Source organism: Paenibacillus sp. NPDC055715 (assembly GCF_053617595.1).
Map to the genome: position 1 here is coordinate 57,313 of NZ_JBSHGA010000007.1, position 115,343 is coordinate 172,655.

General features: G+C 47.5%; 103 protein-coding genes and 14 pseudogenes (1 of these 117 running past the window's edge). 41 read left to right on the forward strand and 76 right to left on the reverse strand.

Going from position 1 to position 115,343, the window contains the following annotated elements:
• Positions 1–204: 204 nt before the first annotated feature.
• The 7 genes and pseudogenes from ACWGOO_RS13395 to ACWGOO_RS13425 all read right to left on the reverse strand — a co-directional run bounded on the left by ACWGOO_RS13395 (position 205) and on the right by ACWGOO_RS13425 (position 9,572).
• Positions 205–1,761 (reverse strand): glycoside hydrolase family 32 protein, encoded by a 1,557-nt coding sequence (locus tag ACWGOO_RS13395; RefSeq protein ID WP_452484494.1) that lies wholly within the window; start codon positions 1,759–1,761, stop codon positions 205–207.
• A 283-nt stretch (positions 1,762–2,044) separates the two neighbouring features.
• Positions 2,045–3,547, reverse strand: coding sequence for a glycoside hydrolase family 68 protein (locus ACWGOO_RS13400; protein ID WP_452484121.1), 1,503 nt, complete (start codon positions 3,545–3,547; stop codon positions 2,045–2,047).
• A 689-nt stretch (positions 3,548–4,236) separates the two neighbouring features.
• A complete protein-coding gene (locus ACWGOO_RS13405) occupies positions 4,237–5,751 on the reverse strand; it encodes an MDR family MFS transporter (RefSeq protein ID WP_452484124.1) in 1,515 nt (504 codons plus the stop codon).
• Between the two features lie 172 nt (positions 5,752–5,923).
• Positions 5,924–7,463, reverse strand: a pseudogene (locus ACWGOO_RS13410) (ABC transporter ATP-binding protein).
• 57 nt (positions 7,464–7,520) lie between these two features.
• Positions 7,521–8,108 (reverse strand): ECF transporter S component, encoded by a 588-nt coding sequence (locus ACWGOO_RS13415; RefSeq protein WP_452484126.1) that lies wholly within the window; start codon positions 8,106–8,108, stop codon positions 7,521–7,523.
• A gap of 125 nt (positions 8,109–8,233) precedes the next feature.
• Positions 8,234–8,992 carry an energy-coupling factor transporter transmembrane component T family protein gene (locus tag ACWGOO_RS13420; RefSeq protein WP_452484496.1) on the reverse strand — a complete coding sequence of 253 codons (759 nt, stop codon included), beginning with the start codon at positions 8,990–8,992 and terminating at the stop codon, positions 8,234–8,236.
• Positions 8,976–9,572, reverse strand: a complete 597-nt coding sequence (locus tag ACWGOO_RS13425) for a GNAT family N-acetyltransferase (protein WP_452484128.1) — start codon at positions 9,570–9,572, stop codon at positions 8,976–8,978. The genes ACWGOO_RS13420 and ACWGOO_RS13425 overlap by 17 nt, the downstream gene beginning before the upstream one ends.
• Positions 9,573–9,925: 353 nt before the next feature.
• Here ACWGOO_RS13425 and ACWGOO_RS13430 point away from each other — a divergent pair, with 353 nt between their 5' ends.
• From ACWGOO_RS13430 to ACWGOO_RS13445, 4 genes and pseudogenes are all read left to right on the forward strand, one after another.
• A complete protein-coding gene (locus tag ACWGOO_RS13430) occupies positions 9,926–10,405 on the forward strand; it encodes a GAF domain-containing protein (protein WP_452484130.1) in 480 nt (159 codons plus the stop codon).
• A gap of 89 nt (positions 10,406–10,494) precedes the next feature.
• On the forward strand, positions 10,495–10,974 hold the full coding sequence (locus ACWGOO_RS13435; RefSeq protein WP_452484132.1) for a hypothetical protein: 480 nt from the start codon (positions 10,495–10,497) through the stop codon (positions 10,972–10,974).
• 357 nt (positions 10,975–11,331) lie between these two features.
• Positions 11,332–11,796 (forward strand): AbrB/MazE/SpoVT family DNA-binding domain-containing protein, encoded by a 465-nt coding sequence (locus ACWGOO_RS13440; protein WP_452484134.1) that lies wholly within the window; start codon positions 11,332–11,334, stop codon positions 11,794–11,796.
• A 229-nt stretch (positions 11,797–12,025) separates the two neighbouring features.
• A pseudogene (locus tag ACWGOO_RS13445) lies at positions 12,026–12,932 on the forward strand (IS3 family transposase).
• A 101-nt stretch (positions 12,933–13,033) separates the two neighbouring features.
• Here ACWGOO_RS13445 and ACWGOO_RS13450 read toward each other — a convergent pair.
• The 3 genes from ACWGOO_RS13450 to ACWGOO_RS13460 all read right to left on the reverse strand — a co-directional run bounded on the left by ACWGOO_RS13450 (position 13,034) and on the right by ACWGOO_RS13460 (position 15,448).
• Complete coding sequence (locus ACWGOO_RS13450; protein ID WP_452484135.1) at positions 13,034–13,669, reverse strand: stalk domain-containing protein; 636 nt, start codon at positions 13,667–13,669, stop codon at positions 13,034–13,036.
• Positions 13,670–13,833: 164 nt separating this feature from the next.
• On the reverse strand, positions 13,834–14,856 hold the full coding sequence (locus ACWGOO_RS13455; protein ID WP_452484137.1) for a hypothetical protein: 1,023 nt from the start codon (positions 14,854–14,856) through the stop codon (positions 13,834–13,836).
• A gap of 406 nt (positions 14,857–15,262) precedes the next feature.
• Positions 15,263–15,448 (reverse strand): hypothetical protein, encoded by a 186-nt coding sequence (locus ACWGOO_RS13460; RefSeq protein WP_452484139.1) that lies wholly within the window; start codon positions 15,446–15,448, stop codon positions 15,263–15,265.
• 363 nt (positions 15,449–15,811) lie between these two features.
• Here ACWGOO_RS13460 and ACWGOO_RS13465 point away from each other — a divergent pair.
• A pseudogene (locus ACWGOO_RS13465) lies at positions 15,812–15,928 on the forward strand (IS3 family transposase); the annotation flags it as partial.
• Positions 15,929–16,288: 360 nt separating this feature from the next.
• On the opposite strand, the gene ACWGOO_RS13470 reads toward ACWGOO_RS13465, so the two are convergent.
• The 6 genes from ACWGOO_RS13470 to ACWGOO_RS13495 all read right to left on the reverse strand — a co-directional run bounded on the left by ACWGOO_RS13470 (position 16,289) and on the right by ACWGOO_RS13495 (position 21,163).
• Positions 16,289–16,390 carry a YjcZ family sporulation protein gene (locus ACWGOO_RS13470; RefSeq protein ID WP_452484141.1) on the reverse strand — a complete coding sequence of 34 codons (102 nt, stop codon included), beginning with the start codon at positions 16,388–16,390 and terminating at the stop codon, positions 16,289–16,291.
• Between the two features lie 113 nt (positions 16,391–16,503).
• Positions 16,504–17,088, reverse strand: a complete 585-nt coding sequence (locus ACWGOO_RS13475; protein WP_452484498.1) for a TetR family transcriptional regulator — start codon at positions 17,086–17,088, stop codon at positions 16,504–16,506.
• A 203-nt stretch (positions 17,089–17,291) separates the two neighbouring features.
• Entirely contained in the window at positions 17,292–17,900 is a 609-nt protein-coding gene (locus tag ACWGOO_RS13480) for an indolepyruvate oxidoreductase subunit beta (RefSeq protein ID WP_452484143.1), read from the reverse strand.
• Positions 17,897–19,693, reverse strand: a complete 1,797-nt coding sequence (iorA, locus tag ACWGOO_RS13485) for an indolepyruvate ferredoxin oxidoreductase subunit alpha (protein ID WP_452484145.1) — start codon at positions 19,691–19,693, stop codon at positions 17,897–17,899. Before iorA ends, ACWGOO_RS13480 begins: the two co-directional genes overlap by 4 nt.
• 214 nt (positions 19,694–19,907) lie before the next feature.
• A complete protein-coding gene (locus tag ACWGOO_RS13490) occupies positions 19,908–20,513 on the reverse strand; it encodes a pentapeptide repeat-containing protein (RefSeq protein WP_452484146.1) in 606 nt (201 codons plus the stop codon).
• 11 nt (positions 20,514–20,524) lie between these two features.
• Positions 20,525–21,163 (reverse strand): pentapeptide repeat-containing protein, encoded by a 639-nt coding sequence (locus tag ACWGOO_RS13495; RefSeq protein ID WP_452484148.1) that lies wholly within the window; start codon positions 21,161–21,163, stop codon positions 20,525–20,527.
• A gap of 168 nt (positions 21,164–21,331) precedes the next feature.
• On the opposite strand from ACWGOO_RS13495, the gene ACWGOO_RS13500 reads away from it, so the two are divergent.
• The gene (locus tag ACWGOO_RS13500) at positions 21,332–21,481 is read left to right on the forward strand and encodes a hypothetical protein (protein ID WP_452484150.1); all 150 of its coding nucleotides are present in this window, start codon (positions 21,332–21,334) and stop codon (positions 21,479–21,481) included.
• Between the two features lie 242 nt (positions 21,482–21,723).
• On the opposite strand, the gene ACWGOO_RS13505 is transcribed toward ACWGOO_RS13500, so the two are convergent.
• Entirely contained in the window at positions 21,724–22,770 is a 1,047-nt protein-coding gene (locus tag ACWGOO_RS13505; protein WP_452484152.1) for a hypothetical protein, read from the reverse strand.
• Between the two features lie 589 nt (positions 22,771–23,359).
• On the opposite strand from ACWGOO_RS13505, the gene ACWGOO_RS13510 reads away from it, so the two are divergent.
• Both ACWGOO_RS13510 and ACWGOO_RS13515 read left to right on the forward strand, forming a co-directional pair.
• A complete protein-coding gene (locus ACWGOO_RS13510; RefSeq protein WP_452484154.1) occupies positions 23,360–23,662 on the forward strand; it encodes a hypothetical protein in 303 nt (100 codons plus the stop codon).
• 33 nt (positions 23,663–23,695) lie between these two features.
• Entirely contained in the window at positions 23,696–23,929 is a 234-nt protein-coding gene (locus ACWGOO_RS13515; protein ID WP_452484156.1) for a hypothetical protein, read from the forward strand.
• A gap of 346 nt (positions 23,930–24,275) precedes the next feature.
• Here the strand turns inward: ACWGOO_RS13515 and ACWGOO_RS13520 are convergent, their stop codons facing one another.
• Positions 24,276–24,560 carry a YesK family protein gene (locus ACWGOO_RS13520; RefSeq protein ID WP_452484158.1) on the reverse strand — a complete coding sequence of 95 codons (285 nt, stop codon included), beginning with the start codon at positions 24,558–24,560 and terminating at the stop codon, positions 24,276–24,278.
• Positions 24,561–24,859: 299 nt separating this feature from the next.
• On the opposite strand from ACWGOO_RS13520, the gene ACWGOO_RS13525 reads away from it, so the two are divergent.
• The 3 genes and pseudogenes from ACWGOO_RS13525 to ACWGOO_RS13535 all read left to right on the forward strand — a co-directional run.
• The gene (locus ACWGOO_RS13525; RefSeq protein WP_452484160.1) at positions 24,860–25,372 is read left to right on the forward strand and encodes a helix-turn-helix domain-containing protein; all 513 of its coding nucleotides are present in this window, start codon (positions 24,860–24,862) and stop codon (positions 25,370–25,372) included.
• Positions 25,369–25,896: an IS630 family transposase gene (locus tag ACWGOO_RS13530; RefSeq protein ID WP_452484162.1), complete on the forward strand. Its 528-nt coding sequence runs from the start codon at positions 25,369–25,371 to the stop codon at positions 25,894–25,896. The genes ACWGOO_RS13525 and ACWGOO_RS13530 overlap by 4 nt, the downstream gene beginning before the upstream one ends.
• 48 nt (positions 25,897–25,944) lie before the next feature.
• A pseudogene (locus ACWGOO_RS13535) lies at positions 25,945–26,043 on the forward strand (Spo0E family sporulation regulatory protein-aspartic acid phosphatase); the annotation flags it as partial.
• Between the two features lie 42 nt (positions 26,044–26,085).
• On the opposite strand, the gene ACWGOO_RS13540 reads toward ACWGOO_RS13535, so the two are convergent.
• Positions 26,086–26,454 (reverse strand): hypothetical protein, encoded by a 369-nt coding sequence (locus ACWGOO_RS13540; RefSeq protein ID WP_452484164.1) that lies wholly within the window; start codon positions 26,452–26,454, stop codon positions 26,086–26,088.
• A gap of 506 nt (positions 26,455–26,960) precedes the next feature.
• On the opposite strand from ACWGOO_RS13540, the gene ACWGOO_RS13545 reads away from it, so the two are divergent.
• Positions 26,961–30,323 carry a DEAD/DEAH box helicase gene (locus ACWGOO_RS13545; protein ID WP_452484166.1) on the forward strand — a complete coding sequence of 1,121 codons (3,363 nt, stop codon included), beginning with the start codon at positions 26,961–26,963 and terminating at the stop codon, positions 30,321–30,323.
• 502 nt (positions 30,324–30,825) lie between these two features.
• Here the strand turns inward: ACWGOO_RS13545 and ACWGOO_RS13550 are convergent.
• The 7 genes from ACWGOO_RS13550 to ACWGOO_RS13580 form a co-directional block, all read right to left on the reverse strand.
• Positions 30,826–31,197 carry an MmcQ/YjbR family DNA-binding protein gene (locus tag ACWGOO_RS13550; protein WP_452484168.1) on the reverse strand — a complete coding sequence of 124 codons (372 nt, stop codon included), beginning with the start codon at positions 31,195–31,197 and terminating at the stop codon, positions 30,826–30,828.
• A gap of 74 nt (positions 31,198–31,271) precedes the next feature.
• A complete protein-coding gene (locus ACWGOO_RS13555; RefSeq protein ID WP_452484171.1) occupies positions 31,272–31,532 on the reverse strand; it encodes a hypothetical protein in 261 nt (86 codons plus the stop codon).
• 23 nt (positions 31,533–31,555) lie between these two features.
• A complete protein-coding gene (locus ACWGOO_RS13560; RefSeq protein WP_452484173.1) occupies positions 31,556–32,119 on the reverse strand; it encodes an NADPH-dependent FMN reductase in 564 nt (187 codons plus the stop codon).
• A gap of 88 nt (positions 32,120–32,207) precedes the next feature.
• Positions 32,208–33,215 carry an AI-2E family transporter gene (locus ACWGOO_RS13565; RefSeq protein ID WP_452484175.1) on the reverse strand — a complete coding sequence of 336 codons (1,008 nt, stop codon included), beginning with the start codon at positions 33,213–33,215 and terminating at the stop codon, positions 32,208–32,210.
• Between the two features lie 508 nt (positions 33,216–33,723).
• Positions 33,724–34,233, reverse strand: a complete 510-nt coding sequence (pssA, locus tag ACWGOO_RS13570) for a CDP-diacylglycerol--serine O-phosphatidyltransferase (protein WP_452484500.1) — start codon at positions 34,231–34,233, stop codon at positions 33,724–33,726.
• A gap of 25 nt (positions 34,234–34,258) precedes the next feature.
• Positions 34,259–36,028 (reverse strand): sensor histidine kinase, encoded by a 1,770-nt coding sequence (locus tag ACWGOO_RS13575; protein WP_452484177.1) that lies wholly within the window; start codon positions 36,026–36,028, stop codon positions 34,259–34,261.
• Complete coding sequence (locus tag ACWGOO_RS13580) at positions 36,025–36,705, reverse strand: response regulator transcription factor (RefSeq protein ID WP_452484179.1); 681 nt, start codon at positions 36,703–36,705, stop codon at positions 36,025–36,027. Before ACWGOO_RS13580 ends, ACWGOO_RS13575 begins: the two co-directional genes overlap by 4 nt.
• A gap of 195 nt (positions 36,706–36,900) precedes the next feature.
• Here ACWGOO_RS13580 and ACWGOO_RS13585 point away from each other — a divergent pair.
• From ACWGOO_RS13585 to ACWGOO_RS13600, 4 genes and pseudogenes are all read left to right on the forward strand, one after another.
• A pseudogene (locus ACWGOO_RS13585) lies at positions 36,901–38,166 on the forward strand (glycoside hydrolase family 30 protein).
• A gap of 51 nt (positions 38,167–38,217) precedes the next feature.
• Positions 38,218–38,520: pseudogene (locus ACWGOO_RS13590) on the forward strand (winged helix-turn-helix transcriptional regulator).
• 192 nt (positions 38,521–38,712) lie between these two features.
• Complete coding sequence (locus tag ACWGOO_RS13595; protein WP_452484181.1) at positions 38,713–39,468, forward strand: hypothetical protein; 756 nt, start codon at positions 38,713–38,715, stop codon at positions 39,466–39,468.
• A gap of 95 nt (positions 39,469–39,563) precedes the next feature.
• A complete protein-coding gene (locus tag ACWGOO_RS13600; RefSeq protein ID WP_452484183.1) occupies positions 39,564–39,695 on the forward strand; it encodes a hypothetical protein in 132 nt (43 codons plus the stop codon).
• A 201-nt stretch (positions 39,696–39,896) separates the two neighbouring features.
• Here the strand turns inward: ACWGOO_RS13600 and ACWGOO_RS13605 are convergent, their stop codons facing one another.
• Positions 39,897–40,115 (reverse strand): helix-turn-helix transcriptional regulator, encoded by a 219-nt coding sequence (locus ACWGOO_RS13605; protein ID WP_452484184.1) that lies wholly within the window; start codon positions 40,113–40,115, stop codon positions 39,897–39,899.
• Positions 40,116–40,533: 418 nt separating this feature from the next.
• Positions 40,534–40,815, reverse strand: a complete 282-nt coding sequence (locus tag ACWGOO_RS13610; RefSeq protein ID WP_452484186.1) for a hypothetical protein — start codon at positions 40,813–40,815, stop codon at positions 40,534–40,536.
• On the opposite strand from ACWGOO_RS13610, the gene ACWGOO_RS13615 reads away from it, so the two are divergent.
• From ACWGOO_RS13615 to ACWGOO_RS13640, 6 genes are all read left to right on the forward strand, one after another.
• Entirely contained in the window at positions 40,814–41,065 is a 252-nt protein-coding gene (locus ACWGOO_RS13615; RefSeq protein ID WP_452484188.1) for a hypothetical protein, read from the forward strand. The two genes, ACWGOO_RS13610 and ACWGOO_RS13615, sit on opposite strands and share 2 nt — an antisense overlap.
• Before the next feature lie 200 nt (positions 41,066–41,265).
• Positions 41,266–41,991, forward strand: coding sequence for a TetR/AcrR family transcriptional regulator (locus ACWGOO_RS13620; protein WP_452484190.1), 726 nt, complete (start codon positions 41,266–41,268; stop codon positions 41,989–41,991).
• Positions 41,991–44,357 carry a PEP/pyruvate-binding domain-containing protein gene (locus tag ACWGOO_RS13625; protein WP_452484191.1) on the forward strand — a complete coding sequence of 789 codons (2,367 nt, stop codon included), beginning with the start codon at positions 41,991–41,993 and terminating at the stop codon, positions 44,355–44,357. The genes ACWGOO_RS13620 and ACWGOO_RS13625 overlap by 1 nt, the downstream gene beginning before the upstream one ends.
• A gap of 218 nt (positions 44,358–44,575) precedes the next feature.
• On the forward strand, positions 44,576–45,073 hold the full coding sequence (locus ACWGOO_RS13630; protein ID WP_452484193.1) for a hypothetical protein: 498 nt from the start codon (positions 44,576–44,578) through the stop codon (positions 45,071–45,073).
• Positions 45,060–45,356, forward strand: coding sequence for a hypothetical protein (locus ACWGOO_RS13635; RefSeq protein ID WP_452484195.1), 297 nt, complete (start codon positions 45,060–45,062; stop codon positions 45,354–45,356). Before ACWGOO_RS13630 ends, ACWGOO_RS13635 begins: the two co-directional genes overlap by 14 nt.
• An 18-nt stretch (positions 45,357–45,374) precedes the next feature.
• A complete protein-coding gene (locus ACWGOO_RS13640) occupies positions 45,375–45,770 on the forward strand; it encodes a transposase (RefSeq protein ID WP_452484197.1) in 396 nt (131 codons plus the stop codon).
• 41 nt (positions 45,771–45,811) lie between these two features.
• Here the strand turns inward: ACWGOO_RS13640 and ACWGOO_RS13645 are convergent, their stop codons facing one another.
• Both ACWGOO_RS13645 and ACWGOO_RS13650 read right to left on the reverse strand, forming a co-directional pair.
• On the reverse strand, positions 45,812–46,183 hold the full coding sequence (locus ACWGOO_RS13645; RefSeq protein WP_452484199.1) for a hypothetical protein: 372 nt from the start codon (positions 46,181–46,183) through the stop codon (positions 45,812–45,814).
• 8 nt (positions 46,184–46,191) lie between these two features.
• A complete protein-coding gene (locus tag ACWGOO_RS13650) occupies positions 46,192–46,653 on the reverse strand; it encodes an Lrp/AsnC family transcriptional regulator (protein WP_452484201.1) in 462 nt (153 codons plus the stop codon).
• 279 nt (positions 46,654–46,932) lie between these two features.
• On the opposite strand from ACWGOO_RS13650, the gene ACWGOO_RS13655 reads away from it, so the two are divergent.
• Positions 46,933–48,477: an MFS transporter gene (locus ACWGOO_RS13655; RefSeq protein WP_452484203.1), complete on the forward strand. Its 1,545-nt coding sequence runs from the start codon at positions 46,933–46,935 to the stop codon at positions 48,475–48,477.
• Between the two features lie 34 nt (positions 48,478–48,511).
• On the opposite strand, the gene ltrA is transcribed toward ACWGOO_RS13655, so the two are convergent.
• Positions 48,512–49,915 (reverse strand): group II intron reverse transcriptase/maturase, encoded by a 1,404-nt coding sequence (gene ltrA, locus ACWGOO_RS13660; protein ID WP_452484205.1) that lies wholly within the window; start codon positions 49,913–49,915, stop codon positions 48,512–48,514.
• Positions 49,916–50,954: 1,039 nt separating this feature from the next.
• Positions 50,955–51,446 carry a phenolic acid decarboxylase gene (locus ACWGOO_RS13665; RefSeq protein WP_452484207.1) on the reverse strand — a complete coding sequence of 164 codons (492 nt, stop codon included), beginning with the start codon at positions 51,444–51,446 and terminating at the stop codon, positions 50,955–50,957.
• 123 nt (positions 51,447–51,569) lie between these two features.
• Here ACWGOO_RS13665 and ACWGOO_RS13670 point away from each other — a divergent pair, with 123 nt between their 5' ends.
• Entirely contained in the window at positions 51,570–52,118 is a 549-nt protein-coding gene (locus ACWGOO_RS13670; RefSeq protein ID WP_452484209.1) for a PadR family transcriptional regulator, read from the forward strand.
• A gap of 59 nt (positions 52,119–52,177) precedes the next feature.
• Here ACWGOO_RS13670 and ACWGOO_RS13675 read toward each other — a convergent pair whose 3' ends face one another.
• On the reverse strand, positions 52,178–52,336 hold the full coding sequence (locus ACWGOO_RS13675) for a hypothetical protein (protein WP_452484211.1): 159 nt from the start codon (positions 52,334–52,336) through the stop codon (positions 52,178–52,180).
• Between the two features lie 298 nt (positions 52,337–52,634).
• Positions 52,635–53,844: pseudogene (locus ACWGOO_RS13680) on the reverse strand (IS701 family transposase).
• Positions 53,845–54,208: 364 nt separating this feature from the next.
• Here ACWGOO_RS13680 and ACWGOO_RS13685 point away from each other — a divergent pair.
• On the forward strand, positions 54,209–55,858 hold the full coding sequence (locus ACWGOO_RS13685; protein WP_452484213.1) for an exosporium glycoprotein BclB-related protein: 1,650 nt from the start codon (positions 54,209–54,211) through the stop codon (positions 55,856–55,858).
• A gap of 57 nt (positions 55,859–55,915) precedes the next feature.
• On the opposite strand, the gene nirD is transcribed toward ACWGOO_RS13685, so the two are convergent.
• The 7 genes from nirD to ACWGOO_RS13720 all read right to left on the reverse strand — a co-directional run bounded on the left by nirD (position 55,916) and on the right by ACWGOO_RS13720 (position 64,671).
• On the reverse strand, positions 55,916–56,236 hold the full coding sequence (gene nirD, locus ACWGOO_RS13690; protein WP_452484215.1) for a nitrite reductase small subunit NirD: 321 nt from the start codon (positions 56,234–56,236) through the stop codon (positions 55,916–55,918).
• A 42-nt stretch (positions 56,237–56,278) separates the two neighbouring features.
• Positions 56,279–58,708 (reverse strand): nitrite reductase large subunit NirB, encoded by a 2,430-nt coding sequence (nirB, locus tag ACWGOO_RS13695; RefSeq protein ID WP_452484217.1) that lies wholly within the window; start codon positions 58,706–58,708, stop codon positions 56,279–56,281.
• Positions 58,709–59,096: 388 nt separating this feature from the next.
• Complete coding sequence (manZ, locus tag ACWGOO_RS13700) at positions 59,097–59,939, reverse strand: PTS mannose transporter subunit IID (RefSeq protein ID WP_280740119.1); 843 nt, start codon at positions 59,937–59,939, stop codon at positions 59,097–59,099.
• Positions 59,940–59,950: 11 nt separating this feature from the next.
• On the reverse strand, positions 59,951–60,721 hold the full coding sequence (locus ACWGOO_RS13705) for a PTS mannose/fructose/sorbose transporter subunit IIC (protein WP_452484219.1): 771 nt from the start codon (positions 60,719–60,721) through the stop codon (positions 59,951–59,953).
• Positions 60,722–60,768: 47 nt separating this feature from the next.
• On the reverse strand, positions 60,769–61,257 hold the full coding sequence (locus ACWGOO_RS13710) for a mannose/fructose/sorbose PTS transporter subunit IIB (RefSeq protein ID WP_452484222.1): 489 nt from the start codon (positions 61,255–61,257) through the stop codon (positions 60,769–60,771).
• A gap of 2 nt (positions 61,258–61,259) precedes the next feature.
• Positions 61,260–61,679, reverse strand: coding sequence for a PTS sugar transporter subunit IIA (locus tag ACWGOO_RS13715; RefSeq protein ID WP_452484223.1), 420 nt, complete (start codon positions 61,677–61,679; stop codon positions 61,260–61,262).
• A gap of 199 nt (positions 61,680–61,878) precedes the next feature.
• Positions 61,879–64,671 (reverse strand): sigma-54-dependent transcriptional regulator, encoded by a 2,793-nt coding sequence (locus ACWGOO_RS13720; protein ID WP_452484225.1) that lies wholly within the window; start codon positions 64,669–64,671, stop codon positions 61,879–61,881.
• A 236-nt stretch (positions 64,672–64,907) separates the two neighbouring features.
• Between ACWGOO_RS13720 and rpoN the strand changes: the two genes are divergently transcribed.
• Positions 64,908–66,227 carry an RNA polymerase factor sigma-54 gene (rpoN, locus tag ACWGOO_RS13725; RefSeq protein WP_452484227.1) on the forward strand — a complete coding sequence of 440 codons (1,320 nt, stop codon included), beginning with the start codon at positions 64,908–64,910 and terminating at the stop codon, positions 66,225–66,227.
• A gap of 381 nt (positions 66,228–66,608) precedes the next feature.
• Here the strand turns inward: rpoN and ACWGOO_RS13730 are convergent.
• The 5 genes and pseudogenes from ACWGOO_RS13730 to ACWGOO_RS13750 all read right to left on the reverse strand — a co-directional run bounded on the left by ACWGOO_RS13730 (position 66,609) and on the right by ACWGOO_RS13750 (position 70,908).
• A pseudogene (locus ACWGOO_RS13730) lies at positions 66,609–67,936 on the reverse strand (ABC transporter permease).
• A complete protein-coding gene (locus ACWGOO_RS13735; RefSeq protein WP_452484229.1) occupies positions 67,929–68,831 on the reverse strand; it encodes an ABC transporter ATP-binding protein in 903 nt (300 codons plus the stop codon). The pseudogene ACWGOO_RS13730 and the gene ACWGOO_RS13735 overlap by 8 nt, the downstream one beginning before the upstream one ends.
• Positions 68,828–69,734: pseudogene (locus ACWGOO_RS13740) on the reverse strand (ATP-binding cassette domain-containing protein). The gene ACWGOO_RS13735 and the pseudogene ACWGOO_RS13740 overlap by 4 nt, the downstream one beginning before the upstream one ends.
• A gap of 26 nt (positions 69,735–69,760) precedes the next feature.
• Complete coding sequence (locus tag ACWGOO_RS13745) at positions 69,761–70,162, reverse strand: GntR family transcriptional regulator (protein WP_452484231.1); 402 nt, start codon at positions 70,160–70,162, stop codon at positions 69,761–69,763.
• A 38-nt stretch (positions 70,163–70,200) separates the two neighbouring features.
• Positions 70,201–70,908 carry a hypothetical protein gene (locus ACWGOO_RS13750; protein ID WP_452484233.1) on the reverse strand — a complete coding sequence of 236 codons (708 nt, stop codon included), beginning with the start codon at positions 70,906–70,908 and terminating at the stop codon, positions 70,201–70,203.
• Positions 70,909–71,125: 217 nt separating this feature from the next.
• Here ACWGOO_RS13750 and ACWGOO_RS13755 point away from each other — a divergent pair, with 217 nt between their 5' ends.
• Positions 71,126–72,385 (forward strand): DUF438 domain-containing protein, encoded by a 1,260-nt coding sequence (locus tag ACWGOO_RS13755; RefSeq protein WP_452484235.1) that lies wholly within the window; start codon positions 71,126–71,128, stop codon positions 72,383–72,385.
• Positions 72,386–72,500: 115 nt separating this feature from the next.
• On the opposite strand, the pseudogene ACWGOO_RS13760 reads toward ACWGOO_RS13755, so the two are convergent.
• From ACWGOO_RS13760 to ACWGOO_RS13770, 3 genes and pseudogenes are all read right to left on the reverse strand, one after another.
• Positions 72,501–72,653: pseudogene (locus ACWGOO_RS13760) on the reverse strand (GNAT family N-acetyltransferase); the annotation flags it as partial.
• Positions 72,654–72,727: 74 nt separating this feature from the next.
• Positions 72,728–73,477: a type I methionyl aminopeptidase gene (map, locus tag ACWGOO_RS13765; protein WP_452484237.1), complete on the reverse strand. Its 750-nt coding sequence runs from the start codon at positions 73,475–73,477 to the stop codon at positions 72,728–72,730.
• Between the two features lie 140 nt (positions 73,478–73,617).
• A complete protein-coding gene (locus ACWGOO_RS13770; RefSeq protein ID WP_007428354.1) occupies positions 73,618–73,806 on the reverse strand; it encodes a hypothetical protein in 189 nt (62 codons plus the stop codon).
• A 419-nt stretch (positions 73,807–74,225) separates the two neighbouring features.
• Between ACWGOO_RS13770 and ACWGOO_RS13775 the strand changes: the two genes are divergently transcribed.
• The 3 genes from ACWGOO_RS13775 (at position 74,226) to ACWGOO_RS13785 (ending at position 76,508) form a co-directional block, all read left to right on the forward strand.
• Entirely contained in the window at positions 74,226–75,362 is a 1,137-nt protein-coding gene (locus ACWGOO_RS13775; RefSeq protein WP_452484240.1) for an MGDG synthase family glycosyltransferase, read from the forward strand.
• A gap of 30 nt (positions 75,363–75,392) precedes the next feature.
• Positions 75,393–75,674 (forward strand): transposase, encoded by a 282-nt coding sequence (locus ACWGOO_RS13780; RefSeq protein WP_452484242.1) that lies wholly within the window; start codon positions 75,393–75,395, stop codon positions 75,672–75,674.
• Between the two features lie 495 nt (positions 75,675–76,169).
• Positions 76,170–76,508: a DUF4870 domain-containing protein gene (locus tag ACWGOO_RS13785; RefSeq protein ID WP_452484244.1), complete on the forward strand. Its 339-nt coding sequence runs from the start codon at positions 76,170–76,172 to the stop codon at positions 76,506–76,508.
• A gap of 64 nt (positions 76,509–76,572) precedes the next feature.
• On the opposite strand, the gene ACWGOO_RS13790 is transcribed toward ACWGOO_RS13785, so the two are convergent.
• Entirely contained in the window at positions 76,573–77,502 is a 930-nt protein-coding gene (locus ACWGOO_RS13790; RefSeq protein ID WP_452484246.1) for a sigma-70 family RNA polymerase sigma factor, read from the reverse strand.
• Between the two features lie 18 nt (positions 77,503–77,520).
• Positions 77,521–77,964 (reverse strand): carboxymuconolactone decarboxylase family protein, encoded by a 444-nt coding sequence (locus ACWGOO_RS13795; RefSeq protein WP_452484248.1) that lies wholly within the window; start codon positions 77,962–77,964, stop codon positions 77,521–77,523.
• A gap of 151 nt (positions 77,965–78,115) precedes the next feature.
• Between ACWGOO_RS13795 and mscL the strand changes: the two genes are divergently transcribed.
• Positions 78,116–78,610, forward strand: a complete 495-nt coding sequence (gene mscL / locus ACWGOO_RS13800; RefSeq protein ID WP_452484250.1) for a large conductance mechanosensitive channel protein MscL — start codon at positions 78,116–78,118, stop codon at positions 78,608–78,610.
• A gap of 106 nt (positions 78,611–78,716) precedes the next feature.
• Here mscL and ACWGOO_RS13805 read toward each other — a convergent pair whose 3' ends face one another.
• Together ACWGOO_RS13805 and ACWGOO_RS13810 are read right to left on the reverse strand one after the other, a co-directional pair.
• Positions 78,717–79,418: a histidine phosphatase family protein gene (locus tag ACWGOO_RS13805; RefSeq protein ID WP_452484252.1), complete on the reverse strand. Its 702-nt coding sequence runs from the start codon at positions 79,416–79,418 to the stop codon at positions 78,717–78,719.
• A 74-nt stretch (positions 79,419–79,492) separates the two neighbouring features.
• The gene (locus ACWGOO_RS13810) at positions 79,493–79,786 is read right to left on the reverse strand and encodes a hypothetical protein (RefSeq protein WP_452484254.1); all 294 of its coding nucleotides are present in this window, start codon (positions 79,784–79,786) and stop codon (positions 79,493–79,495) included.
• Positions 79,787–79,960: 174 nt separating this feature from the next.
• On the opposite strand from ACWGOO_RS13810, the pseudogene ACWGOO_RS13815 reads away from it, so the two are divergent.
• Positions 79,961–80,089, forward strand: a pseudogene (locus ACWGOO_RS13815) (NUDIX hydrolase); the annotation flags it as partial.
• Between the two features lie 70 nt (positions 80,090–80,159).
• Here ACWGOO_RS13815 and ACWGOO_RS13820 read toward each other — a convergent pair.
• Both ACWGOO_RS13820 and ACWGOO_RS13825 read right to left on the reverse strand, forming a co-directional pair.
• Entirely contained in the window at positions 80,160–80,948 is a 789-nt protein-coding gene (locus tag ACWGOO_RS13820; RefSeq protein WP_452484502.1) for a TrmB family transcriptional regulator, read from the reverse strand.
• Positions 80,949–81,013: 65 nt separating this feature from the next.
• Positions 81,014–81,868, reverse strand: coding sequence for a zinc-ribbon domain-containing protein (locus ACWGOO_RS13825; protein WP_452484256.1), 855 nt, complete (start codon positions 81,866–81,868; stop codon positions 81,014–81,016).
• A gap of 306 nt (positions 81,869–82,174) precedes the next feature.
• Here ACWGOO_RS13825 and ACWGOO_RS13830 point away from each other — a divergent pair, with 306 nt between their 5' ends.
• Positions 82,175–84,604, forward strand: a complete 2,430-nt coding sequence (locus ACWGOO_RS13830; RefSeq protein WP_452484258.1) for a UvrD-helicase domain-containing protein — start codon at positions 82,175–82,177, stop codon at positions 84,602–84,604.
• Between the two features lie 79 nt (positions 84,605–84,683).
• Here the strand turns inward: ACWGOO_RS13830 and ACWGOO_RS13835 are convergent.
• Together ACWGOO_RS13835 and ACWGOO_RS13840 are read right to left on the reverse strand one after the other, a co-directional pair.
• Positions 84,684–85,397: pseudogene (locus ACWGOO_RS13835) on the reverse strand (MetQ/NlpA family ABC transporter substrate-binding protein); the annotation flags it as partial.
• Between the two features lie 105 nt (positions 85,398–85,502).
• Positions 85,503–85,905: pseudogene (locus ACWGOO_RS13840) on the reverse strand (S-ribosylhomocysteine lyase); the annotation flags it as partial.
• Between the two features lie 223 nt (positions 85,906–86,128).
• On the opposite strand from ACWGOO_RS13840, the gene ACWGOO_RS13845 reads away from it, so the two are divergent.
• Entirely contained in the window at positions 86,129–86,911 is a 783-nt protein-coding gene (locus ACWGOO_RS13845) for a GTP pyrophosphokinase (RefSeq protein ID WP_452484260.1), read from the forward strand.
• Between the two features lie 164 nt (positions 86,912–87,075).
• Here the strand turns inward: ACWGOO_RS13845 and thrS are convergent, their stop codons facing one another.
• Entirely contained in the window at positions 87,076–88,989 is a 1,914-nt protein-coding gene (gene thrS / locus ACWGOO_RS13850) for a threonine--tRNA ligase (protein ID WP_452484262.1), read from the reverse strand.
• Positions 88,990–89,504: 515 nt separating this feature from the next.
• On the opposite strand from thrS, the gene ACWGOO_RS13855 reads away from it, so the two are divergent.
• Together ACWGOO_RS13855 and ACWGOO_RS13860 are read left to right on the forward strand one after the other, a co-directional pair.
• Positions 89,505–90,059, forward strand: a complete 555-nt coding sequence (locus ACWGOO_RS13855; protein WP_452484264.1) for a TetR/AcrR family transcriptional regulator — start codon at positions 89,505–89,507, stop codon at positions 90,057–90,059.
• 12 nt (positions 90,060–90,071) lie between these two features.
• Complete coding sequence (locus ACWGOO_RS13860; protein WP_452484266.1) at positions 90,072–90,500, forward strand: DUF3995 domain-containing protein; 429 nt, start codon at positions 90,072–90,074, stop codon at positions 90,498–90,500.
• Positions 90,501–90,905: 405 nt separating this feature from the next.
• Here the strand turns inward: ACWGOO_RS13860 and ACWGOO_RS13865 are convergent, their stop codons facing one another.
• The 3 genes from ACWGOO_RS13865 to ACWGOO_RS13875 form a co-directional block, all read right to left on the reverse strand.
• Positions 90,906–91,208, reverse strand: coding sequence for a hypothetical protein (locus ACWGOO_RS13865; protein ID WP_452484268.1), 303 nt, complete (start codon positions 91,206–91,208; stop codon positions 90,906–90,908).
• On the reverse strand, positions 91,196–92,293 hold the full coding sequence (locus ACWGOO_RS13870) for a transposase (RefSeq protein WP_452484270.1): 1,098 nt from the start codon (positions 92,291–92,293) through the stop codon (positions 91,196–91,198). Before ACWGOO_RS13870 ends, ACWGOO_RS13865 begins: the two co-directional genes overlap by 13 nt.
• Before the next feature lie 164 nt (positions 92,294–92,457).
• Entirely contained in the window at positions 92,458–93,342 is an 885-nt protein-coding gene (locus ACWGOO_RS13875) for a CPBP family glutamic-type intramembrane protease (protein WP_452484272.1), read from the reverse strand.
• 316 nt (positions 93,343–93,658) lie between these two features.
• Here ACWGOO_RS13875 and ACWGOO_RS13880 point away from each other — a divergent pair, with 316 nt between their 5' ends.
• Together ACWGOO_RS13880 and ACWGOO_RS13885 are read left to right on the forward strand one after the other, a co-directional pair.
• Entirely contained in the window at positions 93,659–94,999 is a 1,341-nt protein-coding gene (locus tag ACWGOO_RS13880; protein ID WP_452484274.1) for an erythromycin esterase family protein, read from the forward strand.
• Between the two features lie 118 nt (positions 95,000–95,117).
• Positions 95,118–96,932, forward strand: coding sequence for a response regulator (locus ACWGOO_RS13885; protein ID WP_452484276.1), 1,815 nt, complete (start codon positions 95,118–95,120; stop codon positions 96,930–96,932).
• 274 nt (positions 96,933–97,206) lie between these two features.
• Here the strand turns inward: ACWGOO_RS13885 and ACWGOO_RS13890 are convergent, their stop codons facing one another.
• The 12 genes and pseudogenes from ACWGOO_RS13890 to ACWGOO_RS13945 form a co-directional block, all read right to left on the reverse strand.
• Positions 97,207–97,965 carry an MBL fold metallo-hydrolase gene (locus ACWGOO_RS13890; RefSeq protein ID WP_452484278.1) on the reverse strand — a complete coding sequence of 253 codons (759 nt, stop codon included), beginning with the start codon at positions 97,963–97,965 and terminating at the stop codon, positions 97,207–97,209.
• Positions 97,966–97,979: 14 nt separating this feature from the next.
• Positions 97,980–98,213 carry a hypothetical protein gene (locus ACWGOO_RS13895; protein WP_452484280.1) on the reverse strand — a complete coding sequence of 78 codons (234 nt, stop codon included), beginning with the start codon at positions 98,211–98,213 and terminating at the stop codon, positions 97,980–97,982.
• A 494-nt stretch (positions 98,214–98,707) separates the two neighbouring features.
• Positions 98,708–98,877: pseudogene (locus ACWGOO_RS13900) on the reverse strand (glycosyltransferase family 2 protein); the annotation flags it as partial.
• Positions 98,878–99,211: 334 nt separating this feature from the next.
• On the reverse strand, positions 99,212–100,288 hold the full coding sequence (locus tag ACWGOO_RS13905) for a Gfo/Idh/MocA family protein (RefSeq protein ID WP_452484282.1): 1,077 nt from the start codon (positions 100,286–100,288) through the stop codon (positions 99,212–99,214).
• A 194-nt stretch (positions 100,289–100,482) separates the two neighbouring features.
• The gene (locus ACWGOO_RS13910) at positions 100,483–100,896 is read right to left on the reverse strand and encodes a DUF350 domain-containing protein (RefSeq protein ID WP_452484284.1); all 414 of its coding nucleotides are present in this window, start codon (positions 100,894–100,896) and stop codon (positions 100,483–100,485) included.
• Between the two features lie 73 nt (positions 100,897–100,969).
• Positions 100,970–102,394, reverse strand: a complete 1,425-nt coding sequence (locus ACWGOO_RS13915) for a glutathionylspermidine synthase family protein (protein ID WP_452484286.1) — start codon at positions 102,392–102,394, stop codon at positions 100,970–100,972.
• Between the two features lies 1 nt (position 102,395).
• Positions 102,396–102,725 carry a hypothetical protein gene (locus ACWGOO_RS13920; protein ID WP_452484504.1) on the reverse strand — a complete coding sequence of 110 codons (330 nt, stop codon included), beginning with the start codon at positions 102,723–102,725 and terminating at the stop codon, positions 102,396–102,398.
• A complete protein-coding gene (locus ACWGOO_RS13925; RefSeq protein ID WP_452484288.1) occupies positions 102,725–103,132 on the reverse strand; it encodes a hypothetical protein in 408 nt (135 codons plus the stop codon). Before ACWGOO_RS13925 ends, ACWGOO_RS13920 begins: the two co-directional genes overlap by 1 nt.
• Positions 103,133–103,380: 248 nt before the next feature.
• The gene (locus ACWGOO_RS13930) at positions 103,381–104,295 is read right to left on the reverse strand and encodes a M15 family metallopeptidase (RefSeq protein WP_452484289.1); all 915 of its coding nucleotides are present in this window, start codon (positions 104,293–104,295) and stop codon (positions 103,381–103,383) included.
• A 148-nt stretch (positions 104,296–104,443) separates the two neighbouring features.
• A complete protein-coding gene (locus tag ACWGOO_RS13935) occupies positions 104,444–105,163 on the reverse strand; it encodes a phosphoribosylglycinamide synthetase (protein WP_452484291.1) in 720 nt (239 codons plus the stop codon).
• 20 nt (positions 105,164–105,183) lie between these two features.
• Positions 105,184–108,309: a DEAD/DEAH box helicase gene (locus ACWGOO_RS13940; protein WP_452484293.1), complete on the reverse strand. Its 3,126-nt coding sequence runs from the start codon at positions 108,307–108,309 to the stop codon at positions 105,184–105,186.
• Between the two features lie 158 nt (positions 108,310–108,467).
• Positions 108,468–109,406, reverse strand: coding sequence for a helix-turn-helix transcriptional regulator (locus ACWGOO_RS13945; RefSeq protein WP_452484295.1), 939 nt, complete (start codon positions 109,404–109,406; stop codon positions 108,468–108,470).
• A gap of 104 nt (positions 109,407–109,510) precedes the next feature.
• Here ACWGOO_RS13945 and ACWGOO_RS13950 point away from each other — a divergent pair, with 104 nt between their 5' ends.
• Positions 109,511–110,053 (forward strand): dihydrofolate reductase family protein, encoded by a 543-nt coding sequence (locus ACWGOO_RS13950; protein ID WP_452484297.1) that lies wholly within the window; start codon positions 109,511–109,513, stop codon positions 110,051–110,053.
• Positions 110,054–110,135: 82 nt separating this feature from the next.
• On the opposite strand, the gene ACWGOO_RS13955 is transcribed toward ACWGOO_RS13950, so the two are convergent.
• From ACWGOO_RS13955 to ACWGOO_RS13965, 3 genes are read right to left on the reverse strand one after another with little or no spacing between them, the layout of a single operon-like run.
• Positions 110,136–111,434: an ABC transporter substrate-binding protein gene (locus tag ACWGOO_RS13955; RefSeq protein ID WP_452484299.1), complete on the reverse strand. Its 1,299-nt coding sequence runs from the start codon at positions 111,432–111,434 to the stop codon at positions 110,136–110,138.
• A gap of 42 nt (positions 111,435–111,476) precedes the next feature.
• The gene (locus ACWGOO_RS13960; RefSeq protein ID WP_452484300.1) at positions 111,477–112,313 is read right to left on the reverse strand and encodes a carbohydrate ABC transporter permease; all 837 of its coding nucleotides are present in this window, start codon (positions 112,311–112,313) and stop codon (positions 111,477–111,479) included.
• Positions 112,314–113,195 carry a carbohydrate ABC transporter permease gene (locus ACWGOO_RS13965; protein ID WP_452484505.1) on the reverse strand — a complete coding sequence of 294 codons (882 nt, stop codon included), beginning with the start codon at positions 113,193–113,195 and terminating at the stop codon, positions 112,314–112,316. It abuts the gene before it with no gap.
• Positions 113,196–113,400: 205 nt separating this feature from the next.
• On the opposite strand from ACWGOO_RS13965, the gene ACWGOO_RS13970 reads away from it, so the two are divergent.
• Both ACWGOO_RS13970 and ACWGOO_RS13975 read left to right on the forward strand, forming a co-directional pair.
• The gene (locus ACWGOO_RS13970; protein WP_452484302.1) at positions 113,401–115,215 is read left to right on the forward strand and encodes a cache domain-containing sensor histidine kinase; all 1,815 of its coding nucleotides are present in this window, start codon (positions 113,401–113,403) and stop codon (positions 115,213–115,215) included.
• Between the two features lie 6 nt (positions 115,216–115,221).
• Positions 115,222–115,343: the 5' end (the start) of a response regulator transcription factor gene (locus tag ACWGOO_RS13975; RefSeq protein WP_452484304.1), read on the forward strand. Its footprint extends 1,498 nt past the window's final position; 122 of the gene's 1,620 nt are visible here — the first part of the coding sequence; the start codon lies at positions 115,222–115,224; its stop codon lies beyond the right edge, outside the window.

Here is a 115,343-nt window from a genome sequence, read left to right on the forward strand (position 1 = left end):
CTTATTGTATCGCCCAATATTGACAACTATTTGTCAACAATACGAAAATGAACTAAAAAGGCTGATGATTTATGAAAGTGGACCGATTGATCTCCATCATTATGGTTTTACTTGAGCGCAAAAAAATGTGTGCAAAATCCTTAGCTGAAATGATTCGCAGAATCAGGAATATGTCAAAGCTATACGAGCAGCCTACGATACTCGCTAACGATTAAAATGCTTGATCACTACATTGTTAAAAATAGCCGGGCCGCCATCGGTAAAAAGAGTAATTCCCTGATCCTCTAATCGTGGGAATATTAAACTGGAATACGCTACTTCTCCGTCATCTACAAAGACTTCAATGCTGGTTTTATCGACGAGAATGTTCAGGTGAACCTTTTTCTTATTAGCATCAAAAGGCGCCTTGCTCTCTACATATTTTCCACTCTGATCCGGCTGCCCGGTATTAGCTCTATTCAAATAAGAGTATTGACCATCCACCGAAACACCAACATCCACATGGCGCTTGCCATCCGCTGACTCTCGAAGCCTCAATCCCGTATTTTTGATCGTTGACCAAGATACATCCGCCTCCAACTGATAGGCATCACCTGCTACTGGAAGCGGGTGAACGCCCTCTACTTTGATCTGTCCAAATGATTCCGTTGAGGTTTGGAATCGCTCCAAAGTTTTTACCGGCTGTGAAACCAAGAGATAGCCAGCATCTGCTGTATGCTTCAGTCGAATTTGACGAACAATCGAATCCATTCCATTAAAGCCTTCCTTCTGGGTAGGCGTGTTATGGGCATAATCCCAATTATTCATCCAGGCCAAAGCATAACGGTGACTGTATTGGTCTTTGTCTTTTCCATCCTCGAACGTAACTGCACCATACCAGTCAAAGCCATAATCCAGCCACTCAGGATCACTGCGATCAGGGAGAAATTCTTTTCCATTAAAATCTCCCGTCCAGTAGGCATACGTGTTGGGTCCGCCTGTCGATTTGCTATTTGCGCTCACGCCCAGAATCCATTGATAGGTTCCATCATCCGCCCGCATCCGGTAAAGGTCGGGGCACTCTACAAGCCCGATATTTTCCGTTTGAAAGCCACTCGTATACCGCCAATCCTTCAAATTATCAGACTCATAAAAGCCAATCTTCGTTCCTTCCGCCATGACCATCACCCATTGACCACGTTGAATATCTCGGATGATTTTGGGATCTCTGAAATCCTTTATGCCCGGATTCGACATCACAGGAGTGTCGCGATAAGAAGTAAACGTCTTTCCTTTGTCCGTACTGTACCACAAAAATTGTTCCTGCTTCCCTCCTTCTGCGGAGGGCTGTGTCACAATGGCTACAAGCGTACCTTCGCCAAAACCTGCGGTGTTATTATCGTCAATCACGACCGAACCGGACCAAATGTCTCCATTCGGGTTGGTATATTTGGGAATCGCTACCCCTTCATCTTTCCAATGAACCAGATCGGTAGACGTCGCATGCCGCCATTCTGTACCATTCTTTTGGGGATAGTCACGATTATATAAATAGTAATAATGATATTTTCCATCCAAATAAATGGGCCGCTGAGGATCATTTTTCCACTTGTCTGGAACGGTAAAATGATAGGTTGCCCGGTAAGTCGGCATCTTCTGTGTTTCTGAACTCTCACTTTTAACCGGGTGATACAGGCTCCAGCCGAGCGCTATTAAAATACTTAAGCCCACGATGGCTACCACGGATCGTATCCAAATGCTCTTGGAAGCTATGTTTTTCATCATGACGATCCTCCCAACTTTTATTGTCTGGATAGTCTGATGAGCATGCGGGAACGGTCGGTTCCCACCCTCTCACTGCACTGCACGATATGTATCGTCCGGTATGGGACGGCTCGGTACATCAAAGGTAACCCCAGATTCACCAAGCTACTGAGCCAGGGACATAAATATTAGCCCCCAATATCGTCCCACCGGACTTTCCAAGTGAAGGAAAACGTCGAAAAAAGCATCGTGTTTTCCTTCACTTTTTTTGCTTTACTCTCTCGCTTGAGCGACTACCCTCTTACTTCTTCTTCCCATAGTCATATGGTGAAACTTTCTTGTCGTCCGTTGGGTCAATCGTGATTTGCCCTTGTTCCAAGATTCTGTTCTTCACAACAGAAGTTTTGGAGCCTTTAATGTTCAGCAGGAAGCTCGGCGCAAAAGTGGATTTGTGATCCGCGAAAAGTCCGCGGTTTGTCATATAGCTGGTTACTACGACATTATTTCCTTTGCCTTGTGGAATAGCAAAATGGGCATACGTCCATGTAATATCCTCACGATCCAGATCGTGATGAAGAACGAGACCGGTTCCATTTAACGGTTTATAAGGCCCTGTCAAGGAAGTCGACACGTAGCCTAACATGTAAATATCGTCGTTGCTAATCGCATCAACGGTAGATTTGGAACCTCTGGTGCTTGTAAACAAATACCACAAACCATTCATTTTAAAAACATTCGCTCGTTCAATTTCATCGGTTACCAGATTGGATGCAATTAGCGGGTCCATCACTTTTTTCAACGTATAATCATTATTTAATTCCACGATTCCCAAAGCACCGTTTGCCACTTCGGCCCCGTTTTTCTTGGGACTTTGCTGCAGATTTTGTAGCTCTTTCGTGAAAAATTCGTTATTCCCGCCATAATACTCAGATTTATAAAGGGAATCCTCTCCCTGATAGCCCGTCTCTGTACCCGTGTTCGCTTCAAATATGATATATTTTTTCCCTTGATCTTCAATGTAGTGAGGGTCTCTGAATGTGTGATTATCTAGGTTTACTCCCACGCTTTGCTGAACATTCTGATAAATTTTCCCGTCGCCAGCATCGTAAATCGATTTGAGGTCCTCTATGCCATCCACTTTCAGGGTTTCGTCATTGGGTTGAGAAAGATTAATTTGGGCCGTAGCCAAGGTTTGCTTGCCGTATAGTTTGTTTTCCGGCTCAAAAGGCTGTCTGCTCGTATAAAATAAACGCACTGCTCCATCCGACGTTAAAGTAGCAGAACCGGACCATTCCTCCGCCTGATTCTTCAGGATTGGATCGTTTGCAAGGAATTTATCGTTATCCTTAAATACTCTTCCGGCATTTTTCCAGCCTTCCAGCGAGGTGTTGCCTGCTTTTTGATAGAACAGATAGACAAACGTATCCTCTGCTCTTTTAGGATCGCCTGCCAGTCCAAAAACAATGTTGTACCCCTTGTAATTAGCTATCGTGCCATCGGCATTTTGTAACGGCCAAGTATCCCATACATCCAGATCAATCAGCTTGCCCGACCCGTCGCGGCCTTTTGCTGAAGGAATATTTTTGATGGTAGATGCATCAAAGGATGGAACCTCATATTTTTCTTTGCCCTGCTGTTTGAAAATATTCAGCATATCATGACGCGTGATTTGGGTAAACCTGCTGTCTTCCTCGAGATCAGCACTGTCTTTTTCCTTCGCAAAAGCTTGAATGCCGCCTCCTAACAGCAAGGTAGTTGCTACCGTTACGGTTGCTGCATTTCTGAACCATTTGTTAATTTTCAAGTACTCCATCTCCCTTTTTGATTATTCTTCCCTGTATCAGATACCCAACTTTTATGTTGGTAGGGCCATTCTATATTTAATGCTTAACGATTGATATAGACTAGATCTCCCCTTTTATTCATGGCTAAAGAAGGAGACCTCTTGAGCTCTATCCTCATATTTTCCTAGTGAATTTCTGAAAATCCCATTTTATTTCATTTCACTTACATTAGGTAAAATTTGTTTCTTGTTTTTTTTGCATATTCTTTTTTCCCAGGTAGGTCGCTTCATTTTCCTTCAAAATCATTCAAAAAAATTCATAGAAAAATCTATTTGTAAACGGATTCAGAAAAATGGTACTTTAGGGCCCCTGAATTTTTTGAGAAAATATTATATACATGTGTAACCATACCTTTTTACCACTAATTTACTCATAAAATTATTCGCATATGGTATTTATTGAAAATAAAAAAACATCTTCAAGGTTCATAGGATGTATTATCCAGATGCCTCTACGGCGAAAACTGCTAATCCATTCTGTTTCAAATCTATATAAGCTGAACTTGTGGAGCTTTCGAAAGATGCAGATTAAATAAAATAGCGGCAGCTCTGGACATTATTTTCCTGTCCCAAGCTACCGCTACGATCGCTAATCATTCTGTTGGCAAGCGCTACATGTAACAAGGAAACGATCTACGATTCCTCTATTCCTATGCAGTTCCTCCCTGTGCGGCCTTTGTAGGCTTACTTGCTTCTTCCTCCGTACCCGGTGGACGGTTCCGAAGTCCGAGGACGACAAACCAGCTAATGACTGCAATAACGAACATGATGATGAACAGAGAATGCAGACTGTTTTCCAACACAGAACGAAGCAAGCCGGCAGTCTTGTCACTCAAACTTTGTGAGGCATGAGGTGCAAGCAGACCGTTAATATCCTCCTGCGTAACCCCCTGCTGTGTAAGCTGTCCGTCTGCTGTCTGGGCAGCAATGCGATCATTCAGCCATGAACCGAAGGCTGCGACACCAATGGTTTGCCCCAGTGTGCGCAGGAACGTATTCAATGCTGTAGATGCACCACGCAACTGGAACCCGACCGAAGACTGGGCAACCATCGTAAACACGGTCATGGAGAAGCCAAAGCCCAATCCATACAATAATGTGGACAAGAACAGCAGCCAGATCGGCGCCGTTTGGCCCATCAAGGTCATCACGAAGGCACCCAATCCAATCAGGGTCAGCCCGACTAATGAGGTTCGACGCGAACCCAAAGTCAGCAAAATGCGTCCACCGATCATGGAGCCGAACAGCCATCCTACTGACATCGGCGCCAGTGCCAGACCGGATGAAGCGGCATCTCCACCATGTACGCCTTGAATCCAAAGCGGCAGGTAGCTGGTCAGCCCGATCAGCAGAGAACTGACCAGCAGTGCTGCGGCACAGGAAAACGCGATATCCCGTATCCGAAACAGCTTTAGCGGCACCATCGGTTCCTGAGCGCGTTTTTCGATAATCAAAAACAGAATCAGGAATAAAATAGCTACGGCGGCCAAGGCCAGCAATTCAGGAGAAGCCCAGCCGATATACTGTCCGCCCAGTGCCAATACGAGCAAAAGGGCTGTCATTCCAATGGTAAAGGCAACGGCTCCCGGCACGTCTATGCGCGCGGTGCGCTTGGCTACCTGCTCCCGCAGGTAACGGGCGATGAAGAACATCGCCAGCAGTCCAAAAGGAACGTTAAAACCGAAAATCCATTCCCAGCCAAAATAAGTGGCCACGTAACCACCCAGCAAAGGCCCGATCAGGGAAGAAATCCCCCATACCGAGCTGATCATTCCCTGAACTTTGCCGCGTTCCTCCAATTTGTATATATCTCCGATAATGGTAAAGGTAACGGGAATCACACCGCCCGCTCCAATCCCTTGAATAGCCCGGTACAAAATAAGCTGCTCCATGCTACCAGCCAGCATACAAAGCAAAGAACCAAGTATGAACAATGAACAGCCGATCAGAAAAATTGGTTTGCGGCCAAATAAATCGCTAAGCTTGCCGAAAATAGGTGTAGTTACAGCCATCGTCAGCAAATAGGCCGTAAAAATCCAGCTGAGCAAATTCACGCTGCCCAGTTCACTAACAATAGTCGGTCCGGCAGGACCGATGACGGTTCCCTCAATCGCGGCCAGAAAGGTGGCCAACAGAACACCGGTCAGCACGAGCCCGCGCTTCATGGGTTTATCTTTTCCCAAGCAAATCACAAATCCTTTCCTTGTGTAAACTGCGTTGCACCTGTACAATTCGACTGCACAGGATTGGTATTACCTGCACTGCATAATCGTAAACAGGCGGCCTATATAGGCCGCCTGTTTTGTACGATGTATATATATTATTGTCTGCATATCCTTAAATTTTGTCAACTGTAATCGTATGATAAATCCCGGGCACTCTCCGCTTCTTTGATCTGCCCCTTTTCCATGAACAGAATATGGCTGGAAAAGCTCTCAGCGAACTGCATATCGTGGGTGATGATCAGGAAGGCTGCTCCCTGGTCCGCTTGTTCAGCGCACATGCGAAGCAGGATGTTCGCTCCTTCATAATCCGTTCCGGCAGTAGGCTCATCCAAAATGTAAAGCTTTTTGGGCAGAATGAATTGCGCAGCTACGCTTAAGAGCCTTTTTTCACCGCCACTCAGCAGGTACGGAGAGGAATCCAGCCTGTGATCCAGCCGGGCGGCTGTCAGCAAACGCTGCGCCCGTTCCTCATACGCAGCAGGAATCGGCTCTCCAGCCCGTAATCCAAGCTTGACGCGGACGCTGTACAAGCATTCGTCCCACACCGTCATAGCCGCGAACTGATGCTCCGGTTGCTGGAACACGTAGCCGATCCCGGCGGCCAATTGATGGATCGGCAGCTTCGCCATATCCTGACCCTCCCACCACATGCACCCCTTGGGTGCAGGCAGGAGGCCCATCAGCAGCTTGCCGAGCGTTGTTTTGCCGGAGCCGTTCTCGCCTAGCAGCACGGCTCGTTCGCCGGGCGCAAGGGCAAGGCTCACGCCTGCCAGTGCTGCCCGGCCACTGCCGGGATAGGTGAAGGCCAGCTCCTTCACCTCCAACAACGGCAGGCCGGGCTTCGCCCCCGGCCCTTGGGGCACGCCTCCCCTCCCTACGGGAGAGGGCAGCAGCCCCAAGGCGGCCAGCTGCGCGCCATGCTCGCGCAGCAGCTTTTCAGGCGGGCCTTCCAGTTGCACGGCCCCGCCCTCCAACACGATGACGCGCTGCGCTGCCCGCGCGGCATCGTCCATACGGCCGGACACGGTGACCACCGTCCGGCCTGCGGCATGGAGCCGCCGGCATAGCAGGGCGAAGTCGCTTTGGGCCGGCGGGTCCAGCTGCGCCGCTGCGTCGTCGAACACGACGAGCGGCGCTTCCAGCGCCAGCACCGCAGCGATAGCGGTGCGTTGGCGCTGTCCGCCCGAGAGGCGACGCACGAAGGAGTCGCGCTCGGGGGCAAGGCCGACGGCCTCTAGCGCAGCCGTCAGGCGCTGCGCTATTTCCGCCGGAGGCACGCGCAGGTTCTCCGGTCCGAAGGCAATCTCGTCTTCGACGATTCCCTGCACCAGTTGGGCATCCGGGTCTTGAAGCACAACACCGATGGTAGAGGCGACAGCCGCCAGGTCAGCCGTGTCCGGGTCCAACCCGTACACGGTCAGCTCCCCAGTCCGTTCCCCTTCACCGGAACGGGACAATCCTCCATGGAGAAGCTGGCACAGCGTAGACTTTCCACTTCCGCTGGCCCCGACAATCGCAACATGCTCGCCCACTGCAATGTCCAGCATCAAGCCATGTAACGCGGGTTCCACCTGATCATCATACCGATAGCCGAAATCCTTCATGGAAATGGCTATTTTACATCCAGAACCATAATCGCTATGTTCATTCATAACCGAAATACCCTCTATCCCTGTTCTTGAAGAATACAGCCTCGCCCATGACAAGTGCTATGCACGTGAAGCGCGCCCCAGCTCAAACCGTTTCAACAGCCCCGTACGATTCAAGGCATCGCCCAACGCTTTCGTGAGCAGACCGCACAGCACAATACCGCTCAGGATACGCACGAGCAGTGTGATCGTCAGCACCTTCCAGCCCCAATGCATGTAGCCAAACATATTGGCTGCCATGATAAACCACAACGGAACCATAGCTCCACCCACCAGCATCAGCGAGACCGCATTCCAGTGTCGATATCGCAACAAGGCAAATACCAGCTCAGCAACGATCATATAACAGACAGCCGCCGCGATGATAGCAACAAATCCGTAAGCAGAGCCTATAAAGGACTGCACCACTGCACCAAATGAATAAGCAATAACCGCTGTACCCGGCTTACGAATAATATAGTAGGCCAGCAAACCATATATCATGTACAGTCCAACAATGGAAGAAGTAGCGATAGGCCCCCCCAGACTGTTTAATGTTTTGTTAATCATCGACAAATAAACGGTCATGACTCCATTCAACGTTGCCAGCATCGCCATAAGTACGATATCCAGCGTCGTAAACCTTGCAAAAATACGGGATTCCTTCATATGTAATTCCCTATCTCCTCTCCAAATATAAATTATTACTTTTTAAATGTATTCACACACACCCTTATTGTCAACCATAATTTATTCATATGGTTGACAATAAGATCGAAAAAAGAGGATGCTCCTTATAAGCTCCACCATAAAACAGCAGTACCTAATACAGCAACCACAGCACATACATAGCCGGAACGACGACTATCCAGCGTGCGAAGATAAGTCCGGTCTGCATAAGCACCAAAGCCTTTGCCCTCCATTGCCAGCGCTGTCTGCTGAACTCGCCTCACGGCATTCACCAACACAGCAGCCGCGTACCCGCCCCACCATGATAGCCGGTTCCGCAGCCCTCGCGGCGGTTCCTGTCCACGCACACGCCGTGCCGCCATTATAGTACGTCCTTCCTCTTCCAATAAGGGGAGAAACGTCAGCGCCACCGAAATACCGAACGCAAATCGATAAGGAACACGCAAACGCAGATTTAAAGCCTGTACAAAATCTCTGGGATCAGTTGTCGACAGATAAATATACGAGGCCAAAAACAGCACAAAAATACGCAGCGTCAACGCCCCTGCGATATCCAGCCCTTCCGCTGTAATCCAAATCGGCCCCCAGGCCCCCACGATATGTCCTTCCCGAATCGCCAGAATGGACAATATAAAATACGGAATACCCAGACCAATCAGAAATGACATGGCCCGAAGCTGGCGTGCCAACGTTAAGCCTGCCCCAAACCAAGCCGCAACGATCAGTACAACCAACAGTGCAGCTTCATGCAGTATTGAATCCCATGCCATTGACAGCAGGCTAAAGCATCCCACCAGAATCAGCTTACTTAATGGCCCTAGCCTGTGCAGCAGCGACGAACCTCCGTTATACTGAAACAGCACTTCGCTTCGCCTCCAGTCTGAGCCATTCTCCATGCAGCAAGGAGTACATCAGCATATCCTTAAAGCCTGTAGACGTATGCTGCACTTGCCGTAACAGCCCTTCCTGCGTCCAGCCCATAGAGGACAACAGGGCTTGCGATCCCGTATTTCGCGGGTCCACCAACGCTTCCATCCGATTCAGCCGAATTGTGTCATACCCGAAAGACAGCACCAGCCGCAGCGCCTCCGACATATAGCCCTTTCTCCAATAGGGCTTAGCCAACTCGTAGCCGATTTCGGCTTTATAGGCTCCCTCGGTCTGCCAATAATTAAAGCCACAGCTGCCGATCAGCTTCCCGTCCTCCTTCAGCTCTATGCCCCAGCGCAACGCATCCTCCGTCTTCGCCAGCTCATTTAACAACTCGATCATATCCACCGCATCCTCACGCCCGGACATCCCCGTAAGGTTCATATAACGGTGAACCTCCGGATCAGACCAGCAGGCAAACATCGTAGCAGCATCCCCGGTTTCCATCTTTCGGAGCCGAAGACGCGGGCTTTCCAGCGGTGGTATATGCCCCTTACATGCATATGCGCACATGCTCAATCATCCTTCCAGTATCAAAGTGACAATAAATATACGCTACATTTAAGCATACCCCTCCAACAAACGCAAACACCCTGCTCCAGTAATGCTGAACAAATCGTCATGCGGTGTCAGAAAGCTTTCCTGCGTCAGACAACTCCTGTTCTTTTCCTGAATGATGTTATACACAGATTAGAGTACGGAGAGTAGCGAAAGGTTAACATGTATTTTTCTCTTGACTGAATATATACAATCGTTAAAATTAAATTAATTAACCATTGGTAAGAGCAGCTTGCAGAATTACCTTTTTCTGCTGATACATACAACGTATAATGGTGAAAAATCACTTATAGGAGCGTGGACTCTACATGTTTCAAGCTATCCCTTACGAAGGCACACGTCACGAACAATTTGAATCGGTTCTCGGACAACTCCGGGCACTCATTCATGATGAACCCAATACCATTGCAAACCTGGCGAACGCTTCTGCGTTGCTTGGTCATTTTCTGCCGGATATTAACTGGAGTGGATTTTATCTCTATGATGGAACTGAGCTTGTACTCGGTCCATTTCAGGGCCAGCCCGCGTGTATAAGGATTCCGCTGGGACGCGGTGTATGCGGTACAGCCGCAGTGGAGCGACGGACCCTTGTCGTAGAAGATGTCCATGCGTTCCCGGGACATATCACCTGTGACGCGGCTTCCAACAGCGAAATCGTCATCCCCCTCATCAAGAACGGGGAACTGCGGGGAGTGCTGGACATTGGCAGCCCGCTAAAAGCCCGCTTTGACCACGAAGATCGTGTATTCCTGGAGGAATTTACGGCTATTCTGGTAGCTAGTCTGTAACCAAAATCCGCGTATAATTACCGTCTTCCTTCGCCACAATATATGAGGGTTTGGAACCCAAAACCATCCGGTGAAGGAGATTGATAACAATGTACAACAATAACATGTCTCCACAACAGCAGCTTCGTCAATGTGAACAAATTATGCAGCAACTGGTTCAACAAACACAGCAAGGGACAACGATGTATCAGCAATTGCTGCAACAGGAGCAACAAAATGCATCCAGTCTTGAGAATTTGGTGCAACGCGAACGCAATGCGGCTCAAATGATCCAAACCGCAATCCAGCACCACCAACAAGCTGTGCAGCAATGCCAGCAAGTTATTCAATTATGTAGTCAGTTGGAAAATTCCATCCGCTCCAGCAGTCAAATGACTCAGCCCGGATTTGGCGATAACTACGCCTCCCGCAGTATGCAACCCTCCTCCTATGGTACAGGAAGCCACATGAATCACAGCTTGCCGCAGCATATGGGAACGAACGGACAACATTATGTAAACAGTGGTAGCGGGCAGCACTACGGAAACAGCAGTCAGCAAGGCATGGGAACGACACACAGCAGCATGTAAACCTGTTTACGCACAAAAGGGATGAGCAGCAGACCACTTTATGGGCTTCCTGTTCATCCCTTTTCATATTCTTTACAGCCTTTTTGATAAAGGGACGGCTTTGTTCTTCATTTAACGTCCACTTATACACGCCGCGCTCGGGATCACCGCAACTCATACAGCCCAGAGCAATTCCGGATATAATCCAGCTTGTCCAAGTCGGGTAATGTTCATCTAAAACTCATAATACCAGCTTATGGAGTTTTTTTATATACTTTTCAACAGTTTACTTTATATATGCGATTGCTCCTCTAAGCCTATTCTTTTTTCTCCTCTTTGTTTAGTATTATAAAAATATAAAATAAAGGAGGTTATCATTTGAAAAGTACAGGTATGACACGTCCCTTAGATGCGTTAGGTCGTATCGTCATTCCCAAAGAGATGCGTATTTCAATGGATTACAAGATGGGTGATCCTGTTGAGATTTTTGCTGATGAGGAAACGGGTATTCTCGCCTTACGAAAATATACCGGGGTGACGTGTAAAATGTGTGGTTCGACGGAGCAATTGACTTATTTCAGAGACAGCTTTGTTTGTGGGGAATGTATTCATGATTTGAAGAATGGTACAAATTCCACCCCTATCACGAGGCCGTCCAAATCGATTTTCTCCAACAGGGAAAGGCCATTGAAGCAATCCAAACGTCTACGTCGATCGACGCAACAGATGATCGAAAGCCTAAAAGAATTGATGCAAAAGCACCCCAGTGCAGCACAGCACGAATATGCAAAGATACTTGAGGTTTCCCAAGCCCGTATATCCCAACTCAAAAAAATGCTATAACTACAGCTTGCTACGCTACATAGGTATACATCACAAATTCCATTCACGTACAGTTGCTTTTAAACCGTGATACGCAGCATCATAGCTAACCGACAAAACCCTTGGACGTCCATGGCGAGAATTACACACTGGGCATAAAGAACCACTGGATGATGTTCAGGCGAATAACCTGTATTGAACTGCACCCCAATTGTTAGACACCATCTAACATTGGAGGTGCAGTTTTTCTATGGCTAAGTTTAGTCCGGGCGAAAAATTACAAGCAGTTATGCGTTATCAAAATGGATCGGAAAGCATGGAATCGATTGCGAAATCGATAGGACTCCATCATACTGTCCTATTAAATTGGATTAGACATATGAGCACCATGGTAAAGAGGTCTTTAAAAAGCGCTATACATCGTATTCTGAACAGGATAAACTAGACGCACTTAATCATATGAAAAAAATATGGAACGTCTATACAAGGCCTGTAGAGGGGGCTGTGAAGGCTTTACAAAAAGAGGTAGAACGTTTGCGTATGGAGAACGCTTATTTAAAAAAGTTGAATGCCTTAGTTCAAAACAAGGAAAAATCACCAAACAAGACAAAGCGCAAGTCGTCTATGAACTAAGGAACGAATTTTCGGTGAAAGCACTCCTACAGCTCGCAGATATTCCACGTAGCACGTATTACTGCTGGGTGAATACATTGGATATGCCAGACAAAGACTCTGAGTTAAAAGACATGATTCAAGCGATTTACGAGGAGCATCAGGGGCGTTACGGTTATCGCCGTATTCGAGATGAGTTAGTCAATCGCAGTCATCGTGTTCATCATAAAAAGGTGCAACGATTGATGAAGGTACTAGGCTTAAAAAGCCTGGTACGCATGAAGAAGTATCGTCATACCCTCAAAGAACGGGGTCTCAAGCAAAGTATGTCCCGTAAAGGTAACTGCTACGACAATGCCGTCATCAAGAACTTGTTCGGCATCATGAAATCTGAGTTTCTGTATGTAATGGAATTCCAAAGTATCGCACATTTTAAACAAGAGTTATCAATATACATCGATTATTACAATAACAAGCCAATTAAGGAAAAACTAAAAGGCATGAGTCCGGTACAGTACCGAACTCATGCCCAACAAGTTGCCTAATGATATAATCTGTCTAACTTTACGGGGTCACTTCACTAGAAAATTCCCCCTTAGAGCTGTACTCTCCATGCAGAGTCTAAGAGCCATACAAAACTAGATTATTACTTCCCAAAACTTGTTCCTGGGAACAAGGTGTAGCGGTCCAAATATTGAGCTGACTTCGGCACGATCATCACGGACTTAATTTTATGAGTTCCCTCAAAAGTGAATTTCCATTTTTCTACTTTGACTTTGTAATTATCTTCTGCGGTGACTCGTTGCACAATACGTACAGTTAAGCTGTTTTCAGTTCGGTCAACAGGCTGCATTTCTACAATGGAACCCATATTATACGTTCCGGCAGGGAAACTTTCCTGATAAAGATCGGTCTTGAAATTCGGTGCGTTTAAGGCAGTTACATCTTCCTTCCGTCGCTCATCATAGGCCATAATCCATTGAAACGCTAGATTACGGTTATTGACATACGATACACTGCTGACTTCACGCTCGAAATTGGGATCAGAATTGACATAAACCGATTTGCTTTTGTTGTCCCACTGAATATCTGCTCCTAGGCCATCCGATATCGCACGAAGTGGTACATAAACTGATCCGTTGATGATTTTAGGTGCAGCGCCGGATTCGACGCTGTGCCCATGTACAAAGACTTTAGGAGCTATAGTTGCAGCGTAAGCACCTGCGCTAAATACGGAAGTAAGAAGGATACCAGCCAGCCCGACTTTGATAACACGTTTCATATTTCATTCGCCTCCAAGTTGTATGATATAAAGATAGACGGAAATTTAACCAAATAGGTTTCAATTTAACTCAATAATAGGGGTAAATGGAATAGAAATCAAAAAAAAACAATTCCTACAAAGAAACTGTAGGAATTGTTTTTTTGGGAGGGCGTAAGCCTGGGTTAGGCTTTACGTGCAAAGAAGGCGATTGGGGTAGAACTGCCGCCTGCTGTAGTTACTTGAATCGGCACATTCACAGATTGTCCGTTAGCTAGGGAGAAGAAGGCGATTTTTACCGCTTCTGTCGTCGGTTTTGTTTTAGCAATACCATTGACGGCATTATTGCCTACTTTAATAGCACCCGCGAACAGGCCACCGCGTGGATTCAAGTACAGATTCACCGTCTGCGTGCTACCCGAAGTATTCCGAAGGTTCAAGTTGAACTTGTAAATACCACCGAACGATGCTTGGTTTGCCAGTGTACCAGGGAAAACGGCCGGATCATCAAGGATCGCTACGCTATTGGATGTTCCGCTGCTTCCTAGGGTCAGCGTGGCGTTGCTTCCTTGAACATTGGCATAGTTCCATGTTCCCCGTGGATGCTTCAGTAGGCTCCCGATAACAGGCCCTTGATGGGTGTTAAGCATGGCCGATGTGCTTTCTGCTGCCACTGTACGAATTTTTGCTGCCATAGCTGAAGAACTCGAAAGCGTGAACTCCATAACCAGGCCGCGGACTTGTCCTACGTCCAACGTGAACTCCTTAACAGTTCTTACTGAATTGGCTGGAACGGTTACGCTTGTATTGCCTGCGGTCAGGGTTTGTCCCAGGAGCGCTTTCGCCAGGCAAAGTCCGGCATTCGTTAGAATATCTCCGTTGTTGGAAGTCACCGTTGTTTCGTACTTGATGGAGCTTACTTTGATGGGGCTGGCTCCGCCGTTCCCAACAGTCAATCCATATTTGATTGCATGTCCAGTGTCATTGTGATGCCACATGAACACCCGGTATCGGACAGAAGTCGTGCTAGGGACGCTATCTTGCCATAAGGTAATGATTGGGGTTGTGAAGGTGCTGGAACCCAATGGTTCCGGGTTATCGCAGACATACAAGCGTTGCCCCGAAATGGGAGAATATCCGCTAGAAAGAACCGGAGACGGAATGGCCGACAACGCAACAGGGGTTAAATTTGGTTGAGAACAAGACATGAATGATTCCTCCTATTTATTAGCGTAAACCGAGACTTGCCGATTTGCTTGTTTTGTTTAAGAGAAATCGGAGGAATCAACCGAAGATTGCTATTCCCTAGCAATGGCGGTTGCCGCTTTCCCTTTCACTTATATAGGTAAAATACTTGGCCAATTTACAACCGGGTTTGTTAAGGTAAATATGTAAGCGCGAGGGGCGTTCCTGGGATTCCGAATTGGTGGAAAGGAGAGAGCTACAGGCGGTTGGAACACGCTGGAGCTGCGCAGCGAGGTCAAAGTAGAAGAACCAAAGGGAAAGGCAGGTAAAAGACCGAACGGGCTGATGTAGCGGGGTTACTCCAGGCGATAACGAGAGCGCCTAAACCGGGAAGAGAGCGTCCTGGCATGATCGGTGAAGGCAGGGCCTTCATTCCTCATTTTTCGCTTTATTTGTCGTGATAGATTGAATCACTTGCGTTAGTTGTGACAGTGATTGATCTAGGCGATCCAATTTCTCACCAATAGTCTGTAAGACGTAACGGATCAGAATAAAGCAAAGTGTAACCGGAAAACCGACATTTGTAACAAGCGAAACAATATCTGTAGCTTCCATATTCTACATCCTCCTATTTTCATTGTTCTACAACATAAGGAAGATGATGCTATGGTTCTACAACCAAATATAATAAAATAAACAGGAACAAACGTTCCTATTATTGTTGTAAACACTGTCTTAAAAACTCCTATATTAGTAGAAATGTATAACAGAGGGGGAGTCGTATTAAGGGCAGTCAATCATTTATGATCGAGGTTACCGAAAGGAAATCTATCGGATCGGCTGGCGATTGTAGTACCGAAACAGGAGAATACGCCAACATGAATTTACTTTGTTTGATAACGTCTCCTCACAGGAGCATATGTCCAACACAGCTGATACCCGAATTTTGATACAAGAACTCCTTCAGATTACAAACAACATTTTAAACAAGAGTTATCAATATACATCGATTATTACAATAACAAGCCAATTAAGGAAAAACTAAAAGGCATGAGTCCGGTACAGTACCGAACTCATGTCCAACAAGTTGCCTAATGATATAATCTGTCTAACTTTATGGGGTCACTTCATATCCAGTGGTTCTCTGCATACTGTATTTTATTACTTTGGAGAAACAAAAGAAACCGTCCCTATTGGAGACGGTTCCTATTCCGGCTTGCATGGTCATAGGCCTAAAGCACCAGCGCTCAAGCCCATGAATATAGAATTTAGATGAAACAAATACGAGTAATGATTACCAGCAAAATGAAGAGAACCAGAATAACACCAGTGGAAGTAAACATGCCGCAGCAGCCACCGCCATAACCTCTTTCTACTTCACCCATCTCAAATTCCTCCTCTCTTCGTTGATTACAAACAAATCGCCTGAATTCAATTCAGATTGTTAACAACGAGTTAGATAACGAATGCTTTAGAGATAATAACGAGCAAAATGAAAAGTACCAGAATCGCTCCTGTAGATGTGAAAGCTCCATAACCAGCGCCTAATCCAGACATGCTGATTCCTCCCTTCATGGTTTACAAAAGCATCTTATGCGTATGTTGCCAACCATGATAGGTACAGATGCCGCGCCTCCCGCCCAAATGTAGGTCTTTTCGCTTGGGTTCCGTTATCCTTCATTCAATAGCATGCCTTGATACAGCAGGCTTCGTGTCTGCTTGGCAAGCACGGATGGACATTCACGTCCAGTCAGTAATTTGGTTAACGTCAACCGTTCAATCAAGCCAACGACGCATTCCGCCGTCACCTCTGGATCTAATTCCTCACGGCAAGAGCCCTGTCGCTGTGCCGCAAGCAGATGCTTTTTAATATGACCTGCCATTTCTGCCTTGATACGCACCGAGTCCGCCGCCTGGTAAAATCCGACACGGGTTATCGCCGGATTATTGGATAACATACGAAAAATGGATTCCATAAACACTTGTCCCCGGCTCATAATTTCAGCTTGGCTTTGATGCGGTTCCCCCTTCATGCATCGGACCGTCTCAATCATCAACACACGGAAGCTCTCGACAAGCTCCTCATACATCTGCTCCTTACTCTCAAAATGATTATAAAAATCAGGCTGCGTCAATCCCGCACGTGCCGCAATTGAACTTACCTTTGTCTGATAAAAACCCGTCTGAGCGAACTCTTCAGCCCCTGCCTCCAGTAATAACTGTCTACTTTCCCGACTTCTGACTCCCGCTCTCATCACGGTCTTGCCCCCTTACTCCATAAATCTATCGTATTATAAGGTTTCCTTTGCAGTAAGAACAATGGGCTTGAGGATGATATATGCCTGTCCTTCAAAAGTCCTAATACAGAAGAAATGAAGTTTTTGAAATTGTAAGGACATCTCCCTTTAAGATATCATTAACCCATTAGACCGTGGGCGAGCAGGTAATTCAGCTTTTTTTATATACTCGCTTTACCTCCTTCATGCAACGCTCTCAGATTTTGCTCCAGAACATGCTTAGGCATACATTCTCGCATCGTATGCTCCAACGCCTCTTCATCAAATGGGAAAATACCCTGCTGTGCTGCTAAACCCAGCATAAATACATTCAACCTGGGACTTAGCTTGAGCTTTTGTAATAATGTTTGGCACGGGAGCAACAGAGAACCCGGACTGATTCGCCGAATATGTTCCACCACCTGTGCAGCGCCTACATTACCTCCCAAACTCTTGGGAACCGGTTCTATTTGAGACGAAAGCATTCCCTCGCTGTTGCCTATACATCTACCCGTCGCGGATAACCGGGGCAAATTTCTAGCCAATTCAAACAATTCAAAACCAATGAGCGCATCCACCTTTCCTAACGGAATAATAGGACTAACGCTCTTCTCGTTTATCCTGATATGACTGACAACCATGCCTCCCCGCTGAGCCATTCCAATAGTTTCAGCCGTCTGTACATGATACCCGGCATTCATTGCCGTTCGGGCCACCAATTTGGAAGCAAAAATAATACCCTGACCACCAACACCCGCAATCATTATATTAGGGTTCGCTTTTGAATTCATGTCACACTTCCAATCGCTTCAACCGGGCATATTTGAGTACACAGCGTACAGCCCGTGCATTGAACCGGATCAATTTCAACTTTCATTTGGGATAAGGTAATGGCAGGACAACCCAAATCGTTGACGCATGTTTTACAGGAAATACAGTCTTCTGTTACAGTCTGCGGAACTCCAAACGTATCTCGGGACACACACGGTGATTCAAAAATAACCACCGAAGGACCTACAAATTGTACCGCTTCACGCACAGTATGAATTGATTTTTCCAAATCAAAAGGGTCCACCTTATGAACATTCTGAACACCACATGCCTGAACCAAGCCATAGATATCCACGGGACGTGCTCCAGATTCCATTAAGTTGCGACCATTCCCAGGATGCGGCTGTTTGCCCGTCATAGCGGTGGTACGGTTATCCAAAATAGCAATCGTTATATCTGACTGGTTATAGACAGCGTTAATCATCCCCGTAATTCCGGAGTGAAAAAAGGTCGAGTCTCCAATAAATGCAATCAGCTTGGTGTCAGGCTGCACTCTTTTTAACCCTTGAGCCATCGTTACACCAGCCCCCATACATAAACAGGTATCCACCATTTCAAGCGGCTTGGCATTGCCCAACGTATAGCACCCGATATCGCCTGTGAAAATTACCTTTTGTTTGCGCAATGCCTTTTTCACCGCATAAAAGGAAGCTCGGTGAGGACAGCCACAGCATAAGGTGGGTGTACGTATCGGTAACGGAAGCCCAGCTGCCATTTCCAATTCATTCTCTTTACCGTCCTCCTGGATATCCAGGAAGGATAGCAACTGCTTTCTAACCATTTCATACGTATACTCACCTGCATAAGGGAAATGCGCTGTTTTCTTGCCTATAATTTTGATATCTAAATCATGGTAATAGCATACCTCTATCAGACTTTCCTCAATAACAGGGTCCAGTTCTTCAACAATCAGAGCCTGATCCACTCCCGTGAGAAAAGAGGCTGCCATTTCAGCAGGAAAAGGATAGGGCGTACCTATCTTCAATATTTTCACATCCAAATGTTCGGTGCTGACGATTTCCTGCACATAGGTGTAAGCAATTCCGGATGCCACAATTCCCTTTGTTCCGCTGCCCGTGATGCGATTCAACCCGGATTCTGAAAACATACGTGACAGCTCCACCTGAAGCTGCTCCAGTTGAATATGCTTTCTGTAAGAAAGGCTTGGGAAGATGACCCATTTCGGACTTTTGATGAACCCTTCGATTTCATGAACGCTCCGTGGTTCTTCTGTAACATCAATGGTACTACTCGAATGACAAATTCGGGTTGTCGGACGGAGCAATACAGGAAGCTTTACCAGCTCAGACAGTTCAAAAGCATACTGAACCATTTCATAAGCTTCTTGGGGGGAACTGGGATCTAAAACAGGTAAATTAGCAAAGCGTGCAAAGTGACGAGTGTCTTGTTCGGTTTGAGAGGAAAAAGGACCCGGATCATCTCCTACGAGAATGACCATCCCTCCTTTAACACCGATATAGCTAAGGGACAGCAACGGATCAGACGCTACATTAAGCCCGACCTGCTTCATAGTAACCAGAGAACGCGCACCTGTATAGGACGCTCCAGCGGCAACCTCCAGCGCTACCTTTTCGTTTACAGACCATTCCACGTACACGGCCCTGCTTTTATGAACCGCAATCGTCTCCAATACTTCGGTGGAAGGAGTTCCCGGGTATCCTGTCACCAGATGAACGCCTGCCTGTAAAGCCCCTAATGCAATAGCCTCATTACCTAAAAGTAACTGTTTCAACTTGATCCACACCTCCTGCCCTGCACTTGAACACGTATCCTGGCAATTCCGTGATTCGTGCCGGAAATGAAAACCAACCCATTAAAAGTTAATTAATGGGTTTATTTAACATTGTAATTTTGCTATAGAACAGGGGTAGGCTCAATGACATTTTTCACACGAAATTTCTGGTCACCTGTGTATACAATTGCAATGCAGCAGCAAGTAACCCGTTTCAATCGACCTTCGCACCATACGAGCGCAAGAATGCTAGAGCTTGGTCTCGATCCATCCGTGCAGCTTTGACAACAAATGCTTTAAAATCGACTCCATCCATATTAGCACCACGTAAATCGGCTCCCTGTAGCTTGGCATGAGCTAAAATAGCTCTGGTCAGGTCGCAATCTCTGAGGTCTGCCTTCTGTAGATTGGCATCCGAGAGATCCGCTTCATAAAAGCGTACTCCTCTCAAATCCTGCTTTTCCAGCCGGGCCTGCCGCAAATTGGTATAAGACCAATCCCCCTGAACGAGCGTAATGCCGTCTATTTTTGCTTTTGAAAAGTCCGAGCCCGTCATTTTACAATGGCTGAATTTGGAGACGAACAGGTTGGCTTCAATAAAGTTACAATTTATAAAAGCCGATTCAGTATGAATGGAACCGTTCAACAACGCCCCTTGGAAATCACATTCGATAAAACGACATTCGCTGGTCATGATTTCCTCCAACGAACCGTTCGTAAACGTACAACGTTCAAAGGTACAACGAATCAGTTCACCCTCCCTTAAATCCTTCGCGCTATAATCAATGTCCTCATACTGCTGCTCCTGATACTGAAACATAATGAACCCCCTTATTTAATGATTAGTCCTAACAACCCCACAAAAGACGAAGCTTGATGCGGGGAGATCATGCACCCGTTCAGGTCTTCGATTTCCACCTGTAGTCCATCGAATTCGCAATCGCTCAGATCCATCCCCTTGAGCTTGGACCCCGACAGCAGGGCCTGATCCATATTGCAACGGGTAAAAAAGACTTTTTGTAGCGTCAAATGATAAAGGTCGGAACTGATTAATGAACAATCCTCAAAACCAACCTGCTTGAAATTAGAAAATCGAAACATCGAATAATCCCCTAAGCAATCCAGAAAACGAACATTTTGGAGTCTGCTTCTGGAGAAGTCTGTTCCGAGCAGCTTGCAATTTCTGAACTCTACCCGGTGAATAAAGGAACCGGAAAAGTTAATATTGGATAGGTCGCATTTATCGAAAATCACATCTGTCCATTCACTCTCTGGCAATGACGATTCCATAATCGTAACATTTTTAAAAACCATCTTCTCAAATGAAACCCTAGCAGCTTCCACATAATCCATGGTCATATCCTCTACATACCCCGTGCTAAACTCATCCTTGGATCGCAAGGAGTACATTTCATCGGTTAATACAGATAAGTCTGAAGGAATTTTCGGCAACTCTATCTTAATTTCCATAGCTATCTCCACCTTCTGAGTGCGTATTCCGGCATATGTCCAGTTTATATGATGATGAGACGCAGTAACAATGGCTTTATACATGTACCTGTAAAATGAAAAAAGCCGCGCTAGCCAGCGCGACTCCTAAGCTTTCTACAATCAGATATCTCTTATTCTTCGTAGGTAATGATTTTGTTAACAAACACCTTTAGCTCCTTGCTTGATGTGGTAGTAGATGAGCTGTTCATCTACAACAGAGCGCTGACAGCTCAGGAGATTCGCAGCTTGTCCTTGGTAAGCGCTGTTGTAGACCAGGAAATGATATCCAGTTCGTAGGCTGAAGGGGCAGATTAAACGGATGTCATTATTTTATGCCATTAACTTTTTAACTTGTGAATGATTCCTGCCGTGAATGATTTGTATCGTGAATCATTCTTGCTATATAAGCTAGAATTAAAAGTTATCTATGCTGTCACTGCGCAGACGGATGATGTCTCCAAAGCGAGCCTTCCTATGGAAGCTTTTAAAGCGACCGCTTCATCGGGATGATTAGCGGCAGCTTTTCCATCTGTAGGGCATTAGCTCCGTCTAATCCGCGTTGTTCTTGGCTTTAAGCGTGCCAATTCCTCACTGGTGAGCTGTCTTGTATAAGAGCGCGGGGATGATCTTGTATCTACTCTGCGCACCCTGCCTGCCCCGACAGGGCGGGCTACCCGTGTGTTAAACGCCTGCATGAACCACTGCACCGGGAAAGCAATGGACAGACGACCATCTGCCGTGCCTGCAAAATTGACCGCAGCCGCATAATTATCCGACTGTCTGAGCCAGACAGAGCCGGAATCCCCGGGCAGCGATACAGGAGTAGTACCTCTAATAACAGTCTGATCCTCGAAGGTCAGCAGCCCCAAGCTTCCGCCGTAATTGATTTTCAGATCGGTATAGACAGACTCCACCGTACCCGTCACCCGCCCAGTCGTCCGCCCTACTTTTTTGAACTTTTCTCCCACACGATAAGCGGTCACATGGCCCGGAACAACGCCTATCGTAGCGTAACGCGGACTAAGCGAGCTGTTGCGAGTTGGCAAGGAAAGAGCCGCATCAATGAAATTGGTTCCCTTTGGGTTCAGACGTATATAACGATACAACCGCCCTATACGATCTCGGGTAGCTCCCCCCCCATCGGCTCCGCCTGGCTGAATCGTGGCCTCCCGGTTATCTGTATTAGAAGGATTGAGTACATGGTTATTGCTGAAAAGATAGCGGGTAGCCGGCTCTCCAGTGGACGCAACGATCAGTCCGGTGGTACCGGAGCCTTCTATCGTCCCGACACTGTAGCCGGCGATGACCGGGCGTATGCGTACCTGATAGTCCGTGGCATGGGCTTTGATCTTTCCGGTTTTCACAATCCGGACAGGAACGTTCGTTTTCTTGCTTATGGCTGTGGCCGACAAGAGTCCGGTAGAAGCCGTGGCCAGCCGATCTGTGTACACAATGACAGCGGCTCCCCTTTTGGGTTGGGCTGGGTCCCTGTACCCTACGCCGATGCCGTGGACACCGGACATTTTTAAGACTCGCTTGGCCAGCCGCTTTTTCACTTGAAGGGCGGCCGAGAAGGTAGCCAACATAATCATCCCCTTTTACATTCAGATGAAATATTGTATGGCTAAGGCCGCTCTGCGTTCCATTTGATCTTACGATCGCTGCGCTACCCACCGCCGTAATATTAAATGAACTCGTGAAATTCAAAAAATGATTATGTTTATATAAAGTGAATCATTGAAGTCTATACAAGAACATTCCAGAAGATGGTATTATTATTTCCAGAAATGGTATTCTACCATTTGATTGTGCTAGACCCTAATGGTGTAAACATTAGCAATCTATATAGTTATCAAGATCGTGTTGACTTAAGACAAGAAGTTAATATGAAGATAATTGAGGCAGTATATAGATATGACGTAGAATCAGTCCCTGGATTTTGGGACTTTATTAAAAATAATGAGGGAAAATAAATTTTATAAAAGTGTCGAGAAAATAAAGCCAAATTCTCGACACTTTTTTATTGTGGAACTGAGTGTAATAAACGCTATTTTCTTAATAATTACAGGCAAAGCTTCTCGTAAATTTTAAAAAATTTCTGAGAGGTTGTATTTTTGCTCCTCTGTATCTCTTTAATAAGTGTAAGAAAAAACAAAAAAAGAAGGAGATTATAATATGTACAAAATTTTAAATGCTAGAGAAGTCGTTGGTTCACATCGTAATAGCTTTATCGAGAAGGTAGAATCGACTCAAGATTTCAAATTAATTGTGGAGGAATTGAACAAAATTTTTCCCGCTAATCAAAACGAACTTGTAGTTAAGAGAGTATATCGTGCGGACTTGGATTCATTTGAAAAGAGTGTCGGATTGCAATTTGTAATTCTTATGGATCAAGATAGTAAGTTCTTTATTAAGTATTCATTAACTGACGATGAGCAGTACAAGTATCTGTTTGCAAAAGCAATAGTTACCTCATAAGACGGTAAAAGCCAACTTAAGCATCTTGAAGTATTGAATAATCAAGTTTCTGTAACTACAGTTTTGGAGGACTATAGTGAGTCCGTTATCTCTGTTTCAGAAGATGATTTGACTGATGATACAGCCAACAACGAGTTAGAAACGGAAGGAAGTATGAAAGCCCAAGCGTGGTGGACGGGAAATGGTTGTTTACCAGGAGGCTATCAACATTGTGGTGGTAACTGCGGTTATGGCTTGGCTCATGAGGCGGTGAACCTATTAATCTAACGGATCGCTGCTGTGTTATACATGATCGGTGCTATACTAATGCCGATAATGGAGCAGGAAGACGTTGTCAGTGTGATACAATTTTGATTAGATGTGTAAATTCCTATGATGATGGATCTATAGCGGCAGATGCTATTAGAGCTTATTTTGGCCTAGGAGCTTGTTAAGGATAAAAATGTATTAAATCGAATAAATAGTTGATAATAAATCAGGGAGTAGTCGGTAGCGGATCTCCGATTTTTATAAGACATAAAATGCTTCTTACTATACAATCATTGAGGGATTATTATAGGTTGTGTTCCTATCAGCTTTCTTCTTCGATTTGGCTGTTAAGAAATATTATTTCTTAGATTTCTTTTTTGTTTACAAAGTAGTCTAACATCACGGGGACTATAAAGGCTAGTAGGCTAGGTAGACTTGTACCAATACTTAAAGCACCTAATCCCATTCCTTCAAATTTCCCTACCACAAAACTAAAAACAAATGTAAGAATACTTATAGAAAGGAGAAGTGCTGGAGGTAGGTACATAAGCTTTCTATTAGGATTTTTCCTGTATAAAAGATATGAAGAAATAATTAATAGCATAAAAATTAAGACCCAAATTATAATGAGACTCAGTATTTGAATCACCCCCTGTTTTGTAATTATAGCATATTCATCTTCGTTAAGTAGAAAGGTGCTCGTCGAATTGCATAAAATTACTCCGTTAATTTTTAGTTTGAATCAATCTCAGTTTTTTATAAATTATATCCTAGAATGTATATTTTGATAAAAGAAGTTAGTAAGGCGAACCCCAAATTGTACTTTGAAAAAAGGCAGGTGAAATAGTACTATATAGATTGAATTAAAGTTCATAGCAAACGTTGCAGGGAAAATGAACCATTTGTCGAATATGAAACAGATCAAAAATCGGACAAGTGGGGAACGTCATGGATAAGCAGAATGAACTGGAAAAAGTAGTAGAAGTAATGAAACAAGCTAAAGAACGCCGAATGTATGAACGTTATCAAGCCATCTATTTGCATTTGAAAGGTACATCCATGACGGTGATCGCTGACATTCTGAATCGAAATCGCATGACCGTGAGCCATTACATTCATACGTACAAAAACGGCGGGCTGGCTGCCTTGCAGCTCAAGCACTCTCCGGGTGCCCCCTCTCGGTTGACGAAGGAACAGCAGGATCGGTTGAAACAAACGGTGGCCTATTCGGTGCCCCACGAGGTCGGCTTCACGGCCAGCTACAACTGGACCCTTGAGCTCATCGCCACGTATGTGGAGCGAGAATGGGGCCACCGCTACTCGCTTCGTGGCATCTCCAAAGTGATGGAGCACTTAGGACTCAGCTATACCAAACCGACCTATACCTTCGCAGCGGCAGATCCTGAGAAGCAACGCCCGTTTACCGAAACGACGTTTCCCGATTTAAAAAAAGATTGTTGAATGACGAAATCGATCATCTGCTGTTTGAAGATGAATCGATGATTCGAGACTACCAAGCGATTCAGAAAACCTGGTTTCTCCGAGGCAAACAGCGAATCATCCAAACGACGGGCAAGCACCGTGGTGTCAAGTTGCTGGCTACGGTAGACTATGCGACAGGGCAGATCGTTTGGCAAGAAGACGAACAATATACCGCCGAGACCTTTTTAGCATGTCTTCAGAAAGTTCTTGAGGTATATCCTGAGGGGAATATCGTCATCGTATTAGATAACGCCCGAATTTATCATGCGAAGCTGCTACAACCTTTTTTGGACGAACAAAAAAATCGGCTTGGATTCGTGTTTCTGCCGCCTTACAGTCCTCAACTGCGTCCAGTTCTGATTGCTAGCTTTTTTAGTTCAACTTATATAGAACATGTGAGACTATTTGAGTCTTTTAAAGAGAATGCATCATCTGAGACAAAAGAAGCCAGGTGGACGGACATGAAGAGTAAATTGGCTTTGACCTTATTGATGTATTATTGACAGTAATTATCACCTCTTTCCTATATCAGGGAAATGGGAATAATTATGAGCCACGCCAGTGTACTAAGACAATCTATGATCCTGGATGAACTCATAAATCAATATAACCACCATTTTTATGTAAGAGAAAAAAATCCGATTCCTTAAATATAACCGATGGGGCAAGAAACTTGTGATGAGGTCGCTCGCCTATTTATTGTAACACTTCGTCTTACTTTTAAGGAGAGATACATAAGTTGGTGAAATCTTCAATAGCTGCGCATAGGTTTTCATGGAAGCACCGGGATATTGTTTCATGAGGCTTAGCAGGAGCTTGACCATTTGTGTATCAGATAAATATTGAATATCTTCTGATGTAGAAGGTAGTTGATTTTCTGAGATCGGGTTACCTTTGAGGTCATTTGCACAATAGATACATACATAAGATTTTTTGAAGCTTTCAGTTATGAAAAAATCCATTTCTGTGTTCTTGTTGAGATCTAATCGCTTTCTTATTTCCGCTAGGATGACAACCCCCCAAAAAATATCTAAATTTCTTTTCATTGCCGCGTCATTCAACGTATCCCCCCTCTGAGGCATATGATCCTTATTTTAATAAATATAGCAATATACGCCTGGAACGAAAAAAATTCATCAACGGAAGGATAAATATGGTATCGCGGTCCCTTAGCATAAATTTACACTTTATTCAAATAATATACAAATGACTCCTTATATATGTTACTTTTGTTTTGCAATATAAAAAAATAATAAAAGGACTTGTTAGGATGGGGGAAATTTCTCCGTTTTAGCTGTGTTGATTTTATTTTTTACAATAGCGCCTTTCAGAGAGGTTTCAGCGCAAGAGTTAACAACACAAGCCAGTAGTATTATTGCACAGTCAAATAACCCTGCCACTGTTATCAGTGAGACTTATACGTTCTACCCTGACAAATATAAAACATAGAGCCATGTCGTTCTATAGTATTAAAATGGAAAACTATTTCCACACGTATGTGTTCATCCTCCCGCCTGTTCTGTTATCATGAAAGAAAACGGAATGACTCAGGAAAGGATTGCGAACCATGAGCTTTGAACTTACCCGGCGGGTCATTAGACAGCTATGCAGTCAAGCCGCTTATGACGACGGGGATGCCTATTATCGGGCCAAAAGAGTGGCCTTTACGCAAATAGACCATGACGATGGTGTATATGAGGCCACGGTCAAAGGAAGTCGCTTCTATGCCGTTGCCGCTATGATCCGCCCCAACGGCAGTATCCACGCGGAATGCACCTGTAACACATTTCAGACCACCGGACGGTATTGTAAGCATATTGCCGCTGTTCTCATTAACGCCCATGAAATGCTGCACGGAAAAAGCCTGTCTGTGCGTTCTTATGCTTCCAGACTCCATTCGGACATGACCCCGGACTCAGTAGAAGGAACTGAAGCAGACGGAATCTATACCGCTACCGATGCTCAGTATGATCACGCCCGGACCGCACGATTCTCCGGTATCACGCAGAGTGACCTCCAGTTGACCGACAGTATGCTAAAGCTATTCAGCAGCAAGAAGCCGCTTCGCAGCACCCCTACCCTGCTGGATACTCGCGCTGTTCTGGATTTTCAGTTTGTGATCCGTCCCTTTGCCTACGGTTACCAGAAGTACATGTTTGGCATAGAGATGAAAGCCGGACCCAAACGATTGTATATCATCCAGAAAATCCGCCCGTTTCTTGACAGTATTGATCGTGGCGACAGCTACATGTTTACGAGAAACTTTTCATATGAGCCTCAGTTGTACCGATTTCGACTCGAACATGACGCCATCCTCCAGCAGTTGGTTCAGGTTCGCCGCAATGAACGGATGATCCGGGAAACCTCGGGTACGTATTCGTCCTCTGGCAGCCATATGAGTGGAGAACGGTTACTGCTCATTCCACCTGCGGCCTGGGAAAAGCTGCTCCCCTTGCTGGCAGCAGCACAGGGCGTCCAGTTTGAAATTCACGGAAACACAATCGAGGGTATTCCTCAGTCGGACAACATGCTGCCGCTGCAATTTGAATTCGATAAGGCCGAGGCTGAAAGCGAAGGCTACCAGCTAAGCATTCAGGGATTGGCTGATCTAACCATTATGGAGGACTACGGCATCGTCATTGCCGATGGCAAGCTCGTAAAGCAGAAGGACGATCCGCTGCGACGTCTGTCCGAGCTAAAACGGATGGTAGAAGTCCACCACAAGCGGAAAATTCAGATTGCACCGGAACAGATGGAGTCTTTTATGGACAAGGTCGTCCCCGGGTTGACGAAGCTTGGACGTGTCCATATGACACGATCTGTCTCTGAGCGGGTCACACAGCAGCCATTGAAGGCAAAGCTGTATCTGGATCGGGTAAGAGATAAGCTGCTGGCAGGACTGGAGTTCCAATACGGGGAGATCATCGTGAACCCACTGGAAACCGACAAGCGGAAGCCTGACAACGAGCGTATTCTGATACGGGACGGGGAGCAGGAACAGCGGATCTTGGATCTGATGGAGCATAGCTCCTTCGCCAAGACAGATAGTGGATATGTTATGGAAGATGAGGATGCGGAATATGATTTTCTGTATCATACGGTGCCACAGCTAGAAAAGCTGGTAGAGGTATATGCCACAGGTGCCGTTAAATCGAAAATAAACAACACCCTGCCCACCCCGAAGGTACGAGTAGAGCTGGATGAACGCACCGATTGGCTTGAATTTACATTTGATATCGAGGGCATTCCGGAGTTGGAAATCCGCAAGCTGCTGAAATCACTGGAGGAAAAGCGAAGATATCACCGCTTGCCGAATGGCGCTTTGCTGCCGCTGGAAACAGAGGAATACAAGGAACTGATCCGGTTCATGAACGAAACGGGAATTCGCAAAAGCGACCTGGATGCCGCACAAATTCGCATGCCCGTTACGCAAGGACTGTATTTAATAGATCCTCATGATCAGGGGAAGAACCTGACGCTGGGCAAAACGTTTCGCCAACTGCTGGAGAATATACGCAATCCCGATCATCTCGACTTTCCAGTACCCGATACACTCGCTTCGATCCTCAGAGATTATCAGGTCTATGGCTTTCAATGGCTCAAGACGTTGGCGCATTACCGTTTTGGAGGCATTTTGGCAGATGATATGGGACTGGGCAAAACGTTGCAAAGTATCGCCTTCCTCGTCTCTGTGCTGCCGGAAATCCGCAATCAGCAGCTTCCAGCCATGATCGTGTCCCCTGCGTCTCTGGTGTACAATTGGCGGAATGAGCTGGAGAAGTTTGCACCGCATATCCGCGTCGCTATTGCAGACGGTAACGCAGATGAGCGCAGTCGAATCATCACGGACGCAGCCCGGTATGATGTCATCATCACCTCCTATCCTCTGCTGCGTCGGGATACGGACTTGTACGGCAAGCTATCGTTCCACACGCTGATTTTGGACGAGGCGCAGGCATTCAAGAACCATGCCACCCAAACGGCACAGAGTGTGAAGGATGTGAAAGCCCGTTACCGTTTTGCCCTTACTGGAACGCCGGTGGAAAATACACTGGAAGAGCTATGGTCCATCTTCGATGTTGTATTTCCCGAGCTATTTCCCGGTGGAAAAAGAGCATTTCACAATCTCACCCGGGATGTGATCGCCAAGCGGGTACGACCATTTCTGCTGCGCCGCCTCAAAAGTGACGTCCTGAAGGAGCTGCCGGAAAAAATCGAATCCGTTCAGGTGTCGCGACTCCTGCCGGATCAGAAGAAGCTGTATACGGCCTATCTGGCCAAGCTTCAGCACGAGACATTAAAGCATCTGAATGAGGAAGGCTTCCAGAAAAACAGGATCAAGATCCTTGCGGGTCTGACCCGGCTTCGCCAGCTCTGTTGTCATCCGGGCTTGTTCATCGAGGGCTACACCGGAAGCTCAGCCAAGTTTGAGCAGTTGCTTGAGATCGTTACGGAATGCCTTAGTTCGGGAAAGCGGATGCTCATCTTTTCACAATTTACGACGATGCTTCAATTGATCGGGCGCGAGCTTGCTCAGGAAGGAGTGCCCTACTTTTACCTGGACGGGCAGACTCCCGCTTCGGAACGTGTGGAGCTGTGCAGCCGTTTTAATGAAGGAGAACGCGATCTGTTCCTGATTTCTCTGAAAGCAGGAGGAACCGGCCTGAATCTCACCGGAGCAGATACCGTCATTTTGTATGATCTGTGGTGGAATCCCGCTGTAGAGGAACAGGCTGCCAATCGCGCCCACCGGATGGGCCAGAAAAAAGTCGTGCAGGTGATTCGTCTCGTCGCGCAAGGTACGGTAGAGGACAAGATGTATGAATTACAGCAAAAAAAGAAAAATCTCATCGACCAGGTCATACAGCCGGGACAAGAAACCCTTTCGACACTGACCGAGCTGGAGATTCGTGAGCTGTTAATGATCTAGACGGTCCATCCAGCATCTGGTAAGCCCCGGCTTCAGCACGCATATCTTTACCTAAACAGTAAAGTAACCATGCAACTACGGGCGCGTAAGCCTGTTTGAAATCTCGGAGCTGGGTAAGGAGCTATTGCTGGAAGACAAGAAAATGAGAGTAGCCCGGTATTACGAAATGTTGGAGAGCTGGACGGATGAGGAATAGGAAAAATTCGGGGAGCTGTTAGTACGGCTGAACAAAATCTAATGGGCGACCATACCCGGCGCGTCTGATTCAAAAAAGCCGACAGAGATGACGTGAACATTTTCAAGTGTAATCGAACCTTTTTTCATCCGATCAGGTACTTCATCCGCACTCTCAAAGGTACAGCCAATATCCTATCGTTTGGGTATCCGCTTCAGGCACATATTCTCCAGCACATCATCCGGCATAAGCCACGATTTCTGAACGCGGATGTATCGCCAGCAGCAGATGGATTAATTCTTGAACCTTCATCATACAACACACCTTTCACAGATCGGTTGCCCGTATTCTCATCGTAATGGCTTCACGTTGCGCTTTGGTCAAGCTTTTGAAAACCAGCTCGTACGAATGGTCGATCATGCTGTACAAATCCTCCAGCGGGAAAGTAGCATCGACTGTTACCGTGTTCCAATGCTTTTTATGTAAATGATATCCCGGCTTAATCGCCTTGTTTTGCTCACGCAGGTTCTCCGCAATGATCGGATCACATTTCAGAGATACGTGGCTAACGCCGTCCTTCTGGGTCAGGAGAGCGAACATTTTGCCCCCTACTTTCAGCACCAGCGGATCGGCACCAAATGGATAATCCTTAACAGCCTCTTTTTTGCTCAGACCATACATTACAATTTGCTCGTACACCAGTCTTCTCTCCTCTGCTACAGCCATCGCTCTATGAACCTATTTGTGCTCTATTATATCAGATCCCTGATATCTTACCCATTCACTGTTCCTCGTTCCCGTATGGACGCTGCACCAGCAAAAGACACAAGCGCCTTATACAGGCAGCGCTGTTTTGTCAGCAATCCAAAGGCACAAACGCTTGTGCAATCGTTGTAGACGACGCACAGCGTCTGGGCGTATACGAACCACGTTTGTATCGGGAGGGTCAATAACGTGAAGTTTCGCAGAAATATATACTTGTCGCCAGCTTGCAGGGATGCCGATGGATCCAGAGATGGAAGTGATATGTTCATGAAGGATCTGCTTTTCTTTTACTCTATACTGTCTGTCTCGAACAAGTTGAGTCAAGCCCTTGAAGTAATGCTTGTAACTCCTGCCTGGTTTCAGAATCGGTAATGACGCCCGCCTGATTTATCTTCAATGTGATATGCGGAATCATAACCTGTCCATGTTCCACAATCTCGGCATTGATCATTTGCAGTGTGAGCAACAAAGAGGCATGCGCCAGATTCCCACCCATAGGAGAGGGTGACGCGCTAATCACTGCTGTAGGTTTATTTACAAATTCGCCCGAAGAAACGATCCAATCCAATGCATTTTTCAAAGTACCTGGAACACCATTCCCATATTCCGGCGTACAGATCAATACCCCATCCGCTTCTTTTAGTTGTTCCCGCAGCTCCTTTACGGAAGCCGGCCCGTCATCTACATCCAGGTCAGGGTTAAAATGAGGAAGCTCACCCAATCCGTTATAGATCGTGAACATCATATTCTCCGGCGCTAACCCGATGGTAGCCTTCAATAATGCTGTATTGGAGGACTTTTGACGAAGGCTCCCCGATATAGCGAGTACCTTGATTTTCTGATCCACCCATATCATCCTCGTTTCCTTATTTAACTAACAACATCTTTTATACTCAGTGTACTACAATTAAAAAATGCCTGCGGCTTCGCAGACATTCGTCAAATCAGGTATCCTTCTCTTGTTTGCGCTGTACCCCAATCAGATCGAGGAAGAAAACAAACAGCGGAATACCTACGATCAAGCCCCAAATTCCAATCAGATGTTCAGAGAAAATCAATACGACAAAGGTAAAGAATATCGGTAAATTGGTTTTGGAAGACATCAGCTTCGGATTCAGGAAATAGGCTTCAATTGCATGTATAACCACAATCAAGATGACCAGATAAATCACATATTGGATGCCACCGACACTGAAAGCGATCAGACCAAGCGGTATCAGCGAGATAAACACACCTGCCACCGGGACCAATCCCAGCACGAATATGATGAGCGCAAGACCCAGCAGATTAGGAAAGCCCATCGTCCAGAGCGCAATCGTGGTCAATATACAGTTAATTAGTGAAATCAGCAGTTGAGCCTCCAGCACCTTCCCGAACGTGTCCAGGAACATACGACCAAAATGGCCCACTTCCTTGAAAAACCACCCCAGCTTGCTATGCTTAAACGTAGCTGTAAAGCGTGTAATATAGGATTTTTCCATCAGGAAGAATAGGCTCAAAATAATCGAAACCAGCAGTTGTGTTCCCAATTGACTGACCTTCATCACTGCATTCAAGCCCGGCTCAAATAGCCGTTGAACATTCAGCGTATCCATAAACTCAATGATGGTTTCGTTCCATTGATTACGATCAGGATACATATACGCTTGCTGAATCATGAGATACACCTGCTTGACCTGTACAATGATTAGCGGCACCATTCGGTAAACGCCCCACACCATAATCAGAATTAGCAGCCCATACACCAGTAGCAGCACGACCATTGACGGCACATTGACGAACCGTTTGACCAGCTTATTCACTCCGTTATATATACTGCCGATCAGGATCGTAAGCAGCAGCGTTAACAAAATAATATTCATCATGCTTCTTAACAAAAACAACACCAAAATGATTATCGCAAGGACCGCTCCCCGTCTGACGCCCGCATGATTCATCCAGTTTCTTACCATTCGTCTTTATTCCCTCTCTCCCACTTGACTGTCAACCTTGTAGTCTGTCCTAACGATCAGCTTTCTCTTTTTAACAGTTTACTGTTAGCGATCAATAGAGAACACACCATGGCCAGGATGGAAATGGACTACCAAAATGTATTCTTGGCATCATCGTGATCTACAATAATGAGCCTGATGACGGACCAGAAACAGCGAGATATTCAAGATCATTTGCAGAATTCCAGGTAACTTCTCAATATATTTTTAAAAGCGTCACTACAGATCCCCTCACTGGTTATACAGTATCTTTATTATATTATCGGTGGAATACGTGAAAAATGCTACATTACTTTTGGTGTAACCTTATTGAAAGTGTATATTCGCTCCGGTAACATAACCAATGGAGATAAAAATAAGGGTCCATAGCCCGAAGCGTGCAAACCATCCCTTTACTTTGCAAACTGTTTCGGTGTCAGCCCGCCCCACTTGCCGTGCTTATCCACCAACGACTTCACCTCCTGATCGGTTATTTTTTGAAGGACGGGAACGCAATACGGCTAACCATCAGGAAAGAAAGCACTACCATGAGCCCAAGCAATAATTCGGGTCGCAAATACTCACTCCATAAAAACATAAAGGACAAAATCACACCCGCAGCCGTAATTGGCATGCCTACGAAGCCTTTACTAAAAGCCAACAGATTGAATCTTGCCAGCCTAACCGCACCGCATATCACAAACAAAACAGCCACAAGCGGCCCCATCCAATGTGTACCTCCCAGTTGGTAGAACAAGGTCAAGAAAGCAGGGGCAACGCCAAATGAGACTAGATCCGCCAGCGAATCGAGCTGCTTGCCAAATTCACTGGAGCAATGCAGCAGCCTTGCCAGCAAACCGTCCAGCACATCCCACAAGGCAGCCACCAAAATCAGAATAAAAGCGGTCGTATATTGTTCATGAATCGTGTAAAACAGGGATAGTACCCCTGCCCCCAGATTTGCAATCGTACATAGTGAGGGCAACCAATTCCATTTCATACTGCTTGACTCCTTTGCCATAGCTTTAACCTCCGAATATGACGACAAAACGAACGCCATCCTTGGTATTCTCCGCTATATAGCGAAAATCGTGCAAATCCAAAATCCGTTTGACGATCGACAGTCCCAGTCCGGTTCCGCCTGTCTGCCGGCTGCGTGAAAGCTCGGCCCGGTAAAACCGTTCCCAAATTTGCTCCAGCTGATCGTCGGGAATCGTTTCCCCTTTATTTTCAATGGAAAAGGTATTGATTTCCCCGGAGCCTTCGATACGGATCGTAATCGAACTTCCTTCCTCGGCATGCCGGATGGCATTGATGACGAAGTTGAAAATCACCTGCTCCAGCCACCCGGCATCGGCGTGAATTGGCAGCTCATTAGCAGGGATAATGACCACTTCCACATGCTTTTCCTTTAACAGATGGAACAGCTTATCCACGACTTCCTCCACCAGCTCGCTCAGTATAAAGGTCGTTTTGCGAAGCTTGAGGGTGCCGGATTCCAGCTTGGCGAGGTCCAGCATATCCTTGACCAGCCGCTCCATTTTGTCCGCTTCCTCAACAATCACCTTGATATAGTGGTCCTGCTTCCCGGCGCTAACGCCATCCTGTAGCCCTTCTGCGAAGCCTTTAACAATACTAAGCGGGGTCTTCAGCTCATGAGAGGCGTTGGCAAAAAAGTCCTGCTGCACAGCCTCCATCCTCTGTTTCTGCTCCATGTCCTCAACCAGTTGCTGATTAGCCTCCTGAAGCTCGCGCAAAGCGGTGTCCAGGTTCTGGGACAGGGTATACATGCTGTAGGACAGGCTGCCCAGCTCATCATTTTGCCGAATCGGTGTATGGGCTGTAAAATCGAGCTTAGCCATCCGTTTGGCAGTATTGTTCAAGGCAATGAGCGGACGGGTCACCATTCGGGAATAGAACAAGGACAAAATAAGAATCAGCGCAAAACCCCCAATACCCAGGTACAGATAGAACCAGCGCAGAGCTTCATTCGTCTCGCTGATTTCCTGCAACGATGTCACTGTGAACAGCAGGTCGATCTCTCCGGTGCTTTGTCGCACAGGATGGACAATGACTGCATTACGCACACCCGTCCAAGGCTCCGTCCACTCTTCCTCCAGCACTTCAAAATTCTTGAGCTTCTCCAAATGGGTCTGCGACAAAGGAAACCATTCCTCCAGCGCACTAAACAGCAATCCTTGCCGCTGACTCCAGGTTTTCAGATCCGGTAGCACAATTTCTGTCACCGTACCGGACAACTTTACACGGCCCTCTGTGCTCGTCTCTTCCGATGTCGTTCCTATATGTTTGGAGCCAGGCTTTTGAATGCCCGACGGATAAATGAAATTGGCAGAAGAGATGCCGTTGGTTTCCAACACTTCACCTTCAACGGTTAATGAGTCGCCCGGCTGAATCCGGGCCGCCCTCAGTTCATCTCCAAATTGGCTCATAAACAGAGACAGCGATATTTTCACGATCTGTCCGTCTGCTTTTCGGAGATTGATATGGAACGGGTCATCCAGCTTAACTTTGCCGTCCAGCGTGACAATCGCCAACTGGCTCTTATTCTGAAACATAAAACGGGCTGCTTCTCGCGAAACCCTGTCGGAGCCCCAAGCTTCCTTGACATAGCTTTGACCGAAGCTTTGCAAACGGCTTTCCACGCGCCCAATCTTCTGTTGCTGATAAAAATTTTCAAAAAACAGCAATTGGCTCAAAATCACCATGCCGTAAAAACAAAGAAAAAATACAACGGTCATAATGAACAACTTAAAGGTAACTCCCCGTTTGTTCATTCTTCCTCCTCAAACCTGTAGCCTGTACCAAAAACAGTCCGGATATGGCGTGATTCGCAGCCCAGCTTACTTCTCAGCTTTTTGATATGCGTATCCACGACCCGCGTGTCTCCTTCAAAGTCGATCCCCCACACCCGGCTAAGTATCGCATCCCGTGAAATGACCATACCTTTGTTATGTATAAGCAGCCGCAGTAGCTCATACTCCTTGGGCGTCAACTCGACTTCCGCCTGATCCACCTCAAGCCGATGAGCCATCGTATTGAGAATCGCCGTGCCGAACCGCAGGACATGCGACTCAGGCAGCACATGGCCCTCTACCCGTTTCATCAGCGCGTTCGCGCGGGCGATCAGCACCTTGGGGCTAAAAGGCTTGGTAACGTAGTCATCTGCTCCCAGCTCAAAGCCCAATATTTTATCATCATCACCGGATTTGGCGGTCAGCAAAATGATCGGCACCCCGGAACGGCTGCGAACCTGACGGCATACCTCCCAACCATCCAGCTCCGGCATCATAATATCGAGTATGATCAGGTCGGGCTGCACCGAATCAAACCAGATTAGCGCATCTTTTCCATTACCTGCTTCATAGACTTCCCAATTATTCTGTTTAAAATAATCCGCAATGACTTCACGAATACGAATTTCATCCTCCACGAGAAGAACCCTTTTATTCAATCGACTTCCCTCTTTCGGTCATTCTAGGACATCAGCGTACCAAAGATATGTGTTCTTTATGTGTTCTTGGCACCTCTTATCAGCAGAATCTACCTTGGATTAGGGCAAATTTGTCTTGGCTCAGACCATCTCATCTCCTATGATCCTACCCTATAATAAGAAGAGATACAAAAAGCGTTCACAGGAGGGTAATATATGAGCAATCAGACCATTCAGTGGTTTTCCACTTCCAAAGCTAAAGCCTGGCAATCCCGATCTCTTCATCCTAGTGAAACCCCAGAGCATGCCAACCTGACCATTACGGGCGAAACGTATCAGCTTGTCGAAGGCTTTGGCGGCTGTTTTAATGAACTGGGCTATGTAGCCCTGAACCATTTGGAGAACGACGAACGGGAGCAGGTGCTTCACTCTCTCTTCCACCCGGAGGGCGAACACAAATTCACGATTTGCCGACTCCCTATTGGAGCCAGTGACTACGCGCTGGAATGGTACAGTCATAATGAAATGGATGGCGACGTGGAGATGAAGCATTTTTCCATCGAGCGTGATCAGTAGTATCTCATTCCTTTCATTCGGGAAGCGCTGCAACTTAACCCGGACTTGAAGCTGTTCGCTTCACCCTGGAGCCCGCCGACATGGATGAAATCGCCCAAGGCTTACCGTAAGGCAGGCATTACGATTCATCAGATCCATGTTCAAAATGAAGTCATTGCCGATCAAAAATTCCCTTCCTGTGTATGGACTGGTGAACAGCTTCGAGAATTTATTCGCGACTATTTAGGCCCTGCCTTCGAGGAACACGGACTGGATACGGAAATTTGGCTGGGTACCATTAACGCCCCTGATCCGTGGGAAGAATTAATGAAGAAGACTTCGACCGGATTCGATGAATATGCCCATACCGTACTGAGTGACCCGGAGGCCTACAAATATATTAAAGGCGTGGGCTATCAGTGGGCAGGCAAAAATGCCATCCAACGCACCGTAGCCAGCTATCCAGAGCTTCGTTATATGCAGACAGAAAATGAATGCGGGAACGGAGAAAATTCCTGGGATTACGCCAAATATGTATATAACCTGTACCAGCACTACTTCACCAATGGTGTGAATGCTTATATTTACTGGAACATGGTTTTGGAGCCGAAAGGCAAGAGCACATGGGGATGGGAGCAAAATTCGATGATCACCGTTGACCCGGCGGATCGTAAGCTTACCCTGAACCCGGAATATTACGTTACGAAGCACTTTTCTCATTTTGTATTGCCGGGTGCGAGACGCATTGGACTCCGTGGATCATGGACGGGAAATGCCGTCGCTTTCCGCAATGCTGACGGACAAACGGTAGTGGTCATTGCCAATCCGTTCCACGAATCACGTGTGCTGAATCTGTCCGCTGGAGAGGCTACACATCATTTTGAGCTAGAGCCTGAATCATTTAACACCATCGTCATTCCTTCTTAATCGTCGTAGCTTTCCATCCGTATCCAAAAGTATGGTTAGTTTCCAAAATGGATGTATCCCCTTTTGCGTATAGTAGCCCTAAATAGTATATTGGGAGTAACTACGGACAGGAGGTGAATGAACATCACTATTGTAAAAGACCGGATTGATTTGAAGCTGATCCCCCACATTACGCAAAAAATGCTGACTAAACCAGCTGCGCGAGCTGGAAAAGGATAAACTCATTCTTCGTAAAGTCTATCCTGTAGAAGCCTGATTCCGGTACTGAGAGCGATGTACGATTGGGGATCAAACTATCGCGAGAACGTGATTTGGAAAGAAGAAGAAGCGATTCAGGACGTAACGCCCGTTTAATCAGCTTAACTATATATTTTCATGGGGTTCACATCGGTTAATGTGTTTGATGTGAGTCAAACCAAAGGTAAGGAGCTGGCCAATCTCCGTGTCATTATCCGCGATGATATAAAAGATAACCATAGAGCCGCAGAATTGTACAATTCGCTTTATAATCATATAGGTAAAAAATGTATATTATAGAAAGTGCATGTGGAAAATACGACGATGAAGCTGAAAACATTAATCCACGAATACGCACATGCTCAACTCCATCGAATGGACAGCCCTGTGAAAGACTTACCCAAAAAGCATAAGGAGGCCCAAGCTGAAGCTACGGCCTTTATGGTTACAAAATACTTTGGCATTGATACGGAAGCTTACAGCGCCGGGTACATAGCAACCTGGGCTAAGGATATAAATCTGGCCAAGCAAGCCCTTGGAGAAATTCAGAAGACGGCCAACAATATTATTCGTGAAATTGACCATTTGAACAAAGAACGCTTTCAGGAAGTTACACAGCAAAAGCCTATGGATAAAGAGGAAGAACGAGCTTTTTTACTGAAAGAATCGCACAAAGCGGCTACTCACATTGCTCAAGAGTTCGTATCTAATCCATCATTGTTTAATGACGAAAAAGGAAAAGAAATTAAATTTTTACTGAATTATATAGATAAAATACAAAATGGCCAAGCGGTTCCTGACCGTATGGCAAATGATTTTGTGAAAATCAGCGATAAAATATTTAAAGAAAGTTATGATAAACCGGAATTAGCAGAATCGAAATCTGCCAAGCTGGTGGATTATATTGAACGCTATAGTAAAGCTGATTTTCACGGGAAGTCACTACCTGATCCGATACAAGAAGTAGCTGCTACATCTGAAGGAAGATCCAAACAGGACGAGAACCAAAAATCTAATGTTATTGAGTTCCCAAAAGCAAAGTCCGGCCCTGATCTGGAACGTTGACATAGGCTGGCTTCCATTTCCATGTTATAATAAATAGTGACAAAGTAAACCGGTGGGGAATGACACGGCGAAGTTACCCGAAAGGGGGTGTCGCCGTGTCTATACTTGAATTGTGCCTGAAGCTTTTGGACGTGATGTTGAAGTTAGTCGGTATTTTTACCGGCCTAAATACTTTGCTCAACGCCTGGAAGCAAGCGCGCCGAGACAAGAAAAACCACCGGGGATAGGTTAGGGAGCCTAGTTATCCGGTGGTTTTTCATACGTGTATGAAATTCTCGCCGTGGTCGCCCACCGGCCTTTGTTACAAGCCGTGATGTATCCAGCATCACGGCTTTTCTATTTTACGACTTCTTAGTTAAAAGTATACCACAAGCGGACTGCATTTACACGAGTGTATATTTATAACCCCCTCATGAATAATGCGATGATCACCAATTCTGGCTAGTTTTTATTTTCCACTCTTCCACTTCTCGCGGCTCCACACCACACAATTTACAGATCAATAAGCCTAATGTTATATTCGGCGTTTTCAAACCGTATTCAATATTCTGATAATGCCGCAATGTGCATTTCATGTATTCATTAATTTTTAAGACAAGGGATTCCTGGGTGTAGCCCGCTGCTTCTCTGGCATCTTTTAATTTCAAAACTGGCAAACTCCTTATTTTCCTTTCCTCCATCTTACCCAACTCTTTAAAAATTTATCACGTTCTAAAAACCACGCCTTTTAGTTGGCGAATTATAGTTCGTTGTGTATAATGCAACTAACCGGATTTTCCCCCGGTTACTAGGTATAAGGAGAGAATCTTTTGCAAGTTTCTCTCCACTTCTGCAAAATGGCTATCTCTCTTAGGAAGACACTAACCAAGAAATGCCCTCGCTATAGGACAGCTCCACTCCTATGGATGAGGGCATTTTTTGAAGATACATATATAAAGGCGGCCCCACCCAGGTTGCCTTTTTTCGTAAGCTGGCTGGATCTGAATTTACCCTGGTTAAATAGAAAAATAGGGAAACATGGCTCATGCTACTGGCTCTAAGTAAATCGGAGAAGGAAGGAGGGCATCATGAACCACTACGCTGCGCTGCGCTATTCATCAAGCCTTCCTGCAAAGGCAGCACCATGATTCCGCTGCGCTCCATCATCGTGCCAAGGCCGTGTGTGGGAGGAATCGAAGAAGGAAGGAGAGAACCGGCAGCCGCCGGTTCTTTTGGATTGAAAGCATTTTTTTCCTTTTGGGGATGCCAGCCATGCGGCAGGCAAACCTCCAAAAAATGCTCTTTTGACAAATCCAAAATCGAAGGGATGAAGTGCAATGCAAAGTCAAATTCAAGGAGTAAAAGCATGAAAGAGCAGGATTGTACAGCGGTTTATAGGTATGTACGTAGTGCAGAAACGGAAGATTACTGGTCATTTTTGGAGTGGTTGGTCATTTCGCGTCTTCAGCTTTGTGAATCAACTATTGCCGATCTGGAAATGCGGCAGAAAGAGGGCGACGAAGACGAAAGGATTGTGCAACTGCTGGACGATTACCGAAAGGAGTTATCCGCTTATAAAGATTTAAAGGCGTTTGTTGATCGGAAAAAAACGAATTGATGGGAGCTTTTGAAAGGAGGGGAGGACATGCAGAATGAAACGATTCTCCAGCTTGCTATTATAGCGGGTGCGCTTCTCTCAGTTTTGCTCAGAAGAATAAGCGTTTCCGAGATAAAGGTTTATCTATCATAATCGCGCCGGTCAGCAAGACGCTGGCATTTAAATAAGATCCGGACATATCCCCTCACCCACAATGCCTATTGACCAGTTCGGTCAATAATAGTAATATGAGATCGACCAATATGGTCAATTGTTGTGAAGAAGGGAATTGGCAACGGATGTTTGATAAATTTTTAAACTTAGAGCCCGAAAAGCAGGAACGCATATTAAATGCAGCTATGAAAGAATTTGCCCAAAAGGGCTATAAACATGCCTCAACAAATGAAATTGTGGCCGAAGCAAAGATTTCCAAAGGACTTCTGTTTCACTATTTTCAGAACAAGAAGGAATTATTCCTATTTTTGAATGACTTTATTATGGATCATATTCTGAATGAGTTTTTTGCGAAAATCGATTTAAATGAAACGGATCTATTCTTGAGGATCAAACAGTTTGTTACGTTAAAAATTGAAGTCATAAACAAGCACCCTGAAATGTTTAATTTCCTGTTAGCTGCTAGAACGGAAGACGCCCCCGAGATAAAAGCCGAGCTTGATCGCCGAGATAAATCGGTTACCGCCAGCGGCCAGACCAAACTATTCGAAAATCTCGATTTTTCCCGGTTTCAAGAAGGGATCGATATCGATAAAGCGATCAATATTTTGATGTGGACGATGGAAGGAATATCCAATCGGGAGAAGGAAAAAGCAGTAACGAATTCCCTCATAATCAACCAGAAGTATTATGACGAAATCGTATCAGAAATGGATGGCTATATCGAGCTGTTTAAATCATGCTGGTACCGTAAACCAGAGAAGGAGTCTTGATGATGAAGCCAATGGTGACGAGCTTTAAGGATTTGACTCCGGAGCTGCAAGCCTCCGCAGGCGGAAAAGGCGGGATGCTCGCCAGCATGCTGCAGGCCGGATATCCGGTGCCGGACGGGTTTGTCATTCTGCCGTCTGCTTTTCAAGGCGACAAGCTACGCCCTCAAGCCTGGAAAGAGATTCAAGCAAAGCTGAACACCATGAGACAAAACCATTCGGGGACGCTCTTCGCGGTCAGATCGTCCGCATTAAACGAGGATTCGGCTCAGGCGTCTTTTGCAGGGGAATTCGAAACAGTGCTGAATGTCAGCACAGACGAGGCCATCGCGGAAGCCATCGATACGGTTTACAAGTCCGGAGAGTCCGAGCGAGTGAAAGTATACAGCTCCGTTCATGGCATCACGTCTCACCAAGTCGCCGTCGTGGTTCAGTATATGGTGCCGTCCGAGGTATCGGGCGTCTTGTTCACGGCGGATCCGCTCTCGGGCAGCCTTACGAGAATGACAGGCAACTTCGTATACGGATTGGGTGAGCAGCTTGTTTCCGGGGAAGCCAATGCCTCTGCATTCACTTTCACTAGGCCCAGAGGTACCTATGAGGGGCCGCATGTGATGAAAAAATATGCTTCCAGATTATATGCATTGGCCGCCAAGCTGGAGAAGAAGCTGGGGAGCCCTCAAGATATCGAATGGGCTATCGCCAAAGGAACGTTATATCTTCTTCAAGCCCGGCCGATTACAACGCTGACGACCGGCAATCCGGACACATATGAATGGAACGACTCGTTGACCGGGGATTTCCTGTGGACCAACACCAATATCGGAGAGGCTTTTGCCGATGTGTTTACTCCGTTTAGCTGGTCAGTCATCCGAGCGCAGGATGAGGAGCAATCGCCGCTCCCCGGCTATTATTTGTTTTCCGGGAATATCGCCGGAAGAGCGTATTCCAACTTGAGCTACGGACTATCTCTGCTTCCGGCCTTCGGTATCAACATAAAGCGCGGCATCGGAATGATCACAGACGTATTTGGAGAGCTGCCCGAGAGGATGACGATCCCGGTGTACCCGATGACGGCACTAGGTGCCTTAAAGTCAGCAGCGCCTAGGGTAAAGATACGGATGCGCAAATTCAAAGAATCATTTGAAATTATGCCGCAATATCTACAAGAGAATCCGGATTGGTGTACAGCGATGACGGCGCGCATTGGTAACGTAGCGTCAAAAAATGACTTGATAGCGTTATGGAAAAACGAGCTCCTGCCCCATAACTTCAAAGCCTTATGGGTTGCGCTTGCAGGCGGCCGGAAAATGGTGATCGCTTCGAAACTGAGGAAAAAGCTTGTAAGTATGCTTGGCTCGGAGGATGCGAATACGCTGCTGTCTAACTTTCGAGGTGACGCAGCGCTTGAAAGTCTTGGCCCCGTTACAGGTATATCCAATATCCTTAAAGGTGAACTGAGCCGCGAGGAGTACAGGAGACGTTATGGCCACCGGGGGCCTCATGAGTTCGAGCTGTCAATCCCTGATCCTGGTGAAAGCGACGAATGGCTGGATAAGCAGATCGATGAATTTAAAGCGTCTGACACGGACGTGGAGGGTCATCTTCGAAAGCAGAAGGCAAATTACGAAGCCGCCAGGAAACGGTTGGAGGATCGGTTACCCCGGAAAGCAGGTCGGATTGGCGAAACGCTTGCCAAGGTGGGCGAAGCGGCTCGTCTCCGGGAGTCCGTTCGTTCCGAATGGACCCGGGTATTCCGGGTTAATCGTGCATTTGCCCTCCGGGCAGGACTACTTGCGGGAATCGGCGAGGATGTGTTCTTCCTCTATATCGATGAAGCTCTGAAGCTGCTTGCCGGGGATGCCTCCGCCTTGAAGCATGTCCCGGCCAGAAAAGAAACCTATCGCAAGTACAAGTCGCTTCCGCCGCTTCCCTCCCTCATCCGGGGACGGTTCGATCCTTTCAAGTGGGCGGAGGAACCGAATCGAAGGGTCGATTTCTATGACCCGACAGTACCGATCGCCGCGCCTGACTCCCAGACGCTCAAAGGCTTCGCCGGAGCTGCAGGCCGGGTCGAAGGCAGGGTTCGCATTCTGGCCGCTCCAGAAGAAGGAGAGCAATTTCAGGCAGGTGAAATTTTGGTCGCTTCCACGACCAATGTCGGCTGGACCCCTTTGTTCCCTAGAGCCGCGGCGGTCATCACCGATATTGGCGCCCCTCTCTCCCATGCCGCCATCGTCGCCAGAGAGCTGGGCATTCCGGCGGTCGTCGGATGCGGCAACGCCACCGTCCTGCTGAAGACCGGGGACAGAGTCATCGTTGACGGCGGTCAAGGTATTATTCAACTATTGGAAAGGTCATCGATTTAAACTGAAGCCTAGTTAATCGACGAATTATCGATATAACCCTGCAAAATCTCCGGAGGTAATTTCTTTTTAAAGTGACCTGGTATATGTTCAAAACAATACGCCAGCTTACTAACTGTACTTGCTAAAAATCAGTTCCATGAAATGTAAAAAGAGACACACTTGACTCTCCGCGTAAAATAGAAGTACCACCAACGACCCTACGCAGGAGAGAACAAGACATGTCCCATACGATTAAATTAACACAACAGAGCCATTGGAACAATCTTTTGAAGCAGTGGAAGCTCCCGCTATATTTTACTAAACCCGCGCTCCATTACATCAAGTACTTCGTGGATGGCATGATTTCTACTGGATTTACGGGCACCTTAACCGACATTCATCGGGAAAGCATGCAGGATCGAGATCGCAGAACCCTGAGTCATTTCTTATCTCACGGTCACTGGAACACTCCCTACCTTAAACGTATCGTTCAACGTGTAGCTTTTCAGCAGGTTAAGGAGAGCGATCAGCAGCATCACAGCCCGATTTTTGTGATCCTGGACGATACCGTGTGTGAAAAAACCAAGCCTTCGTCACAGGCTACGCATACGATGCAAGGAGCTTCGTTTCAGCATTCTCATCTCAAGGGCCGACATGTATATGGGCATGCCGTTGTTCAAGCCCTGCTCCGTTCGGGTGATCAGGTAGGTATATCCATTTGCTATGGAACGTTATGACCCGGAAGGAAAGAGCAAAATTGCCCTGGCTTGCGAGATGATCCAGGCCGTCCCGATGTCCACGTGCCGGACTTACGTGCTGATGGACTCGTGGTATCCGTCGTCTTCGGTGCTTCAAACGAGTGCCGAGCGAGGCTTTCATGTCATTAGTGGTTTGAAAACCAACCGTATTTTCTATCCACAAGGCATTCGGCAATCGCTCCAAAGCTTTGCTTCCTACATCTCGAAATCGGATACCGATCTGGTGACCATCGGCTCCTCCGCTTATCGGGTATATCGCTAGGAAGGAAAGCTCAATCTCTTGGAAAACGCTGCACTGCTGCTGTGCTGGAAAGAGGAGGAAGGTTTTGACCCCAAACAAATGAAGGCTTTTCTAAGCACGGATGTTTCACTGACAAATGAAGAAATGCTAAGCTACTACAGCAAGCGTTGGGCGATTGAAACGTACTTTCGAACCGCCAAAGTCCATCTGGCAATGGATCGCTACCAGGTTCGATCTGCTAAGGCCATTGACCGTTACTTGACCCTACTGATGTTTGCTTCGATGTGCTGCATCTATGATGGCCAAGGAGGCTTGATCGATGGGTTACATCGCTACCGCTTACAGAAAAAACAGGACATGATTGAATATATCTACGACCAAGCTCAATCCGGGGCTACATTAGCCCAAATGAAAACGCAGCTCAGAGCGGCATAGGGATACTGTCAGCTTTTTCAGCTTCCAAATTATTGAAGTGATTATTCGCAAGTACAGTTATTATTAAAATAATGTTCCAGTGTAGACTTCTGGTGCTCCATTGTGTTCTCACCTGGATATCCAATGTTGTCGGGACCCGAATATGATTCGAAGAGTAATTCCGAAATCTTCTCTATATGTTCAGATGTAGGCTTTATTAGCTCAAGTCCCTCTCCCAATTCCTCCAGAGATTGAAATAATTCAGTTGGTCTTATCATCACCCATCTTGATTCGGAAGGCAAAAAACCTAACCTATAAAAATGTTCCGTTTGATAAGGTAAGATTTCGTAAGCATGAATTGGTTTGCTTAAATCTGAAATTTTCAGATGAAGACACCCCCGGGGATACCGATACCCGAGGGTGTCTTCTTTCATCCTTAATCTTATTCTGAATGAGCAGCTCCACTTGCTTCTTCCAGAGAATGAATGAGAAGTCTATGATCGATCGGTGACGACATGACAAGCAGGCTCGTGTAGGTTCCATACTTATCGCACTGGTTACTAAACTCTTCGAGGGTGCGCATCGAGTTGGTCACTACTTTTAATAAATAACTGTGATCTCCGCTTATACGGTGGCACTCGGCAACATGTGGAGATGTATGGACAAAATCAAGAAATGCATGGCAATCTCTAGTCCGAAACAATATATAGGCTGCCGTATCCTTTCCTATTTTTTCAGGAGAGATGATCGTGCGATACTCCTTGATAACCCCTTTTTCTTCCATTCGTTTAACTCGTTCTGTTACAGCAGGCTGGGACAAACCCACACATTTTCCTAGCTCCGTCATTGAAATCCTTGCCTGACTTTGAAGATAAAAGAGGATTTGTTTGTCTACATGATCCACTTTGAATGCTCTCCTTTAAATTTAACGTTTTTATGAGAAATTCATTTAATTACTTTGTATAGTCATCATAATGGATTGATTGCGTTATGTAAAACGAATGATATAGATTATATAATAAAACTCACATCGATAAGGCGAACCAAACATGAAAAGATAGAGAGGATGGCTGCCCTTGAGCAAATACGTTTTAAATAAGGCAGGAACAGTAAATGAGGCGCAATATTATAGTTGCGTTGCCGGATGTCCAGATCGTGAACAAAAGTCTGGAGGGAACTCTCAGTGAGCCTCTCCCTCTCCCGCAAAAACATAATTGCATTGGCCGCTATATGTTTGTCCGCATTGATGTTCGGCCTCGAAATTTCCAGTGTGCCAGTGATACTGCCAACTCTGGAAAAAGTATTGCATGGTGATCTTAAGGATATGCAATGGATTATGAACGCTTACACCATTGCATGTGCCACAGTTCTGATGGCTGTTGGAACGCTGGCTGACCGGTATGGAAGGAGGCGCATTTTTATTATCAGCCTCGTCTTGTTCGGTATTACATCCTTGATTTGTGGCTTGGCGCAAAGCACATCGGTTCTGATCATCAGCCGGTTTCTTCAAGGGGTGGGTGCTGGTGCGATGCAGATTTGCCAGATAGCAATTCTTTCACATCGGTTTCAGGAAGGACAAGAACGCAGCAAAGCCTTTGGCATATGGGGGATCGTGTTCGGTATCGGCCTCGGTTTTGGACCTATCATCGGCGGCATGATCGTGGCCGTGTTGAACTGGCATTGGGTTTTCCTGGTCCACGTTCCGTTGACCATCCTCACTTTGATTCTTGTTTTCGGTGGCATAGAGGAGTCCAGAGACCCGCAGGTGAAAAAGCTGGACATTATCGGCATCGTCACGCTTTCGTTGACAGTTTTTGGCCTTGCATACTTTATCACGCAAGGGCCGGAACTCGGCTTTACCAGCAGAGCATCCATTAGCATCCTTGTTGCAGTAGCCATAAGTTTCATTGTATTTCTATTTGCGGAAAAGCTCAGCGCCCATCCGATGTTTGACTTTTCCGTATTCAAGATACGTAATTTCTCTGGCGCTCTCCTTGGCTCCATCGGCATGAACTTCAGTTTCTGGCCGTTCATGATCTATCTGCCGATCTATTTCCAGAGTGGCCTGGGTTACGGCATCGTAGCCGCCGGGCTGTCTCTCTTGGCTTATGCGCTGCCCACCTTGGTAATTCCGCCTCTGGCAGAGCGCTTTTCGCTCCGCTATCAGCCGCGCATAGTCATTCCATCAGGTCTGTTCATCCTCGGTATGGGCTTCATTTTGATGAAATATGGCAGCGGCAGCGATCACGCCAGTTGGTTGACCATGCTTCCTGGCTCCTTGTTGGCTGGTATTGGGCTTGGCTTAACCAACACGCCTGTGACCAACACGACCACCGGCTCTGTTCCGAGTGCCCGTGCAGGCATGGCTTCCGGTATAGATATGAGTGCCAGATTGATCAGTCTAGCCATCAACATCGCTGTGATGGGATTCATCTTGCAGGAAGGTATTCTGTCTTATTTGAAGGGTGCCCTTTCCGGGACTCTCAATGCAGTGCAATTGCGGTCTGTAGCCGAAAAAATAGCCGCTGGAAATACTATATCGCTCAAGCAGAGTTTGCCAGAACTCTCCTCTCTGGATGCGTCTGGAGCCGTCGTCCATGCAGCGCTTGTACACGGCTTTGGCTTGATAATGCTCTACGGCGGTATTGGTGTCTGGGTTCTAGCCGCGATCAGTTTTATGATTTTTAGACCTAAGAATCGAGTAGGAGGCTACCCATTAGTTGAGTAGCCGACCTCTCACACCACCGTACGTACCGTTCGGTTCAACCGTTTAAGTACAATTGACGTAGACGCTCGTACTGCGCAGGGAAGTCATAATACCCTGCCTGTACGAGCCTTTTGTTTGTAACCGAGCGTTGCATTATCGCACTTCCGGCAATGCGCCAGTACCCCAGACGGGTGTTTCCCCATGGGTAGGCCTGCCCCTCCGGTACTCCCAGCTTTCGCAGGTTCCGTACCTTCGTTCTCGGCTTCTTCCACTCTTTCCAGATGTACATGCGCATTCGTCTTCGCAGCCATTCATTCCAACTTTGCAGGATTCGCTTCATGTCGGCTACATAGAAATAACCAATCCATCCGCGAATGTAGACCTTGACGTTTTCCATCACCTGCCTGGCATTCCTGCCTTGACTCCGGCTCGTTAGCTCTTTCAGTTTCCTCTTTGCCTTCGTGAGGGATTGCGGGTGAACCCGAATGTACATCCCGTTTCTGTTCTTTCCCATGGCGAATCCAAGAAATTTGAAGTGCTTTCGTGCCACGGCACTGACGACCTTGCTTTTCTGCGCATTCATCTGGAGTTTTAGCTTGTTCTCCAGATACGTCCGGCTTGATTTCAATAGCCGCGTTGCTGCTCGTTTGCTCTTTGCCAGTACCACGATGTCATCCGCGTACCGAATGAACCTCACGCCTCGGCTTTGCATCTCCTGATCGAATTCGTTCAGATAGATGTTCGCTAAAAGCGGCGACAGCGGCCCACCCTGCGGAGAACCTTCTTCTGTTTTGCGGCGTATTCCGTTTTCCATCACTCCGCTCTTCAGGTACTTTTTAATCAGGCCCGTCACGCGCTTGTCCTGAATTTGCTTGCGCAGGAGGTTCATGAGCAGTTCATGGTTCAGCGTATCGAAATACTTCGAGAGGTCGATTTCTACCGCATGGCTATAACCCTGCTCCGCATAAGTCTTCACTTTTCGAATCGCTTGCTGGGCACTTCGCCTTGGGCGATAGCCGTAGCTTCCTTCCGAAAAGAGCGGCTCAAACAGCGGTTGCAGTTGCTGGGCAATGGCTTGCTGGATGATGCGATCTACGACCGTCGGGATGCCGAGCTTTCGGACTCCGCTTCCATCTGGTTTGGGGATGTTCTTGCGTCGTACCGGGCTTGGCTTGTATTTTCCATCCCGGATGCTTCGCAAGAGTTCCACTCTGTTCTCCCGCAGCCACGGCAATGCCGCCTCGACGGTCATTCCGTCGATTCCCGGCGCTCCGTGATTGCGCTTGACTTGCTGGTAGGCTCTGTTCAGGTTGTTCCTGTCCAGTATCTTTTCCAGCAAGTCGCTTGCACCGCCTCTTTCCCTACTTTCCCGAGTGCCGATGCTCCGCGCTCCTGCATACTCTTCGCGTTCCACGCTATCCCTTTGCAGGTAGCCCTTTCGGTATTCTGCTTTTATCACACCGACTCTCCTTCCTGTTTGTACTCAAGACTTACGATTGTTCAGCCCTTTCCGAAAAAAACTTCCGGTACTATGGCCTCTGCTGACTTCTCACAGCAAGCTTTACTCCGTCTTTCGGATAATATTTTTTTTCCTACACAACGTCTGTGAGACCTCCCCGGGTAAGAGCGATAACCTTCCCCTCATCTATCTGTCACATTTACATCATGGAATTCGGGCAGTATTGGACTTCACTTTGTCTCGCAAGCTCGTCCGTTCCATCATGCCTTCTATGTGATTTCTGCTCGTCAGACCAAGGGTTTGCCTCCGGCTTCCTTCAGATTCTGCCTCGCGGCAGACACCCTTGCCCTTGGCTAACAGTTCCTACTGCCAAGCCTGTAGCGGACTTTCACCGCCAGGTTATCGCCCATGCCGGGCGCACGAGCAAAAAGACAATCCCGGGGATAGGGATTGTCTTTTTTTTAATATAAAGGACTATCGGCAAGATAATAAAAGAAAACGATGCAAGTATCCGTTTTCATGAGTATTAAAAGTCGCTTTTCGCTACTCATCTTCATTTTAAGCCCCTGTTTGTGATTTACATTACATCCGCTGTGACGTATGATTCTCCCATCCCTATTTACGGTGAATCGAAGGAGGCCATTCTGGCAGGAGCATGACGCTTGCCCAGTCCAAAACGTCCAAAGCAACCCAATAGGTTCCATGGCAATCATCCAGTATATCTTTTACCGAGGCTCACCAATATATTCAGCACCACGTTGACAACTGGGGACATGTCAAAATAGAACTGACTCTGTCCGCCTTATCCGACCCGACCACCCACGTGAACCTGCAAAGTCTCTCTCCTGCAACGCCCATCGTAAAATCACAAATATCGTAAAATCACAAATTAGCTGTTCTTATCTGATCAAGCATGGTCTGGTCTACTATTCATTTTAAATCCCGCTTACAGATTAACCCCCACTCTCTCCAATCAGCACAAAAAAGCCTGGGACTGCTTATCACAGACCCAGGCTTTACCCCATCAGCAAATATTCGATTATGCTTGCAGCTTACCCGCACGAATATCGTCTGTCATTCCTGCGTATGGCGCTTGAGAAATCAATTTTTCGTTGTTCACACCCGCATTTTCAATGAATGTAATATTTGCAAATTCAGGAACAACATATTTAGGATAGGTTTCGTACTTTTCACGCGATTCTTCCATCAGCGGAATAAAATCGTTTTGATAGCGTACGGTGATCTCCGGATGCTCATGAACCCATTTAGGGAAGAAAATAATGCCGTGCATCCGTTTTTCCTCTGGCATAAAGTTCAGGGAGACGTCAGTACCTGTCGGTTCAGTCCAAGATACTTTGTACACATTCTCCACCAGCTTCACTAGATCCACCTTCTGGTCACGTACCCAACGTCCGCCTACCATGCCGCTATGAATGCGATAATCAATCGTATTTTCATTTTTAATATATATTTCATATTCCCAACCATTCTCATAGGTGTAAATCATGTGACTGCCAATAAACTTGTCCATCTTGCATCCTTCTTTCTGTATTATGAGTTTTAATCATGTAAACTTAGACATGTTTTTGATTACATAAAAATTGTAGCACTGTGGTATACTAATGTCAAATACTGCATTGCGAGGAGAGCTACGTTGAAACGTACATTAAAATATGCCATTCTGGGCCTAATTCACAAAGAGGAAATGAGCGGCTACGATATTACGAGCCAATTCAAAAAGGAAATCGGGCAATTTTGGAGCGCCAAGCACAGCCAGATTTATCCTGAGCTCAAAAGGCTGACCGAAGAAGAGTTAATCGAATATCGCACCTCCATTACAGGAGCCAAGCTGGAAAAGAAGCTGTACTGCATCACGCCCAAGGGAACCGGGGAGCTGACCGAATGGCTGCTGAGTCCCAAAGATTTACCGGAAACGGAAAAGGATGAATTTATGCTTATGCTGTATTTTTCAGCAGCCATCTCGAAGGAAGAGAACAAGCGATTGTTCCAAGATCAGGTTGCCAAGCGTAAAGAAAAGCTGAAGTATTTATACGAAAGTAAGACCGCACTCCGACTGCTGGACGAAAACCTTCAATCTCCCGGCTCTGAACAATTCGGCCATTATCTGGTGCTGAGCCGTGCTATCAATCGGGAGGAAAGCTATATTACCTGGTTGGAAGAAACGTTGCCGTTGTTTGATTAGGCTCCAATATGAAAAGTGATAGAAATATAAAAAAACCTTTAACACCACGAAGATTGGTGTTAAAGGTTTTTGGGTACCCAGCCAAATGATGTTTTTAATCTGGTGCAGGAACCATAATCCTCAATTTGAATATCCGTGCTGAAGCCTCCGACATCCGCTTGTAGCCTATGCATTTTCGCCAACGTTTTTTCGGCTATGGTGTTGGCTTCTTGCTGCAAGATGTTTTCTTCTTGTGAGAGTAGACTGTTTTTTGAAAAATCCTGACCCGGCTTTTGACAGAATCGATCTCATACACGATACTTCTCCCGGTTTTAGGGTTTTCTCTGTACTGATCAGCAGTTGAACGCTCAGTCTGGTATCATTATCCCCTGCGAAAAAGTCCAGCAACTCGTTCATAGGAAGCTTTTGTAGCAGACTGGAACTGATAATGATCGTTTAGCAGAAATCGAAAGGTTCCTTGTATCTATAAATGAGTAAAAACGGATACAAAAAATACCAAATGGGAAATGTGGATGTTTAAGCGAGCTTTAAACGAGACAAGACTTCATTAAAAGGGATGCCATTTTGTCCGCACTCGTAGATGAATGGAGTGTAATCCACCTTGGTTTGTTTCCGTGCCTTGCATAATCCATCGCCCAAAGAACAAGCTTCACCTTGCCCGATCATGCAAAACAAATGGATCCAGGCCAGTAGTGTCCACAGGCGGATAAAGGCCGTCGCCGAACGAACTTGGTACGTAGCGAAGCCGAGATTACCTTTAGACTGCCGAAAAAAAACTTCAATCGGCCATCTTTGACTGTAATACGCCAATATCGTTTCGGTTTCCAGGGACACGTCCGTACACAAAAAAGCACCCAAGGCTTTGGATTGTCCAAAGCCTTGCTCCGGCCAGCACAAAAGAACAGCGGCGTTCGGAATCTCGTTTAAGGCGCCTTCATAACGGTACGTCCAGTGCGAAGATCCGTTCACGGTCACAAGGCGAACGTCTTCTTTTCGGATGTGGGAGGCGAAATCCTGTACGGAAATTCGGATGCCTTGCGGATAGAGAATCCGATTCGTTTTGAGACCACCAATCAGGTGATACCCTGTAGCAGCACAGCTATCGATCACTTTAGCGCAGGTGAACCACGAGTCCACCAGCACATATCCGCCATGAGGCGGAAGGGGCATCGTCCCAGCATGTCGCAGACTCGGTCCATTTTCGTATAGACGGAGCCATCCGGCTTGATGTTGGTTGGGTCGTACAGGTCGATGGAATGAATCAAGGCCATGTCTCCACAGGTCATCACGGCCGCCTGAACCTGATGCCCCCATACAACCTTGCCTTCGAGATGCGAGTGATGAAATCCGGTCTGTTCCATGGGGGACGTTGCCTGTGACGAAGGCTTAGTCTTCTTGGAAATCGTATCATCGTAAATCACAAACAAAGGCTCTTCGGTTTGCTTGGACTTCTGGAGTACTTGGCGAATCGACTCGCTTTTCACCTTGCTTTGCAGGACCGATTCATCCCATTTGCCTTTCGCAAGAAAATGACCCAGTGTGGTGCGGTAGCACTCACTATATTCGGCCAGATCAACGACTTTTCCCCGAAGCCTTTAGCTGTGGCTGCCACCATGTATGTCAGGATATGATTCAGCACAGGTTTAGAGAAATACAGGGGCAACCTGTGTTGCAACAAATAGTTGCGAAGTGTGGCATGTTCGGGTACGATGGCGGTTTGAGGCATAGTGATTTTCTCCTTTGGTACGAGTTGTTGTGGTGACTACTTTTTACCACAAGGAGATCGCTTTGTCTCTATTCTTTTTAATTTTACAGTTTATTGGAAGCGAATTTACTCATTTATAGTTGCTATTTCAATAGGTCACGACTATTCCTTTCAAAAGGAGACCATGGAGCGGGACCAATCCGTCCATCTATTGGAAATAAAGAACGTCGATATTAGGTTCATGTGCAACCTCCAATAATAATTCTTGTGCGGTGATTCACCCTTTTCGCTTCAGGAAATATATTGTTAATATCTGCAACACGAGGCGATGGTCAACTTGTCACCTCTACAGTAGGGAGCAATGATAAGGAGGAGATATTTGAACATGAAACGCAAAAAACCGTTCAGGTTCATTGGTGCTTCAAAAAGAGACAGGGACTGCAAGCCACCCAGAATTAACAGAGAAACAGAAGAACTTCTCAAACTGATTAATGAATTAATAGCAATTATCCCTCTCGTTTTTGCAACCCCCTCTGCGGCTAATGTATCTTCATTACAACAGATTTTACGTCGGTTATTAGCTCTGACGAATACCTTAAGACTTAAAGGCCCCGTTAAAGCAGATTTACTGGCCGCGCTGGAGCTGGCTATCGTAGCATCGGAAGCCACCCCTTTCTCTCCGATTGGCGTGGGAACCACATTGCAACAACTACTGGATATCTTGTTGTCTATCATTTTGCAGGAACCCACTGACCCAGCCCTTAAAAACAGCTTGATCAGTGCAATCAGGAGCGCCGGAACGGCTATCAGTATTGCGTTGGGCGGCACAACAGGAACACCCGGGCCACAAGGGCCTGCCGGACCTGTCGGGCCTGTCGGAGCCGTCGGGCCAGTAGGCCCTGCCGGAGTCGCCGGGCCAGTAGGCCCTGCCGGACCTGTCGGACCTGTCGGAGCCGTCGGGCCAGTAGGCCCTGCCGGAGTCGCCGGGCCAGTAGGCCCTGCCGGACCTGTCGGACCTGTCGGAGCCGCCGGGCCAGTAGGCCCTGCCGGGGCTGCTGGCCCTACGGGCGCGGCAGGACCTGCAGGGGGTGCTACCGGAGCCACGGGTGCCACGGGCGTTGCGGGCGTTGCCGGTGCCACCGGTGCCACGGGCACTGCGGGCGTTGCCGGTGCTACCGGTGCCACTGGCGTTGCGGGCGTTGCCGGTGCTACCGGTGCCACGGGCGAGGCTGGCTCCACCGGTGCCACGGGCACTGCGGGCGTTGCCGGTGCCACCGGTGCCACGGGCGAGGCTGGCTCCACCGGTGCCACGGGCACTGCGGGCGTTGCCGGAGCTACCGGTGCCACGGGCGTTGCGGGCGTTGCCGGAGCTACCGGTGCCACGGGCACTGCGGGCGTTGCCGGAGCTACCGGTGCCACGGGCACTGCGGGCGTTGCCGGTGCCACCGGTGCCACGGGCGCGGCTGGCGCCACCGGTGCCACTGGCGTTGCGGGCGTTACTGGAGCCACCGGTTCGGGGGCGATCATTCCATTTGCTTCGGGAGGACCTACTATTCTGACGACCGTTGCCGGCGGGCTGATTGGAACCACAAGTTTGATCGGCTTTGGAAGCTCGGCAACAGGGATTAGCATTGTAGGCGGGGCCATTGACCTGACAGGAACGGTTGTCGGTCCACTGATCAACTTTGCTTTCTCCGTTCCCCGGGATGGCGTCATTACATCGATTTCCGGATATTTTAGTACAACGGCTGCGCTCACTCTCATTGGCTCAACCGCGACGATTACTGCCCAGTTGTTTAGCTCGGCTACACCTAATAACAGCTACACAGCAGTTCCAGGAGCGGTAGTGACATTAGCACCACCACTGACAGGCAATATATCCTTGGGTACCATCTCCAGTGGCATCACTACTGGATTGGCTATACCGGTAACCGCACAAACGAATTTATTGATGGTCTTCTCCGCGACGGCTACAGGTCTTTCACTCGTGAACACCGTCGTGGGTTATGCGAGCGCAGGCATTACCATTACCTGATCCAAGACAAAAAAGGCTCAGCAGGACTTGTTCCTGCCGAGCCTCTTCTTATTTGCATTAAAATAATATTTTAACTTCTTCTCCATCTTCCCGAATGGTGAATGTGTTAATTTGTCCGTGATCAGGCTCTTGAACGATACCCGTCTCCAAATCAATCTTCCAATCACATAGCGGGTCATAAATGTAATGACCAGATACCATCGCTTCGGTAAGCGGCCCTCCTTTGGAATGCGGGCTGGAATTTTCAACAGCGTAAAGCTTGTTCTCCGAAGTGCGAAAAACAGCAATTTCGTTATCAACCAACCGGAGCGTCCGCCCAATTCTATTGGGGAAATCCTTACTGTGACCGACAATAAGCCACTCAGCATGCTTGATCATTCGCTTCATTGCTCCCTTCTTAAGGCATTATTTAAAAACTATTCACACAACAGACAGTGTAACGACTTCAAATAAACTTCTGCGTGAATCGGCATCGTTGATAATCTTTTTCCATGGATCTTCAACCTGTTGCAGTGCAAATTCGATCCGCTCTATTAAAGCTTTGCGATGATCTACATCGTGAACGACAGCCTTCCGAATCTCTTCGAGGCCGATCCGTTCCACCCATTCCGAAGTGCGTTCCATATATTGACCTGTTTCACGGTAGAACTGCATCACGCCTGCCACAATATCAATCAGTTCATCGTCGGTCTTCACTTTGCAGAGCGAATCAGCCAGCCGTGCTTTGATACCGCCGTTGCCGCCGATAAAAATCTCCCAGCCTCCATCATTACCTACGATTCCGATATCCTTCGTACATGATTCCGCGCAGTTGCGTGGACATCCATTAACCCCTAATTTGAATTTTGCCGGAAAATCCAGTCTCTCGAATTTCCGTTCCAGCAATTCTCCCATTCCCATGGAATCCTGTGTGCCAAAACGGCAGAATTGTGATCCAACACAGGTTTTAACTGTACGAAGTGATTTCGCATAGGCATATCCCGACGGCATATCGAGTTCTTCCCATACTTTAGGCAAATCCTCTTTACGAACACCAATCAAATCTAGCCGCTGTCCTCCTGTTACTTTAACCACTTTCACGTTGTATTTAAGAGAAACATCAGCTATTTTCTTCAAATCCTCTGGAGTTGTTACACCACCGTACATTCTTGGAACAACTGTAAACGTTCCATCTTTTTGAATGTTAGCGTGCAACCGCTCGTTGACGAAACGGGAATCTTCCTCATTTTCATAGGTATCCGGGTTAATCATACCCAAGTAATAATTCAGCGCCGGGCGACATTTGGAGCATCCTTCATCATTATGCCAACCAAGTACATTCATAACTTCACGCGTCGTTGTAAGACCTTTAGTTTTGATAGCTGCAACAATTTCATCCCGGCTCAATGTTGTGCAGCCACATATTCCTTGCTTGGCTGTCGTCTTGAAGCTGTCTCCAAGAACATACTGGAGAATTTGTTCAACGACCGGCTTGCACCCTCCACAAGACCGTGTTGCCCCCGTACATGCCTTAATTTCGTCGACTGTGGTCAATCCATTTTCATTGATCGCATCGACAATCGCCTTTTTGGTCACGCCATTGCAGCCGCAGACAATTTCATCATCAGCCATCGTTTCAGCGGATAAGGTTTTAGCCCCGTCTTTACTGCATCCGGTACCCATGAGTTGTCCATATATCTCATCTGTCATCAACGTTTGCTGCCGCACATATTTTTGAAGACTAGCCGATTCGCTCACATCTCCGAACAGTACAGTTCCGACAATCCTGTTTTCACGAAGCAGCACTTTTTTGTATGTGTGCTTCCACTCATCCTTTGCTACAATCACCGTATGCTCAGGAGCAGTTATGAATTCGCCAGCCGAGAAAACATCCACCCCTGAAATTTTGAGCTTAGTGGAAACCACTGATCCCGCATAGCCTTCGGTATTCGCACCTGCCAAATGTTTGGCAATTACACTTCCCTGTTCAAACAGCGGCGCAACCAAGCCGTAACAGATCCCACGGTGCTCAGCACACTCCCCTACAGCATATACATCTGGCATGGAAGTCTTCATCAAATCATCGACTACAATTCCACGGTTTGTTTCTATACCACTTTGCACAGCCACCTGAATGTTAGGCTTGATCCCGACGGCCATAACTAGCAAATCTGCTTCCAGCTCGCTTCCATCCGAGAAGCGCAGTCCCTGTACCCGATCTTGACCGTACACCTCTGCAGTTTGCATTTGCATAGCAAACTTGATTCCCTGGCGCTCAAGTTCTGCTTTTAGCATCGCAGAGGCTTCCGGGTCGAGCTGACGCTCCATCAGATCCTCCATTAAATGAACGACCGTTACGTCCATACCCAAGTTGACCAAGCCTTTAGCCGCTTCCAGCCCCAATAGTCCTCCGCCAATGACAGCTGCCTTTTTATAGGTTCTTGCCGCTTGAAGCATCGCCGAGCAATCGGCGATATCGCGGAAACCGACGACCCCCGGCAGGTCTTTCCCCGGAATGGGCAAAATAAACGATTGTGAGCCAGTAGCCACCAAAGCCACATCATAATTGATTTCTAGTCCATCTTCGGTGTGAATCGTCTTGTTTTCACCGTCGATGCTTCGCACCATTTTCCCTGTATATAAAGAAATCCCTTGTTCCTCATACCATTGCAAATCGTTCAGTATGATGTCCTCAATGGTTTTACTACCTTCCAGAACATAAGAAAGCATGATCCTGTTATAGTTCGGATGCGGCTCATTTCCAAGGACCGTAACATCGTATTTATCTGTTAATTTCAAAATTTGTTCGACCGTATTGATACCAGCCATCCCGTTTCCTATAACAACAAGCTTCTGTTTACTGCTTATCATAAACCGGTTCCTCCATTCATTCGACGACATTCCCCAACGTTCTTATGAATATTGCTTATGCTTCTATTCTAATGTAGCAGTTTGAGGTACATTGTGACTATGATCACAATGTACCTCAAACTATAAGTGTCGAGGGATTTCCCTATTCATAATCAAGGGATAATGGTAAGAACCTGAAATCCAATTTTATAAATGATCATTCCTTAACCTCTACGAAAGCGTTTTCAAATATCCATCAACACCGTTTTCCCAAGCTGGTTCTTTGTGCCAAGATATCTCTGAAATAAGAACAGGAGTAAACCTTTATGAATTGGATTTTCCCCTCATATTCAAAAAGCAGATTTCCGGTCAGGGATGGCTACTTGACCGGATCACTTTACAAATTAGCTTAAGCCAATACACCCAGAGCGTATCCAATAATTCCTATTGCGAATAAAGCAAAAATCAGAGCTATAGCATTCACTTTCTTTTTGAGCAGTCTCATGCACAAAAAAGTCAGTAAGAGAGGTAACAGACCAGGTATCAATTGATCCAGAATCATCTGTACCGTCGTAACCACCTCTACTCCATCCGAACGAGTATATCTGGATACTTCAAGTGGCACATTCAGGGTAGTCCATTTGGATACGAGTGCGCCCATGACAAAAAGTCCTAGGATGGAGGCCGATTCCGTAAGCTTTTGTAACCGGTTTCCGGACATGTCGGACACAATCTCCGTCCCTTTTTGGTAGCCGTATTTCAGCCCGTACCACTTGGTTGCCAGGCGAAGAACATTAAAGAGCAAGAAAAAAAGGACAGGTCCGATGATACTCCCGGACAAAGCAATGGAAGCGCCCAACGCAGCCAGAACCGGGCGTAACGTTCCCCAGTAAATAGGGTCCCCTACTCCGGCTAAAGGCCCCATCAAGCCGACTTTCACTCCACTTATAGTAGCATTGTCAATCGGCTGGCCATTCGCTTTCTGCTCCTCCATAGCCGCTGTTACGCCCATAATCGGTGCTGAGATAAACGGTTGAGTATTGAAAAACTCCAGATGCCGCTTTAATGCCTCTTTTTGGTCTTCTTTCTTGCTGTATAGCCGCTTGATTGCCGGAATCAAGGTGACACAAAAACCAATTGACTGCATACGCTCAAAGTTAAACGAGCCCAGCAGGAACCATGAACGGAAAAACATTTTGTTTAGATCGCTTTTTGTCAATTTTTTCTCTTCCATAGTACCCCACTCTTTCATTAGGTATTTCTTTAGAGCTCTTCAATTTCATCCATTTGATCTTTTCGCTGACTATATTTAGGACTGAGCTGGATATACAGCAGAGCCAGAACCGCTCCAATGACCCCAAACCCAACCAGATTGATGCTCGTAAATGCCGCAATGACAAAGCCCAAGAAAAAGAAAGGCATAAGGTATTTGGCTGCCATCATGTTAATAACCATGGCATACCCTACAACGACGATGAATCCTCCTGCTATTTGCAGACCTCTTGTAACAACCTCCGGGATAGCATCAAGCAAAGTCGTAACCAGGCCGGTTTCTGCTGCAATAGCCACCAATACGGCAGGCAGAGCAACGCGCAACCCCTGAAGAAGGAGGGCGATGAAGTGACATAGTTCAATTCCTCTGAAATTTGAAGATTCGGCATATTTATCTGCTAAGTGCTGAAAGAACACGGTAATCGTTCTAACAAAAATCGTCAACACTTGTCCGGCAGCCGCAATCGGAATCGCAACGGCAATTCCGGCGCCGATCGACTGATGCCCAACAATAACCAATATGGTTGAGACTACACTGGCCAAAGCGGAATCCGGAGCCATAGACGCCCCGACATTCATCCAGCCCAAAGCCATCAATTCCAGCGTACCGCCTAGAATAATACCTGTTTTGAGATCGCCTAGGACAAGACCGATCAGTGTACACGCAACCAGAGGCCGATGAGTCTGTCCTTCATCCAAAACGCTGCCCATTCCGCAAATGGCTGCAACCAGCGTTACCATTACGATTTCAAAAACACTCATGTTTAAACCCCTCTCTTATGCCAACTTGCTCTTATGTCAACCTGCTGTTAAAACTGGACATTTTGGAGCTTGTTAATCAATTTGATTTTAGGATCACTGGCCACTTTTCTAATTTCCAGTTCAATCCCCTTTTCGTGCAATTTATGAAATGCCTCTACATCCTGCTTATCTACGGACACCGCCCCGGTAATCTGTGTCTTGCCTTCTTTAAAGCACATTCCACCTACATTTACCGATGTAAACGGTACCCCACCTTCTACGACCCGCAGTACATCAGTCGGATTGGTAAACAGGAATAAGGTCTTAAAATCGTTATATTTAGGGTTGTTGTAAGCTTCAATCGCTTTCTCAATCGTGACGACATAAGCCTTAATTCCCGGCGGCGCCACTTGTAATAATAAGGTTTTGCGCAGCGTATCCGCAGCCACCTCATCGCTGACGGCGATAATTTTGTTACACTTCGTTTCTTTCACCCACACGGTAGCCACCTGACCATGGATCAGACGATCATCAATACGAACAAATGAAATTTCCATACCTATAATTCCTCCTCTATTTGTATGTCTCGGATGATACGAAAAGACTTCATCGAATCCTGACCCGCACGGATTGCCAGATCACTCAGATTCTCCACTTTCTCCAATCCTCTATTTGTCAGCAGGTCTACGATCATTGGCAGGTTTACCCCTGTTACAATGTCCATTTTTTCATAGTCGGCCACAATCCTGCTGGCCGCATTATAGGGACTACCGCCAAACAGATCGACAAGAAAGATCAGTCCGTCCGTCCAATCAATCGTTTCCAATGCCTCTTTGTACTTCTCAACAAGTCCGTTAACGCTTTCACCAGGTTCGAACGTTACGCCCACCACATTTTCCAAATGGCCGAAAATCATTTCCGTGGATCTTAGGATCTCTTTGGAAAATTTTCCATGTGTTCCAACAATAACACCTATCATTTGTTTCACCCCCTCCTTACATCCTTCACCTATACTTAATATGCAAGTCTCGTGCCAACATTCTGTATGATTCGTTCAATCATCAAAAAAAGACCAAACCCTCGGCAATTCCGGGGATTTGGTCTTTCCTCGCCACCTGCTTATTTTCTATATCCGCATTATTGATACACATATGAAAGCGTTTTATACACTTACGCCATTACTCGGGAATGCAGTTATATACTTCGCTTAAGATTTCGCAAATATAATATTTTTCATCATTGGTCAGCTTCAAATTCATACTGGAAGCAAATATATTGCAGGAACGGTTCACCACATCGAGAATTCGTTGATCAAGCAAAGATACATCCTCCTGATATATTAAACCTTCTCCAATGACCATTCGTTCCATGGCATGAGCCGTATGAACAGCAAGTTGAACTTTCTTTGCATACAGAAAATCGACTACCAATTCCTGTTCCAGCTGTTCAATGAATTTCATCAAGATCCCCAAGATTTTGTGGGGATTCAAATAAGTCATAAACTCCTTTAGCGTATCCTCGCATAGCTCTCTAACGACTACGCTTTCGTTAGCATGCACAACTGGCAATTGGTTGTTCAGCAACAGTTCTCTTAATGCCTGCTCACCGCTTGCCTCGATCAGTTTTTCCAAAGGAATAAATGGTACATTCAGCTCGCTTGGCCGCTTAACTCCAATCACCGCAAGAATCGTATGCTTGGCCCGTAAATCCTTCACCATTTTATCCAATTCCCTGACTTTTGCCGGCACAACGACTATCTTCTCTTCTGTTAAGTCGTACACGACCTTCTCCACAAACTCCTTCAGCTTGACTGCGGCGCCTTTGCCGGAAGAACAAACCGTCACGATCACCTTATTACTGGCCTTCTCCGCTTTCACTTCGGCGTTTCCATTGTTATATCCACGAAAGTCCTTCAAAGATTGGTAAATTTCCTCTACATTCATATCAAAAATACTGGCCTTTCGCACGGCCTCCAACGTAAGAGGAGTTGAAACCATATCAATGGTCTTCACCTTGACCCCGACACGTTCCATAATGGTTGCTTCAAGATTGAGCAGGGAGCCCATATCAACCAGCAGCAATACGCCTCTGCCATTGTCAATGTCCTTTACTTTATCAATAATAACCTCTAAAATTTCCCTGGGACTAACATCCAAAGGCATATCTACTGCACAAATATTTGAGCTTCCCAGCAGGCTGTCGACGACGCCGACGATACTGCTCGCCGTACTGTTGCCATGTGCAGCTACGATGATCCCCACTTTTCCTTGATGCTCCTCTTCCACCGATCTCAAGAGAATCGCCACATAGGTAGTCTCGGCATCGGGTACGCTGATTTCGAACTTGGCCTCGATCAAATCCTTGATAATCAGCGCCAGTCTGTATTCTTCATCCTGATCGTTTATCGGATCATAGATTTGTTTGCTGACGTATTTCTTCTCTCGGATTCGCTTTAAAAAAGCACTCAAATGAAGGCTGAAGGCATAAATAAACCTGTCGCTGTACGTTCTGCTCAGTTCTTTTTGAGCCATCTCCTGCACCTGTTCAGCGAATTCCAGGATATTCTTGTCCACAATTTTAAGGATTCGTTCCCGCCCCCCTTTGATGTTATAAAATCGGTTATAGAAGCTTTTGATATGAATATTGACATCCGTAGTAATAAACTTATTGATAAAGCTGTCGTCGAGTCCTTCTTCCTTCAGCATACCTATTTTGTCTTCAATCAATTTGTAAAGGTTGAACGGCAGTTCAGAAGCATCTGCTTCATTCATTCCTTTGCTTCCTTCAGGAGTAATATACAGCGAGGAGCTGATCACTTCCATTTCGGCAATCTCCTTGCGGTTTTTCCCCATATTAAATAGACATTCCTTGATATTAACAGGTAAAATTTTAAAATCGAGTTCAATTTCTTCCTTATTTTCATGTATGCTGTTCAAAAATCCTTTGGCACACACAAGCTGGATGTTCGATTTCAACTGGCCGATATTGCCATAGGTTACGCTGCCAATCAGTGCTTTTACCGTTTCCAACTCAACCCTAATGGGCTTGTTCACACGATGGGCCTCGTTTGCGAAGAGATGCTTCAGGATCAAAAACCGCTCTTCAACTGCTCGTTCTTGCAGGGAAGGAATGTTGATCGTAATCGGTATCCGTCTGATAAAGGTTTTAAGCATGGAAGAACTAGGATCTTCTGTCGTAGCGCCGATGAGCAGCACATTCGCACCCCGCTTACGCTCCGACTCGCCTAATTTGTTGTAGCTGTTCGTGTCCATGAAATAAAAAATCATTTCTTGGCCTTCTGGAGGCAACCGGTGAATCTCATCCAAAAACAGGATGCCCCCATCCGCTTTCTCGACCAGTCCCTCTTTTTCCCGATCGGCCCCGGTAAACGCTCCTTTCACATGTCCAAAAATATGGGAAAGGAGCAGTTGAGGGTTATTGTAATAATCGGCGCAGTTAAATACGATAAATGGTGCTTGCTCCGAAAACCGCTTCATATATTTTCCATAATTATACATTAATCTGGCAAACATCGTTTTTCCTACGCCAGTCTGCCCCACAATCAGCGTATGCAGGCCCTTCGGCGGGTATAATATTGCCGCTTTTCCCTGCTCAACCTGGTTTCTCATACTGCCCATGAAACCAATTAGGGCGTGAAACGGATCGACTTGCTCTCCAGGCAGCAATATTTCATGAATGCTGTTTACTTGGATTTGTTTCTCTTTAAGCTGAACCGTAAAAATCTCCTCGATTACCTGCTTGTGCAAAAACTTGACGGGTCTTCCCTTGATTTTAATAATCAAGTCAGCGCGAAGTAGGCTATTAAGCTCCTTGCTTACATTATTTCTTAGCATATTCTGACGATCGGCTATTTCCGCAGCCGTAATTCCATTGCCGTCCAGCAAAGCCTCTGCCGACAGTTTCTTTGTGCCTTTGGCAATATACTCTAAAATCTCATCAATTCGTTTCACAGTATTCCCCCAGCCTGACGAGTTCTCATTTAATTAGTATAGAAGAAAAGAAGTAAATATCTACAAAAAAATCAACTGACAAGCGAAACAATAATCTGATCCCCTCGTTATTTACATATTTATCCTAATCAAATTACTTGTTTTCCAAGATCAAACTTGGCAGTATAATTGCATAAGCTTCATGAATAAGTTGGTATTGAAAGCTACGTTGTTGCCCACCAAGGAGATGACCTAAAATGATACGATACGGATTACAGCAAGAGCAAGCATTCAGGCTGGCTATGACTCCTGAATTACGACAAGCCATCACGATTCTTCAATATTCTTCAGCCGATCTAATGTCCTATCTTCATGAGCAAGCGAATGAAAATCCGATTATTGATTTGACAGAGGTCGACATGTCCATCGAAAGAATAAGTAAATCGCAAGAATATTCACCACGAAAAAACGATAATCCGGTAGATCTTTTGGATTTTGTCTCTAACCCTGCAGATAATTTATATAGACATCTCCAAGCGCAACTCGGGATGGTCAGCGGGCTATCCAAACTACAGCAGAGGATTGCAATGTTTCTTATTGGGAATTTAAATGAAAAAGGCTACCTTGAGTTGGATATAAGTACAGTTGCCGGAATACTTGACGTCCCCACCGAAGAGGTTGAAAATATACTCGCTCTGATCCAAAGCTTTGAACCGGCAGGTATCGCCGCCCGCAGCCTGGAAGAATGTCTTCTTTTACAGCTACGTTATGCCGGCAAGGTTGATGTTTACCTAGAAGAGATCGTGCGGTATCATTTGGTCAACCTTTCATGTAACCGCATACAAAAAATCGCGGATGCCCTAGGTATCGACATTCGCGAGGTACAGCAATTTACCGACCAGATACGCAAGTTGAATCCTTATCCGGGTGCGGTATTTGCCCAATATGAACACCAGTATCATATAGCAGATATCTTGGTAGAAAAATCCAAAAATAAATATCTTGTGACAATTAATGATATCACAGTTCCACGCATCGGGATTAATCCTTTTTACCAGCGTATGCTCCGGGAGCAGGCGATGGGGAAAGAGAAGCAGTTTCTTCATGAGAAGATGAATACGGCATTATGGCTCATTCATAGCCTTGAGCAACGCCGCCTGACTCTGATGCGTGTAGCCCAAGCCATTGTTGATCGACAGCGGCAATTTTTCGAGCATGGCGTTCATTACCTTAAACCGATGACCCAAAAGGAAATTGCTGAAATAACCGGCTTGCATGAATCCACGATCAGCCGGACGGTCAGTAATAAATATATACAGACGCCCCGTGGAATGTTCGAGCTCAAATATTTCTTCACCTCTGCCCTAGTGTCGAAAAACGGAGATGCCTCTTCATCGGAGAGCGCCAAAATGCATATTAAGCAGATCATCGACGACGAAGAGAAGCAAAAACCGTTTTCAGATCAGGCAATCACAGAAATGCTGGCAAAGGAAGGACTGGAGCTATCACGCAGAACGGTGGCCAAATATCGGGAAGAGCTCAGATATCCTTCTTCTAGCAGGAGAAAAATTTATTAAAGCTTCGGTGGCCATATCAGTTATAGCCCTGTCACCTTACTCAGGGGCAAGCCGTTGTGAGTATAAAGAAGCGTTGTCTCTTTGGGTCGGTATAATTGAAGTATCTTATCCAAGGCTGGTAATAGAAACTGGTCACGAATATTATGTATCTCGGGTGGCACACACTTGACGGGGACTCGATACGATCAAAAAGTAGACGACGGATTGTAATATGAAGTGTGGCACCTTGAAAAAACTGCTCAAATAGAAAAAAAGCCAGTAGTACCAAGCTTTTAAGCTTACTGGCTTTAAAAAAAGTCTCAAATAGACGATGTAAAATTCTCATTTATTATAAAATAAGTCAATTAATAGACATTACTTGCACAAATATTAAAAAAAAATCTAAATTTTATACGCCTTCATGGCCTTTCTTAACTCTTTGAATGAAGGACGCTTCCCGTACATCAGGACGCCGGTACGGTAGATTTTGGCGGCCAACCAGCCGAAAAACAGGATGGAAGCGACCAGAATAGCAAGGGACACCCAGATTTCCAACAGGGTTGCCCGTTCCAGACCAATCCGTAACAACATGACGGTCGGGGAAAAGAACGGAATGTACCCGGAGACCTTGACGAACATCGTGTCAGATGCGGCGATGTTGAAGATGCCGATATAAAAGGCTGCCAGTGACAGTATGGTAATCGGCATAATCGCCTGACCCAACTCTTCCGTACGGCTAACAATAGAGCCGACAGCGGCGAACAATACCGCGTACAGGAAGTAACCCAGGATGTAGAAAACCAGGCCATAGCTAAGCACTGAGGTATTCAACTGCGACAAATCCAGCCCGGCCGATCTGAGGATCACGCTGTTATGCGGCAGCATGAGGTTCGCACTCACCACAGCGGCAAAAACAGCAATTTGCAGCAGGCCCACCAGAAAGATACCCATGATTTTCCCAAACATCTGGGTCAATGGCGATACGCTCGTGATGAGAATTTCCATGATGCGCGAGCTTTTTTCCGAAGTCACTTCTGAGGCAATCATATTACCCGTCATCATCGACGAGGTGAAAAACAAAATCATGAGTACATAGACCAATCCATAGTTAATCATGGAAGTTTCTTTGTCCTCTGTTCCGGCAGCACGCCCTGCCTCAGAGGGACTGTTCACTTCTCGACTGTCCACGGTAACAGGCGTGCTAATTTCACGGACTTGCTCACGGGTCAAGGTATTTCCGCCGATCATGGTATTGACCTTTGCCTCCTGAAGTCCGGTTTGCAGCAATGTGATTACAGCCGGGGACGGCTCTTTTTCAACCGATACGTACTCTACCTTGGGAAAAGTTTCTCCCTTTGCGGTAGGCTGCGCAAACTCCACATAGCCTTGCAGCTCCCCTTCTTTCAAAGCTTGCTGCATTGCTGGAGCTTGTGCGTTGTCATAACGCACCCAGGTAGCTGCCGGGTTGGACTGAGCCTTCGTAAATTGCTCCAGCTGATTCGCGATCTCGGTTCGGCTTCCAGCGATCAGTCCCAGACGATGATGCTCAGCAGCGGATTTACCGGCCCCCCCTGCACCACCCATTCCTTCTCCCTTAAACAAAGAAATCAGATACGGCAGATTCATGCCAATCGTAATGAGCAATGCCAGTACCAGCGTTGTAATGACAAAGATTTGGTTCTCGCCTTCTGGCGAAACGTAAAACCGATAACCGTACCCAGTCTATTCATGAGAATCACCGACCTCTCGTATGAAAATTTCATTCAGCGTAGGCTCTTTAATTTCAAAATGCTCTACATCCGTTTGTTCCAACGCCGTTTGTAAAATCAACTTGGCCGCATCCGGCTGTTCAATATGCAGCATCCAGCCCCGGTCCATACGCTCCACACGGCGCACGCCGGGCAGTTGTTCCAGTCCGTTCACTTCGCCAGTCGTGATAAGACGAACTTTTTCACGCGGGTAGCGGCCTTTAATCTCCTGCACACTTCCTTGCACAACCGTATTGGAACGATGCAAAATCGTAATATGACGGCACAGCTCCTCCACATGCTCCATGCGGTGGGTTGAGAATAAAATTGCAGCCCCGTCGTCCCGCAACTCCTTCACCGTATCCTTAAGCAGCTCGACGTTCACAGGATCAAGCCCGCTGAATGCCTCATCCAAAATGAGCAACGTCGGGCGATGCACAACGGCTGCAATAAAGCCCATTTTCTGCTGATTACCCTTGGATAACTCTTCAATCCGCTTATTGTAATATTCAGGCACGCCGAAGCGTTCCAGCCAATAGCGCAAACTTTTGTCCGCATCCTTGGCCGACATTCCGCGCAGCCTGCCCAAATAGTTAATTTGCTCGCTCACCTTTACCTTGGGATACAACCCTCGTTCCTCAGGCAAATAACCCATCGTCCGTTGAAGCTCCTTGCTATATGGCTTGCCCTCATATTGAATGCTTCCGCCATCAGGGTAAATCAGACCGAGTACCATGCGCATCGTTGTCGTTTTGCCTGCTCCATTGCCTCCCAACAATCCGTAAATCTCTCCGCCGCTCACATCCAGCGAAATTCCGTTAACCGCCGTGTGATTGCCATATTGCTTCACTACCTGCTCCAATTGCAGCATACTCATGAATCTCCAGCCCCCTTCTTATGCCAAAATCTCTTCGCCATCTGCTAATTGCCCCGCAGACCAATGCCATAAAATATCATCCAGCTCCAGACTCCGCACACGGATCGGGCGAATACCCGCCTGCTCCAATATGACGCTGGCTTCTCCGGCCGCCAACGTTACTATTCGCTGCAATCCGCCATCGCTTTCTGTCTCTATAACCCCCGGCAGCTCCGATGCCTCCTCTGGCGTCCCCTCAAACCACATCTCCTTGCCGTTTTCGAGTAGGTGGTCCTTTTCCAGCTTGCCGAGCAGCCTTCCTTCATGCATCAGGACAATATAATCGGCCAAACGCTTGATCTCGTCCATGATATGAGTCGCGATAATGACTGTCGTTTTACCGTTTTCCATACAATCCCGCAGTTCCTCCAGCATAATCTTCCATGCAAAAGGGTCCAATCCCGACGAAGGTTCGTCGAGCAGCAGCAAACGGGGATGAGGCGCCAAGGCAGCAGCCAGCTCAAACTTGCGGCGCTCTCCCTTCGACATACGCGATAATCTCGTGTGCTGCGGTACCTGAAAGCGTTCCAGCAACCGCTGGAAACGCGTTTCGTCCCAGCCCGGATACCACAACGCCCGAAAAGCCGCTGCTGCTTCTGCCGTAAGTCGATCTTCCTCACGGGTCGGTTGCTCCGGCACATATCCAACCCACTGCCGCGTATCTATAGGCATACCGTCCGGATACGCCTGACCGAACCAGCGAATCTCACCGGAATCCGGGTGAACAAGCTGGGTTAGCAGATGCAGCAGTGTGCTTTTCCCCGATCCGTTATGTCCGGCCAAAGCAATCACATATCCTGGTTCAATCGTCAAATTAATCGGCCCGATCTCCCGGTTTCCCCGCTTTTTATAGACTTGGCTCATCTCTATGATTGGTGTTTCCACGGGCTTCACTCCTTCGCTTGGACTTCATACTTTCTCTTCACCATGTCTGCGAAAAGCTCCAACAATTCCTGTTCCGTCATCTGTACCGCCATGCCTGTAGCAATCGCCGCTTCCAATGCCTCAGTCACTGCTTTAAGGCGGTAACCTGAGCGCATATCTTCCTCGACCAGAGCTACGAAGGTCCCCGTTCCCTGCCGGGTACGAAGCAAGCCCTCGTTCTCCAAATCCTGATAGACCCGCCGTACGGTAATCACACTGCAGCGGAGTGTCCCCGCAAACTCCCGTATGGAGGGAAGCAGCGTTCCCGCTGCAATCTGCCCGGTCACGATGAGTGAACGAAGCTGCTTTTCAATCTGCGCATACAGCGGTTCCGCGCTGTTCTCATCAATTTGCACCGGTATGTTCACCTGCTTATCCCTCCTTATTTATCCTTGTATACACGCTGCTAAGCCAGATCCCGCTTCATGAGCCTGCGCAGTGTCATCCGATAGGACACGAACATGCCGATAGCCCCTACCGCCAGCGCTCCCCACATCACCGGAGATAATAGCTGCCACTCCTTGCTGAAATATGCCGTCGTCGATACCAGATTCACCCCGAATATTCGAATTACAATCGCAATGATTCCGCAAATCAGCATGATCACAAGCGTTAGCCAGAAATAGGCTTTCCCTTTTTTAAGAAACTCCAAATGAATATAAATGGCGTGAATCAGCATCCCGTAACCGATCCAGGTGAGCCCAAACGATACAAAAAAGCCTGTACCTGCATATACCCAAAGCATACCTGAAAATGTAAACAGAAGGATAAAAAATACCACGCTATTCACGATAAACGCCAAAACCGCCTGTTGAATTCGGCTCATAATCACCGCACTCACCGGTATGGGCAATATGCGGAGAAAAACCAGCATGTGCGTATAGGAATCTTCCTGCAAATATTTGAAGGCACGACGGTTGTAAAAAAATCCGAGAAACGGAATCAGCAGCAGCATGACGAAATCGGCTGCCGGATTCAAGGTCAATTGCATACTTACAACAACGCTCATGGTAACACCCAGGTACATAATAAACAGTAACGTCCACAGCATTACATAAGGATTATTGCGGAAATCCTGACGAGTGATCATCCATGCCTGCTTCATAATTGTCATTTTCTTATCCTGATCCCTTCCGAGCTAAGTGTTATTACTGTATATATCTTTATACACAGTATATAAACTAACAATCAAACCTGTCAATCCCTATCCTCCACTCTGCCAAATTGTGCGTACAATCACAAAATCCCGCGAATACCTATGCTACCCTGTAAATGATAAACATTCTCATCCAAGGCGATAAACGCATTCAAACATAAAGGAGCGAACCATCATGAGCGAGCTGATCAATAACCGCGAACACACTGCACAGGAATTCACAGAACGCCAGCAAATATTAAAGGAAATTATGAAGGAACTACATGACGGGAAAAGCGTGGATGAAGTCAAAGCGCGCTTCGCTGTGGCAGTTGGCGGAGTGAGCGTGGCAGAAATTTCAGCCATGGAGCACGCCCTGATGACCGAAGAAGGAATCCCCGTGTCGGAGGTGCAGCGTCTCTGTTCCGTCCACACGTCGATATTCAAAGGCTCGATTGAGGATATTCACCGTCCTTCCGGTCCAGAGGAACAGCCGGGACATCCCGTTCATACCTTCAAGCTGGAAAATCGGGAGATTGAACGGCTGGTCAACTTCCAGCTCGCACTGCACGCAGATCAATTCCAAAAGGATGATAGCCCCAAAATCATTTACAAGTTGCTGGAGGATTTAAGTCTGCTGCTGGATATTGATAAGCACTATAGCCGTAAAGAAAATTTGGTCTTTCCTTATTTAGAACGCTATGGAATTTTCGGCCCAACCAAGGTGATGTGGGGTGTAGACGATAGTATTCGTAACGCCATCAAGGAAGCGAAGAAACTGCTCACCCAATATAATGGGAATCAAGAACTCATTGGGCAGGCGCTCACCCATATCATGACCGAAGTGAACGAAATGATATTCAAGGAAGAGAATATTTTGCTGCCGATGGCGCTGGGTAAACTGACAGAGGATGAGTGGCTCAAAATAGCGCGTGAAAGTGCAGAAATCGGGTTCTGCCTGACCGCTCCCGAGCGGGAATGGGTACCTGAGCGGGCAGAGGAGCCTGTGGAAATGGATGATCAAATGGAAGGAACATCAGGAACTCCCCAAGGCTTTGTGCGATTCGAGACGGGGATTGTGTCTGTGCAACAATTGGAACTGCTGTTGAATCATCTACCCGTCGATCTGACCTTTATAGATGAAAATGATGTCGTTCGTTATTTCTCCCATGGTAAAGAACGGGTTTTCGCCCGTACGAAGGCCGTCATTGGTCGTACCGTGCAGAATTGCCATCCGCCGCAAAGCGTGCATGTCGTCGAGAAGCTCCTGGAGGATTTTAAAGCCGGACGCAAGGATGCTGAGGATTTTTGGATACCGATCAAGGATAAATTTGTCTATATTCGCTACTTCGCGATTCGTGATTCAGAGGGAAGCTATCTGGGAACGCTGGAATTCACACAAAATATCGCGCCCATTCGTGCCCTGGAAGGACAGAAACGGATTTTATCCGAGTAATCATTATCCGCTACCAAAAGATTACTCATCGTATTCCTGTCGCCTCCAGCTAACATCAAAGGAGTCTTTCTCCACTTACATGTAGAGAAAGACTCCTTTCCATTTGTACAGTCCGCTATTTATGTTCCCACCCGTAAGCCACTATATTCAGGTTTTTGTCACCCATTTTTATAAGACGCTGCTCTACTACAAGCTTGGCTCCCAGTTGCTCATAAAAATAGCGAGCTGGATTATCTGCTAACACCCACACGATGGCAGAGTGTATGTTCTGAATAAAAAGCCTGCCAAGAGAGCTTCTTGCACATACCAGGCAAATTGGACTCCCTATGGCTGTACCGATCTTTATGCGGTCAAAATGTACGGGCCGTTCTTCGTGATTGCAATCGTATGCTCATATTGTGCGCCCCAACTGCCGTCCGCCGAGGTGATGGTCCAGCCATCATCCCCCCACAATACAGCTCCCTCCGTTCCGAGGGTAAATACCGGCTCGATGGTAATCACCATCCCTTCACGCAGCGGTAACCCCGTCCCGGCACGACCATAGTGCAATACATCCGGCGGCTCATGCATTTGACGACCAATACCGTGCCCGATCAAGGGCTTCACGATGCCGTACCGCCGCCATCCTGTCGCTTTTTCCACTGCGTGCCCAATGTCCCCCAGCATCCTGCCCGGACGGGCAACTTCAATTCCGCGTACCAGTGCCTTATGCGTTTGCCGTAGCAGCCTCGCTACCGGGCGACTGACGTTACCTACTGCATAGGTCCAGCCCCGGTCGGCCAGCCAGCCGTCCTTATTGACGACGATGTCGATGGTCACAATGTCCCCGTCATGAAGCTTCCGCTCCGAGGGAAAACCGTGGCATACTACCTCGTTGACCGAAGCGCAGGTGGCATAAGGAAAGCCCTTATAGCCTTTTTGCTCAGGCGTGGCCTCACGCTTGCTCAAAAATTGCTCTACCCACGCATCAATTTCCAGCGTGGTCATCCCCGGAAGGATACGACTCTCCAACGCACGATGGCAATCTGCCAAAATACGTCCGGCCTCTCTCATATAGCCGATTTCCTCCGGTGTCCGTATGGCTATCTCCATTGGAATCCACCTCCTTTACGCATACAAATTCACTAAACTTATCCCATTGTATGCAGAGCGGACACAAAAAAACCGTCTCCTCTGTGGATAGACGGTTTATAAAAGTCGTATTCCTATGTTTTGCGGTTCATCGAACCCTTTTAAGATACTGAAGAATTTATGCGACCGAGTTCGTTTTCCACCACCATGGTCAACTCTTCCTCATACCCTCCTGTAATCCGGTATTTTCGCACATATTCCTTTACAAATTTTTTGGGATCCTTAGGCCGGAAAATTCGAGTCATTTCCCGCAGACTTTCCTTAACTTCATTGTGACCTTTCGTTGCCATGTAACTCCCTCCCAAAACGTTGAAAATAAGTGCTCCGTTGAAGAGAATGCCGAAAAGTATTGATGTCCTTATGCAGTGAAGTAGTATGTCTAATGGAGCTTAGGTCGGGAACGCCTTATGCAAGGCATGTACCTGACACTATTATTAACCGAATTTCTATTGGCTGAATCACTATCCCATTATAACATATTCAGGTACAGCTTTCAGCTTTCCAGAAATTTTACATATAGTTTACCCAAATTTTACGTTACTCTTCATATCTGATTGGTCCTTTAACTGATGCAGGACAGTATGCTCTATTTATCGACTTTTGGAGTGTATGTGTTTGGGGTAAAATAAATAAACATACAAAGAGAATGGATGAGAACGTTCCTGAAATGAGCTACATGTGCTTATTGAATAATAGGGGGCCAGACATAATGGAAGCCGCAGCACCAAAAATTTTAATATTGTATGCCAGCTACGGAGAAGGCCATGTGCAGGCCGCCCGGGCGATTATGGACAGTTTGCGGAGGCTCGGACGCTGCGAGGTTCAGTTACTCGACCTGATGGCTGAATCCCATCCCTGGTTGAACGGTTTAACCAAATTTGTCTATATGCAAAGCTTCAAAACCATTCCCGGGCTTTACGGTTGGGTCTATAACATAACCCGTGGAATGCAGGCAAAATCAGCCTTTGGCAGTGTATTGCATTCCTTTGGGATGCGCCAGCTCGCGCTCACTCTGGAAAAGGAACAGCCCGACCTTGTCATACATACGTTCCCGCAGCTCGCTCTTCCGGCGTTACGACGAAAATTAGGGATAAAGCTGCCCATTGTGAACGTGGTTACAGACTTTGATCTGCACGGGCGCTGGCTGCATCCCGATATCGACCGCTACTATGTGGCAACCGAGGATATACAGCAGGAAGCCGCACAGCGGGGGATCTCTCCCGAACGGATTGTCGCCACAGGGATTCCGATTCATGCTTCGTTTTATAAAAGGTTTGCTGAGGATGATCCAATTCCTCCGTCAGATCCGGGAACTACAACACTGCTTATCATGGCAGGTGCTTATGGCGTAATGTCCGGCATATTGGACATTTGTCGGCAATTGAACCGTCTACCGCAGCTGCGGCTACTAATCGTCTGCGGACGTAATCCGCAGCTAAAAGCCAAGCTGGATGCGCTGTATGCAGACCACCCTGGTATCCGCATCTTCGGATTCATCGATTATGTTCCCGCGCTTATGCGCGTAAGCGATATGGTCATTACCAAGCCCGGCGGCATCACTCTCTCGGAAAGCATCGCCTCCAGATTGCCCATCCTTGTGTTCAAGCCTGTGCCCGGTCAGGAGCTGAATAACGCCCTGTATCTGGAGCAAAAAGGAGCCGCCCGCATTGCCCGTAATACGCAAGAGCTGATTCAACATTGCGTCGATCTGATCTCCAATCCCTCTCTTGCTATAGGAATGAAACAGTCGATTAAGCAACTGCGCAAACCTCATCCCTCAGACCGGATTGCCGAGGATATTTTGCACCAGCTTGTGGATAAAACCCCTTCCATACGGACAAATTAGCAAAGAATAAGCCAGACGGAGGGGATACCAATGGAACGCAAAGGAAAAGATATGCTCCCGCTAACGGGTGAGAAGGTAGAAGTAGACGGTATTTATGTCGATGAGGACGGACATGAGCAGCATTTACATCGGGGACAGCATTTTCCCTCTGATGTTGTTTTAGGCGATTCCGAGTGGAAAATGACCGAATACGCCTTTGACAATCATCATGACGGACGTACCGATGAACGACTTGTCCCCAAAGAGGATGATGAGAATAAAAAGGGTAAAATTACACATCCACGCCGCCGTTTACAACGCGGAGACCGTTAACATGGGAAAGAAAGTATCTGAATGAAATATCCACAGGGTAAGTATATCTTGTTGATATATTGTGCAAAATTTGTGCATAAAGCGTGGATATATCCTATGCTGTCTACAACTTGTGCACAAATTGTGTATAACAACTGTTTTTGTCGTGGATAAACATTATGAATCAGTGGATAAGTTGCGTACAACATGTGCAAAAACTGTGGATAACGTCGAAGAAGGCTGAGCGAAACCTACTCGTTCAGCTTTTTTCGTGTTTTTATTCACATCTTGTATAAACCGAACTTGAAAGTTTCTATCGTGCAACTGCATAGCCGGATGGTGCTTCGCTTGTACAGCACCGTTCCGCCTACTCGGTTTTCTATGTTCATTTTTCAGTTCGGCTTATATAGCTTGAACTTTTTCTACAGGGGTTGGCATAACCTTCATTACCGTCCTCATACCCTATATAGTACGGAGCCTACGCATGACTAACTTATAAAGGGGGATTTGCCTTACATGTCAGTCTATAAGTCTTCCACAGGAATGGATGAAAATATAGCGGCTGTCCTGTGCTACCTGTTCGCATTCCTTGGTGCACTGGCCTTCGTGTTGATGGAAAAGAAAAGCCGGTTCGTCCTGTTTCATGCGCTTCAATCCATTTTTCTGTTCGTAGCCCTCATGATCGGGCATGTACTCGCAGGACTCATTCCGCTGCTCGGCCCACCACTCGCTTCCCTGCTAACGCTGGCAGGCATCGCATTATGGATCGTCCTGATCATTCGTGCTGGACAAGGCAAGTGGCTCAAGCTTCCTTGGGTGGGTGATTTAGCCCTCCATCAAGCCCGGCAGTTGTGAAAATATCAAAAACTTTGTTCCTGAGAAAGAATCAAGGTTTTTGTAACTTGTCGGCTTTTTCTGATCATACCCGAATATGCCCCAGCTTATCTGGATTGATCATCAAGTAAAAATCCTGAATATGCTCCCCGTCCGCTGCCAGGTTGATGCATAAGACTTCCCTCACTGTACCTTCTTTCAAGAATGCGAGCTGTACCTCACCATTGATAACGGTGCGGACCAGCTCTCTCTCCCTTAACACGGTTAATACTCGACGAGAGGTCAGCAGAGCGAGGACGCCTTTGCGCACAACCATAGGTCTCATCACCGTATGCACATTACCTCCGCCATCAGCCACAAATACGGGCTGCTCAGCCAGTAGCTCCAGCATAGCGCTAACATCGTAGGCGAGAAAGGCGGCTGTAAAACGTTCCAGTACCTTTATTCTGGAAGGACTCATTATATTGCTGCTTACCGGATCGGCAAGGGCAAATTCCTCGGAAGCGAGAATACGGCGGGAGCGACTGAACAGTTGACGACAATTACTCTCTGTCTTTCCCAGTAATTCCGAGATCTCTTTATAGTCATATTGAAAAGCTTCCCTGAGCACAAAAACAGCTCGTTCCATCGGCTTGAGCTGCTCCAGCAGAACCAGAAAAGCGTAAGAAATCATATCCTTACGCTCCAACCAATCCGCTGGAATATCTGCACTCTCACCTAAGGGCTCCGGCAGCCACTGTCCAACATACGTCTCTCTTTGCTTGCGCGCAGAGTTCAGAAGATTCAGACACCGATTCATCGTCATTTTGGCTACATAGGCTTTGGGATTCTGTAAGTCATCCAGGGGCTTTTTCTTCAACTCGACAAAGCAGTCTTGAACAACATCCTCGGCATCCGTCACTGTCCCAAGCATTCGATAAGCAATGGCAAAAGAATATTTACGATATTTTCGATATAGCTCCTCCAGACTTAACGCTGCCGAGTCTTGTCCAATTCCTTCTTCTTTGTCAGTCAAAGTATGCCCTCCTGTCGATTAAAGACTGCCCGGATACATCCCTGTTGCAATGGCAATCCGGTTCCAGCTGTTAATAACGTTAACTGCCATGATTAAATCCACATATTCTTCCTCGGTAAAATGTTCTCTGACCCGATTATACAAATCCGTAGGTACCCCTTGTTCAGAAATGCGTGCAACCGCTTCAGCTAATTCAAGCATAGCACGTTCTTTTTCCGTGAACAAAGGAACTTCCCGCCATAGGGCCAACTGCAAAATGTGATCACCATAGTCCCCCAGCTTCAGTAGATCCTTGGCATGCATGTCCAAGCAATAGGAACATCCATTCATTTGGGATACTCTAATTTTCAGTAGTTCGTACAGCACCTTGTCTGTAAAACGACCGGAAATATATTTTTCCATCTCCATCATAGTCTTAAACGTACTTGGGCTCACTGCTCTGTAATTCAATCTTAAACTCACGATACATCGCCTCCATCATTGGTTTACACTTAGAAGACAAATGAACCTGTGGATTTGTGACAAAGTGCAATACATCAATTTGGAATTGCCCTCCGCTGACGTAGCATGTATTATAAATAAATAATTTTATGTAAAGAAGGTGAGCACTCACATGAGCGGAAAAGGTTTTATTAATGAGTTTAAAGAATTTGCTGTACGGGGGAACGTGATCGATCTCGCGGTCGGTGTTATTATCGGTGGAGCGTTTGGCAAGATTGTCACTTCTGTAGTAAACGATATTATTATGCCTCCGATTGGTAAGCTTCTGGGCGGCATGAATTTTCCGGACTTATACGTAGCTTTAAGAACTGCCGATCCTTTAAATGCTGACGGTACACGCATGACTTTGGCACAGGCCAAAGAAGCGGGAATCGCAGTTCTTGCTTACGGTCAGTTTATTAACGTCCTGCTCGACTTCCTGATCGTGGCCTTCTGCGTATTCCTGCTGGTCAAAGGGATTAACATGCTGAAGCGTAAAGAGGAAGAAAAACCTCCTCAAGAAAAAACGATCAAGGAATGCCCGCATTGCCTGTCTGAAATTCCTGTAGCTGCTACCCGTTGCGCACATTGCACTTCCAAGCTGGAAGGTTATGTAGAAGCACGCTAAATGGTTTAGCAGGAAGCAGTCGACCAGGAAAAACGCATATGACTGACAAAAAGCGGCTCAGACAATGCAACGTCTAAGCCGCTTTCATATTGTATTGAAGGCTTGATCAGCTAAAATTGGTGATAATGCCACGGGGCCTGACGGGCAATCCCTCTGCGTATAGATGGGAAACGTCACCGAAGCCGATGCAACGTGGAGTCGCCCACTCCTTGGAACGCTCATCAAACAAAATGGTGGTTACGGAGCTAGGCGGCATCCAGAAACCGGACCAGACCAGGGCCAGTGGCAGCTCCAACAGATGGGCAAGCCAAGTCAGTCCGAAGCCGCCATGGCAAAATACAGCCACCCGGTCTTCGGTATGCTTCAGAATCCGATATTTACCCCCAACCCGCTCAAAGCCTTGGCGCTTCAAGAATTCATCGGAATGAAGCTTTAGCTGCTCGAACGTCTCAGGACTTTGTGTTCCCTGATAATAGGAAATCTCCTTCCAGGAGTCATGAGTCGGAAGAGGTACCTCAGAGCGGATCACTTCACCTGGTAAATCCCAATGGGAGAGACGGCCATAGGGAGTTTCCTCCAGCTTCAAGCCCAGCTCCTGCGTCCAGTGCTCCACTTCATGAATCATCTCGAGAGAATCCGCGGTGTATCGCATCGTATCCAGCGCACGCCCCATAGGAGAAGCATAAATGCGGTCCAGTCCGTGACTGGAAAGCCGTTTGGCCAGTGCCTGAGCCTCCAAATGCCCTTCCGGAGTTATGGTATTGTTCGGATAATCAGGATCTGCGTGCCGAATGATATACAATCTCATATTTCTTTTCTCCGTTCCTATGAAATGACAACAGGACAGCTTATCTCATCCTATCCGTTAGCCCTCCTGATCTCTTAATGCTTATTCAGCAAGGTTTCCAGAATAGCACGTAAATCCCGATCTTCCTGATAGACTTCCTCACCCGTATCCAGCTCAATAACCCGGATATATGTATAATTCGCTCTAGCATCGACTGGCTTGAAAATCAATTCCTCCGGATTGTCTGGACGGACATCATAACCCATATTTTTGAACATATCCGTGATTTGCTCGATTCCTGGCTTGCCTCCGCTTTCCAGCATAATCAGCCCGCGCAGCTCCTTGGGTTCTTTCGGATGCATGACCCGAAAATGTACGATACATTCCATGTAAAATCGCTCCTTTCGATCGTATACCTATTTTATGGCGTAAATCTCCATGTTTCCAGCATACCCCAAGCCCCACTCCACATTCCATAACCGCCTTCATATCGTCGGGACGAAAGACACGTTATACTGTAAAATAGGCCTTTTACATCTGCTTTATAATGAGGAGGAACCACGATGGCTAGTGAGCTTCTGAACATCTATGATGATGATGAAGATAAGTCTCTTGGAACAGCTTCCCGCCAAGACGCACACGCCAAGGGATACTGGCACCATACCTTTCACTGCTGGCCGGCACGAGACACTAGGGCAAGGCTGGATACATTATATCTATATGCCGGGCTCTGATGGAACTTCCTGCTCTATAATTCTTTATTTATTCTCCAGCCGACATGTATTTACCGATAATGCCCTCATACCGCCAGCCATACCGGGTCGACAGCTCGCTGCCCATGTCATGCTCCAACTCATACAGAATCAGATCCTGGGCAAAATGATTCAACAGTAGTCCTGTCATCACCGGATGCTCGGTAATGAGCGCCTGTGTCGGGCAATTCTCTCCCCGCATGCCCAGCATGCACCAGCGCCGATCAATGACAAAAGAAAATTTTCGCCCCGCTAGTCCCTGCCCAGCCTCCTGAGACGCACGCGGCAGCCACGGTCCAAGCACGCTTTCTCCGTTATCGCAGGACCATAACAGACGTACACCCCGTTTTTCGGCTTTTTCCAGCTCTGTCCGCAGCAGTTCAGCTTCCTCACGCCACAAATCCAGCACAATCTCATGCTCCGCCCGTTCCAGCTCACGTGTCAGGCTTTCCAGCACATTCCGGTCGCCTTCCGCGTTATAAAAGGTCGGCTTGGCCGGTTCTGCTCTCGGCATTTCCTTCTCGACCGCACGCAGAGACTCCTGCAACTGTCCTTCAATCATCCGGGTCAGCTCACCCGACGGCAGCATGCTGTAACGTACAGGTTCTCCCGCACTCGCCCTGAGATATCCCTGCCCGGCCAGACGCTGCAAAGCCGCGTATACGTTGGAGCGTGATGCACCCAGACGCTTGGCGACTTCATAGCCGGAGGCCGCATTTTGCCTCGATAGCTCGACCATAACCTTGGCTTCCATTTCCGTAAATCCCAGATTCCGCAGATGATGCAGCAAACGCTCCATATGTTCTGTTCCCCCTATGCTGCCCGGCGTTCTCTCCATGTCTTGTGACAGCCTGTTCGGCTGCGTCAAATCTGTTCAGCTCCGCAACGCGGGCACCACTTGGAGCCTTTGGGCAGCTCGGCTGTGCAAATTTGGCATTTCACATTCTCGCGTACCTGCGCAACTGGAGTTGCCGGCTTCTCTGCCTCGGAGTTGTTGGCCTTCCAGTATCGGATGCGCTCGTCCAACTCCTCCTGGCGCTCCCGTTCACGTTCCAGCTCATCCAGACGGCGATACTCTTGCTCCAGCTCTTCCTGACGACGACGCTCCCACTCTTCATCGAAGGCTGCTTTTTCTTCCGGTGTAAAATCGGACACCGTATAGTTGCGCTCCAAGCTGGATGGTTCGTGTGTTTCATGCAGCTCATGCTGCTCCAGTTCATGGTGATCATACGGCTCGTGTTCTTCGTGATGGTTGTGAGCGGGCTCAGAACTCTTGGCCGGTTCTTCCTGCTTGCGCAGATCAAACGAATATACGCCCGTTGGCGCCTCTTCACGCACGGCAGCCACTTGCTTGGAAGCGGCCTGTCCCTCATTCAGCTTACGCCCACATTTCGGGCAAAAGTTCGCATCCAGCGGCACAACAGCACCACAGGTGCATAAATGAGCATTTTTCAGCTCTGCAATTCTACCACGCAGCTCGTCAATTTCATCCTGAAGCTCATCACAAGCAGTAGATAGCTGTGTCATTTCCTTTTCTGCCACCGACATATCGGATGCCCGGTAGCCTTCATAAAAAATTTGACCCATTCGCAAAAAATGAACATCCATTTCCTGCTGAATCGCTGTAATTTGTGAATTTATTTTACTAATCTCGACAGCATGCTGCGCCTTTTCTGTAGCGCGATTAGCGCCTTCCTTAATACGTTGAATCAGCTTCATCGTGATTTCCTCCCTATATCCAGCCGGATTTCCCCGTACCGTGCATATATCCCAAGTTTTTTTCTGTTGGCAAACCTCGAACTCCTGTATAATGGAATGCGGTCATATCGCCTTTTGGAAGGATGCAAGCATCCGCGGCAACGTTCTGACGAACAATCTGTTCAGACCCGCATGTGTTTCAGCATATATTTCAGTCTATCGTCTTGTTCTCAAGATCAGCTTATGCTGACTAGAACTCTATCATACCAAAAACTACCCCCATTTGTGAAAATGGAAGATTTTATAATCGAAAGGGGTTTCAGGATCATGGACCCAAATCCTGCTTTTTACCCCCGTCCTATCGGGGTTCCTTATTCAACGTCGAGCCCGCAGGCCCGCCGTGCTTCTATGGATACCAGTTCAACGCTAGTATCTGACAGTGACCGCGACTCGGCTTATTTTCGCGCTTTGGAGAACGCGGGTATTCATTTGAATCGCCCGCAAATCCAGGCCGTCCGGCATGGCAAAGGCCCCTTGCTGACACTAGCCGGGGCAGGCTGCGGCAAAACCACGGTACTGGCCGCCCGTGCAGGCTACCTGATGGCGCTGCGGGATGTCCCTGCATCGTCCATCTTGCTGGTGACCTTCACCAGCAAGGCGGCTGCTGAAATGAAGCTGCGCATCGCAGGACTACCCGGTGTACGCGCGGCAGCCGCACGTGCCGTCCAAGCGCGTACCTTTCACTCGTTCGCTTTGGCGATGCTGCGGCATCGCGGCGTGCAGGATGAAGTATTCGGAGAAACGCAGGCCCAGCACACCGTCATGAAAATGATGCTTCACCAGCTCGGGCTTAGCGAGGCGTTCCAGCCTGAAAGCCTGCTGTCCGCCCTCTCCGCCTGGAAGGCGGAAGGTCGTAGCGCGGACGAGCTGCCGGAAACCGTACGCGAGGAATCGGATGCCAAGCGTGCCATGCTCGCGTATGAAGCGTGGAAACAGGAGCGCAATAAAATGGATTTTGACGATATTCTGCTGCGTGCCTCCGTTCTGCTGCGTGACCCGGATGTGCTTCAGCCGCTTCAACGGCGTTTTTCCCACATCATGGTCGATGAGTTTCAGGATACGAATGCCCTGCAATATGAAATGGTGCAGCGATTAGCTGCCCGTCACCGCAATTTGATGGTCGTCGGTGATGATGACCAGACGATCTATACCTTTAACGGGGCGCGTCAGGAATCCATTCTGGAGTTTGACAAGGTTTATAAGGATGCGAAGGTCATTACCCTTGATATAAATTACCGCAGCGATGCGCGGATTTTGGGGCTGGGCTCCAACATTGTCGCCAAAAACGTCCACCGGCGCTCCAAGCGCCTATCGGCTGCCGGACGTGAGGGCCTGCCCCCACAGTTTGCTACGCCATCCGGGCCGGAGGAAGAAGCAGCGCATATTGTTACACATCTGCTCGGACAGGTAGAGGAAGGTCGGCTTCGCTACCGGGATATCGCGATTTTGCACCGGACAGCCAGCGGAAGCCGTTCTATTTTTGAGCAACTAATCATGCGGGATGTACCGTTTATTCAGTACGGAGCCGGGGCGGTATTTTATGACCAATCCCTGATTCGTCCCTTGATGGATCACCTGCGTCTGTCGCTGAACCCTCGGCGGATGGAATCCATTCCGAGTACCCTTGGACCGCTGTATGTCTCCCGTGAAGCGGGAATGGAATGGATTATGCGCGAGGAAAAGCAGCAGGCAAAAAAATATCCGCTAATCCATCTCAACCGCTGGGATCGACTGCGTGACTTTCAGCGTGAACAGGTGAAGGAGCGTATTCGGCTGATTCGCAGCCTCACCACCATGAAGCCGACCTATGCCATTCAGGAAATGCGGCGCGTTTTCTATGATAAATATTTGGAAAGCGGCGATACGGGCGCGTGGACTCATTATAAGGAAACAATGCAGGAAAGTCTGGAGGAGCTGGAAACGGCGGCGAAGCGTTTTGACACAGTGGAGGCGTTCGTCAGCTTTGCGGACGAGCTTTCCGAGCGCCATCGTCAGATGGAATCGCTGCGCAAGGAAGAAGACAGCGATGCTGTCCGCCTCATGACGATCCACCGGGCCAAGGGACTGGAGTTCCCTTGCGTCTATTGGATCGGCGCCAGCGAAGGCATCCTGCCGCACAGCTCCGCGTTGCACAGCGAACTGCCAGAGGATCGACGGGCAGGCGCAGCCCCCGCAGCGGCCGCAGATAACGACGCGGCACTGGAGGAAGAGCGCCGCCTCGCCTACGTGGCTGTCACCCGGGCGAAGGAGCTGCTGTACATCACCTCCCCCGCCTCCAACCACGGCAAGCCTGCCGCCGTGTCGCGTTTTCTGCTGGAAGCCTACGGGGTCACGCCCCCTGAGGCTTCCAAGCCGGAAACGCGGCGCACCAGCTTCGGCCAGCCGAAGGGGACTTCCGGGCAAGGTGGCCGCGCTAGCAGCGGGGCGAACCCGTCCGGCGCGATTTCCCGCGTGAGCAGCAGACCGGGGCAGGGCAGCGGGCCAGCGCGGACGGCCTCGTCGGTGGCAAGTACACGGGAGGAGCCACGCATCAGCGTGCCCGTGTGGAAATGCACCGACGACGCCTGCAAGGCGTGGATGCGGCGCGATACGACAGGCGCCCGCCGAACGGCTTCGGCTGGAGCAGGCACGCCGCCGATGTGCCCGCTCTGCTCATCCCCGATGACAGAGGGCACGCGCAGCATCCCGGCTAGATAGCCTCAAGGCGGGGAGCCGATTAAGGGACAGCAGTCCCACTCCACTCGTTCATGATTTTCATTCTAAATTGTGCAACTCGTTAATGAAATAAAAAAGCACCTTCAAAACCACGATACAGCGTGGTTTTGAAGGTGCTTTTTGAGGACTTTCCTTCCAAATAAGAAACAGGCTCTTTAACCTCTACCTTGGTGCCGCCATATTCATCTTTAATGTATTTCTGAGTATCCTCGCTATGATACAGGTCTGCCAACTTTTGAAGTCCTTTGTCGTTTTGCTTATCGGATGAGGTCACCAGGACATTGATATTATTTTTAGTCGCCTGACTGATCTCTTCGTGGAACAAAGAATCCTTAAGTACATTCAGACCACCTTCCAAAGCAATCGTATTCCCGATCAGCTCAAATTTCAGGTTTTTAGGATTGCTGGTGATATCATTGACCGTACCTAAAGCATAATCAAAATCTGCTTTCAGCTTAATTAAGCCGGACGCTTCCAACAGCCTCAAACCTCTTGCCGTATTGGCCGGATTATCTGCCAAAGCCACCAAAGCCACGTCCGTCACTTCATCAATGCTTTTGAATTTTTGTTAATAAATTCCCATCGGCTCCAGATAGGCTGTGGCAATAGCCTTCAAATTCACCTTACTTTCCTTGTCGTAGGTAACGAGATACGCCCACGACTGGAATGCATTCACTTCCACTTCGCCTTCCTTAGTGGCATTGTTCGTTTTGATCCCGCCGTTAATTTCCTTCACTTGAATGTCCAACTCGGCATCCTTAGCCGATTGATTTCTTCATCTCTACTTCCCCCCCAAGCTCCACAATTCCCTTGCCTATACCTGACTTGCCGCCTGTCACTACTGCTGTCTGATGAGATAAGTCCATCGAAATCATAAATTTTAAAATACTCTTTGGAAAAGATCTCGGCTAATGCCAGCTTCCAATACAATTTTCACACATTCCGTGCTGAGAAAAGAGAGTGGTCCTTGTAGTTCCCGCATTCCAAAGGCGTGACAGCCGGAACCTCCGTGGTTTCCAGAATTCTTTTCAAGTTTTTTCCAAAGCGACTGCAATTTCTTCAGGCTCATGTTCGTTCCAAAAAATCAAATAGGACCCGGTTCTGCATCCCATCGGAGAAATATCGATCATCCCTTTAACTTCATCTCTCAAATACGTCGCCAACAAGTGTTCCAGCGTATGTACAGCGGCTGTTGGAATTGCATCTTCATTTGGCTGTAAAAATCTCAAGTCATACTTTTGGACTGTACTTCCTTTTTCGTCATGCTCTACTCCGGCTACTCTACATTCGTGCTATTTTTTAAAAATGAAATGCTCCAAATTAATATTTTTTTGTAATTACACATCGGATTACTCGGTTTTATCACATAAATGGTTATCCTGTTTTTTCTCCTGCTGGCCTCTTCTCCTTTGCCTGTAGGTTTTGACATGGTGTACAATATATACGGTGGTACATATTTACGAAATAGATCGAGGACATCGTAAGCCTCACTTAGGAGAATGGCCTATGAATGAACCGGATTGGAAGCACTTGAATGCTGTTCCTTTGCCCTTACAGGAATTTCAGTTACAGCTGGAGCAGAACGGAGTTAACGCCAAGCAACTGGAGGAATGGAGAAAAATCCCCGTCCTTTACCAGTTGGCTCTGGAGGAATTAAAGAACAAAATCAAGCTGATTCAGACGGAATGGAAGCTGTTGCACGGCTTTAGCCCGATTGAGCATATCAAGACCCGAATCAAAGAGCCTAACAGCATCGTGGAAAAGGTTCGGCGCAAAGGGTATGAAGTCACCTTGGACAATATACTGCGTGAAATCCATGACATCGCAGGTATGCGAGTGGTGTGCGCTTTTGTCGAAGATATTTACCGTCTGATGGATCACCTGCACACACGGGGAGACATCCGTATTCTGGAGGTCAAGGACTATATTGCCCATCCCAAGCCCAACGGCTATCAGAGCCTTCATGTCATTGTAGAATTTCCGCTGATCCTGTTTGAAGGTACGCGCTGGATTAAGGTTGAAATCCAGCTGCGCACACTGGCTATGGATTTCTGGGCCAGTATGGAACATATTTTATATTATAAGTTTGATAAAAAAGTGCCTAAGCATGTTGTGGACGGTTTGTCCGAGGCTGCACGTGCAACCTATGAGCTGGACCAGAAAATGCTGAAGCTGCGCGGCGAGATCTTGTCACTCAGCGAGGAACAGGAAGAATCGTCTGCGGCTTCAGCTCCGAAGACGCACGCTCTGCCCCCAGATCACACTGCATCCCGGCCGCAGACCTGCTAGGACTTCACTACTTATCTGGTAACTTGATCATTCAATCAGGGCGACAACAGCCTTGGCTCAGCTTCGCTGAAACCCATGCATTCTGTAATGTACAAAAAAAGAGCCATCAAAACCACGTTCATCATGGTTTTGATGGCTCTTTTGCTCATTTTTTCAATCGAATATTACTGCTTCTCACGAATCTCTGTGCTGATTTTCTCAACGATGTCCGCAATGCTGAGCGATCCTAGATCGCCTTCGCCCCGTTTGCGAACCGCTACAGTACCGGATGTTTTTTCATTTTCCCCGATAACGAACATATATGGAACCTTCTCCAATTGCGCCTCGCGGATTTTATAACCAAGCTTCTCATTACGAGTATCCACTTCGACGCGCAGACCCGCTTGCAGCAATGCATCCTGTATCTCATTGGCAGTCTCGATATAGTTCTCGGATACTGGCAGCAGCTTCGCATGTACAGGGGCCAGCCACAATGGGAATGCACCTGTAAAATGCTCAGTCAGGATGCCCATAAAGCGGTCAATCGAACCGTAGATGGCACGGTGAATAACGACTGGACGGTGCTTCTGGTTATCCTCGCCCACATAGGTGAGGTCGAACTTCTCAGGCATTTGGAAGTCCAATTGGATCGTTCCGCACTGCCAGCTGCGTTTGAGCGCATCGAGAATGTGGAAGTCAATTTTCGGGCCATAAAATGCTCCATCTCCCGCATTAATACGGTAGCTGATGCCCAGGTGATCCAGCACGTTTTGCAGAGCTTGTTCCGCTTGATCCCACAGCGCTGGCTCGCCCATAAAGTCATCTGGACGTGTGGACAGCTCCACTGTGAAGTCAAAGCCAAACACACTATACATTTCGTTAATCAGCTTGATTACGTCCGAAATCTCTTGTTCAATCTGACCTGGTGTGACGAAAATATGGGCATCATCCTGGCAGAATGTACGAACACGCATCATACCGTTCAACGCACCGGACAGCTCATGGCGATGCACTTGTCCAAATTCGGATATACGAATCGGCAGATCGCGGTAAGAATGAAGCTCATTTTTAAACACAAGCATATGCCCTGGGCAGTTCATCGGTTTCAGAGCAAATGTAGTTTCATCTACTTCGGAGAAGTACATGTTTTCCTTGTAATGCTCATAGTGTCCTGATTGTTCCCACAGACGATTGTTCATCATCAGCGGTGTGCGTACTTCTTCATAGCCATGCAGACGTTGAATTTCACGGGAGTAATCCTCCAGCGCAGTACGGACAACCATACCTTTCGGCAGGTAGAACGGCATACCTGGTGCTTCTTCGGAGAACATGAACAGCTCCAGCTCTTTACCCAGCTTGCGATGGTCGCGTTTTTTCGCTTCCTCCAGCAAGTGCAGATGCTCGTCCAGCTGTGCTTTTTTCGGGAATGCAGTTCCGTAGATACGTTGAAGCATCTTGTTGTTGGAATCGCCTCTCCAGTATGCGCCTGCTACACTCAGCAGTTTAAAAGCTTTAATGCGGCCAGTAGATGGCAAATGCGGCCCGCGACAGAGGTCAAAAAATTCGCCCTGATCGTAGATCGTAATTTCCGCATCCTCTGGCAAATCGCGAATCAGTTCCAGCTTCAACGGATCTTCCAGTTCTCCGAAAATACGAGTTGCTTCCTCACGGCTAACGACACGGCGTGTAATCGGCAGATTTTCCTGTGCAATCTTCGCCATTTCCTTCTCGATCTTCGCCAGATCGTCAACGGACAACGGGTTTTCGATATCAATGTCATAGTAAAAGCCGCTATCAATAACCGGGCCAATACCGAGCTTCACGTTTTTCTCGCCGTAAATGCGTTTGAGAGCTTGTGCCAGTAAATGTGCTGTGCTGTGACGATAAATTTCCAGACCGTCCGCACCGTCCAGCGTAATAATTTCCAGGTCGCTGTCCTGATCCAAAACGGTGTTCAGATCCACAGCCTTCCCATTCACTTTACCTGCGACTGCGTTCTTTTTCAGCCCGGAGCTGATCGAACCCGCCACATCAGCGATCGTTACGCCCTGCTCGTACTCGCGTACCGCTCCATCTGGCAATTTCACTTGAATACTCACGATTAAAGCCTCCATTCAAATTGTAGGTTACTTGCTATATATCAAAATTGAACGCAAAAAAAACGCCTCTCTCCCTCAAGGGACGAGTGCGTTCAGCTCGTGGTTCCACCCTAGTTCGGCCCGCTCCTGTGCATACATTCATGTTCATTAAACATGTTCATGCACGACATGCGTGACCCTCCATTGGTATCCGTTAACGGGGATCAATCGGTAGGCGCTTACTGATGCCACTGCCACATTGCACAGCTACATGTTCAACGTCACGGCTACAAAGGGGTAACTTCACATGCGGTTGCCGGAAAAGCTCTCAGCCTCGTCTTTTCTCTCTGAACGGCCCTTCAAGGAAATCATGTCTTTGATCAATGCCTTAAATATCACTATATGCTACAGCATTATAGATCAAATCCGCAGGTATTTCAAGTGGGCGTTTATGTATATCTATTTACATCACTCCAAAAGATCTGTAATATAATACTTATCTAGACGATAGCGTACAGAAAAAAAAGGAGGGCAAGATGCCTAAAATTATTGTCACAGATGAGCAATGGATTCAGGAAGGAATTAAACGGTTTGAACAGGGCGGTATCGAGCAGCTCGTTATTGAAAAAATGGCCGTTTGCTTAGGATGCAGCAAGAGCAGTTTTTATTGGTATTTTAGCAATCGCAGCAGCTATGTTAAACAGATTGTTGAGACGTGGAGGATGCAGACGACACAACAGGTCATTGCATCGTCTATTGTCCATGCTACCGCAGATGATCGGATCAGAGACGTGCTGACCCAGATGTTCGGGACGACGAAACGGGGAGATTTCCTGTTTTATCTACGGAAACTGTCATTGAAGGATGATACGTATCACTCCATTCTGGATGAAGTGGAACAGATGAGAATGGAGTTTATGAAACAGTTATTTATCCAAAAAGGTATGCAGCCAGAGAAAGCCTTTCAGAAATCATGGATGTTGTACCATTATTACTTAGGGTGGTATGAGCGTCACAAACAAGAGACGCTAAGTGACGAAACTATTCAGCAACATATTCACATGATTTGGACGGAGTGGATTACAATTTAAGGAGGATGTCATATGTTGGAGTTTCTCACATGGGCAGTTGGCGGAATTCTATTTATGTTGAGTGGCATGCATGTATATTGGGCAGTTGGCGGGAAAAGAGGATCTAAGGCAGCGATTCCGAGCACAGGAACGGCTTTGCTCTTTGAGCCCTCTAAAACAGGTACAGCGATTGTAGCCATTTTATTAGCTATAGCAGCCTGGTTCGTCCTTGAACTAGGGGGAGTTACACAATTCCTGCTTTTCAACTCCTTCTACTCCTACGGAGCAGGCTTGTTATCGTGTTTGTTTATTTTACGTTCTATCGGAGATTTCAGATGGGTAGGTTTTTTCAAGAGAAAGAAGGGAACAGTCTTTGCAAAGTGGGACAGTCTGCTCTATTCCCCCCTTTGTTTCCTTTTGGGAACAGCCATTTTAATGATTATGTTCTTGCGTACGGAGTAAATACGGTCTGTAGTAATATCAAATCTGTCACTACACTCGCAGAAGCTTAGGTGTCGTATCCTCGGACAGGGATTCGACTCCCCTCACCTCCATTAGAAAAACCCGCTTAATAGCGGTTTTTTTGCTGTTTATCTGACTATTTGCAGACGGCTGGTAGACGAAAGGATTTTTAACATTATTTTAGAGAAGTGCTGTAGACGATATAGCATTAGACCAGGTAAACAATCTCATTGAGGGGTACTATAGCTATATTTGCAATCCTGTAGAACAGCAGGTAGATTCAACCCTTCAAATTTATTTTTTTTGTTTCATCACTTACTGGACAGTGAAAAGTTCTACACCACTAAGAAGCCAGCGAATCCTCGTCAATATGAGACGTATCCTGCTTGGATTTAATTATTTTCGTTATAGATAAATGCGGATTTTGAGCAAACAGGCGAAAAATAGACTTGCGGAAATATGCGGCAACGGTAGCCTCAGACACCACAGTAGGAGAGGGGTTCGCAGGTAGCGGAAAAACATCCCCGGCGTCCGGCCTGAAAAGCGCAAAGCGACCAGTTGCAACAGCCCCATCGCGATGCACTGGCACATGACAAAACCTTCGATGGCTTGAATCGTTTGTTCCATCCGACGTTGATCCTGTTCGTCTTTTACGGCTTCGAGCGGATGGGCTGTATCCTTTTTCAAAAACCGGTTCAGCTTCGGCATGGACTTGCTCCAGAAACGGTAGCCGAAAGCGCCGATGACTTGCTCATTTCCCGGAACGTGCACTCGATCTTGAAGCGATAACCGTACAAGCCAATGATAGCTGTAGCCGCCAAGGAGAGATCCGTACTGACCAGCATGGAGCAGCGGTCCAGATGAATCACCAGCACAAAGCGTAATTCCTGATACCATCCCTGTCCCCAAAGCAAATCCAGGACTAGAAACTGAACCTCCTCTTCTTTGCCATACAGAGGAACGATGACGGTTTGAAAGTCGGCGGCGCGAGTCGTGAACAACTCTTTCAGTTTGACCGCCTTGCCTTTTTTCGGCGGTCGGCCACGCCCGGGCTTCTTAGGGGCGGGATGTTCGTAGGCCACTGCGTTAGACTTGGCTTTCGTCACCAGATGCATCCGGGCATCGGAGGCGAGATGGTACGCCTGCAAGCGTTTCAGGGCCGGAACCGACAAGAAGTACCGATCCAGAAGCAGCAGGGCTTGACCGAAGCCTTTGGCAGCCTCAAACCCTTGTTCAATCATCTGAACCACATGAGAAGGGGTCTCTGGCTCGTTGTTCGTTTTCTTCCAGTTTAGAATGGTTTGAATGCCGTCTTGCAGATTCATGAACAAGGGCAAACAGAACCATTTCCGGGAATCCCCCACCAGAATGCCGATGGCCCCAAACAAGTGACCGAAAATATAGTTGCCCTTGGAGACGTTCTCAGATTCCTGATGGAGCTTCTTGACGCCTGGCATCCGGCGGCCTTCCTTGGCCTCTTTCATCCCGTCACCGACGAGGACCACGGGATCCTGAATGACCAGCAGAGGCGCAGACCGGCGGATGACCTGAAGCCAAACCTGCCGTAAGGATGGCGAAGACCAGGCGGACGAACGGAAGAAGTGAATCAGCGTCTCATAGCAGCGACCATTCAGCGAGAGATCCCGAATGACGGAAGTCACACCGAGATGGTCGGAGCGCAGCATAAAGCCGATGACGATCACGACAAACCACTCGAAAGTGGCTGTTCTGGAGAAGCAAGAGCGAAATGGAAGTAGAAGTTCATTCAAGTATTTGAGCATCGGTATGGTCAATCGCTCTGAAATGAGGTAAACTGCTTCTTGTAACCCATTTGGCGATGTTATCCTTTCGTGTTGGAACCTAAGGATACCATATGATCGCCGGACTGGGTTATTTTTCTATGCAACGTTTTTTCGACAAGAACTTTTCACTGTCCAGTCACTTAAAAATCAATTATTTAATGGTTGTGCCCGCGCATCGTTGCTCGGGACATATTGATTGCAGTAATCAAGATAATCAGAGCGGTAATCAGGCCGGATTCTCCGATCCAAATCTCAGATTGATTTCCTGTAGTTGCACGTGTGAAAGGCCCTTGAATAGTGGCATTCCATGTGGCATGGATGATGACCGAAGGCCAGACGCTGCCTGTGATTAATCGCAAACGGGCGGTAATAAAGCTGAATGGCACGATACATAGGTAGATGCCAAGCACGGAAAGAATGACAGACGATCCTGCGGCGTATAAACCGACAATCACGATTGGAACGTGCCACGTTGCCCAGATTAATCCGCTAATAAGAATTGGGCGCTTAACTTTGGCATCGACCAACCGTGTGAGCATATAACCTCGCCAGCCGAGTTCTTCCCCCATAACCGGGATCAAGTTGATCAAGCTTCCTAAGATTCCAGTCACAACGACTATTAAAACGAAGTGCAGCGGTGTCGGTAGATACTGCAGTCCAAGTAAATGATAGACCGGTTCTAACGTACCACCTTGAGGAAGTTGAAACACAGCCAGCCCGCTAAGCCAGGCAATGGAGTAACTGATCCCACAGATGGCCATAGGCAATAGCAGGGCTAATCCAATGCCTTTCCATATTTTCGTATTGTTAAGACTGAATGATACGTCTTTAAATCCCTCACGCAGTAGGATGCGCGCTAGAATGGAAGACAGTGCGGGTGTAAACATGTACACTACGATGAGCGGGATGCTTTTAGTCATGATTACTATTGTATTCAGGATAATACTAATGACGAATAAGATGCCTAGGTAGAGCCGAAGTCCTGTTCTGGCACGTTGGACTCGATCCTCGGTTCGTGGTGCTGCTGTGTGCGATCTCATTAAAAATTCTTCCTTTCCAATGAATTAGTTAGCATGTCGAATCGATTGATATCTCTTCAAAACTCCTTTTCCATTTTTTTATTCTAACCTTCTCTGTTATCGATTCGATGAAACCATTATCATTCACGGGTTGTCATCTCCGATAGTGAGGAACAGTAATCAAATTCTCGTGATGCTTGTCAAAAAAATTCATGACAGTTCGTAACTATGAAAAGTGATGGTGCATGAGTGACAATCGGATTATAGCAATTGATGCATGGTATTAGCTTGCAGATCAATCTTGCTTAAATAATTCGATGGGGTGGAAACGATGAAGATGAATAAGAAAAAGATGTACAGTGGAATGGTTGCCTTGGTTAGTGCAGCCATACTAACAGCAGGATGCGCCGGGGACAAGGGAGCTCGACCAGTAGAAGTCGTCCAATCAGCACAACCGGTCGAGAATAATATCATCAAATCGATTGAATCACAGGCAAAGCCGTTGAAGACGATAGACCCGACACAACCATTCGATGATCTAAAGCCGTTTGAGAACATGATTGGGAGTGCCCATTACGTGGGATTGGGGGAGAATACGCACGGAAGCTCCGAAATTTTCACCATGAAGTTTCGCCTTGTGAAATATATGGTCACCCAGATGGGCTTTACGAATTTCGGAATGGAATTGGATTGGGGAGACGGTTTAAAGCTGAATGAATACATCCAAACAGGAAAAGGGAATCCAAGAGAATTTTTGAAACTATTGTATCCGAACGAGGAAATTATAGCCATGCTAAATTGGATGAAGGATTATAATGCTGATCCATCAAACAAGAAGAAAATCCAATTTATCGGGCTTGACTTGAAGGGGATGGATCAGAATACCTATAATCAAGTGTTAGATTATGTAAAGAAGCATCAGCCTGATGTACTGGCAGAAGTGGAAAAAAATTATAAAGATATGCCGGCTGTGACTGGAAGCTTGCAGGATTATATGAAGCTGACTCCAGAAGCGAAAGAAAAGTTCAAGGCTAACGCTGAGAACGTGGTCCGATTGCTCGATGGCAAGACCAAACAGGCAAATACAGAGAAAGATTCACCTGAGCTGATCTGGGCGAAAGCAACAGCGAAGGCGATAGAGAACTTCACAACCATGTTGGTGCCTAGTGACTATCCAAGCATGTTAAAGCTGCATGAACAATTTATGGCCGATCATTTAATATGGGCCCAAGAGGCATTAGGCGGTAAATCGATGATATGGGCACACAATGTCCACGTAGCCAAAGGCATTATCGATAAAAATTTCTACCCTGATGGATCAGGAAAATTTTTGAAAGAACGTTTAGGTGATGATTATGTCGTCGTTGGCAGCACAACGGCGGAGGGCCAGTTTACCTTATTCAGTGATGTCGCTTCTGGCAAGACTAAGGCGGAAACGATTCCACAGGATGTGAACAGTACCAATGATACGCTTGGAAAAGTCCCATATGATATGTTCTTGTTGGATAATCGCCATCTTAAGGGACAGGCTGATCAATGGGTCAAAGAAAAGCGGCCGTTGCTGAGCCTTGGGGGACAACTCGTCCCGAACGCGCCGGTTTACTTTGAAGCATCCCTGTTAGAGCAGTTCGACATTGTTTTCCAAATTCGCAAAACAAGCCCGTCCCATATGAAGTAAGAGCATGACGACAATCCCTTTCTTGGGCAACCGGGACAGGGATTGCTCTTCTTAAGGAACAGAATATGGTACAATCTGATAACAATCAGGTGAAGGATTGAGGTACTCTATGAAACAAATGATTATACGCTGGTCGTGGCCGGATTGGGTCGTATTTGGTATACGTATCGTATGGTGGATCACGCAAGTTATCGGCTTGTGCAGGAATTATACGAATGAATTGCCGATGCCACTTTGGGTAGCTATTGCGCTTTCCTTTGTTCCTTTCTCTATACCGTTCTTGCTTCAACAATTTCATCTGCGATGGTATTTGATTTCAGAGATTGTTTTATCGGGTGGTTTCGTTATTTTCTTAAACCTGTATTCTTTATCTAATGTATGGGGGTTTATCCCGATTGGCTTTGTTATCGGCATATTAAGCATTAACAAGTCCTCTCGATGGACAGCGTTTTTATCTATTGGGGTCGTACCGTTTATCGTCTGCTCCGTAACCGGCAAGGACTGGACGGAAATCCTCTTTAATGTCATGTTGAACTACGGGATCGTTTTTACATTAGGCTATGCTTTTCAATTAGCTATTCTCGCTCATAACCAAGGCAGAATCATTCGGGAGCAAAATCGTATTCTGAGGCAACACGTGGTCCAAATCGAGCAGATGACGTTAATCGAAGAACGTAACCGGCTTTCGAAGGAGTTGCATGATACGATCGGCCATACACTGACTTCCATTATTATGGGGATGGAGTCGTTACGTCCAGCGGTCACCGGCGATCACTCGGAGCGATTGGACGCCCTCCTGGACTCTTCCCGCAATGGGCTTGATGAGGTTCGGAAACATCTGCATCAGATGTCGATGTCCAGCCTCCATGCATCTTTTACCTCATCACTGCAAAAGCTGGTGAACAAATTTCAGGATACAACGGGCATAGAAGTCAAGTTTCGTACAATGGGTGATGAATATTCCGTGCCCAATCAAATTAAACTGGCGCTGTACCGCTGTCTTCAGGAAGCGTTAACGAATGCGGCGCGTCACGGACAAGCAACATCCATTCAGGTTCAACTGCACTTCGAAAGTAAGCAATTGAGGATTCAAATTCAAGATAATGGAAAAGGCGCTGAACAACTTCTGCCAGGCTTCGGACTTTCTACAATGAAGGAGAGGATGTTAGAGCTGTCAGGCCAGATGTCTGTCCATTCTGATCCTGATGAAGGGACTGTCGTCCTGTGTACCGTGCCAAGACATGAAAATTTGCAGAGCAAGATTCGGATTGTGCTCGTAGATGATCAACAGTTGATTGTAGACAGCCTTAGGATGATACTGGATGAACAAGAGGATTTGCAGATTGTAGGTACGGCGGAGAATGGGAAAGCCGCAATCGACTTGTGCGAACAAATGCATCCGGATGTCATTTTAATGGATGTCCGTATGCCCGAAATGGATGGTATCGAAGCTTTGAAAGTGATAAAAGAAAAGTGGCCTGATCTTCGAGTTATTATCATGAGCACCTTCAGTGAGGTAGAACAAGCGGTAACCGTACTTCAGAACGGAGCAGTCGGCTATTTGATGAAGTCTATCCAGCCAAAAGAATTAATAGAAACAATCCGGCTCATACATATGGGGGGTACGTCTATTACACAAGAAATCGCGGAACAGGTGTTTGAGGAGATGAAGCAGCAAAGCCTGCGTCTAATGGAGGGGGGAGGATCTGTAGGATCTAATCCGTACGGATTAACAAGACGCGAGTTGGACATATTGGAGCAGCTTTTTCAGGGACTCCGTTACAAAACTATTGCTGCCAACATGATCCTCTCGGAAGGTACGATTCGTAACTATGTATCGACCCTCTATTCAAAGCTTGGGGTCAATAACAGGGATGACGCTATAAACAAAGCGCAAGAGGAGGGACTGCTTGGCAAGGCAAGCGCTCAATAATCTGATCGTCGTCGCTTTTGAGCGTCACTCATCTCGGATCAATTCATGGATTAGAAGCAGTCGTCTATGTAACACCCTCGAACAACCGTAGCGTCAATCGGCGGCGAATTGTGATTTGGCACACCACGGCTCGGCTCCATATGCCAAATCCACAACCGCGAGAGGTTGTGGATTTGGATTTTCTTCCTTCTTAGTCTTTTAGTATTACATCTACACGCTTCTCGCCCTCGCGGCGTATACGCTCATTCTTTATTGCGCCAAAAGGAAAGGAGATTTAAAAAGAGACGACTTCTCCATCTTCAGGGACCCAAACGGAATCCTCCAGATGTTGTTCCTTCAGGAACTTGGTAAGCTGGTTTCGGCTCGATTTACAGTGGTTGATGGTATTCAGATGTACGGCAAGGAGCTTGGTCCTCGGTGACAATCGAGCTATGCGAGCGATATCTTCGCGTGTCATGGTGATAACAGTTCCCCATATCATCTCCGCTTCCCCTGTATTCAAAATAGCAATATCCGGACTGTACTTACGAAAAGCCGCTTCAATAGCAGGCGTATAAATACAGTCACCAACGATATAAATAGAACCTTCCTTCATTGTATTCAAGATAAAGCCGGAAACCGGCCCGAGTAATTTGCCAGAAAGCCCTAGAGCATGTTGCCCCGCAATTCGTTTCATCTGAATACCTTCCCACTCAAAAGAATTATTGACTGGTATTGCTCTCAAGAACCCAGCAGATCGCACGGAAGCTTGGTCTCTGGGCTGACAAAATACAGGTATATTTTTATTGAGAATGGAAATGGCCTTTTTATCCCAATGATCAAAGTGACGATGTGTCAACAGAATGGCATCCACATCCTCAAAAAGGAGGAGTGGAACAGGCAATGGGGTTAATGGGTTTCTACGATAATTTCGAGTTAAAGGCACAGGCGAAAGTTCGCCGACATCACTTAACATCGGATCAACCAGTATGCGTTTACCGTTTATGGTTAGAATTGACGTAGCGTGCCGAATATGTTGAACTGAAATGAGCATACTAGACAACTCCTCTATTTTAAATGCCGACAGGTCCATTTTGAAAATATCATATTAATTTCGTAGTATAAAGGAAGTCGTTTCCCTCGGATGGCTAAGAGGAAAATGATGACCATTTGAATAGACGATTGCTCCTGCTTAAAAACCTGAACATTAAACTTCGCTAGCTCATCGTTTGAAATAAGTGCTAATTCACGCCCCTTGCCTCCAGGAATAACTGGCATCAGCCCTCTTTGCATACTCGTCACAAGCAGGCCTAAGCTTGCTACATGAATAAATTGCTGCTAGCCCTTCAATTGATGGATACTTTTAGCGAATTCACCGATATGCTTGGCCTCGTTTAAAATACCTTTCTCTAAAAATAATGTTGCCGCTACTTCAATCACACGTTTTTGATTCATTAATTTTACCTTTGGTCATAACTAGAACTATAAAGTACTAATTTGAGTGTTGCAAGTAAGAAGATAGGGGAGTTAAAATCGTTACTAAAATTAGCAAGTTAATGAGGGTCTAGAAGATGTTTTTGATCATTCCAACCGTTTTACTCGACTTAAAATGTTTGGCTGTCGGGTGCGACGCTTCAAACAATCTAATCATTACGCGACGGAGTATTGTGGCTCTGCACATCCACGCCTCACCTTCCTTTCCTGAATTACCCTTGCACGCTTTTGTAGTTTGACGTGTTTAACCACACAATAGGGAAGAATGATAGATACGAGTTGCACGTTGCAAACGAGCAATGTTACTCTGCCAGTTTTTCAGACTTCAGCAGCATTTCTCGTAAAACGTGAGCGACTCGACTTTTCCTGCTCTTTGCTTTCTTTTTTATCCATCGTAATGATTTTTTGTATGCTTGAGTATTATTTGTTGAACGAACTGTTTGGCTGCCATTCGCAGTGTTCTCTTCAACAATGAAGGATATCTTCTGGCGTTATTAGCGGAATAATTACATTCGCTGCTTCAAAATCCGCACTCCATAAGTTGGATTGTGTAAGTGCGTTACGACAATGTTCTTTTTCCTGGGCTCAATTATAGATTGGAATGATGATACTGTAGCGGATAGCCAATGCAATCCCTCCGACCATTTTTTTAGAAAACCCTTAATTCGCAAAAAAAAGGACGCTCTAACGTCCAGATCTCGCCGTTTATGTCCCCATCCTTGGCCTGTACGTTATAGACCCGATGGGCGAACCTCCATAAGAATCGGCAAACTCATAAGCTTGCTCACACTCCTTTTCGTAATGCCTTACACTTCTACAAGACGCCCGTTCTCTTTCCACGATTGCAGTATTTTCTCAAGCACCCACTGGTTTTTGTAGCCGTCTTCGAATAAAGGGGCACGATCCACGGATTTTCCCCTTGCCAGTTCAACAAAGTCTCCATAAGCCGTATGATCATAGATCGCAGGGACAGCCCAAGTCTCATATTCGGCATCCGGATGTTCCGGGTCACGCAGCACAATGCGGACATTTTCCGGGTTGTTGAGGCTGGCATGCAGCGTACCGAGTTCGCCATAGATATCAACTTCGATATCGTGACGTTTGCCGATGGCATTTTTGTGAGTGATGAACGTGCCAACCGTATTATCGCCTACGATACCGTGGAAGGTAGCCAGATCGTCCACATCCACTTTTACAGGCAAACCCGTGACCGGATCAGGCCGCTCGGGTGTGATCGTATGCAGCAGAGCTGCGACACTTTTAAATTCACCGACCAGAAAACGAGCCAGATCAATAATATGTGAGGCTGTATCGCCCACCACTCCAGAGCCCGCTTTGGCCAGATTGTGGCGCCATGTATACGGATGTTGAAGATATGGCGAGAAGCCATCCATCAGATAACGGAATTGAATATTGTAGATTTTGCCCAGCTTTTGTTCATCCAGCAGTTGCTTGGCATATTGGAAGGCTGCGCCGTAGCGATGCTTGTAGTGAACCAGAAAAGGTACCGGATTCGCTGCATACAGCTTGTTCAACTGATCCGCTTCCTCCCAATTGAGGGTCAACGGTTTTTCTGCCAATACAGCTTTGTGCTCTTCGAGCGCAATACGAATAATGTCAAAATGCACATCATTGGGCGTCAGTGACAGAATCGCATCTACCTCCGGGTCACGAATTAACGCTTCATAATGGGGATACTGCTTGGAAGCAGGCAGCTCCAATTGCTCACCGATCAGGTGAAGACGATTTTCGTCTACATCACTAACGGCCACAATGGAAACCCCCGAGATGGTTTGTAGTGATCTAATGTGATATTCAGCGATACGGCCAAGTCCGATGACACCCATACGAATTGGTTTGGTTTGGGAGGTGGATGTACTCATGTGTTCAGGCTTCCCTTCTCTTCAAATTGTTTAATATCTGTAGCAAATTCCTTTTTGCTATGCAGTATCACCCGTAGCTTTGTAGAATAGTCTCCACAAAAGCGATAGTCGTAATCTTCATTCTCATACAAAAAAGGATCTGCATCTCCTTTGTCCGGTTTTGCAGATCCTTTGTATACCTTTTCTATATCGAGCTACATTAAAAATGTACCTACGACAAAAGCCACCCCGACAATGATCGAGCGCAGCAGTTGCGCCAGAGCCACATTGCCTTTGGCAATTTCCTCGCAAATCTTGGTACGCGGTGTCACCAGATCAAAAATAATATACACCAGACACAGCACCACAATGCCCACAGCCGACCAGATCAGCATATCGAGCCATGAATGACTGCTGTACGACACCATTCCCACAATAATACACAGACCCAGCAGTTTCGCACCCATATAGATGCCTGCCGCCTCATTGCCACGCGCAATTTCTTGGTTGTCGTTATAACGTGTCAGCAAGCTGAACACAAAATACCCTACGATTAATATGGCAAACAGGATAAGCAGGCCGATGCCTACATTGCCGAATGCGTTGCCCAAGCTAATATGTGAGTCCAATTTTCTTCCTCCTTATGGATACTTATCAATTGTACAGCACCATTCCGCCTACTCCATTTTTATGTGCACTTTTTCAAGTTCGGCTTATATAGTTGTTAGCAGGGAGCTTGGGAGATGCGGCGGGAATGGCGGCGGCGCAATAATAGGCCATATCGCCAGTTACCTTTTCCCCGATTCGGGGCAGAATGCCTGCAAAACGTCCGCCAATCACGAATACGCCTGTCAGCACATAGCCGCGATACAGTCCTTCTTCGGTCTGCACCTCCGCGCTCTGCATCGGCCATAGCTGCTGATAAATCTTGGGCTGAGCTTCGTAATAGGCGGCAATATGTGCGGCCTCCTCCTGCTCCGGCGTTAGGGCTGGAGCTTCTTCAACCTCTACTATGACTTTGGCATCCGTCATTTCCACTTCAGTTTCGGCATGCTCGATCAGGTGTGTCCCTTTGCCCTCCCGTCCCCATATGCCCTTGGCTACATAAGGCTCTCCGGTCTGCATAAACACTGAGGGTTCAAAATACGTGGGCAGCAGATAGGTTCGTATGATCTCCAGCTCCCGGTCGTTGAACAAACGGAACCCGCAGAACTCGGGCGTCTGCTCATTGCGCTCATACAGCGACCAGACGGTTGCGGTGAACCCCTTGCTCTGGGTAATGATATGCTGCGGCGGGTTGATTAGTCCTATTTTTTCGTCCGCCACCATATCCATTAGCGCCTGACCCACCTCCAGACCCGTATCCTCCTCACGGTCATCAATTAGATATTCCAACGGATACAGGCGATAGAGAATGTGTATCTGCTCTCCTCGATGGTACAATCCTTCGTCCGGTACAATTTCCAATTCTTCCAAAGGCGCATACACTACTTCAAACCCGGCTTGTTCACACAAATGCATGATGTATTTCGTGTTTGTCTGATCCTCGATATGCCAGTCATAGCAGGCAAAATAAACCTTCATCCCTAATCCTTTGCCGCTATAAAAATGAATCAAATCCGTCATCGCGGACTGGATCGCCTCGTCCATACCAGATGACGGTCCATATAACGCAGCCGTATCGTCCTCGGATGCTTTCAATCCTCTTAACAACTCCAGCAGCTTCCCTTCGAGATAGGCCACCTCGGGAATTCCGGTGGGAGTATCGGTGTTGTTCTCAATACACTTGATACCTGCTTCGCTCACAATCCAGTCCTGACGGGTAATACCGTCCGGCGCAGCCTCCATACGAGCCGCACGCAGCAGACCCGGATGAATACCCAGCCGTTCCACCAGATACTCATCTGGCATATAACGCTGGACGAATTGCTGTACCTTGCGATAAATGCTATGTACCGCCTCAGATGCAGCCTGAAGCTCTGCCAGCTCTGTTTCCTGATAAATAGTTAGCACAGGCAGGCAATAGGGTTTGCCATACATGCGATGGTACGGAATCCTGTGACTGATTTCACCTTTAAAAAGCTCGTCATGCTCATAGGGCAGTTGCTGAATGGTACGCATATTCATCTTAGCCCCCAGAGAAAAATCCGCTACGCGAGCCGCTGCTACCAAAACCACTATGCGAGCTGGAGGACTTGCTCCTCCGGTAAGAGCTGGAAGAATGGCTGCTGTTATAGGAGGACGCTCCATAATAATAAGTCGAGCCGCCATAGGAATAACCGCTGCTGTCGGAATCCCGGCACGCTGTCTGCTCTGATACGGGAAGCTCATCGCAGTCATAATATTCGTCGTCACCGCAGCCCGTCAGAACGGCTGGCACAGCCAGCATCAGGGCAAAGGCCGCCATCCGTGTACGAGAGCCGGGTCTGGATTTGGTGTTCTCCCCAGAATGCTCCATCACAGATCGACCTCCCTCACAAACAGATGAACCTTTTTCAACTGCGGGTCCAGTACCGAATAAATAAACTCATAGGTTTTGCCACCCAGCACCGTATAATGGTCGAGCAAGCGTTGGGCCAGCTCCAAGGTAAATACCGAGCCTTCCCGCTGTTCCATCCTGCGAAACGCAGGTTCATGCCATTCCCAGTAAAACGCGCTGAACGAGGAAGCATAACCACCCTCCTCTGCCAGCACGAGGTTCGTGATCGAAGCGCCGTAAGGCTTCGCACGTTCTCCTGTAAACTCGGTCACATAGACGGAATGCTCCGTATGCTCCTCGCTTTCATTCGAGATATGCGCCCACAATCTGCCGTCAAGCCTTGTGGCATCTACAAGCTTGCGCAGAAACAGCTCATCATCCGACACGGATTCCCGTATCAGGCTACGCAGTTCCTTTTGTTTGTCTTCCGACCATTCGCGATACGTTATTGAATAATAAATGATGATTCCCTTCCCTTCCTGTACGCTTCTGTGATGAGGCTGCTGCGTTACGAATCAAAGCGCTGCTGCTGTCGTCGTTCACTATACGAGATTCTACCGTGAAAAGGTTCATTTTGGAAGAAAAACACGCCAAAAAACCGCAATCCCCAGGATTACGGCTTTGTTCTCAGCTGCTAGAGCTTGATATTCTTCTCGTCGAAATATTCCTCCAGCGTCATCCCTTGCTTGGCTACATTCTCCGCAATGTCTACTCCCACATAACGGATATGCCAAGGCTCATACACATAGCCGGTCACATCTTCCTTACCCTTCATATAACGAATAATAAATCCGTATTCCGGTGCATGTTTTTCCAGCCATTCGCCTTCCTTGGAAGCTCCGAAGGATTGTTCCAGCACATTGTCTACGCTTGGGCTGGATACGTCAATGGACAATCCCGTCTGATGCTCGCTTGTACCCGGTACAGCACTAACCTTAGAGGCATATTCCTGCCCCTTGGTCTTCACATTGTTGTTAAAAATGGAAACCTGACGCTTATAGGAACGGTATCCCGATACAGCCCGCAATTCAATGCCGTCCTTCTTCGCACCGTCGAACAGCTTCTCCAGCGCCTCTGCCGCTTCCTTGCGCATATGGCGCTTCTCATGTGGACCTTCGAAGGAAAAAGGCACCTTCGGCTCCACCAGATCATCCGGGGCATAGCCTACAGGCAAGCTGCGCTTTTTGTTCACGACGACGGTATCAGACGTCGCGTTGGTGACGATGGCCGTACCGCCATCTTCCTTCACCGTGGCTTGCAGCGCACTCTCACTTCGCAGCGCCATCACGGGATCTGCCTGTCCACTTCCTGTACCCGCCGAGGCTTGTCCAGTGCCCGTTTCAGTATCGCTACTATTGCCCGCATTCGACTGGGTGGAAGGCTGCATGCTCTTCTGCGTCGTCGGGGATGATTTCAGTGGCTGGCTTTCCTGTCCGCCCAAACCTCCCTGCTGGCACGCTGCCAATAGCAGCCCCGGCAGGATCAGTACCGGGATAAGCGCTTTGGTCCAGCGCTTAGGGGTCCGTTTCTGTTGCATATGTTGTTTCATGCGGGTATCTCCTCCAATATTACATTTGATGCATTTATTGAGATTTTTTCCATTATTCTATTGTAACTGAACTTTCGACACTCTTCGAGCCGTTATTCGGTTCGATGAAGCTGTATAGGCCCGAAAAAGAAAGGATAGCCCCGAATTGCTACGGAGTATGACGTTTTTGCGGAATTGTGGCACGGGCTCGTTCAGCTACACGCTCACGTATGAGCTTCAACGCTTCTGCCGCACGGGGCAGTCCCGGCAACAATGCCGTAATATCCGCTTCATTCACTGGAGCAAGCTTCTGCGGCAGGCGAATCTCAATGGCATGAAAGCCCGCGCCTGGACGGTGCAATGCTCCTTCGGCGGCAGATTCAGCAATCCATTCGCTGATTGCCGCCGACCCGCTACGTTCGCCCTCTAACCGCGAGGTCGGCTCAAACGCGGGAGATGCCCCCTGCACATGGGGCAGTTCTCCAGCCCAAGCACGGAATACAAATTCCAGCAGCGCTTCGCGCGTCATTCCGATCAACTCCAGGCCAAGCAGCGGATCGCTTTCCAGCCCCGCTTGGAGAGCCTTTTTCGCTTCGTCGGTTGCACCAACACCGTCCTCCAGGCTGGATGTAGCCGCATCGGCTGCTGCCTGAACGACCTCGTCCAGTGAGGGGCAGGCTTCCCCTTGCATCAAACGGTATATGTCCCAAGGCTCCGCCTGTAGCTGCTCCAGCCATGCCGTCCGCTGTTCCGGGTCCAATACAGGCACGGTGCCAGTCCAGCGGACAGCCTGAGCAGTCGTCGAACCGTTTTCTGATCCGTTTTCTTCCTCTACTTCTGCCTCCCATTGACCGTCAGTTACCCGCAGCTCCACACGTGGCCTTGTCATCGTCTTCATCCTTTCTGTGCTTACTCAATCCATATGTCGTTTTGCAGCGCAATCAGACCGCGCAATTCATCGTCAGACATTTCCGTCAGCCAATGCTCGCCTGAACCGACAACCTGTTCAGAGAGCGCCTTTTTGCTCTCGATCAGCTCATCTATCCGTTCTTCCAGCGTACCTTGGCAAATCAGCTTATGCACCTGCACGTTACGGCTTTGACCGATGCGGAATACCCGATCCGTCGCCTGATTTTCCACCGCAGGATTCCACCAACGGTCATAATGAATAACATGACTGGCACGCGTCAGATTCAAACCGACGCCGCCTGCCCGCAAGGAAAGCACGAATATATTCGGCCCTACTCCTTGCTGAAAGTTGTGGACAATTTCGTCCCGTCTGGTTTTCGCCAGCCCCCCATGCAGGAAATACGGTTCTTCCCCGAAAGTCCGGGCCAGCCGTGCTACCAACAGCTCTCCCATAGACACATATTGGGTGAAAATCAGAGCGGATTCTCCATTCTCCCGAATGGTTTCCACCAGTTCCAGCAGCCGTTCCATTTTGCCCGAATTTTCGGTTTTTCCAGTGTCAGCCCGGCCCGGAATGATCAGACCTGGATGGTCGCAAATCTGCTTCAGCTTAGTCAGCGAAGATAGGACAAGCCCCTTGCGGGCGATGCCGATCTGCCCGTCCAGTGTCCCCATGAGTTGATCCACCACGCCGCGATACAATCCAGCCTGCTCTGGTGTCAGCACACAATACGATTTCAGTTCCAGCTTCTCTGGCAAATCCTTGCGTATATCCGGGTCGCTTTTGAGTCGACGCAGCATGAACGGCGAGACGAGACGAGACAGCTCACGCAGCGCGGCCCCTCTTTCCTCTCCCGCCATACTGTAGCGCTGACGGAACGAAGAAGAAGTGCCGAGATAACCCGGATTCAAAAATTGAAAAATGGACCACAGCTCACTCAGCCGATTCTCCACCGGGGTGCCCGTCATGGCGATCCGATGCGGTGCTGACAGCTTCATTACGCTCTGAGCCTGCTTTGTCCGTGCATTTTTAATATATTGCGCCTCATCCAACACGATAGAGGACCAATAGACCGCAGATAAATCGCTGCCGTCCCGGCCCGCCAAATGATAGGTAGTGAGGACGATATCATATTCGCGGACGCTTTCTTGAAATGCCTCCCCGTGAAGTCGCTGGTTGCCGTGATGAATATAGAGTGACAAATCCGGCGAAAAACGCTTCAGCTCCCGCTGCCAGTTACCCAGCAGCGAGGTCGGACAGACGATCAGCGCCGGACGCTGATCCGTGGCGCCAATGCCACCATCGAGCAGGCAGGTAATAACCTGAATCGTTTTACCAAGCCCCATGTCGTCCGCAAGGCAGACACCGAAGCCCAGCCCGCGCATGGCAGCCAGCCATTGAAAGCCGCGCTCCTGATAAGGACGCAATTCGCCATACAGCGTCTTCGGTACAGGGCGCGGCTCCACAGAACGAAGCACGCCGCCCTCAACCAAAGAGGCCAGCAACCCGGCCGATTCCGCGCCGAAGATGGACAGACCCTTCCATGAGGCCTCGCCTGCACCTTCATTTTCTGCGGCCAGATGCATCCATTCAGACAAAGTCATTTCGCCGTCTTCACCGCGCTTGATAAAACGCAGCACCTGACGAATTTCCTTCGGATCGACCTCGACCCATTCGCCCCCCAGACGTACATACGGCAAATTAGCCGCGACGATGCTTTCCAATTCCTCCATCGTCAAGGTCGTATCGCCCAGCACAGCCTCGGCATCAAAAGAAATCATGCGGTTAATACCGACCGTCGATGTGTCGGCAATCGCGCCTTCCGGCGGTGTGCCTCGCTCCGCCGAACGCATTTTGAGCCGCAGACCTGCGCGGCGGCGGCCCTCCCGGCTCCAGCGTGAAGGCATTTGCACGGTGATGCCGTTCTTTTGCAGAGCGGGCACGGCTTCCGTCAGGAAGCCGAAGAACAGCTCCGGCTCCAGTGTGAGGCCCTCGGGATAAGGGCGGTTCAACGCTTCTTGCAGTATCGGTGCTGCTTCGGCTGCTTGTCCAAGCCGCATCAATAGCTGGGCCTGCACTTGGCGATACACGATGGTGCCGCGCACCAGATCGCGCTCGGGATACGCCCACAGCGCCAAAGCAGGCAGTCGCAACCCCGGCTCGGCATCGCTTTCCGCCCAAAAGGTGATGCGCCATTCCTTCACATTCTCTTCCAGTGAAGGCTCCAGACGAAGGCACAGGCGAAGCTGCCCTTCTGTCGGCTCCTGATCCTCCCGTTCCGTAACCGGCATCGCGCTTCCTTCAAGAGAGGCCGTCTGGAGAACCAACTCCTCCATCTCGGCAGGCGTTCCCTGTATCGCAACCGGACGGGAGCCTGTCAGCAGACTGTTCCACCACAGCTCTGCCAGCGGCGATCCCCCGCGCCGATACTCTGCGCGATATCTGCTCAACTCACGGTCGGAGGCTGCCAGCACCGCAGTCGTTTCCGCATGGATGACTGCACACAGGAAGGAGTAGAGCACGATCCCCGCTGCATCCTCCCGTGTTTCCGGCTCCTTGCCTGCGAAGACGGCGGGAGCCGCCATACAGACGGCTGGCATCGCCGAAGACAGCTCATGAAAGCGGCGAACGTCCTCTTCCTGGCGCAGCCGGGGAATCCACACCCCAACCGCCGCCTCCGGTCCGCGACGGCGCGGTCCCGATGGACGCGCCTCTGTAAGCGATGGCACAATTTCGCCCCGCTGCATCAGTTCCAGCGCAAAATAAGCGGCCTTTTGCCAATATTGCATTTCCTCTCCCAGTGTAATGCCCGACGCAGCACAGCCCTTCTCGTCCATACGGGTCAGCAGGGCCAGCGTTTCGCGCGGTTCCAGCGCCAAGCCCTCCAGTGTGCGGCCCAGCATGGAGCGTCTTTTGCCTCCTCTGCCTGCGACTTCCACGCGAGCGGTGTTCGGTATCCGTACCTCGGCAAGGCGCAACGCAGCCTGCCGAAACGGCCGAAGATCTCCCTTCAGCGTCAGCCTGCGGACCACACTGCTCCACGCATCAATACGTGGTTCCGACGTCTCACCAGAAAAACAAAAAAACACATCTCCGAGCCATATCCCATAAAGCGGTTGATTCATATCTGTCTCCCGTCCAGCCTTTTGAATTATTACTCTTCATCATATACGAAAACAGACTCTTTTCAAAATTTTATCGTCAAAAATAAATGGAAACTCATAAGTTAATAACCTTAAATATTCATGTGATTAACTATACAAAAGAGACTTCATTTATAAGATTAAGTCTCTTTTTCTTCATCATCAGCTTCAGCATCCATCAGATAAGGATTCAGGCTGTCTTGCAGCAGTTGCCTGACTCGCATACGCAGCTCTTCCGGATATATGACCTCGGCCTCCGGGCCATACTTTAGCAGGAGTCTGGATACATATTTAAATTCTTCAGACGGAATATATCCCTGCCATTCCTGATGGGAAACATTCTGGAAGAGCGGATCTGATTCTGCCAGCCGGGCACCAAACGCGGTAAATTTTATTTTTGACGGAATTCCCGTACGAGAATCATCCGAAGCCATCCATTCCCGAAGTGTGGGAAGGCTGGGTAAGGTTTGTTCCAGCATGGTCATTGCGATTACCCGATCTGAACGGTACAGGATAATCCGGTCTTTGCTATGCGCTGGCATGTACCAATATCCGTGATCAAAATATAGCCCAACCGGATATACTTCAGTCCACTTTTCCCCAGAAGCGGAGCGGTAATGCATCTTCACCTGGCGCTTATTCAACGCAGCCTCCAAAATGAGCGAGGTGTAGGGCGACTCTGCGTGAGTAGGCATCATGCGAAAAGAGATATAGTCCTTCAATTGATCAATGCTATCCTGCACATCCTGTGGAAGCTCGGCATAATATTGCTCGGATACATGCCCACGAACCGATCCGAAAGGAATATCCGGAATGTCTTCCAGCAGTTGCAGCATGAGAAAAAGACCGAGGGCCTCGTCACGGGCAAGATGAAGAGGCGGAAGAAGTCGATTGGGAAGCGCACGGTACCCGCCATGAGGGCCAGTTTCGGTATAAAGGGGTAACCCGGTCTGCTGCAAATAGTCGAGATCTCTTTGTATCGTCCTGACGGAGACGTCAAAACGCTCGGCAAGCTCACGTGCCGTATATTTTTTTCGGGAATCCAGTATCCTCATAAGAGCAATTCGGCGTTCGTTCATCAGGGACTCCTTTTATTAAAAATTCAATCGGATACGAAATTTAACTACGACATCATATGTCATAAATGTATTGTAACATAGGAGATAGAAAGGAGTGATGAACGATGAAGGATACAAAGCCTCGCAACAAAGTCGTGCTGTATATTGCCATGAGTCTCGACGGGTATATAGCGCTGCCAGATGGCTCGGTGGACTGGCTGTATGATGTCAAAGGGGACGGCGGGGACAATGGATATGCAGACTTTTACGACACCGTAGGCACGGTGCTGATGGGCAGGTTGACGTATGAGGAGGTATTGAGGCTCTCGGACGATTTTCCTTATGCCGGTAAGCCGTGTTATGTGCTCACCCGGTTATTAACGGAGCATCACCAAGCACCTCATATTACGTTTACAGACGAAGCTCTGTCTGAACTTGTTCCGCGTCTACAAGAACAATCGAAAGGTGCAGTATGGCTGGTGGGTGGAGGCCAGTTAGCTCAGGCCTTCATACAAGCGGGACTGCTGGAGAAGGCTGTCATCGCGATCATTCCCAAGGTGCTAGGACGAGGAATACCGTTATTTCCGGAAGGAACGCTGCCAAGTACGTTTGAACTCAAAGAAATAGAACGCCGTGGGGATATCGTTATGCTTCATTATCATATATAATTCTGTTTACAGAAAAGCCTTCGTATTTCAGGATCATGCAATCTCCCTGACATACGAAGGCTGTATCACGTGCTTTTGTTCATTATTTGGTCTTCAAATTATCCCACGTGCTCTGGAAATCCTCGAACAGCTTCCCGGCATCCGATTTACCCGCCACATAGGCTTGCATCTGACTGCCGAATTCCTGCTGCGCTCCTTCAGGATAGCGGCTAAAGAACCAGCCCAGCAGCTTGTTTTCCCGACTGTATTTCACCACTTCAGCACCCAATTGGCCCATATCGGCCTCTGACCCTTTGATGCTCTTGAACGCCGGAATGAATTTGAATTCCTTGGTGATATACTTTTTACCCTGCTCGGATGTCACCATCCAGTTTAAAAACTCCTTCGCCTCGGCTTTGACCGTTGAATTTTTGTTAACCACCCAGTTGTTGGCGACGCCTACAAACAGTTTATCTCCGGCTGCGGCGTCTTCACCAATCGGCATAGGCAGAATACCCAGATTCAGCTTTGGATTCATCCCGTCCATTTGTACCTGGGTCCAATTCCCTTGCTGCATCATGGCGGCCTTGCCCGTAGCAAAATTCGTTACCTGAGTATTGTAATCGGTTGTCAGCGGTTTGGAGTTGCCATACTTGAGCGTCAGATCGAACAGCTTGATCCACTCGGCGAATACAGCGTTGCCCGGGATTTGCGCTGTTCCATCATTCAGTCTCTTCACAAAAGCTGACGGGTCCGGCTGATTGGCAAATGCCACGTTCAGCAAATGATTCCCCAGCACCCAAAACTCCTGATATCCATTAGAAAAAGGGGTAATGCCTGCGGCTTGGAGCTTTTGGGCAGCTCCTTCCAGCTCGGACAGCGTTTTGGGTGTCTCGGTAATACCCGCTTTCTTGAACAAATCCTTGTTATAAATGAAGCCGTAGCCCTCTAGATTCATCGGCTGACCGTACAGCTTGCCTTCCTTGGTTATCGGCTCCTTGGCGACATCGACCACGTCACCGACCCAAGGCTGGTCAGACAGGTCCTCCAAATATTCCAGCCACGTATCCAGCTCGCGGTAACCTCCTACATTAAAAATATCCGGCTGCTCCCCGGAGGCAAACTTCGCCTTCAAGGCCGCCCCGTAGTCACTGCCTCCGCCCACGGTCTGAATATCAAGCTTGATTCCCGGATGGGACGCTTCATATTCCGCCTTCATGCGATTGAGTGCCTCTGCAATTTCCACTTTGAACTGAAAAATATGAATCGTTTTTTCCTTAGCTTCCTCTTTTCCTGCACGTTGTTCACCGCCGCTACTGTTACAGCCTGCCAGAACAAGTGCAAACGCAGCGAGAAGCAGAATCAGGGTTTGGGCTTTCTTTTTAAAAGTATGCGTTTTCATATTCATGTTCCCTTCTATCCTAATTTTCAGTTCATCCCACACTCAGCCCTTGACTGAGCCAGCCATAATACCTTGAATAATATATTTTTGCATGGCCAAAAAGAATACGATCACTGGCAAGATACCCAGTACCAGTGCAGGCAATGCCAAATCCCACTGCTTGGTGTACTGTCCGAAAAAGGCGTAGGTCGCGATTGGAATCGTCCGCAGCTCCGCCTTTTGCAGCACAAGAGAAGGCAGCAGATAGTCATTCCAGATCCAGAGCGTATTCAAAATAATAACAGTTACCATCATCGGCAGCATCAACGGATATACAATGCGGAAAAACACACCGTAAGGCGTACAGCCGTCTACCGTAGCCGCCTCCTCCACCTCAACCGGTACGCCTTTAACAAACCCGTGAAAGAGAAAGATGGACATCGGCGCCCCGAATCCCAAATAACAGATCACCAGACCGCCGATGCTGTTCATTAAATCCAGCGTACTGACCACCTTGACCAAAGGAATCATCACGGATTGAAAAGGAATAACCATGGCAGCCACGAACAAGGTGAACAACACCCGGTTATAACGCGTCGGATGCCGGACCATCCGGTAAGCAGCCATCGAGCTGATCAGCGCGAGCGACAGATTACTGACCCCCGTAACTACGAGTGAATTCCATAAGGCCTCGGGAAAACGCGTAATGCTCCATGCTTTGGCATAGTTACTCCATACAAACGTTTGCGGCCAGGCCGCCGAATCGGTGAGCAGATCACCAAAGCTTTTGACCGAATTGACGAATAAAAAATAAAACGGAACGAGGAAGATCAAAGCGACGAGGATCATCACCAGCTCGGTCACCCATGTTCCAGCACGGTAACGCTTGCTTGTTTCCATTTACGCCTCCACCTCCCGGCTTTTCGTCAAACGCACCTGAAGGCTCGTAACAAGCGCAACAATGATAAAGAATATGAGTGCTTTGGCCGTTCCTAGCCCATAACGATTATTCACAAACGCCTCGTTGTAAATATTGAGTGCGACCGACTCCGTGGAATCGAAGGGACCCCCTTTGGTCAGTGACAAATTGAGATCGAACATTTTAAACGACCACGAGATTGCGAGGAAAAGACATACCGTAACGGCAGGCATGATCAAAGGCAGTATAATCGTCCGCAATATTTGTATTCGGCTCGCCCCGTCAATTTCGGCTGCTTCCAGCATATCCCGGGGCACATTGGTCAGGGAAGAGATGTAGATGACCATCAAATACCCAGCGGTTTGCCAGATAAACACGATCACAATACCCCAGAAAGCCGTGATCTCATCTCCCAGCCAGGGCAGATTAAAGAAAGACAAGTCCGCACTCTCTCCAATCGCTGCAAATCCTTTGACAAAAATAAACTGCCAGATAAATCCCAGCAACAGCCCTCCAATCACATTGGGCATGAAAAAAATAGTCCTCAGCACATTTTTACTTTTCAGCGGCTTGGTTAAAAAATACGCCAGCAGAAAACCAATGACATTCGCAGCCACCACTCCAATTACCGTAAAACGGACCGTAAACCAGAACGCTGTCCTAAACTTGTCATCATCCAGTAGAATGTGACTAAAATTATCCAATCCGACCCACTTCGCCTGATTAGCAACTCCATTCCACTCGGTAAAAGAATAGTACATTCCCAGCATGAAAGGGATTACAATAATGATAACGAAAACTAACGTCGACGGCCCTACGAAGATCCATTGCTGGAGCCATTGCGACGATTTGGCGCGGTTCAAGCCGATCCCCCCTTGTTGTCTGTTGGTGTCTGGAGCGCTCCTTACGGCTTCCTCATCAAGCAGCATGGACGCTTTGACCATACGATTTGCGGTTCACATATTCATTATGTCGAATAAGTGCAATTGAGAACACGCAAGATCGTGAACCATTCAGGGGAAAATATTGACCTCCGGCTTGCCTTGAATTGTGAAAGGAGCTATCCGCATGAAATTCCACAGCATTCGTTCCCGCTTGATCTGGTTTCTGTTCATTGCTGTTACTTTGCCGCTGCTGCTGTCGATGACTATGACCTTGATTCTTACCAAGCAATCCTTGCGAGAGCAGGCCACACAAGAAAATGAACGGCTTATTTTTCAGGGCATTACGAATCTGGATAACTATTTACAGGGATTAAACCGCGCGTCCATCGGAGTTTATAATGATCCTCATTTCCTGCGCAACCTGGCTAAAATTCCGGATGATTACCGGGCCGTCGCCGAAATTTACACCACACTGCAAACGATGATGAATGCTTCGTCAGGCATCGACCAGGTGTATTTGCACTCTTTTGAGGCCAAGCAATCTACGCTGATTACCAGCACGGTCCCTCTACGGCAATTCCGGCTGGCCCCCTTTCCCGGCTCTATCCATTACGGCTCTTCCGGATTATTCATCCAGCCTTCACATACGAAGCATTTGTACGGCTTTTCGGCGGTTTCCTATGCGGAGCACAACACACAGCGGCAGGTATTCACCCTCCATCGGGCGATTCGGAACATTCCTTCCTCAGAGACGCTTGGGGTACTTGCTATGGATGTTCGTCTGGAGCCGCTGCGCAGCATTTGTCGTCAACTGTATGATGCAGATACAGAAGAACTGTTTTTGATCGACCGGAACGGAACGATTATATATAGTGGACAGGAAGCGTTGATTGGAACGCGCTGGAAGGAATCCGGCTTGCTTAATCAGATCTCTAAAGAAGGCGAGCACGGAGTCATTGAAGACGATACGGCATTGCAGGTGTACGGCAAGCTGGATGCTAACCTGTCAGGCTGGACGCTCGTCAAGAAAATCCCTAATCGCACGCTTTATTTATGGGCCACCCGCCTGACCCAGATCAATGCAGTCATTACAGGCGCAGCGTTGCTACTCGTCATTGTCGCCACCTTGTGGATATCCATCAAAATCACGGAGCCTATCAAGCAACTGACCCGCTACATAAACCAGATTCAGTCTGGTCAGCTGGATGTAGACATCCGGGCCATGAGCAATGATGAGATCGGAGTACTTTCACGCCGTTTCAGACAGATGATGGATACCATCAACAACCTCATTTTACAGGAATACAAGCTGGAACTGGCGAACAAGACACACCAATTGAAAGCGCTTCAAGCACAGATTAATCCTCATTTTTTATACAATACGCTACAGTCTATCGGAACGCTGGCTCTACAGCATGAGGTGCCGCGAATCTATTCCCTGCTCTCTTCCCTTGCCAAAATGCTCCGCTATAACATGCGGGATCATACGGTCGTAACACTTAAGGAAGAGGCCGAGCATGTAAAGCAATATCTCGATTTGCAAAAAGAACGCTTTGGCGAGCAATTAGAGGTTACTTACCAGTGGGATGATGGGGTCCTGGATGATCAGGTGCCCAAAATGATTCTCCAGCCATTAGTGGAAAATTACTTTAAACACGGTGCTAATCCCCGGCTGGGACATGGTGAAATTCGAATTGCAGGCTGCCGGATTCGGGAAGGAATCGTGAAGATAACAGTGGAAAATAACGGAACATCCATTCCTCTGGTCGAGTTGGAGCAACTCCAGCATATGCTGAAACGTCCGCTGAAAGCCTATGAGGAACCGAACACCGGCGAGTCGGATTCCATCGGACTCCGTAATGTGCTGCTGCGCATACAGCTTCACTCCGAAGACGGCTCTAATACCCTGTATGTAGACAATATTCTGCCTCATGGCGTTCGTTATACACTCGAAATTCGTACCGAAGTTCACACCGAAATTCATATTAAGGGAGAGTGACCTGTCATGAAAGTCCTGATTGTGGATGATGAAAAGCATGTGCGCCATGCCATTCGGATGCTTGTACATTGGGAAGCTTGCGGCGTGACCGAGGTCATTGAAGCCGAGTCGGGCGATCAAGCGATTGA

Coding starts and splice junctions, on each gene's coding strand:
- ACWGOO_RS13510 (WP_452484154.1), top strand. CDS start 23,360: ATGTACAAAATTTTAAATGCTAGAGAAGTCGTTGGTTCACATCGTAAT.
- ACWGOO_RS13615 (WP_452484188.1), top strand. CDS start 40,814: ATGAAAGAGCAGGATTGTACAGCGGTTTATAGGTATGTACGTAGTGCA.
- ACWGOO_RS13430 (WP_452484130.1), top strand. CDS start 9,926: ATGTTTCAAGCTATCCCTTACGAAGGCACACGTCACGAACAATTTGAA.
- ACWGOO_RS13505 (WP_452484152.1), bottom strand. CDS start 22,770: ATGTTGGCTACCTTCTCGGCCGCCCTTCAAGTGAAAAAGCGGCTGGCC.
- ACWGOO_RS13500 (WP_452484150.1), top strand. CDS start 21,332: ATGATTTTGTTAACAAACACCTTTAGCTCCTTGCTTGATGTGGTAGTA.
- ACWGOO_RS13685 (WP_452484213.1), top strand. CDS start 54,209: ATGAAACGCAAAAAACCGTTCAGGTTCATTGGTGCTTCAAAAAGAGAC.
- ACWGOO_RS13845 (WP_452484260.1), top strand. CDS start 86,129: ATGAATGAACCGGATTGGAAGCACTTGAATGCTGTTCCTTTGCCCTTA.
- ACWGOO_RS13920 (WP_452484504.1), bottom strand. CDS start 102,725: ATGGAGCATTCTGGGGAGAACACCAAATCCAGACCCGGCTCTCGTACA.
- ACWGOO_RS13905 (WP_452484282.1), bottom strand. CDS start 100,288: ATGAGTACATCCACCTCCCAAACCAAACCAATTCGTATGGGTGTCATC.
- ACWGOO_RS13450 (WP_452484135.1), bottom strand. CDS start 13,669: ATGAAACGTGTTATCAAAGTCGGGCTGGCTGGTATCCTTCTTACTTCC.
- ACWGOO_RS13880 (WP_452484274.1), top strand. CDS start 93,659: ATGAATAAGAAAAAGATGTACAGTGGAATGGTTGCCTTGGTTAGTGCA.
- ACWGOO_RS13970 (WP_452484302.1), top strand. CDS start 113,401: ATGAAATTCCACAGCATTCGTTCCCGCTTGATCTGGTTTCTGTTCATT.
- ACWGOO_RS13825 (WP_452484256.1), bottom strand. CDS start 81,868: ATGAAGCTGATTCAACGTATTAAGGAAGGCGCTAATCGCGCTACAGAA.
- ACWGOO_RS13750 (WP_452484233.1), bottom strand. CDS start 70,908: ATGACAATTATGAAGCAGGCATGGATGATCACTCGTCAGGATTTCCGC.
- rpoN (WP_452484227.1), top strand. CDS start 64,908: ATGATACGATACGGATTACAGCAAGAGCAAGCATTCAGGCTGGCTATG.
- ACWGOO_RS13645 (WP_452484199.1), bottom strand. CDS start 46,183: ATGAAAGAAGACACCCTCGGGTATCGGTATCCCCGGGGGTGTCTTCAT.
- ACWGOO_RS13885 (WP_452484276.1), top strand. CDS start 95,118: ATGATTATACGCTGGTCGTGGCCGGATTGGGTCGTATTTGGTATACGT.
- ACWGOO_RS13770 (WP_007428354.1), bottom strand. CDS start 73,806: ATGGCAACGAAAGGTCACAATGAAGTTAAGGAAAGTCTGCGGGAAATG.
- ACWGOO_RS13805 (WP_452484252.1), bottom strand. CDS start 79,418: ATGAGATTGTATATCATTCGGCACGCAGATCCTGATTATCCGAACAAT.
- ACWGOO_RS13395 (WP_452484494.1), bottom strand. CDS start 1,761: ATGAAAAACATAGCTTCCAAGAGCATTTGGATACGATCCGTGGTAGCC.
- ACWGOO_RS13495 (WP_452484148.1), bottom strand. CDS start 21,163: ATGGAAATTAAGATAGAGTTGCCGAAAATTCCTTCAGACTTATCTGTA.
- nirB (WP_452484217.1), bottom strand. CDS start 58,708: ATGATAAGCAGTAAACAGAAGCTTGTTGTTATAGGAAACGGGATGGCT.
- ACWGOO_RS13865 (WP_452484268.1), bottom strand. CDS start 91,208: ATGCCGAAGCTGAACCGGTTTTTGAAAAAGGATACAGCCCATCCGCTC.
- nirD (WP_452484215.1), bottom strand. CDS start 56,236: ATGATCAAGCATGCTGAGTGGCTTATTGTCGGTCACAGTAAGGATTTC.
- ACWGOO_RS13545 (WP_452484166.1), top strand. CDS start 26,961: ATGAGCTTTGAACTTACCCGGCGGGTCATTAGACAGCTATGCAGTCAA.
- ACWGOO_RS13945 (WP_452484295.1), bottom strand. CDS start 109,406: ATGAACGAACGCCGAATTGCTCTTATGAGGATACTGGATTCCCGAAAA.
- ACWGOO_RS13755 (WP_452484235.1), top strand. CDS start 71,126: ATGAGCGAGCTGATCAATAACCGCGAACACACTGCACAGGAATTCACA.
- ACWGOO_RS13610 (WP_452484186.1), bottom strand. CDS start 40,815: ATGCTTTTACTCCTTGAATTTGACTTTGCATTGCACTTCATCCCTTCG.
- ACWGOO_RS13565 (WP_452484175.1), bottom strand. CDS start 33,215: ATGGTAAGAAACTGGATGAATCATGCGGGCGTCAGACGGGGAGCGGTC.
- ACWGOO_RS13435 (WP_452484132.1), top strand. CDS start 10,495: ATGTACAACAATAACATGTCTCCACAACAGCAGCTTCGTCAATGTGAA.
- ACWGOO_RS13405 (WP_452484124.1), bottom strand. CDS start 5,751: ATGAAGCGCGGGCTCGTGCTGACCGGTGTTCTGTTGGCCACCTTTCTG.
- ACWGOO_RS13415 (WP_452484126.1), bottom strand. CDS start 8,108: ATGAAGGAATCCCGTATTTTTGCAAGGTTTACGACGCTGGATATCGTA.
- ACWGOO_RS13785 (WP_452484244.1), top strand. CDS start 76,170: ATGTCAGTCTATAAGTCTTCCACAGGAATGGATGAAAATATAGCGGCT.
- ACWGOO_RS13575 (WP_452484177.1), bottom strand. CDS start 36,028: ATGAACAAACGGGGAGTTACCTTTAAGTTGTTCATTATGACCGTTGTA.
- ACWGOO_RS13855 (WP_452484264.1), top strand. CDS start 89,505: ATGCCTAAAATTATTGTCACAGATGAGCAATGGATTCAGGAAGGAATT.
- manZ (WP_280740119.1), bottom strand. CDS start 59,939: ATGAAAGAGTGGGGTACTATGGAAGAGAAAAAATTGACAAAAAGCGAT.
- ACWGOO_RS13940 (WP_452484293.1), bottom strand. CDS start 108,309: ATGAATCAACCGCTTTATGGGATATGGCTCGGAGATGTGTTTTTTTGT.
- ACWGOO_RS13830 (WP_452484258.1), top strand. CDS start 82,175: ATGGACCCAAATCCTGCTTTTTACCCCCGTCCTATCGGGGTTCCTTAT.
- ACWGOO_RS13455 (WP_452484137.1), bottom strand. CDS start 14,856: ATGTCTTGTTCTCAACCAAATTTAACCCCTGTTGCGTTGTCGGCCATT.
- ACWGOO_RS13665 (WP_452484207.1), bottom strand. CDS start 51,446: ATGGACAAGTTTATTGGCAGTCACATGATTTACACCTATGAGAATGGT.
- ACWGOO_RS13875 (WP_452484272.1), bottom strand. CDS start 93,342: ATGAGATCGCACACAGCAGCACCACGAACCGAGGATCGAGTCCAACGT.
- ACWGOO_RS13560 (WP_452484173.1), bottom strand. CDS start 32,119: ATGATATGGGTGGATCAGAAAATCAAGGTACTCGCTATATCGGGGAGC.
- ACWGOO_RS13555 (WP_452484171.1), bottom strand. CDS start 31,532: ATGAACATATCACTTCCATCTCTGGATCCATCGGCATCCCTGCAAGCT.
- ACWGOO_RS13960 (WP_452484300.1), bottom strand. CDS start 112,313: ATGGAAACAAGCAAGCGTTACCGTGCTGGAACATGGGTGACCGAGCTG.
- ACWGOO_RS13890 (WP_452484278.1), bottom strand. CDS start 97,965: ATGCTCATTTCAGTTCAACATATTCGGCACGCTACGTCAATTCTAACC.
- ACWGOO_RS13490 (WP_452484146.1), bottom strand. CDS start 20,513: ATGTTTCAGTATCAGGAGCAGCAGTATGAGGACATTGATTATAGCGCG.
- ACWGOO_RS13475 (WP_452484498.1), bottom strand. CDS start 17,088: ATGAGAGCGGGAGTCAGAAGTCGGGAAAGTAGACAGTTATTACTGGAG.
- ACWGOO_RS13820 (WP_452484502.1), bottom strand. CDS start 80,948: ATGGAGCGTTTGCTGCATCATCTGCGGAATCTGGGATTTACGGAAATG.
- ACWGOO_RS13775 (WP_452484240.1), top strand. CDS start 74,226: ATGGAAGCCGCAGCACCAAAAATTTTAATATTGTATGCCAGCTACGGA.
- ACWGOO_RS13525 (WP_452484160.1), top strand. CDS start 24,860: ATGGATAAGCAGAATGAACTGGAAAAAGTAGTAGAAGTAATGAAACAA.
- pssA (WP_452484500.1), bottom strand. CDS start 34,233: ATGAAATGGAATTGGTTGCCCTCACTATGTACGATTGCAAATCTGGGG.
- ACWGOO_RS13950 (WP_452484297.1), top strand. CDS start 109,511: ATGAAGGATACAAAGCCTCGCAACAAAGTCGTGCTGTATATTGCCATG.
- ACWGOO_RS13625 (WP_452484191.1), top strand. CDS start 41,991: ATGATGAAGCCAATGGTGACGAGCTTTAAGGATTTGACTCCGGAGCTG.
- ACWGOO_RS13715 (WP_452484223.1), bottom strand. CDS start 61,679: ATGATAGGTGTTATTGTTGGAACACATGGAAAATTTTCCAAAGAGATC.
- ACWGOO_RS13460 (WP_452484139.1), bottom strand. CDS start 15,448: ATGGAAGCTACAGATATTGTTTCGCTTGTTACAAATGTCGGTTTTCCG.
- ACWGOO_RS13480 (WP_452484143.1), bottom strand. CDS start 17,900: ATGAATTCAAAAGCGAACCCTAATATAATGATTGCGGGTGTTGGTGGT.
- ACWGOO_RS13470 (WP_452484141.1), bottom strand. CDS start 16,390: ATGTCTGGATTAGGCGCTGGTTATGGAGCTTTCACATCTACAGGAGCG.
- ACWGOO_RS13915 (WP_452484286.1), bottom strand. CDS start 102,394: ATGAATATGCGTACCATTCAGCAACTGCCCTATGAGCATGACGAGCTT.
- ACWGOO_RS13735 (WP_452484229.1), bottom strand. CDS start 68,831: ATGAGTATGCTGCAATTGGAGCAGGTAGTGAAGCAATATGGCAATCAC.
- ACWGOO_RS13630 (WP_452484193.1), top strand. CDS start 44,576: ATGTCCCATACGATTAAATTAACACAACAGAGCCATTGGAACAATCTT.
- ACWGOO_RS13780 (WP_452484242.1), top strand. CDS start 75,393: ATGGAACGCAAAGGAAAAGATATGCTCCCGCTAACGGGTGAGAAGGTA.
- ACWGOO_RS13705 (WP_452484219.1), bottom strand. CDS start 60,721: ATGAGTGTTTTTGAAATCGTAATGGTAACGCTGGTTGCAGCCATTTGC.
- mscL (WP_452484250.1), top strand. CDS start 78,116: ATGAGCGGAAAAGGTTTTATTAATGAGTTTAAAGAATTTGCTGTACGG.
- ACWGOO_RS13425 (WP_452484128.1), bottom strand. CDS start 9,572: ATGTGCGCATATGCATGTAAGGGGCATATACCACCGCTGGAAAGCCCG.
- ACWGOO_RS13810 (WP_452484254.1), bottom strand. CDS start 79,786: ATGGAATGTATCGTACATTTTCGGGTCATGCATCCGAAAGAACCCAAG.
- ACWGOO_RS13930 (WP_452484289.1), bottom strand. CDS start 104,295: ATGAAACAACATATGCAACAGAAACGGACCCCTAAGCGCTGGACCAAA.
- ACWGOO_RS13710 (WP_452484222.1), bottom strand. CDS start 61,257: ATGGAAATTTCATTTGTTCGTATTGATGATCGTCTGATCCATGGTCAG.
- ACWGOO_RS13935 (WP_452484291.1), bottom strand. CDS start 105,163: ATGACAAGGCCACGTGTGGAGCTGCGGGTAACTGACGGTCAATGGGAG.
- ACWGOO_RS13860 (WP_452484266.1), top strand. CDS start 90,072: ATGTTGGAGTTTCTCACATGGGCAGTTGGCGGAATTCTATTTATGTTG.
- map (WP_452484237.1), bottom strand. CDS start 73,477: ATGGAGATAGCCATACGGACACCGGAGGAAATCGGCTATATGAGAGAG.
- ACWGOO_RS13955 (WP_452484299.1), bottom strand. CDS start 111,434: ATGAAAACGCATACTTTTAAAAAGAAAGCCCAAACCCTGATTCTGCTT.
- ACWGOO_RS13635 (WP_452484195.1), top strand. CDS start 45,060: ATGGAACGTTATGACCCGGAAGGAAAGAGCAAAATTGCCCTGGCTTGC.